We start from the raw sequence: 115,343 nt of genomic DNA on the forward strand, positions 1-115,343 counted from the left end.
ACAGTTTTTAAGTGAATTCCCAACCTCATATTCAGTATTACAGACGGATGAAAACACACTCAAATCTAAGATGAAAGAACTGCTTTCTTCAAAACGGGGGCGTTCAGAGGACTGGATTAACCAACGGGTGCAACGGCTGCTAGTTGCGGCAAAACAAAACCCATTTCAGCAAACCATGTATGCAAGCCACTTAATCAATTTGAAAGTCCTTATTACCCTCATTCTTCAGTACCAAGAGCATATTACTGGATCGGAACAGAACATAGATGCTCTGGCTGAAGACATTGAAGAATATGAATTAATTCAGTCGATTTCTGGTATTGGGCATAAAATTGCGGTAACAATTTTATCTGAAATTGGAGAAGTCGACCGATTTGATCATTCTAAAAAAGCTAGTCGCCTTTGCAGGCATTGATCCAAGTGTCTTTGCTTCAGGTAAGTTTACAGCAACTCGAAATTGAATCACGAAACGTGGTTCCAGGCAGTTGCGTTACGCGCTGGTTTTGGCTGTCCAATGCGGATTAATTCGCGCTCGTAATATACGAATCAAAGAATTCTACAATCGTAAGAGAGCCAAAGGAAAACCACATAAAGTGGCTCTAGTCGCATGTGCCAATAAATTGGTGCATTGGCTATATGCCATCATGAAAAACAAAAAAAATACCGGATTGCTTAATACGAAACCAATGGTATAACCTTCCAAATACAATACAATTGGGGGGGTTATTTGGCTTACCTACTTTTAAATATAACATATGATTGGGCTTTACTTTACTGGTAATCTTGACAAGCTATTAGCTGGTATAGTTTAAAATTAAAAGGAGCTACCCTATAGGAAGCTCCTCCACTATCGTTTCATGATTGTTTAACAATCTAGATTTCTGCACGCCGTGACCGTTTATCTAATGTCCATGAGCAAGAATGTTGATAAGTTTGCCAAATGGGTCGCGGACATAGAATCGCCGAACACCCCAAGGCTCATCGACAGGTCCATATTCTATCGTATATCCAGCACTCTTCATACGTTCAAACACTGCATCGACATCATCAACTTCAATCGATAGATCAGGAGTAGGCGTATTGGAGCCGCCCTGTGATGCGAAGCTTATTTGAATGTTCTCCTTCCCCAGTAAGCCGTATGTTTCAATCCAACCATGATCCATCAATAAATCAAGCTCGAGTACGTCCTGGTAAAAGCTTTTTGCTGCCGAAACATTCTGCGTTTTAATATTTGTGACAATTCGTTTTACACTCATTCTCAGGCCTCAATTCTAATGGTATACTTTTTTAATTTTATTCAATGATCCTGTCCGTGAGCGGAATATCCGATTTTTATATCCAATCCTCGAAATGATCTGTTACAAACCTAATCTCACTCTCATAGTGGGCCAAGTGACCCTCATCAACCATTTTCTGAAAGGCAGGATTCCCATCAGCAGCACCATTTCTCAACGTATCACACAGTACTATCAAACGTTGTATAATCCACTGTCGCAGATTATTTGGGACGGGAATTCCATAAGCTTCAAAAAACAAATGAATTCGCCGACGTCGCTCTACGGCATGTATTTCACATTGGTATGCTACTATGGTTCCAGAAGTATGGTCAGGTGCAAAACTCGCAAGTGGAACAGATGTGTAAAGGGTGTACGCAATGTCCCACATACGCGGACCTGGACCTGCCATGTCAAAATCAATGAGCGCCACAGGAGCCTCCTTTTGAAAGACAACATTATACAATGCTGCGTCATTATGACAGATCACTTCATGTTCGGCATCCTCGGCATAGCTAAGCTGCCATCTGTCCTCCATATTGGGCCTGAACACTGTAGTCACATCATGGAAACGACGTATAAGGTGCGCCAGACCCACAAGCGTTTCGTCCGTCCACATATATGGTTCAAGGTTTGGATAATTATTCCCTGGAACTTCTCCAGGAATAAATGTCAATATTTCACGACCAGAATCATCGATTCCGAGGAATTTTGGTGCTCCCTCATAGCCTTGTTGTTCCAAATGTTTGAGTAGTTCATGAACATTCGGACTCCAATAGCCTATAGGACGGCGAACAGTGTTCGCCATACGGACTATATGATTTACATTACCGCCTTTTAACACTTCTTCCTTAGGCATTAGGTTCATTCCTTTTCTTTTCAGTGCATTACCTGTTGCAGATTTTGACCTGTTAGCGATGAGAACTCCCTCTCTAATAATAACAATATTTACAAGTTATTGTTTAGAAAGAACAATTATAACTATACTGTCCTTTAAGATCATCGCTGGCATTTGCTCATCTTATATAAATAAAATCCATTTTAGAATCTAGATTAGAATTATTTGCTATAATGTTCTCATGAAAAATAATACGATCCTAAACAAATTAGCAATCATTCTACTTTTTATCAGCATTCTCTTTGGCCTACGCTGCATTTGGTTCAGCATATTTAAAGTTTCCAACAATGTACCTATGATTAGCAACGGTGTACTGGATTTACGTGGTCAGGATCTGGAGAAGGCTAACTTAATCAGGCTAGATGGTGAATGGAGCTTCTATCCTTCGCAATTCGTTTCGTCCAAAACTTCGACTATACCAAAGCTAACCCATTCGCTTCAAGTTCCCGGAAATTGGAACCACGCCATGGGAACTGATCAGAAATCTTCCTATGGTTATGGCAGTTACCGTCTGCGCATTTTGGTAGAACCGCTTCAGCAGCCTGTCTCATTGTGGATCAAACAAATTTATTCCGCCTCCAGCGTGGAAATTAATGGTACTCCTATTCATAATAACGGAACAATCTCTCTCGATGCCAATACATATGCACCAAGAACCACCTCATTTACAGCATCATATTTTTCGAAAAATATGACAGAAATAGATGTACTTATTCAGGTAGCAAACTTTGATCACCCCTATAAAGGCGGTATTAGTGGGCCTATTTTCTTTGGCTCTCAGGAAGTGGTTAACCGGACAAATTTTTATACCGTTGGATTTCAAATACTTACTGCAATCATCCTGCTACTACATGGGCTGTATGCCTGTATTCTGTATTTATTTAATCCTAAAGAACGTGCCCTGTTTCTTGTAGGGCTAATGACATTATCTGTAGCCGTAATCCTTTTAGCCCGAAATGACAATTTAGTTTTAGCATTACTGCCGATTAATTACACTTGGTCATTAAAAATCCGTTTAATCGCCTTCTTATGGCAGAACCTTTTTATTCTACTTGTTTTCAGGAAATTCACCTCAGGTGCCGAAGTCAACAAGTGGTTACGTGCTTACACGTGGTGTCTTTTCCTTTATACCTTATTTATATTTATCGTTCCTGCTTATTTGGTCAGTACATCGATTCACTGGGGAATCATTCAAGTGTTTCAGTATATCCCCTTCATCTGGTTAATATATAGCTTGGGGCGCTTATTGTTCAAAAGGCAAGATGAAAAAGATGTTGTTTTTCTACTGATATCAGGTGCGGCCATCATCTCTAATTTGTTATGGAATTTGTGGGATAATAACGGCCATTATTCAATTGTCTACTATCCTGTGGATATTATTGCCGCCATCGTTGGCTTCTCAGCTTATTGGTTTAAAAAGTATTTTCAGAATGCCAAAGAGAACATGGAGCTAAATGAACAGCTGAAAAAAGCGGACAAACTCAAGGATCAGTTTCTCGCCAATACTTCTCACGAGCTGCGAACACCAGTCCATGGAATTATGAATATCGCGCAAAATATAATAACGAAGGAAAAGGATAGACTCTACGAGAGTAGCCGGCAAGATATGGAGTTACTGATTACTATCAGCCGCCGCATGTCCCATATGCTTGGTGATCTACTGGATGTAGTACGTCTTCAAGAGCATCGCGTTATTTTGTATCAGGAGCCTATTTTGGTTCAATCGGTGGTTCCCGGAGTCATCAATATGCTTCAATATATGATTGAAGGCAAACCGGTACGGCTATCCATGAACATACCAGAATCTATGCCTCCTATTCTTGCGGATGAGAAACGACTAGTACAAGTATTATTAAATCTAGTGCACAACGCGCTCAAATACACCGAGCAAGGACTTGTTTCTGTTTCAGCTGAGGAAAAAGACGCTCATGTCTTTATATATGTAACAGATACCGGAGTAGGCATGACCGAAGAGACCATGGCGCGGGTATTCCTCCCCTATGAGCAAGGCCCTCACGGAATAAATGACGGGCGTGGAATTGGACTGGGACTAAGCATTAGTAGGCAGTTGGTAGAACTACATGGTGGCAGCTTGAGCATACATTCTGAACTCGGCAAAGGTTCAACTTTCAGTTTTGCACTACCCCTTGCTGATTCCTATAGCGAACAGATAGTAAGAGAGGTTTCACCTATAACAACGTATACACCAGATGAGATTTATAAGCAGATGGCTGAATGGGGGATTTCCGAACAAACTAATCAACACACTGACAAAATCCCGCCACTCTTTACAGATGCGAAGGTGAATCTCTTGGTGGTAGATGATGACCCTGTTAATCTGAATGTGCTAAAGGGCATTCTCGAAAACGAACCTTATCTCATTACGACAGTGAACTCAGCACAAGAGGCACTGGATTGGCTAGATAAAAAGAGTTGGGATTTACTGATTAGTGATGTAATGATGCCGCATATGTCAGGATATGAATTAACGCAAAAGGTTCGCGCTCTTTATTCCCTATATGAGCTTCCAGTGCTATTGCTGACTGCCCGCAGTCAACCTGAGGATATTTACACTGGATTCTACTCCGGCGCAAATGATTATGTTACCAAACCGGTGGATGCAGTTGAACTCAAATATCGCATTCGAGCTTTAACAGCGATGAAAATTTCTTTTAATGAACGGGTGCGTATTGAAGCGGCTTATCTACAGGCACAGATACAACCCCATTTCTTGTTCAATACATTGAACTCTATTGCGGCACTCAGTGATATGGATACTAAAAAGATGCAAGAGCTCATCACTGCATTTACTTCCTTTTTGCGAATCAGCTTTGACTTTTTAAATATCGGAGAACTCGTGAACCTTTCACATGAACTAGAGCTGGTAGAATCTTATTTGTATATTGAACAAACACGATTTGCAGAACGAATTTCCGTTGTTTGGGAGGTAGATCCAGACATTAATATTCTGTTACCCCCTCTATCCATCCAACCCTTGGTAGAAAATGCTATCAAGCATGGTCTGCTCAAGCGTCAACAGGGGGGTACCGTTTATATTCGGATCTCACGTCTGAACAATGCTGTAAAGATCGAAGTGGAGGATAATGGGCAAGGTATGGATCATAGAACGCTCGCGTTGTTGCTGGAACCGACCATGAAAGCTAAAAGTGGCATCGGACTGGCTAACACCCATCGAAGACTGATGCAATTGTATGGTCAGGGTCTTTTTATTCAAAGTAAACAAGGTGAAGGTACTTTGGTATCCTTTGTTATACCGGAGGACAGTGAATAATATATCAAATAAAAAAGCCATTCCATAAGGAGTGGCTTTTTGTGTATCGATACTACATTTAGAAAATAGTAGGTACCATGCCCCCATCCATACGGATCGGAGAACCTTTAAATGCAGAGGCATAGGGACTGCTCATAAATGCTGCTAGTCTACCTATTTCATTAGGTTTAATAAATCGCTGTATTTCAGATTGCGGTAAGTTTTTAGCCATGAATTTTTTCTCTTTTTCTGAAAAGGTCAACGCTTCATCTGGGTACATTCCATCAATGATTTGGTGCACGTTTTCAGAGAGTGTTGGTCCTGGCATGATAGTATTGACGGTAACTTCTGTTCCGATTGTTAATTTAGATAAGCTTTTTGCTAATGATAATAGCATTGATTTGGTCATTGCATACTGTGGCATTTGAGCTGACGGCATTATTGCTTCTTCACTAGCAATGAAGATCACGCGACCAAAATTGTTTTCTAACATTTTTGGTAAATAAAATTTTGTTAATCCATTTGCAGCAAGAACATTCGTACGGATGTATTTTTCAAATATTTCATCGTCAACGTCGTCATAGCTCATCAGTTCATAAATCCCCATATTATTAACTAAAATATCGATATGGGGGTGTTTTTCAAATAAAGCTTCTCTTTGCTCCATATCTACAATATCGGCTGTAGCATTCTGTGGAGAAGTTTCCGGGAATTTTGCTTTAATTTCATTTACTGTTTGTTCTACCTTTTCATAATTACGTCCATTTATTAGTACATTAACGCCTTCGTTGGCAAGTTCAAAGGCGATAGCTTTACCAATACCTTTTGTAGATCCTGTAATTAAAGCTGTCTTATTGTTTAATCCCATATCCATATTTCTTTTCTCCTTTTATCATGGCAAGTTAATTAGCAGTTTCTCAAGAACTGTACTGAGCATCGGCTAGTATTTATACTATCTTACCGGGATTATTCAGTAACTAGTGTCTTGCGCCAAACTTCTTGTTTAACACGCCAATTTGAAGGAGTATCTCCTTCCCAAAGTCGGAAGGCACGATAGAACGAGTTCTGATCTTCATATCCGATCAAGAAAGCCACCTCTTTAACATCGAGGGAAGGATCTGCTAAATACGCTCGCGCCTGCTCATGTCTGGCTTGTGTCAGCAAATGCTTGAAGCTCGTATTTTCTTCAGTAAGCCTCCGCTGTAAGGTACGAGCACTCATCCTTAGCTCTTTAGCAACAGTTTGAATCTCGGGTTGCCCTCCGCTAAGGCTGCGTTTCATGATCCATTTGACCCTTTCAGTAATTGAGCGACTGCCCTGCTGTTCAGCAAGTGTCCGCTCCAAAACGGGAGTCAGAATTTCTAGCAACTCTTCGTTATACGAGATAAAGGGCAGATCCAAATCACTTCGTCGTAGTGTTAAGCGGTTAGTCTCAGCACCAATCTGAATTCGACAGCCGAAATAAGCTTCAAGAACCTGTAAATTCCCTATGGGTTGTGAAAATTCTACAAACTGTGCTGTCAGAGGTATACCTGTTCCCCGCCGCCCAAGCTCCAGTAAAAACGCCAGTGTAAGGCCAAGCAGCAACGGTGGACCGGAATACTCGGGAGGCTGCCAATTCAATTCGATTGTACACAACTCTCCCTCTTCGATGATATGCAAGCTTTCTGGAGGGCACATCCGTTTATAGCGCACCATTCGGTTTAGAGCGTCGCGATAATCTTTAGCATGATAAGTGGCTAAGACGGTCGGCGGATATTGTGTGGTTTCAAAAACGGTTGCTAGCTTGATGATTCCCTCAGCAGTGTCTCCAACGAGATCCGAATATGCCTGCCAGATAGCGAAATATTGGGCTGTGGTGACTGCTGACTCCGTGATAAGGCTCAGGGGAAGACTTGCTTTACTGGCTATATCTTGAGCGGTTATCCCTAATTGAATTAATCCAGCCCAAAATCCGGGAGGGATTTTAATGGAGTCAGAAGTATGAGTCTGCATCTATGTGGACCTCCTTTAGCATCATTGCATGAAGAAAGGGCTAGTTAGAATTCAAGCAAGCGCGGGCAAGCAACTCAAACGAATGCAACCGTTTCTCATAGTCTGGAATCATAGTAACGATAATGAATTCATCAACTCCATACAAGTGAGATAACTGTTCCAGCTCTTCTTTAATGCTTTTGGGTGTGCCTATCAACAGTTTACGTTCCAAAAGCTTGGATTTCTCTTCGGTTGAGCCTTCTTGTTGAAATAATGTCATACCGGAAGAGGCTAGCTGCTCTGCTTCTTCCTCAGTCTCGGCGCATATAACGCCAACAGCTACGATGGCCCGAGGACTAGCATTAACTGAAGAAGGGATAAAAGCTTCACGGTAAGCTTGCAAAATCTCTTCACCAGCTACATCGCTCATGAATTGACCAAACACATAGCCTGCTCCAAACTCGGCAGCATATGCTGCACTTTTCTTGTTTGTACCCAGCATCCACAGCTCTGGCGATTCGGGTGGAGTCGGACGGGCGGTTATCTGACGTCCTTCATATGAATAGTTCCCCTGCAACAATTCGGTGACTCCCTTAAGCAGTTCCGGCATTTTCCAAACATTTTCGAGAAAATTTCCGCTCAGCGCTAAGCTTACTTCAGCAGCACCGCCAGGAGCCCTGCCTAACCCAAGGTCGATGCGTCCCGGATATAAACTTGCCAGCAAATGAAAAGATTCCACTACTTTTAACGGCTTATAGTGCGGCAGCAATAAAGCTCCCGATCCGATGCGGATATGCTGTGTTCTTGCTCCGACATGCGATAAAAACACCTCTGTGGAGGTACACGCTAAGCCCGGCATATCATGATGTTCGGCAACCCAATATCGAGTATATCCCAGTCTTTCAGCTGTTTGAGCCAGTTCCACCGCTTGTCCTAAAGCAAAGCTTGCATCCACATTATCAAATACAGGTACAAGGTCCAAAACGCTAAGCTTAATGGATGTCGTTGTCATGGCTACGTCCTACTCGAGGGTTTCGGTAAAATTCAATCATATCTATAAAAGTAACCTTGTAATCGCCGGCAATCGCTGCCAGATTATACATTCGTCCATGGCCGTCTTCTTTGGACGCGAACACAACATCGTGCCGCAGCTTATCCATAATCACTTTGCCGATGAACTGGTGCTCGTATTCCGCATATTTCTTTTTAAACTCTTCATTAAATTCCAGCAGGTCCTGATAAGAACGCTCAAGCATTGCGTTTACCAAGGTCAGTTCATTGCCCTCTTTTTGCACCGCTACGTAATAATTCCCACGTTCATCCTTGATCAAATCCTTATACAACTCAACGTTCAAAGTTAATTTCTCCTCTCTGATTCCTAAGGGATAACTCCTTTAGAACTTAACCTTACATACTTGATGTAAGCACTGTTGGCTCTGTGGTAATTTGTACATTTCCTGCTACAGCTCTGGAAATCATACAAGAGCCTTCTGCTTTATGGGCAATACGAATTGCTTTATCAATATCTTCCTGTGACGCATCTTCGGTAAGTGTGATGATGGGTGAATGTTTGATCGCTTCATATGTAAAAATGTTATTTGTTACATCCACTGTCGCCTCTGATGTTAACGTCAGGCTGGAAGTCGTAAGCCCTGATCGCTCCAGCATAGCTGCTAGTGTAATGAGATAGCAGGTTGCCGCGGCACCCAGTAGCATCTCATCCGGATTCGTTCCAACTCCTGGCCCGCCCATTTCTTTCGGAATGGAGATTTGAGTCTTGAGTTGTCCAGCTTCAATCGTTCCATCACTATTACGACCGCCGTTCCATACGGCATTTAAAATAAATGGGTGTTTCATTTCTAGATGTCCTCCCTATCTTGAAATTGCATGACATATTTTTAATCGAATACTTTACATGCTAACATAGAAGAATGCGGTGAACAAACAGGCTCAGGCCTACTGTTCGTGAGATTTATCTATAAATTAAATTTCAGGAGGCTCTATTATCATGATAAACGATACAGATATCAAACATCTTCAGCGTTGTATTGAACTTGCCCGAATTGCACTCGAGGTTGGGGACGAACCTTTCGGCTCCATCCTGGTCTCAGCAAATGGAGAGGTCTTGGCCGAAGATAGTAACCATGTAGGCGGTGGTGACCATACTCAGCACCCCGAGTTCGCTTTAGCTCGCTGGGCAGCTCAGAATATGTCACTGGAAGAACGTAAGCAGGCAACTGTGTATACTTCCGGGGAACATTGCCCTATGTGTGCGGCAGCTCACGGTTGGGTTCAATTAGGAAGGATTGTATATGCCAGCTCTTCGCAGCAATTATCACAGTGGTTAAGCGAAATGGGCATTGCAGCATCACCTGTCCGTAATTTGAGCATTCAGGAAGTCATCCATAATGCGGTCGTAGATGGCCCTGTAACGGAGCTTGCAGAACAAGTGCGGGAACTTCATCGACAATTCCACGGACAAAGACAGTAGTAAAAAAAGAACCTTTGAATAAAGGTTCTTTTTTATGTCCTAAACTTTGTGGGGTATAAACTATAGTTGCTATATATACAGCGTCCTAAAGTTCTTATACCATTAGCTTTGTAAGCGATTAACTTTATAGGAGGAAATGACTTGACAAAGCCTGTGCAACCCAATGAACCTCTCGTAACTCATATTTATACTGCGGATCCTTCCGCTCATGTATTTGAAGGTAAAATTTATATTTATCCCTCACATGACCTGGATCACGAAATGATCTCTAATGACAACGGTGACCAATATAATATGGAGGATTACCATGTTCTTTCTATTGATGGAGATGGCTCCCCTTGTGTTGACCACGGTGAAGTGCTTCATGTGAAGGATGTTCCATGGGCTAAGCAGCAAATGTGGGCTCCGGATGCAGCATACAAAAACAATACCTACTATTTGTTTTTCCCAGCTAGAGACCATGACGATATTTTCCGAATCGGGGTCGCCACCTCAGCTTCACCTTCCGGACCATTTACACCTGAACCAAGCTACATTCCCGGCAGTTATAGCATTGATCCCGCCGTTTTCGTTGATGATGATGGTAAATCGTATATATACTTTGGGGGTCTTTGGGGCGGTCAACTTGAAAAATGGCAAACCGGCTCATTTGTTCCGGATGCCGAGGGGCCGTCTGAAACGGCACCAGCTCTTGGACCTATCGTAGCGGAATTGAGCGAGAATATGCTGAGCTTTGAAGGTGAACCTAGAGAAATATCCATCATCGATACAAACGGAAATCCGATTCTTGCTGGAGATGAAGAGAGAAGATATTTTGAAGGTCCATGGGTACATAAATACAACGGATTTTATTATCTTTCTTATTCCACTGGTACTACCCACAATATTGTATACGCTATCAGTAAAGATCCGCTTGGACCTTATGAATATCAAGGGAAAATCCTTTCTCCAGTGATAGGCTGGACAACGCACCATTCTATTGTTCATTTTAAAGAGAAATGGTATTTATTTTATCATGACAGTTCTTTGTCTGGTGGAGCTGACAACAAGCGTTCTGTAAAATATACAGAGCTGAGTTACAACGATGATGGCACCATTCAAACCATCCATCCTTAGTTTTTATTAAAATGGACTGCATACTGTAGTTCACAGGAGGGCGTTTTTGATGACAATAACACAACAAGGTGCTTTTTATACGGGGAAATATCGCAATTTATTTAAGGAGCTCGGCTTTTCTGAAGATGAAATCAACGCTAAACTCGAAGAAACTTGGAGTGATTTGTTTTACGGAGATCCGAACGTACGAATCTACTATCCGCTGGACGAGGATAAAAGCTATATTCTGGATACAGGTAATCTGGATGTTAGGTCTGAAGGAATGTCCTACGGGATGATGATGGCTGTTCAAATGAATAAAAAAGATGAGTTTGATCGTTTATGGAACTTCTCTAAGACGTTTATGCAGCACAAAGAAGGCCGTCATGCCGATTACTTTGCTTGGCACTGCAAGCCTGACGGTACAAGAATTTCTCAAGGACCCGCACCGGACGGGGAAGAGTTTTTCGCCATGGCTTTGTTTTTTGCCTCAAAACGTTGGGGGAACGGTCCGGCACCTTATAATTATTCCGAGCAGGCTCGAATAATATTGCGTGCTTGTGTACATAAAACTGAAACAGGCGTTGGTGACTCAATGTGGGACGCGGAAACGAAACTGATTAAATTTGTACCGGAATCCACCTTCAGTGATCCATCTTACCATCTCCCCCATTTCTATGATTTGTTCGCTTTGTGGGCTGATGAAGGTGACCACATGTTTTGGCGAGAAGCCGCGGAAGCCAGCCGCACATATCTGCATACTGCATGCCATCCGATAACTGGCCTTGCTCCCGAATATGCTAATTTTAACGGGTCCCCGGCAGAACCCCAGCCTCATGGTGATTTCAGCCATTTTTTCAGTGATGCTTACCGGGTAGCGGCTAATATCGGTCTGGACTGGGCTTGGTTCCAAAAGGACATCTGGCAGGTCGATCAATGTAACCGGATTCAGGCTTTTTTTAGGAATATCGAAGTTTCCGATTACCGGCGGTATACCATTGAGGGACAGCCCTTCGACGAACCGGCGCTGCACCCGACAGGTCTGTTGGCGACCAATGCCATGGCTTCCCTAGCTTCTAATGGCCCGGAGGCAGAGCATTTTGTCCGTTTGTTTTGGGATACACCATTGCGCACTGGACAACGTCGTTATTATGATAACTGTCTGTACTTCTTTAGTTTATTGGCCCTGAGTGGAAATTATCGCATTTATTGAAGGAAATCGAACAAACAAATAGGACTCCATTCCTCAAAAAGCTCGAGGAATGGAGTCCTATTAATCGTAATAAAGCTTTGCTATTATTTAATAACTACATATTCCAAGTTTACAAGTTTTGCATAAGCAATAATTTGGTCTGTTGTAAGCGTTAATGAAACAACGGTATGGTGACCGCCACCATTTTCGATCCAAGCTTTAACCCCATCTTGGAAGTTAGGCTTAACATTCCAAAGTACACGAGCTACTGGAAGGTTGGGAGCTGGAACCGTTGGTTCGAAAGCAGTAACTTCATTGATCAATAGTTTGTAATGAGTCCCAAAGTCAGCCATGGAAACAACTACACCGTCTCCTGCTTTACCGTCAAATACTAAACGTGCTGGATCGTCTTTACCACCAATACCCAGTGGAGATACGATAATTTTTGGTTTGTTGCTTGCCAAAGTAGGATCTACTTCAAGCATATGGGATTGAAGAATGGATTCTTGACCAACCGTCAATTCATAAGTGTAATCTTCCATAAAGCCAGTGGATTGGTTATGGCTCATCACTTTAAGCAAGCGATCGAGAGCTGCAGTCTTCCAATCTCCTTCTCCAGCAAAACCATAGCCTTGTGCCATCAGTCGTTGAACAGCAAGTCCTGGAAGTTGTTTCATTCCGTGTAAATCTTCGAAGTTCGATGTGAAGGCGTTGTAGCCACCTTGATCAAGGAAACTTTTAATAGCAATTTCATAGCTTGCTTGAACTCTCACGCTAGCTTCCCAAGCTTCTTTGCTGTTAGTCCCATAATCAAATTCATACAGCTCTGAATACTCAGCGAATAAGGCGTCGATCTCTTCTTCTTTAACTTCATTAATGATTTGTACTAGATCGCCAATACCAAAGTAGTCAACAGTCCATCCAAATTGAATTTGGGCTTCAACCTTATCTCCTTCGGTTACGCCAACGTTACGCATATTGTCACCAAAGCGAGCGACCTTGATATTAAAGCTTTCGTTATAAGCAACGGCTACGTCCATCCATTCTGCAATTTGCTTTTGGACTTCAGGACGTTCCCAGTAGCCTACTACCACTTTGTTTTGTTTGTTCAAACGGGCGTTAATAAAACCATATTCACGGTCACCATGAGCGGCTTGATTTAGATTCATGAAATCCATATCGATCGTTGCCCATGGGATACTTTCATTATATTGCGTAGCTAGATGAAGCAAAGGCTTTTGCAGCATTTTAGTTCCGCGGATCCACATTTTTGCAGGTGAGAAGGTATGCATCCAAGTGATAACACCGGCAACTTCATCGCGGTAATTGACTTCTTTCATGATGTTTGTGATTTTATCTGCGCTGACAGCCAAATCCTGTAACACTAGTGGGTAAGGTAAAACTCCGCTTTTATTCAAAGCATCTGTCATCGTTTGGGCATGCGCCTTAACTTCAGCCAATGCTTCTTCGCCATAAAGATGTTGTGAACCTACGACAAACCAAAATTCTTTTGCTACTGCTGTTGACATATTCATCCTCTTTTCGTAATTTTGTGGTTTAATTATTTTTGTCCGTAATAAGCGTCTTTTCCATGTTTTCGCAAGTAATGTTTATCTAAAATACGTTGTGGCAACTCCTCAGCAAAATGGTTCAGCTCTCTTGCAAACAAATTCATTTTGGATACTTCATCCAAAACTACACTGTTTATTACCGCCGATTTCGCATTTTTCCCCCAAGTAAAGGGTCCGTGTCCTTTAAGTAAAACACCAGGAACCGCCATAATATCAATCCCACGTTGTTCAAAGGTCTCGATGATTACATTACCCGTTTCCGCTTCGTAACCACGATCGACTTCTTCTTGCGTCAAGAAACGCGCACAAGGAATGGAACCATAGAAGGTATCAGCATGGGTCGTTCCCATGACAGGAACATCTAGTCCTGCTTGAGCCCAAATGGTTGCCCAAGTGGAATGCGTGTGAACGATTCCCCCGATCTCGGAGTAATGCTTATAAAGCACGGCGTGAGTAGGTGTATCGGAGGAAGGTCTCATATCTCCTTCAACCACATTGCCATCCAGATCAACAACTACCATATCGCTGGCTTTCATTGTTTCATAATCTACGCCACTAGGTTTGATTACGAATAATCCACTTTCACGATCAATTGCACTCACATTTCCCCATGTATATTTAATAAGTCCTTGTTTCGGCAATTCCAGATTGGCTTGAAAAACCTCTTCTTTAAGTTGTTCTAACATCTTGCCACCTCCATTTTCACACTAAATTGTCAACAGCGGACTGCTCAATCGCCAGACCCTTTTTATAACGTTCGATAAAAGTTTCAAATCCTTTAATGTCGGTTGCCTCTGGATGAACTTCTTCACCCTTAACATCTTTGAACACTTTTTGATCGAGGAAGTCTTCTAAACTTTCTTCCTGATTTTTATTCATCATGTAAGCGGCAAGAATAGCCATTCCCCATGCACCGCCTTCACCGGCAGTCGACATTACGGAAACAGGAACATTCATTGAAGCTGCCATCATTTTTTGACCCACTACAGGAGTCTTAAATAAGCCGCCGTGGCCTAAAATACTATCAATGGCTACATTCTCTTCCTTCGTCAAAATGTCCATTCCAATTTTCAAAGCACCAAAGGCGCTGAATAGATGTGTACGCATAAAGTTGGACAGATTGAAATTGCTCTCCGGCGAGCGGACAAATAGCGGACGACCTTGTTCTAACCCAGTAATATTCTCTCCTGAGAGATAACCATAGCTTAGTAATCCACCGGCATCAGGATCTGCTTCCAAAGCTTTATTTAATAGCACGCTGTACAATTTATTGGCATCCACTTTGTGTCCCATGGCTTCATAGAATTCGCGGAATAACCCTAGCCAGGCGTTGAGGTCACTTGAACAGTTATTCGCATGAACCATTCCCACTGGACTTCCGTTCGGAGTAGTAACCATATCAATTTCCGGATAAACCTTGGAAAGTTCTTTTTCTAATACAATCATGGCAAAAACAGAGGTTCCTACAGATACATTCCCGGTGCGTTTTCTTACGCTATTCGTTGCAACCATCCCGGTTCCAGCATCCCCCTCTGGAGGACTAAGCGGAATACCTGATTGTAAATGCAGCGATGGATCCAGAATTTTAGCTCCCGCTTCGCTTAAAATACCTGCTTGCTCTCCTGCAACATACACCTTAGGAAGTAAATCACTGGTCTTCCACGGATAAGCTTTGCTTGCAACAAGTTCATCAAACTGCTGTATCATGGAAGCGTTAAAATTTCCTGTAGTTTCATCAATTGGGAACATACCGGATGCATCACCAACACCAAGTGCTTTATTTCCAGTCAATAGCCAATGAATGTATCCTGCTAGTGTCGTAACAAAACGTATCTGTGGCACATGTTCTTCTTCATTCAAAATCGCCTGATAAAGATGAGCAATGCTCCAGCGTTCTGGGATATTAAACCCAAACAGCTCGGTCAATGCTTTGGCAGCCGCACCTGTAGTTGCATTACGCCAAGTCCGGAATGGAACAAGCAGTTCATTGTGCTCGTCGAAAGCCATGTATCCATGCATCATTGCAGAAAAACCGATTGAACCAACCGTTTGAAGGGTGATTCCGTATTTTTGAGCAACTTCTTCCTTCATCTCGCGATAGGCGTCTTGCAGACCTTTGATAATATCTTCCAAGTTGTACGTCCAAAAACCGTCCTTCAACTGATTTTCCCATTCGTAACTTCCAGAAGCGATCGTTTGAAAGCTATGATCGATAAGTACAACTTTAATGCGCGTAGACCCAAATTCAATACCAAGCGAAGTTTCTCCCTTATTAATCGCTTGTTCGATGCTTAATCGATTCGATATCACGTTTGTCACCTCTCTGAGAGCGCTTTTTTAAAAGGTCATGATAAGAGTTTGCTTTCTTAATTGACAGCTTTAGTATAATTTTTTGTACGTACATTTGTCAATTGATTAGTTATATATACATACAAATATGGAGATAATAATGATTTAACTGTATAAAAAAAGAGCCCCTTTCTATTTTTTTTGTTGTCATGCTATAATTTGTACATACAAATTTACCGAATATACGAATAACTTAGCGAACAAGAATGGAAAGAGGAATTACATGAAACCAAAGTATCAAGTGATATTAGATGACATAAAAAGCAAAATCCTTTCGGGAGATTACAATGTTGGTGAGCAAATCCCTACTGAATCTGCCTTGCAGTCCATGTACGAAGTTAGCCGGCAGACTGTTCGAAAAGCAATTTTAGAACTTTCCAACGAAGGCTTCCTGCGAAGCGAAAAAGGTTCTGGTACTTATGTCAGCAACCAATATCGTTCGAAGACCGGCGGGAGTTCCCATAAGAAGACGATCGGTGTAATCACGACCTATATTTCCGACTATATCTTTCCTTCCATTATCCGTGGGATCGAGAGCCGGCTAAATGAGGATAATTACTCTCTACTATTAGCTAGTACAAATAACGATGTTGCTCAAGAAAAAAAGGCACTGGAAATGATGTTGTCCTACGGTGTAGATGGTTTAATTATTGAACCGACGAAAAGCAATCTATATAACCCTAATATTGCTTACTACCTGTCGTTTAAGGAACAGGATATTCCGATTATCATGATTAATGCCTTTTATGAAGAAATAGAACTGCCGTACCTTTGTCTTGATGACGTGCAGTCCAGTTATTTGGCAACAAAAGAGTTGATAACCAAAGGGCACACCCAAATAGGGCTCATTGCAAAAATGGATGATTTACAAGGGAAGTATCGGATGAAAGGGTATATTAAAGCACTCGGAGAATCCAAATTACGATTTTATCCTGAGCAGATTTTTTCATTCAACACGGAGACAAAACAGACGTTATCTACAGACTTGAAGGATTTTCTGAATAAAAATAGAGATACGCTCACTGCTATTGTTTGTTATAACGACGAGGTTGGGTTGGAAGTGGTTCATGCCTGCAGACAGCTGGACATCACTATTCCGGAGGAATTATCGATTATCGGACAAGACAATTCCTATATCGCCAAAAACGCGAACATCAAACTAACCACCTTGACACACCCACAAGAAGCCATGGGACGCGATGCAGCGGATTGGGTCATTAAGAAACTACAAGGAAAAAAAGACCTTCCGAACAACACTTATTATCAGCCTGTGTTAATTGAAGGTGAGACCGTTGTTGAGAGATAGGTTGTAACAAGGCAAGCAACCCACCAGTCATGGCTGGTGGGTTGCTTTTTTCATTTTGTCTCTATATTAAGCAGTCCGTCTCCAATTTCCGTGTTTGGAATATTTACTGTATTTCCAGATAATCAAGATAAGCATCCCATGTCCCGTTATCAGCTGTTACGACGAGCTGGATCTCTTGATTTCCGGTTCCATGACTGACATTGTTAAGAGTATAAACGGCGGGACTGCTTCCCCCGAAGTAAAAGGTGCCCTTGGTCACTCCCCCGATTTTCAAATCGACTCTCGCCATATTAGAGTTATTCGAAGCCCCGCGGAGTGAAAAATTATGGGTACCGGTCGTAAAATTCTGTGTGTATTTCACTAAATCATTGTTGGCGTATAAAGCCACTCCGGAGAATGGTGAGCTTATATTGGAGGTATACTGACCACTTTTGCTCATATTTTCAGCTTCTATTTTTGTACTTGTGCCTGGATTTGGTGTAGTTGTTGGTGTTGGTGTCGGAGTTGGTGTCGTGCCTCCACCATCAGGTGCGACTGCCCTGCCTGTGCTCGTCGAGATCATGCCTGAACAAAGACCGCGGTTCTTGAGATTCTGTGCAATCTGTGGAATCGCTTGAACCGTAGTTTGGTACTGATCGTGCATAAGGATCACGTCGCCATTTTGCATTGTACCAACAGCATTTACTATCTGGGCGGTAGTGGCTCCATTCCAGTCCTGGGAGTCAACGTTCCATAACACTTCAGTAAGACCATTTTGGGCCTCGATGGACTTTAAAGTTGCGTTAGTCTCGCCATATGGCGGACGAAACAACTTCGGAGCCGTACCAGTTATAGACTGTAATGTCGTTTGTGTGTTTGTAACTTCTGACGACATTTGTGAGGTAGACAGTTGGGTCAAATGCGGATGAGACCAGGAATGGTTCCCAATCCACATGCCTGCTGACTTCTGCTGGTTTACTAGGGACGGATTATTTTGGGCATTCTGTCCAAGGTTGAAGAACGTTGCACGCAAGCCGTTTTGTTGAAGTGCATTAAGTAGTGTTACAGTATTGTTAGGGTTCGGACCATCGTCATAGGTTAATGCTACATAACCGTTCGAACAATCGGCCGCGAGCGCCTTGTCGCCAGTCATCGTCAGTGAGCCTGTGAATAAGAATACGACTAACGACGCAATGGCCGTCCATTTTATTACGTTGGCTCTAAACATCTTTTTTACCCCTCCCAGCAACTTTACCTCTTCAAATTTTTCCATTACCGCTACGTCTTATTAATTGATTTCCAGATAATCAAGGTAAGCATCCCATGTCCCGTTATCAGTAGTTACGACGAGCTGGATCTCTTGATTTCCGGTTCCATGACTGACATTGTTTAGAGTATAAACGGCGGGACTGCTTCCCCCGAAATAAAAGGTGCCCTTGGTCACTCCCCCGATTTTCAAATCGACTCTCGCCATATTAGAGTTATTCGAAGCCCCGCGGAGTGAAAAATTATGGGTACCGGTCGTAAAATTCTGTGTATATTTCACTAGATCATTGTTGGCATATAAAGCAACTCCAGAGAATGGTGAGCTTATATTGGAGGTATACTGACCACTTTTAGTCATATTTTCTGCTTCTATCTTTGTGCTTGTGCCCGGATTTGGTGTGGAGGTTGGGTTTGGCGTTGAAGTCGGATTAGGCGTTGGCGTCGGATTCGTACCTCCGCTACCTCCGATCGTAATTGTATTGCTAGTCACGGTAGCTGTTCCACTACTTTGATAACCCTCTACCGTAAGCGAAGTTTCATACATCTTCCCCATTGACATTCCTCTGCTCTCCCACGCTTTAAAGTGTTCACTAACAGATATGGTTCCGCTTGTACGTTTGGTCGTCCGGACACTCCAATATTGTTTAAAGGTTGCTGTGCCTTTAATTGAAGGTTGGTTGACTCTGGTAGTCTCATATATGTCATATGTTCCCCCATCAACGGTAATGGTACCTTTAGACGTTCCACCAGGCGGACGCCAGCTCCCCCAGCTATCAACGATGTAATATTCGATTAGTGGATCAACGGTCCATCCGTAGACACATAAATACGAATTACCGTTTGGTTGGTAGTTGGCACTGTAGTTAACAGTTATGTTTCCAATTTGCTGGTGTGTCTGGGTCTCATCGAACTTCTTACCTTTACGGAACAGAGCATTTCCGATGTTGCTCCACTGAGCACTGAATGTACCTCCACTATCAAGAGTCATACTCGTGGTACCGGAATCCTTCCATAGCTCATAATAGTAGCCGTCTTGGGTGCCACTTTGATTAGATGTGATCGTTGTTGCGGCATTTACGCTTACTGCAGGCAATGCAAGCATAAAACAAATAATGATTACTAAAAATAAACGCATTCTCTTCTGTTTCATTTGCTGTCCTCCTCTTGGTTATACTGCAACTAGTCTTACTAAGATGCTGTGCAACCCGTTTGATCAACCTCCTTTTTATTCCATATTTATTAATGTAAGCGGAAACAATTAGATTCTAACATTGTCCTATTTTTTTCATATGCATAAACTAAAGCTTATACCGTGAAAAGTTTAGATCTTTTGTAGTTGGAAATAAACGAAAATTAAATAAGCTGCTTCCGGTAGAGTACCGGAAGCAGCTTATTGGCTTGATCATTTTATCATTGCTTATGAAATGGAGTCTTAACTTAAAAGAGAATAACCTTCCCGCCATTTACTCACCACGACTCACACGAAAGCCTTGATCAGGTCCCATGCCATTTGCGTCGAACTTGCCTTGAAAAGATATCTCGTTGTTGGAGATGTTACCGATCCAACCGCCGCCCTTCACAACCCGGAAAGATCCGACATCGCTTCCCCTATCCCCGTACCAGTTCCAACACCATTCCCTTACATTCCCTGACATATCATAAAGTCCTAACTCGTTGGGCTGTTTGACACCAACAGATTTTGTTTTATTATTGTTGTTTTCAATGATAGGCCAGTTCCATTCTCCCGATAAGTATTTATCTCCAGCGTTTTTCCAATACCATGCTACCTCATCTGCATTATTGCTTCCACTGTAGGTGTAACTCTTGCTTAATTGACCTCCACCTGCAGCATATTCCCACTCTGCTTCTGTCGGTAATCGATAACCATTAGCACCTTCATTGATCGTTACGGTCCATTTTATATTATCATTTTCGCTCTTATTATTTGTATCTATTTTATTCTTATCTATATTGTAATAGGGTGTTAAACCCTCTTTTATACTCCGCTTATTACAGTACTCAACAACGTCATACCAGCTAACCATTTCAACCGGCAAATTGTCGCCCTTGAATTCTGAGGGATTACTTTCCATTACCTCATTCCATTCTTTTTGAGTTACCTCATATTTACCGATATAAAAGTTCGATAGGGTTGCACCATTGTAGTTGGACTTTGTGTTTATAAAAGTCCCTCCCTTTACAAATACATTGTCATTACTCGTTTCAGGCTTTTCTTGTGAGCAAGCGCTGATAACAACTATTGTTGCTATGAATAGGAAACTCAATAGTTTTCTCATTGATTTATCTCCTTTGAACGGATAGGAAAATAATAAGTCGTGACGATGATCTTAGTAGTATGTAAGTCTTCTTTTGGAATAAATAAGGCCGCCGGTGGTGAGACCGGCAGTCCTTAGTATTATCATCGATTAAGAGGCTACAGTTTACCTGTTACCACACCGTTACGTTAGAGCTCCCACTACTTTGATATCCTTCAGTAGCTAACACTTGGTAAGCCCAACTACTTCCCAAATTCATTCCATATTTCTTCCATGCGTTAACGTGATTGCTAAAAGTGATAGCAACATTGCTCCCAGTCGCTCTCTTCGACTGTCTTACACTCCAGAACTGAGTGAAAGTTGCAGTGCCGTCAATAGAAGGTGCGTTGGTTCGGGTTGTCGTATAGATATCATATGTGCCACCATCACTGGTCACGGTACCTTTAAATGTTCCAGTTGGTCTATAAGTGCCCCAGCTATCAACGACGTAATATTCTATGAGTGAGTTTCTCGTCCACCCATAGAGTGTCAAATATCCATTACCGGACGGCGCCCAGACTCCGGCATTGTAGTTTATTGTCCTTGTTGGTGATCCGGTATTCCAGCCTTTACCGACAACAAAGTTCCCGGTGTTTGACCATGTAACACTGTAATTCCCACCTGATCCATTCGTAGCATTTACTGTTCCTCCACCATCAGTCCAATTTTGCCAATAATCTGTCGCCGCATTTGTAGTTGCTGCAAACAAGCTAAAGCTCATTGTAGCTGCGAATAATACAGTCAAGATTTTCTTATTCATCTTAAACATAATCTACCTCCTAAGATTTTTTTGATTACATACTACTTGACTGGCCTCTAGTATTCCAAGCAATCGTCTGTGGTTTTCTTTGTTGTTTGGTAAAACTCCCGAGATCACCACATCCTTCCATTTATATAATTGTAAGCGATTTCAAATAGAAGTTTATCATAGCTTACGTACAATTTAATCTGTTCAAATTAAAGGTTTTACCCCAAAAAGTATTGTTATTTTGTGGTTATAATTGGAAATTTAAAGAAGGAACATACAAAAAAAGAGGACTTAGCGTCCCCCTTTTACTTGTCATATATCAGATTAATTATGTTCATTACAAGCCCCTCCACAATACTATAATATTTTAACAAAAAATTACTGAACATGTATTTCCGATTTGATATCATGTTGACTTAAAAATTTCATTAAATCATTTCTAAGCTGCACAATCTCATTGTTAGCATTATTCGCATAATCCGGCAACATCATATCCCTAACCATTTTAGTTCGTAGCCATGTCATAAAGAAAAGGTCCAAAAATAAGTTTGGAAATTTAAGCACCATTTTAAGCATTGGTGGATCAATTGAAACGCCAACTTTTTGTGTTGCCCTTAGATACGCTTTTAAAGTGAATGTTATTTTGCGTGCTGTCTTTCTAGTTCTGGCTGTTTTTTTGTCAATGATCTTATTCTCAGAATGCAAAAAGCTCAACATGGCAATGTCTGATACGGAATGTGTGATCAGATACGCTTGCATATCTTTTTTAATAACGTAGGGAAGCTTTGCAGTTTTAAATAATTTTGCAAGGTTTTCTATGCGTTCTGTCACTACACCATTAATTTCTCCAAATGCAGTTGCCGCTATAAACTTTGGTAGAAATCGAGCATGCAATACTCCATCTTTAATCTGTCCGCCGAAGCCGGGAAAAGCTGGTAAAAGTCTATCCCCTACGATATCCAGCCACGAAGAAAATCCAATTGAATTACTAGTCATCGTAACTATATTTTTGCTTTGATTATCTTTGAGCGCTAACAACGCTGCTTCGGACCGATCATAACGAACGGTAACGAAAATAAAATCGTATACATCGTCATTTTCGAGCGTATCAATGACATTCACTTGTATCGATCTAACTGAACCTTTTTCTATATACTGCAGGCCATTTTCTCTTAATGATTTGTATCTATTCGAATGTGCAAACAGGCTAACGTCAAACCCTGCTTCAATAAGCTTAATTGCGTACATGCTCCCGATGACACCTGCACCAAAAATTAAAATTCTATCTTGTTTTGCTGACATATAAACCACCCCTACTTATTAATATTCCCTTTTGATTATCCGACAACGTGTTGTATGATGTGATTATAAATCTTCATTATTCCTTGATCAACCATCAGTTTTTTATGATTTGTCGGATGATATTCTTATTCGCTAGTAGGAGGGAAACATGAAAAAGCAACCCAAAATAACGGAGAAAACAAAACAAAAGTTTGTAGAAGTTTTTTGTGAGTTATATAGCCAAAAGCCGATAGAGAAAATTTCGATTCAGGAAATTTCGAATAAGTCAGGATATAACCGCAGCACCTTTTATCAATACTTTACTGACATTTACGAATTGTTAGACTCTGTTGAAAATGACCTATTGAATGAAATGAAAAAAGAATTGGCAAATAAAGAGCTATCGTTGGATACGGTTCAAGACACGCTCTATTGTCTGGATAAAAAAGAACATCTCCTGGTTCTTAATGCCCTTTTGGGTGATTATGGAAGTGCCCGTTTTTTAAAACGCTTAAAAAAAGAAATCACTTTGAATCAATTAGAATTAAACGTTCCGCAAAACCAATCCTTAACGCCATACTTCATTGAGTTTTACCTGACAACTGCCCTTTCTTTATTTCGTCTTTGGCTCCAGCGTCAAAAGGATTTATCGTCAGAAGAATTTTTCAAGTTAGTAGAGAACCTATATTCAAAAGGGATTACACCCTATTTTAAAGAATGAGTCTGTCATTCAAACCAAATCCTCATAAGGGTCCGCATTCTGGTTTAAGAATTATTCTTCGGTAAAGAAAATCGAGACCATTCAATTGGATAAAAAAACCACTGATCTAGTTGACTAGATCAGTGGTTTTCTATTTTTTTGTAGATTTTTATATAATATATCCTCTTTCCAAAACTCCATAACAGAAGACAATAAATCCCTAAATGATCACATATAATGGAAGTTCGTTAAACGATATACTTTTATGTAAGCGTTAACATTCCGGTGCAGGAGGTGGCCCTTAGTCGTGTATGCTCGTATCATCACTCTTATGAATAATCTAAGACTCAGAACGAAGTTATTTCTATCATTTGGCTGTGTCGTTCTAATCCCGGTCTTAATTGTAGGACTGTTCCTTACAAATGAACTACGGAATATGGCAATGGCTAATGCGCTTGAGCAGATTACAGCCAACGTGGATCGAGTGAAAAAACGGACTGGCGAAATGCTCAACATCCCGCTTGATATTGCTTATCGACTATCGAATGATAGCCGGCTTGAAGAGGTTGCCAATCATCGTTATGAGTCTGTCTATGATGTTGTTGAAGCTTACTGGAACTATCCTGATTTCCGTGATTTTGTTCGACTATACAACGAAGTTTCCAGTATCCGCTTATATATCGATAACCCAACAGTTCTCAACAACTGGGAGTTTCTACAGACAAATGAGAGTGTTACACAGGAACAATGGTACCAAACCGCACTAGCCCAAAGGGGACTGGTCTGCTGGAATTATATTCGGGACAACCGTAATGGACAATATTATTTAAGTCTAATCCGAAAGGTCAATTTTTTTAAGGCGAGAACCACCGGTGTGCTAGTCGTGAATGTGAATACCAAAAAGCTCAATGCGATCCTCAACCAAGAATCTTTTGAAACTCTTATTATGGATGAGAACGACAATATTGTCGCCTCAAATCGTGTAGATACACAAGATAAATCACTGTCGAATATTGACCTAGCAACCTTATCCGCTACAGGGCAAGGTCCCCACGATGTAACCATTGATGGTAAACCCTTCAAAATGGTGATCGATCACTGGCAACCTGGTGGAAGCTTGAATAGCCTGCGTATCATTTCCATTTTTTCTGTAGCAAGCATCGTCGATGAGCCCAACCGAATTATCTTTCTAGCTTCATTTGTAATTCTTTCGGCAATGATTATGGCTATTCTGTTGATTTACTATGTCTCGCGGCTACTCACCGGAAGGATGCTACATTTGAGCAAACATATTTCTAAGGTCGCTGCGGGAAATTTAGGAGCCACGCTTGTTATTGACGGTAAAGATGAAATCGGTCAGCTTGCCAGACAATTCAATCATATGGTTCGGAACATTAATGAACTAATGAGTGAGGTACAAGAATCCAATCGACAGAAAAATGCGACTCAGCTTAAGCAAAATGAAATTAAATTCAAGATGATGGCCAGCCAGATCAATCCTCACTTCCTCTTCAATGCCCTAGAATCAATCCGCATGAAAGCTCTTGTCAGAGGACAAGCGGATATTTCTCAAGTCGTTCGACTGCTGGGAAAAATGATGCGTAAAAACCTTGAGGTCGGCAATGGGAGGATCAGTCTGCAAAGTGAGCTAGAAACCGTAAACAGTTACCTAGTCATCCAAAAATTCCGCTATGATGACAGACTCACTTATGAGCTACTTGTGGACCCAAAGGCGAATCCTTTTCAAATTCCCCCTTTAATTATTCAGCCCCTGGTAGAAAATTGTGTCATCCACGGATTGGAGAATCGAATTGAAGGCGGCATGGTCCGGGTGGAAATCCGCTTAGAAGACAGTTATCTAAAGGTTCAGGTATCTGACAATGGAGTGGGTATTTCAAAAACACGGATACAAGAAATTAGGAAGATGTTGAATAACAATGATGACTATGAAACTAATAATATTGGGATGCGCAATATTCATTTGCGGCTGCAGCTGACCTACGGTCCACAATTTGGGCTGACCTTAGCAAGTCAAATCGGATTCGGAACGCAAATCAGCTTTGCGATTCCATTAAGGAGTGATTCTTATGTATAGTGTGTTGATAGTGGATGATGAGCTGGCGATCCGTGAAGGACTAGTTGCTCTGCTAGACTGGGAGAGTCTTGGATATCAAGTCATCGATTCCGCCGCAAATGCCATTGAGGCTAAACATAAATATGAACTTTACTCCCCTGATTTAATGATCGTAGATATCCGTATGCCAGGTAGAGATGGTCTAGAGCTTGTTGAAGAACTGAGAGCACTTGATCCGGAAATGCACATCATCATCCTCAGTGGCTATGCGGATTTTAACTATGCTAAGCGAGCGTTATCCTTTGGCATTGATACCTATTTGCTCAAGCCTGTAGATGAAGATGAGCTACAGCTATACTTGGAGAATCTGTCCATTGAGCTGGATGCACGTATTACTGATCGTAAGAAACAGGCCGCAGTCAAAGTATGGAACCGGGAAATGCTAGTTCAATCCTTGTTAATGGATCGAAGTGCGCAGACTCCGTCAATAATGGATTCAATCATTCTTGAAGCAGAACTACTATGGGATTCCTATCAAGTGGTTCTGATTAGGCTGATACTTCAGGACAATGCGGATCATGGACCTTCAACAGTCGTAAAGGCGAGACTTGCAAAAAGCTTTGAAGAAAATGACTGGGGCATAGTATTCTTGCTAGATTCTTATTTGGGGGTTCTGCTTCAGCCCTCATTTCAGAAAGAACTTGTACATAAGTTAATGGTCCAGAATATACAGAAAGTAGTATCTGACCATGAACTTGAATGTATCATCACCGCAGGTGATATGGTGAACTCTCTGGAGGATATCTCTGTCTCCCACCTATCGGCGCTGGCAAGGATGAAAGAGCATTTCTTCTATGACGAGACGGGGATGATTGGACCGGATTCCATGAAAATAAAGAATGGGCTGACAGTTAGTTCAGAGGAAATAGAGAACAGGCTGGAGTCCGTTCTAGAACGGATGTTTTTTTGTATGGATACCGGCAATTGCTCGTTACTCTTCACCCTGATTCAAGAAGCTGGAGAACTTATGATTACTGCCGATTATTCCGAGATGGCCGTGAAATCGCGTTATGTGCGTATCGTCTCTTATCTACTTAACAAACTCTCGTTTCAATATAAGGAGCTGAGTCCTATGCACAGCAACATGGATGAGCAAATTGAACAAATCTATAAACATACCTCTCTGCCTCAATTGCAGCGCTATGCCTCCACTCTTCTTGAGTATTATGCAAAAGGCATTACCCGCGACGATATGGAGGTCTTCCTAAAGCGGATGCTGGATCTCATCCATCGACATTATAATAAGAATCTTAAGCTCGACACGCTAGCGGATGTATTTAGCTATAGTAGCGCTTATCTAGGGAAGCTTTTTAAGAACAGCACGGGGTATTCTTTTAACAGCTATCTAGATAATGTCCGCATGGAGAAGGCCAAGGAACTGCTTACTCAAGGCTACAAAATCTATCAGGTTGCAAACGAAGTGGGCATCAGTGATGTAGATTATTTTCGAGAAAAATTTAAGAAGCATGAAGGTGTCTCTCCCTCCGACTACCGCAGAAAGAATTAAAAGAGACTCAACATTTTTCAGAAAACGCTTACGAAAATAACAGATATACCCCTGTTTTTTATATAAAATATTCGGGTGTTTCTTTCACTTTCTGTAGATTATGATTATGGCATATCGAAGGAGGGACATAAATGAAAGCGATTACCTCAAAAGCTCAACTGGAGCTGAAGAAGCCTGTTTCACGCTTTTGGCCAACTTTTATACAGCAGAAATACCTCTATATGATGGCCTTCCCATTTGTGCTCTGGGCATTTGTATTTAATTATTTGCCTTTATGGGGCTGGACGATGGCTTTTCAGAAATACAAACCCGGAAAATCCTTTTTCGATCAAAAATGGGTCGGCTTACAGTACTTCAGAGAGCTTTTTCAAGATGATCAATTCTTTAATGCACTTCGTAATACACTCGCTATGAGCATCATGGGCTTGTTGGCTGGATTCATTATTCCCATCATTTTTGCTATCCTTCTGAACGAGCTACGGCTTCAGTTTCTGAAACGGTTTGTACAGACAGTCTCCTATCTCCCCCACTTCGTATCTTGGGTAGTTGCTGCCGGAATTATTACCAAGATGCTCTCTACCGATAACGGTGCGGTAAACGACCTGCTGCTAAGTCTTCATCTAATTAGTGAACCTATACAATTCATGGCTAAAGGTCATTTATTCTGGGGGATCGTCACAGCTTCTGATGTTTGGAAGGAAACCGGGTGGAACACAATCATTTACCTTGCAGCTATCTCAGGTATAGGTCCAGAGCTTTATGAAGCAGCAAGAGTAGACGGTGCAAGTCGCCTGCAGCAAGTACGAAACATTACACTTCCAGGTATTCAGACAACCATCATTATTCTGCTCATTATTTCCATCGGACATTTAATTAGCATTGGGTTCGAGAAGCAGTTCCTGCTTGGCAATAACCTGGTGCGCGACTACTCACAGACGCTGGATCTCTACGCATTGAACTACGGGCTTGGCATGGGCCGCTTCTCCTTCGGTACAGCCATTAATATCTTCAATTCTGTGGTAAGTGTGATTCTGCTGTTTGTCGCCAACGGGATATTCAAAAAAATAACAAAAGAAAGCATCATATAGGAGGCCCTTATGCTAAGTAAAAAACTGGCCGCCGTGTCATGGTCGGACCGCATCTTCGATCTGGTAGTCTATATTGCGGTCACTCTAGTAACCATAGTTACGCTATATCCTTTTCTGAATGTGTTGGCAATTTCCTTTAACGACTCCACAGACAGCATTAAGGGTGGAATTACGATATATCCACGCGTCTTCACTATTAAGAACTATGAGACGATCTTTGCCTATTCCGGGCTGATGACCGGACTCAAAATCTCTATATTACGTACGGTGATTGGCACGATTCTTGGGTTGGTCAGTGCCTCCATGTTAGCTTTCACTCTGAGTCGGGTAGACTTCCAAGCCCGAAAGTTCGTCTCTACATTTCTCGCGCTTACGATGTATGTCTCAGGTGGTCTCATCCCTGGCTACATCCTGATTAAAGATCTTCATATGATAGGAACCTTTAGCGTGTATGTCCTCCCCGGTCTAGTCAGCGCATTTAATGTATTTGTCATCCGTTCCTTTATCGATGGCTTGCCCTATGCACTGCAGGAATCCGCTAAGTTGGACGGTGCTAATGACTTCACGATTTATTGGCGGGTTATTCTTCCGCTGACCAAACCTGCGCTGGCAACCATCGCTCTCTTCCTCGCCGTTGGCCAATGGAATTCATGGCTTGATACTTATCTTTACAATGGTTCCAAGGATGCGTTGACTACTCTCCAGTTCGAGCTAATGAAGGTCATACAGAGTACGACAACTAATGCGGACAATTTCCGAGGTCGCAATATGACAGAGGTTATGGCACAAATTTCTCCGGAATCAGTCAAAATGGCAATCACGATTGTAGTCACTGTGCCTATTCTAATCGTCTATCCGTTTTTGCAGCGCTACTTTGTTAAAGGTATGACTTTGGGTTCAGTAAAGAGTTAGTACGCTAATGGTATAAGCAGGCTCAGCCTGTATACACAATACATTTTTTGACCAGAAAAAGGGAGGGTTTCTATTCATGACAAGAAATACAGTAAAATCGCATGTGATGTTGATGGTCTTGACTTTACTAATTAGTGTGCTGGCAGGTTGTAGCGGATCAAGCAACAAAACGGCTGATAACAACGTAGGAACTAAACCAACGAATGAAGTTAGTGCCACTGCTGAGGCTACCGCGGAAGCAACTGCACAAGCCGAAGATTTAAGTCCGCTTACACTCTCCTTCTTCGCTGAAGATCCAAACCCGAACTGGAACAATATGAAAGACGACATCAGTAAAGTGATTACAGAGAAAACAGGCGTCACACTCGATGCGGAATTTGCGGTAGGTGATCCACAACAAAAAATCGCCTTAATCGCTGCTGGTGGTGATTATCCGGATATCATCTCTGCCAAAGCTGATATCGGTAAACTTGTAGATGCTGGAGCAGTCATCGATTTAACGGAGTTAATCGACAAGTATGCACCAAATATTAAACGTGTGCTTGGTGACAACCTTGCCCGGGCAAAATACACGAATGAAGACCAATCGATTTATGCCATTCCTACCTGGGCAGCGGTTGATGAGAAGAAATTCGTGGCTGGCAGTGGATTTGAGCTTCAACATCGTGTCTTGAAGGAAGCCGGATACCCTGAAATCAGAACAGTCACCGATTATGAGAATGTAATTAAAGCCTATCTTGAGAAACATCCAACTGATGAGAACGGCAACAAGAACATCGGAGTCTCCCTGAACGCGGATGATTGGCATATGTACATTTCCGTCACTAACCCTGCTGTTGCAACGACAGGCGGTTCGGATGACGGGGAATATTACGTAGATCAACAGACACATGAGGCGATCTACCACTTTCGCCGTCCGGAGGAGAAAGAGTATTTCCGCTGGCTGAATCATATGAATGATATCGGATTGCTAGATAAAGAGAGTTTCGTTCAAAAGTATGACCAGTACAAAGCTAAAGTAGCCACAGGACGTGTGCTTGGCTTGATTGATCAAGATTGGGATTATAATGATGCTCAACAAGCGTTGAAAACGGCAGGAAAGTTCGATCAAACTTATGGTCATTATCCGGTAACATTAACGAAAGAATACAAGGAAACTAGCTTCTGGCCTACCGGCTTCATGGGTGGTTATGGCATCTCGATCTCCAGCACAAATCCGGATCCGATTCGTACAATTAAGTTCCTGGATTTTCTCGCTTCTGACGAAGGACAAATCTTGAATAACTGGGGAATTGAAGGTAAGCATTACGTGGTAGAGAACGGCAAACGGATCGTTCCGACAGATGTACAAGATCGCATCAACAATGACAACACAGCCTTCACCAAGGAAACAGGAATCGGCTTCTACTGGAATATGATGGTTCATTACGGAGACGGCGCTAAGGATGCAAGTGGAAATTATTATACTAAAAACTTCCCGGAACAACTTGTACTTGGGTATAGCGATGTTGAGAAAGAAACTTTAGCTGCCTACAAGGCAACCACTTGGAAGGATCTATTCCCGAAAGAAGAAGAATTCACTGAAAAGGCCTATGGTGCAGCATGGAATATCGCGATTCCAGGTGAAGATGAGGTCACCATTTTAGGTAACAAAATGAGAGATATTACATGGAAACGTATTCCGGAAGCCATTCTTGCCAAACCAGCAGATTTCGATAAAATCTGGGCTGACTACATGGCAGCTCTGGAGAAAGCCGGAGTAGAAAAAATGGAAAAAGGCTACACCAAATATGTGCAGGATCGTGTTGCCTTATGGAGCGCTAAATAATAACACTTTGAGCCGAGCAGATATCCGCTCGGCTCTTTACGTTTTGCACTGCTCAATTCTCCAGAATAAATCACCTCCAAGAATGGCATTATAAGGTAGACGGTGGGTCCGGTTTATTTAGGAGGATGAGGAAAATCAAAACAAATATTACGTTTATTCAATCCATCATGATTATTATGCTGAGTACAGGCCTTCTAAATCATGTCATTATCATCCCCATCCTATTGGACGCGGCAAAGCGTGACGCCTGGATCTCAGTGCTGCTTGCTGGGGCATGTGCGCTAGTTTGGATCTTTATCCTGCACATTAGTACTACCAAAATCAAAAAACAGCATCTTTTCGCTTGGCTGGCTAAAGCTTACCCTCCTATCGTGAGCCGTATTCTTGCGGTAGTCGCTAGTGTATATTTGTTTGTCTTATGCATGATTACAACTAGAGACACTGTATACTGGGTGCATCTGACCTTCTCACCAGAGACACCTATACTGGTCCTTACGTTCGTATTACTTTTGATTTCTGTGATAAATGCTTATTTAGGTATTCACTCCCTCGCGAATACCGCTGCAATTTTGCTGCCTTTTGTTATTATATTGGGGTTTTTTATAATGTTCTCTAATACAACTCATAAAGATTATTCCTTATTAAGACCGATGCTTGAGCACGGTATGCAGCCCGTTTGGAAAGGGAGCGTGTACGTAGGAGCAGGTTTTGTTGAGGTCATCATGCTTTTCTTTATGCAACATCACATCAAATCGCGATTGTCATATCTATCGTTTATGATCATGATCCTGCTTATCTTAGGTCTAACCATGGGTCCGATAATTGGTGCAATTGTTGAATTTGGTCCGGATGAGGCTGATAAACTCAGATTTCCCGCGTATGAAGAATGGAGATTGCTGACGATTGGAAGATACATTGAGCATCTTGATTTTTTTAGCGTTTATCAATGGTTCAGTGGTGCTTTTCTGAGAATTTCTCTAACTATGTTTCTAATTCTCGATATACTCCAAATTCAAAGCAAAAAAGTGAAAATGTTGGTTCTTGGAAGCATATCTTTTGCTATTGTAGTGTTCACAGCCATTCCATTTAGTGACCAATTTTTTCTGAGTATGTTAGCTCACTATGTACTTCCCTTTTCTTTATGGGGGGTACTCGCTTTTTCTGTAATTATTGCAGGGCTGATTAGCTTGGCTCAACGAAAGGGGAAAGCAACATCATGAAAGAGCCTGAGCAAAAGGAATCCAATACGTTCGAGGATGTGTTCACACGAGTATTTGGTTCAAGTTCAGACATTAAGAGACTAACTATCTCTTTGTCTGACTCGGACAATGCCGTTCAACTGGTGTATTGCCAGGGGTTGTGCGATGAAATCAAAGTGGAAGAATATATCATCCCGGAATTAAAAAAGATCCCGGAATCTATTCTCACATCGAATGAACTCGATCTTATGCAAAAAGTTCCGTTTCACATGACCCCCCTTCCATCAAAAGAGATTAATGCTTCAATGATTGATACTGTGCTTAATGGTGATCTTTTCCTTCTTTTTACGCCATCGAATCAATACTATGTTGTGAAATTGGCTGATCCACCTAAACGGCAACCTGAAGAACCCAATACAGAAGTGTCCACAAGAGGGCCTAAGGATGGTTTTACGGAAGAATCATTTACCAATATTGCCCTTATTCGAAAAAGACTTAAGACCGAATTATTGGCTGTTGAACAATTCAGTATTGGAATCCAAACCGCGACTGAGGTTCATCTTTTATATCTCAAGGAGACGATTAAACCTCATGTACTAGATGAGATCAAGTCAAAACTAACCGGCATTCAAATCCAGGGATTGGTGAGTAGCACCCAGCTTGAAGAAAGTCTGACTGGATTTTCGTTTTTTCCATTATTCGCATATACGGGCAGACCTGACTATGCTGCGAATTCACTGCTTCATGGCAAATTTGTGCTCTTGACGAATGGTTCGCCTACTGTGATTATAGCGCCAGTGAGCTTTAGCTTCTTGTTGAATACTTCGGAAGATGCACATATGGTAAACATCTTTGTTGCTTTTACTAGGTTATTAAGAGTCCTAGGGGTTATGCTTTCCCTGTTTTTGCCGGGCTTTTGGATCGCGCTTACTACGTTTCATCAAGATCAAATCCCCTTTACGCTGCTTGCAACGTTAGTAAATTCGAGACAAGGCGTGCCTCTTCCGGCTCCCTTAGAGGCGATTGTGATGCTCATTTTATTTGAGATTTTTCGGGAAGCAGGGATGAGATTACCTACTGCTTATGGCCAGACCTTATCGGTAGTTGGAGGTTTAATTATCGGTCAGGCAGCCATTAGCGCCGGCATTGCAGGTCCAGGTACGATTGTGGTAATAGCCATTTCAGTATTGGCTACCTTTACATTGGTGAACCAGTCATTAGTTAGCGTTGTTAGCTTGCTTCGAATTGCTATTCTCATCATTAGCGGGTTTCTGGGGTTGTTTGGTACGATGACATGTCTGCTTGCACTGATCCTCTTTATGGTCAATTTACGTTCTTTCGGTACCTACTACCTTTCCCCTCTATCCCCGCCTCACTGGAAGGATTTTTATAAAGTTATTTTCAGAATGCCGTGGGGAAAGGGAAAGTTCACGGACAATACGGGAAATAAAGGACGAGATCGATCATGAAATTGATCCGGTGCATGCTTGTTACTGCTCTTCTCTCCATGCTGCTTACAGGCTGTTGGGGATCAAAAGAAATTGAGCATATGATCTATGTGAATACATTAGGCGTCGATTATGTAGATAACAAAGTCGTTGTTTATATTCAAATGGTTAACTTTAGTGGCATTGCGAAAAAAGAGGCCGGGCAGAGCCAAGAACAAAAAACTTTCATAGGGAAAGCAGAAGGAGATTCGTTTGATGCGGCAATATTTAATTTATATGCCACTAGTCCACAAAGAATTATCTGGAGTAATGTGAAAACAATCGTATTTAGTGAAGCAGCGCTAAAGAAGGGTAGCGTCATCAATCAAGTATTGGACGTTTGGGATCGATATTATGAATTTCGATATACCGTTTGGACCATGGCAACCAACGAACCCATGGAAGATGTGCTGAATACCCCGTCGATCGCCGATCTGTCAGTGATCTACTCGCAGCTTAACAGTCCCATGCGAACCTATGAACAGAGCTCGGTTATCGCTCCGTTGTATCTGTACAAGTTTATATGGAAATGGAGAGAGAAAGCCGAAACGGTTCGATTACCTTTTCTTGAAATTGCGCCAGACTGGACGAGTAATAAGAAACCTTCCCCTAACATTAGCATGTCAGGGATCTGCTTTCTGCAAAATGAGCAATTTCGTGGTTGCCTGAAGTCTAAAGAGATATTAGGGGTTCGATGGCTGGAAAAAAAGACGCAACGAACGCCTCTGATAATCAAAGATGACAAAAAAGTACTTGCTGTGATCGTCATGAACAAACTTAAATTCTCTATTCAACCCAAGATGAAGCATGACAAACCTGTCTTCGATATTAAAGTGTCTATGCAGGGCACTCTTCCGGAATTGAGCGCAAACCTTAATCGAAAAGATATTGAACTGAAAGCGATAAAAGTAATTGAAGATCAGATTAGGGAAACTTACTTGAAAGGTTTAGAAATAAATGCCGATGTATATGGACTTTCAGGCATATTCTATCGTAATCTTCCAAAAGAGTGGAACAAACTGAATGATAAAGGAATCTTACCGCTCGATTCAAGCAGCATCGAAAAAATTGATATCAAGGTGAATCTGACCAGTGGTGGGATATCTAAGATTGAGTAAACTCAGATGAAATGATCAACTAAAGGCTGAAGAACAACTTTTAATTACTAAAAGTTGTTCTTCAGCCTTTTTATTTGAAATGATTAAACGACAGGTTTCGCACGCACAGTATAATTCTTCCTGTATATGTAAATTTCTTCTCAATAGTTATGATTAGTGCCTTTACACCGCTCCCTCAGAAGGAGGAATTCATAGTCACAACGAATAAACAGTATATCAAATTATTTCCAAACTATCGGGAGGGCTAATATGCTGGATGTAAAGGATATTTTACTGCAATTATTGTTTGCCCTAACCCCTTTTGTCCTTTATACCATTTACTATCGTGACAAAGCCGTTAACTATTCAAAACAATTTATCACGATCACCTGCATGATATGTCTTTTTATGTCGATGACCTTTCCTGCTAGTATACAAGATGGAATCATATTCGACATTCGTTACGTGATCATGTTTTTCGGAATGGTGTATGGAGGCATAACTACTGGAGTTTTTCTTATCGTTGAGTTTCTAGTATACCGCCTCCTTATAGGTGGACAGGGACTATTTTCAGCGATAATTATTCTCTCCATCACTTTCTCCTTATCCGCATTGTTATCCAATCTATACCGTCGCCGTTCCGAGTACCGAAAGCTTATTACACTCATTGCAGGGATATGCTTTTCAATTATTCCAATAGGTACTATGTTTGCAACGGAATACCAATACACGATACAGCATTTAAAGTTCAATATCCTCGTTATGCCAGTACAAAATTTCCTCGGAATTTGGATATTGATTTCCCTTTTTAATAAAGCAGTTTCTGATAAGGAATTATATCTCAGGTATCTTCAAAGTGAAAAATCGGAAACGATTGCTCATGTCGCAGCCTCTCTAGCCCATGAAGTCCGTAATCCACTTACAGCGGTTATGGGATTTTTAAAATTAATGAAGGATGATTCGATCACAAGAGAAAAGAGTCAGAAATATATTGAAATTTGCCTTGAAGAGATTAAGCGGACAGAAGTTATTCTTTCTGAATATTTATCGATAGCCAAACCCAATCATTCAATAGTAGAGAAAATTGAACTTGTGCAGCAAATCTGCTCAATTGTAGATATCATAACGCCGTACGCCAATATGAATAACGTTACTTTGGAGATGCACCCCTTGGAGGATAAACTATATGTATCTGCAAATCCTACTGAAATCAAACAACTATTCATAAATTTCATCAAAAACGCGATAGAAGCTTGCTCTGTTCATTCAACAGGTATTGTGAGCATCCGTATCGAGCGTCAATCCCAATTCGCAAAAATAATAATAATGGATAATGGGGTTGGTATGAGCAGCGAGCAGATGGATCGACTGGGAAGCATTTATTTTTCAACTAAAAGCAAGGGTACCGGATTGGGACTTACGCTTTCTTATCAACTGATCCGTTCGATGAACGGTGATGTAAATGTACGAAGTAAATCAGGAGAAGGAACTGAATTTATTCTCTCGATTCCATTAACTGACTGAGTACATAGATGCTCCAACGCAACAAAAAAACTCGGCTCAAACTTATCGTTTGAACCGAGCCTATTTAATATTACTTAATTCATAAACTTCAAATATTGCAAAAGCTGTTTAATCATCAACGCTGCCTCAGCACGTGTTGCTGCGTCTTGCGGTGCAAATGTTGTTTCTGTTTTCCCTTTGATTAATCCTTTCTCTGCCGCTTCTGTTACCGCTTCGCTAGCATAATCAGAGATTTGGTCCTGATCGGCAAATGATGTGCGCAATTGAGCTTCTGATCTATGATCTCCTTGAATGAGCTGAACAGCGTTCATGATCATCACGACCATTTGCTCTCTTGTAATAATTGTATCCGGGCTGAATTTCCCTTCGCCTATGCCTTGAACCAACCCGAGTTTCGCAGCTATATTCACGTCCTCCGCATACCACGCCGTGGCACTAACATCTGCAAATACATTCGATAATGACTCCGTAGTTAACCCTATTCCTCTTACCAACAATGCCGCAAATTGTGCACGTGTAACTTGGCCTGCTGGCGCAAACGTCCGATCCGTCATTCCATTAATGATCAGCTTGGAGGCTAAGGTCTCAACATCCTTTTGCGCCCAATGTCCAACCATATCATCGAATGTTTTCTTGTTCTGAACTATAGCGTATATGCCATTTAGTTGACCGAATATTGAGACTTCAGTCTTGCCGTTCTTCATAGTGAACACCGATGGCACGAATCGCAATTGTCCTGTAAGCGGATCGATCATAACTGCGGTTGCAGTCGAAGGATCTTGAATGACACCATTCATATACATAACGCGCGTCACAAAAGAATTCCCCAGATGTTGGATCTCCTCTTCTTTATCATTCGATTTAAGAATGACTTTGAATGCGATGATGTCACTTATCCGCTTCAAGCCTTTTTCTAATTTAGAGTGTTCGAACTTTTGATCCTGCTGTGAAGTCAAATTATCGATTCGAATGACTAAGGTAGCACCCTCAGCTTTAGCAGCCTTCTCCACATCCCCACGATTCAGAATGGAAAGCGGAAGGTCATAAGAACCCAAATGACTTCGTAAGGTGAAAATAGTTTCGCTACTTCCTTTCATACTGTTGTACAGAATTGGAAGAGGGAACTCTACAGCGTTCAAGTCATGCTCTCCTGGAATTTCAAAATGAAGAACCGAACGATCCTTAGCTGCCATGAGATCAGCTAATTTCTGTGCCAATCGCTTGCTATCAATGACCGCCGTCACCGACGTGTGGCCGTCTTGCGTTGAGATCCGTAGTTCCGTTTCTTTCAGTTCATAGCGATTCGGATTTTCTTTGACTTGTGGCGTAGTTGTGTTTCCACTGCTGTTGTTAGTATTACTATTATCGTTACCGTTGCCATTTCCGTTTTCATTACCAGATTGATTGCTTTGTCCTGTAATGGTTATGGATTTTTCTCCAATTACTCCGGAGTCGTCATTTGCAGTTACAACCACTTTTACGATGCCATCCTTAGCAGCTGTCAGCAAACCATGAACATCAATGGTCGCTTTATCTGTAGCTGTTCGGCTATCAGCTTCGAATACAGCCCATGTTACCGACTTATTCGTAGCATTATCAGGCAGCACGATAGCGCCTAATTGCAGGCTTCCGTTCTTAGCAGTAATCGTAGACACATTACCCACACTAGTGATGTCAATCGTTCCAACATACACTGTTTCAGTACCCGGATCGATAATATCCGTTTGACCACTTATGGTTATAACCATTTCATCATGAACACCAGAGCCATCCGTTGCTGTGGCGACCACCTTCACGGTTCCATCTTTCACAGCCGTGAGCAAACCGGATACATCAATGGTTGCGATATCCGTTTCTGTTATACCATCCACTTCGTATACAGCCCATGTTACTGGCTTATTCGTAGCATTAGCAGGTAGCACGGTAGCACCTAGTTTCAAAGTTCCATTCTTAGCAGTAATCGCGGACACATTTCCTGAGCTTGTGATGTTAATCGTTTCAACATTCACAAGCTCAGTGCCTGGATCGATAATGTCCGTTTGACCACTTATGGTAATATTCATTTCATCATGAACACCAGAGCCATCCGTTGCTGTGGCGACCACCTTCACGGTTCCATCTTTCACAGCCGTCAGCAAACCGGAGAGATCAATGTTCGCTTTGTCCGTTGCTGTTGTGCCATCTTCTTCATACACAGCCCATGTTACCGACTTATTAGCATGGGTAGGAAGTACGGTAGCGCCTAATTGGAGCGTTCCGTTCTTAGTCGTAATCACTGATGATTCACTTGTAATCGTGATCGATTGCACCATCTCATGATTGTTGATACTCTCCTCCATCGCTTGCAACGCAGCAGTTAAGTCATTCGCCGCTTGCTGCAATTGCTGCTGCGTAACAGATAAGCTGTCGCGTACTTTCTTCGCTTGATCAATGGCTTTTTGCAATGTTTGTTTTGAACCTTCTGGATACTGGCCATCTTCAGTCCCTTCAATAGCATTGTCGTGCATGCTTTGTGCACTCATGATAAGCACTTCAAGGTCTTGATAGTCTATATCCATCTCATTCTTCACGATGTTAAGCTCTGCCGCGGAAGCCAATCCACCATGACCATCGATAGCAGTAAGTCTTAGGTATCTACTAGCGACCGGAGTGAATTCTGCGTTTTTCTCAGTGCTGTCATCATCCCAGCGTCCGCTAGTAACCGGTGTGAAGTTGACTCCATCCAAGCTTGTTAATAACTCATAAGAAGTAATATTTCCGTTTTGTGCCCCATTTTGCCTTGGCAAATACTTTAATTTCGAAATGACGTGTGTATTCCCAAGATTAAGGGTGATCGACTGTGGAAGCGGATTAGACAAATCCCACTTCGTATGCCAGATTGTCGCCGGGTTCCCATCGATGGCTTGCGAAGCATCATTATTATCACCACTTGTCTCTTCACTCGTTGCCGTAGCCGTCATTTGCGATTGCGGGATCAACGACGTATCAATCGGAACTGCGCCGTACACGTCAAATTCCCAAAAACTTGCCCAACCATCGGACATATCCGTCACATGAATTCGTACATACCTTGCGTGCGTATTGAAATAGTCGAACTGCACTTGCTGTGAGCTTGACTTTTCTACTACGGAAGCCCAGTTTACATCGTCTTCTGAAACCTCGATTTGATATCCATACTTTTTATTATCCATTTCCCACTTCACTCGAGTACCCGATAAATCGTAAATCCCCCCTAAATCTACCTTGTACCAATGTCCGACATCTCCGTCGGCCGCGCTCCAACGAGTCGTTTCATTCCCATCGTTACCAGCCGCTTCTGGGTTGTTGCTTTGATAGCTGTCTGCGGTAGCGGGCTTATTAAGCGCAACGTTCTGAGGATCACTAAAGACTTGAATTTCCTTGATCGCTGGTTTCTCTTTTCCACTGCCCCCTGCTAGTGAATCTACGGATACCCGTACATATCTAACCCCAGTTGCCGTATAGTTGTCTGGTCTCATATCTTGACCTGAGGCCGAGCGGCCCGCCATTTGTAACCATTCTTTACCGTTGGAGGAAACCTCTATTCTATAGGTGTAATAGATGTTATCCCTTCCCCAAAGGATTTTGCTGCCTGTTAAATTGTAGGAGGCACCTAGGTCCACTTGCCACCATCCAGGGGCATTGCTACTAGCCTCCCACCATGTGGCATTGATTCCGTCGTTTGCATGGATAGGCTCATTGCCAGTTACCGAACTGCTTGCGCTGACGGATTTATTCAATGCGACATTTACCAACTCTGGGCGCTGAGTCGCCTGATTTTGAAACGGAGCTACGCCAAACACTTTTAACTCGTTGAAACTAGCCTGACCGGTTTGCACACCCGTTAACGTTACGCGTACATACCGAGCATTAGCAACAAGCTTATCCCTCTGCTGTGCTGTTGCTATCGTATTTTTGGTTTTATCCAAAATGGTCGTCCAGTTCCCCTGATCTTCGGATACATCAATTTTGTACTGATTATAGGAGCTACTATTCGCCCAAACGATTTCAGATCCCGTAATGTTATAGGCTTCTCCTAAATCTACTTCCCACCATTGATCTGAATTGCTGTTTGTAGCTGTCCATCCAGTAGTGTCATCTCCATCATTTCCGTTCGTTCCTGGATTTTCGCTTTGCTCGCTGCTTGTTCTAACGGTTTTGTTTAAGGCAACATTCTCACCTTCAAACCAGTTGTCTCCTCCATCACTTCCACCGGGAACAAACATACTTTGATTTGGAACACTGGTAATTTCAGCACTTCCCGACAGCAATCCGCTCGCTGAGGCCGTTAATTTTAAAGTGCCATCCACAAGAGAAGATTTCACAAGCGCAGCGGCAACGCCACCTTCCACGGCAACCGGATTGGCAAAGGTTCGTGTCTCACCATTTCCGATGAGCCCTCCTGGGCCACTCAAGTTTAAAGAAACTGAAACATCATTTGTCGGAACTATATTGTTGTTAGCGTCCCGCACCGTAATATAAGCCATTACCAGATCGGAGCCGTCTGCAACAAGTTCCTTCCCCTTCTTATCGTACTCAACCGCCAAATGATCCGCCTGTCCCGGCGTATTCACGGTATGAGAAGCGACGACCTCACCGTCAATCAGTCCATCAGCCCGCAACGTACCTGCTGACCAAGGAACATTGTTGAAAGTAAATGTCGGATGGGCGACATACTTTAATCCGCTGTCAGGACTACGGGTATCAATCAGTTTATTATTCAAATAAAGTTTAATTTGCTGCGTATTGCTAGTTACTGTAACATTCCTAGATGAAGATGGTGTCCAATAATTAGCGATATAAACCATCGGTCCAGAGTCGATACCACTTAGCTTCACATCAGGATTACGCTGACTTTGGAAGAAATAATAATTAAATTTCGGATAACGATCCAGATCCACTAGGCCTGAATATGCCGGGTCAGAATCCATACCCCGGTTGTTGTCGCTAAAGCTCCAAACTGAATGTCCGGCTATACGTGGATTGGCATTGAGGCCCGCCCAGTCGAAGTATCCTTCACCATTTAGCGCCTTTTGACGCATGATGATGGAGTTGAGCATGTCGGTTTCGCCCACTTTGCGGACTGATCGATATCCCGTAGGACTTGTTGCGCTTTCCGACCAATCATCTCCCCATTCCCTCGTAAAGAGTGGTTTGAATGCTGTATCTAATTCTTTGTAGTTCACATCATAAACTTCTTTTCCGAAGAATCCGTATTCTGCAGATGTGTATGTCTGATCTCCTGGATATTCTTCATGGGTAGCATTATGAGCGTTTTGTGCATACTCCAGCGAGTAGAACGTTTCATTCAAGCTGGATTCCCACATAATAATACTCGGATGGTTTCGATCACGGCGTACCATATCCCGTATGGCTTGATAAGAACGCTCTTGGAAGACAGAATCTCCGAAGAACTGCCAGCCTGGCGTTGGGGCGATGACAGTCAATCCAAGCTCGTCTGCCGCATCCAGGAACGCAGGATCCTGTGGATAATGACCCGTACGCACATTATTGAAACCGCCTTCTCGAAGCTGCATAGCGTCTCTGTACTGTCCAGAGTTAGGCATTGCATTACCGACATACAAATACTCTTGGTGGCGATTTGCGCCATTTAACATTAATTTTTCACCATTGATAAGAAAACCTTGATCAGGTGTAAATTGAATGTGACGAATCCCGATACGGGTCTTATAGCTATCAACATAAGCAGCTCCATCATTCACAGCGGTATACACCGTATACAGATTAGGATGGTCAGGATGCCAAAGCTGTGGTTTGGATATCGTCGTCGATTGGACAAATGTATGATCGCTTCCCGCTCCTATTTTCTGTGGATCACTCACCATTGTGGCAACCACTTGATTATTGCTGTCTACAATCGTGGTTTTTACACTGGTGTTCTTAGCGCTCGTGTATTCATTGATGATATTTGTCTTCACCTGCACCGTCGCTTCCTCTTTGCTCACCTCTGGGTAAGTAACAAAGATGCCACCGTCCGCCACCTTATTTGCGTATATAGCATCGGAAACGTGTAAATTGTCCATGACATGCAGTTTAACATCTCGATAAAGTCCGCCGAAATATTGAAAGTCCAAACCGCTTTGCGGCTTGCCAGGTGGCGTTTGTGGGTCATCTCTGTTATCAAGCTTGACTGTAATGACGTTCGTTGCCCCCTCTAATTGAACATATTTCGTGATGTCGAATGTAAACGGGGTGTAGCCTCCGTGATGGACACCTAGATAAGTGCCGTTTATCCACACTTCAGCGTTGATCATCGCACCTTCGAATTCTATAAATAGCTTCTTGCCGCTGTAAGAATTGTCGAGTGTGAAATGTCTTCGATACGTTGCAAAGCCTTGGTAGCTTTGATTAGAGCCGCCGCTAATCTTTGGCTCCAGACGCACGCTATGAGGCAGATTGACTCCCTCCCAGGTTCTATCGTTAAAACTTGCCACTTGGGCTCCGCTTACATCTTCACGTTTGAATAACCAACCCGTGTTGAAATTTAATTCCTCTCGGTTCGTTGGATCAGTTGACGGGTTCTCATCATTTTGACCAGTGATGATAATAACTTTTTCACCGAAGAGAGAAGAATCATTCGTCGCCGTTGCAACGACTTTTACATTTCCATCCTTCGCAGCCGTCAACACACCAGCTGGATTGATTACCGCTTTATTTGTTGCAGTGCCATCCACTTCAAAGACACTCCAAGTCACTGGCTGATCAACCGGGAGTACGACTGCCCCTAAAGAAAGACTTCCGCCTTTAACGTTAATCCGGTTAGTTGTGCTTGTGATGGTGATAGATTTGGCATTCGAATCATTAATTTTGAGCGATTCAAAGGTTTGTAGCGCAGTATTCAAGGTATCGTAAGCCTTTTGTAACTGCTGTGATGTGATTGAAGTGCTATTAATGACTTGTTGTGCTGTTTTAATGGCCGCCTGTAGCGTTTGTTTCGAACCAGCCGGATATTGACTTATGCTACTTCCTTCAACGGCGCCATCATGCTTGCTTTGTGCATTCGCTATAAGCTTAACTAATTCCTGATACCCTACGTCACTAGCATCTTTGCTAACATGGAGCTCTGCCACAGATGCATAGCCTCCATGACCTGCAGTAGCAGTAAGCTTCAGGTATCTGCTTGTAATCGGAGCGAATGTTGCAATTTTCTCATTGCTGTCATCACTCCAGCTTCCGCTTGTAAACCGTGTAAATGATATTCCGTCCAAGCTTGTTAATAGCTCATAAGATGTAATATTTCCGTTTTGTGCCCCATTTTGTCTTGGCAAGTACCTTAGTTTAGATATCATTCTTGGTTTCCCAAGATCTAAAGTTATCGATTGTGGCAACTCCGCAATAGGTTCCCATTCTGTATGCCAGATGGTTGAGGGATCTCCGTCAATGGCATTCCCCGCTTCTTCTCCGCTGTGATGACTGGTAGCTTTCGCTGTCATTTCACTTTGCGGAATCTCAGTTGCTTCTGAACCGTCAGGTGTATAATCATTCGTTCGCGTAACAACAAATCCTTGAGCTCCATCCACGGAGTCCTTGCCAGGAATCATGCGATTGAAGTTGATTTTTTTATCAACATCGCTTTCTTTGAAGCTGTTTCCCGCTATGGTAACATCCTTGGATGCATCCAAAGCAAGGTCAAAACCACCCTGATTCGCGGTATTGTTCGTAAACGTAAAGCCGTCTACACTCTTTGCATAAATCTCAGAGTTTCCGTCCGGTTTATTAAACTGGTTACCGTCAATCACGATATGACTGTGTACAGTCTTATCGGGATTCGTCAGAGACGTGCTCGGCTCAACGCTAATCACCGCATTCCCGTTATTATTAAACGTATTGTTGCGGATCAAGACATCCTTCACCATGCCAGATTCGTACCAGCTACTCGCATCATCAGCGATCAGAATCGCACTCATCTGCATACCATTAAAGGTGTTATTCTCGATACGAACAGGACCACGCGTTGTCACGAGGATGCCTCTGGTCGGAATCGTTTCAAACTTTGAATTTGTAATGGTAACCTTCGGTGTCCATGTAGCATTTTCCACCACATAGTCATTCTCAGTTATCGACGAAGGTACCGTCTTATCTAGAGTAAGGAGAATTTGAGTATCATTAATACGTGTTACGTTGGTGACCACAGCACTTTCCTTAGAAAGCAAAGTAGATTTATTGATGTACTCCATCGTATCCCCGACGGCAAATGCATCAAAGCCCCAGCTCTCCGGATGCATAAATTGGACCTTCACCTGATTGGATGCCGGAATCTGTACAATCTGCAGATGTGTACCATGAATATTAATGGCATCATCTTGTGCTCCAGCAAAATAGGAGTTCAACACCTGAATATCGCCTTTGCTTCCCGAAACTTGTAGGAAATCCGCCATCGATGCGTTTGTCCGTCCACTTCCTGCCTTAGGCGCAAAGCTCATCTTATCGATCGCTACATTCTCACTATATTGACTGACAATTCCAAGCCCCGGAGCAGCATAGAAATTGACATCCGACCAAACAATATCTTTGCTTCGATAGATCAATGCACCCTGTTCTCTTCTTGCTGTATCCCGTAGTTGGAAGGTGTTACCCACCGTCACATTCGGGCTCTTAGAGAAATTAAATTGCACCTCGCGTTTACCGAGATCCTTCGCACTTGTTGAGCCGTCCAGAGGATTATCTACTCTCCTGGTTTGTTTGGTGAGGGGATTATACTCTTGCACCGCACGTACATTTTGAGTCCCGTTCTCAGTCCAGTTCTCTTCTCCGAACCATACTAATTGATTATTCTGAATAGAGTACCATGAGTCCTGATGTATGCTCGCTTTCATGAAGTTATTGCCCACTTCAGTAACGGTCATCTCCGACACTACAGGACGGTTAAAATCAATATTGATTCCGTTCACCTTGATATTGGTCGCATGGTCAAATACGATGGGTGTCATTACTCCATGGAACAACAAGGTCGAGCCATTCCCTCGAATGGTAAGGTCATCGATATCTTTGAATAGAAGACCTACTTTTCGAGTGCTGCTTGGTGTCTGCTGAATAGTCGATGTATTTGAAATAAAATATCGCACTTGATTGGCGGTTGATGCTTTAAAGTGGTAAGTTTCTGTCGGGAAGTCTAGAATAACTGGCTTCTGTGCCGTCTTGGCGGCCTCAATTGCAGCACTAACTGCATCCCCTGCGTCTTCCCCTTTATAATTCAAGGTGATTACACTATAGTCAACTCCGTTAATTGTTTCTTTCGTTTGTTTATAATAATCCTCGGATTTATTCACGCCCTTAACTACACGAGACTGAATATCCGCACGGTCGATTGAAATAAAGGTGTTACTTGCATTGGCATTCTTCTGATCTGTAACCCGGATATTGAGCACATGCTCCTGATTCAACATCTCCGAGCTTTCAAAAAGCAGTTGTTGATCTAAACGCGAAGAGGCGTAAGTATCAACCAGTTGTTCAGGACCATCGTCGATGGAAAACGCAACAATCCCCTGATTATCGTTCTTAGCTCCATACAATTGCACCTTTGAGCCAGTAAAACGCAAAAGTGCGTATGAACCCGCCTTGTTAGAGTAGTGGTTGTCACGACTGAATGCCCCTCCTTCGGAAGTAGTATAGTCCCAACCTGAACTGTATACAAACTGATCACTTCCTGATCCAGTTGCATTGTCGTTCACGGTTCTATCTAACGAAAATACAAACTTCTGATTATTTCCTGTTCCGGCTTTATTTTGCACGAATTGTTCACCGTTTGATAAACGGTTATCGGGCATTTCAATGACTTTGCCACTAGCCCGGTTTTTCAATTGAAAGTAACCATCACCTACATCTACGACAGACCATTCATCTTTGTAGTTCGTATCACCGATGAAAGTGGCTTGAATAATTCCCGCACCATCTGCTGTTGAAGCATTCTCTACAGCCAATGCTTTTGAACTGCTCATTGAAATTATTTTGTAATAGCCTGGATCTGTCTTCATAAACATCCATTGCTGATTCCAGCCTGAACCTGCAGTCCATTGTATGATTGCGGCCCCGTCTGCTTTTGAATCTTCATTTACGTCCATACGAAGATTGCTGTGTTGAACCGTTAGATTGAACTTCTGCTGATCATATAAATCTCTTACAGGATCTATTTTCAATAATTGCTCATCTGAATCTGTTATTGAAGTTTGGATCAGCTGTGCCCCATTCTCTGTGTTGCCTGATGCCGTAAGTGCTTTATCGCTATTGCGATTAACCAACTGATAATAACCGTTCCCTTTATCTACGAGTAGCCATTCATCATTATATGATTTGTCTGATGTATAGGTTTGCTGTACGAGCTTCGCACCATCATCCTTTGACGAATCTAATACGGCAATCACTTTTTTACTCGTGTTATTAGTAATTTTGTAGTAGCCATCACTTACACTTTCTAAATACCACTGCTGACTGCTAGATAACGATTCTGGCATTTGAATAACTGCTGCTTGCTCTTGCTCCGATGCCCCTTCAATGTCCAGTAAATGACCGCTGTTCTTCATTGTCATCTTATACATTTGTCCGTCTTGAAGAGGAATTGAAATAATCGAGTAAACGTCTCCAACTTGTGTGTCGAAGGAAATTTGATTGTTATTATCTACAGAATAGTTTACCTTCTGTCCAGCCTGATTCAGGACACTTGCACCTGCTATGTTTGGATAGGCAATCACTGCACGATTACCTTTATTCGATTTGACGCTGATATTTGAAGCTCTTGAATGGTTCCAATTCACACTGACCTCAAATCCCCCGCGGGCAACCAAGCCTGAATAACTTCCTTTCGGCCATGAAGCTGGGAGCGCTGGCAAAACATCAATATTGTCCAAATGACTTTGTAGCAGCATTTCAGACATGCCGGACGTAGCTCCGAAATTGCCATCGATTTGGAATGGCGGATGCGTATCGAATAAGTTGTTTAATGTACTTCCAGTAAGCTGACCCTCTAGAATCGTATGTGCATGTGTGCCATCTTGCGCACGAGCCCACATGTTAATTTTGTTAGCTTTGCTCCACCCGGTACCCTCGTCTCCGCGATGCTGTAATGACACTCTGGCAGCTTCCATAAGCTCAGGTGTATTTTTGTTAATTTGCTTGCCTGGATATAAGGCAACTAGTTGGGACAAATGCCGATGCTTGTTATTCGGATCGTCGATGTCCTCTTTCCATTCTTGAATTTGACCGTACTTTCCTATTTTGATTGGAGACACCTGATTTAATTTACTTTGTACTTCCTCACGAAAATCAGAATCGACAGCTAATGTTGTACTTGCCTCCAAGTAGTTAGTAAATAATTCTTGTACAAGCTGTTGATCATAGGCACATCCTGTACTGATCGTACCTTGCTCTGGTGAGTAACATGGTGTGGATACCAATGTCCCATCCGTATCTTCTACTAAATACTGGGTCCAAAATCGCGTCGTTTCCTTCAATATTGGATAAACTCGTGACTTCAGTAGATCAATATCTCCAGAAAATTTATAACTCTCCCAAATATTATTTGCTATAAAAGCATTGGATGCCGGCGACCAGCCCCAATCAAAATCCCATCCAGGCGCAGTATATCCTAATGGATTATTCGCTACTCCAACCGACCACGCGCCAGAAATGCCATAATACTTCTCGGAAGAAACTCGCCCTGGAGTACGCAGCGAATCTATGTAATCAATCAGTGGTGTCATCGTCTCCGAGAGATTCGTTACCATCGCTGGCCAATAGTTCATTTGAATATTGATATTGAAGTGATAATCGCTGCTCCAAGGCGCTCTATTTGAATCATTCCACACGCCTTGTAAGTTAGCCGGTAGTGAACCCGGACGAGAAGATGAAATTAACAAATATCGCCCATATTGATAAAATAAAACCTCGAGCGCTTTACTTTTCGTTCCCGCATAGGTGGCTAAGAGCTCGTCTGTCGGAATCGTAGGTTTAGACTCCCCCAAATCTAGTTTTACACGATCAAACAAAGACTTATAATCTTTCTTGTGATTCTCAAGTAGTGTTTCGTAAGATTTACTCTCTGCGGCATCTAATATCGCCACTTCCTCATTATGCGGATCAGTTCCTCTATAAGTTGGATAGCTGTTGGCATAGTTGGTGCCTAATGACGTAAGAATAGTTAGCGAATCTACATTCACTGCATGGATCATTCCGTTACCTGGTGTTATATTTCCACCTTGATTTAGTACACGGAAGTTCGCTTCATATAGCATATTGTTGTCTTGTACATTGCCCCTAATATTAATGTTGTTACCACTAGCCGTGATGGTTCCTCCATGAGCACTTGTCGGGCGTACATCCAAGGATAACTTACCTGGCTGATTGGCTGTCAGACGTGTAACCATTACTTTATCTGGATAGCTGACAAAGTACTCACGAGTATACTCTACTCCATCCAGCGAGTATTTAACTCGAGATATCGCGTCTTCAAGATCAAGTTCACGACGATAATTCTCTACATTGCTTGTTGAGGACTTCTCAAAGTCCAGGTACAAGTCACCAAAGGTTAGATAACTTCCTAATCCTTCATTCAAGCCTGTAAGATTCTCATCCGCTTCTTTGTGAGCACCATCGATATCCCCCGCGCGGAGTTTAGCTCGGACACTCTCTAAATGATCTGCACCACCCTCGCGATTACCGAATGTATACGGGTTAGACGTTGTTGGTTCATCCGTGGAAGGCCAAGTATATACAAAAGAAGAACCTGGACCACCAGACCACAACGTTTTTTCATTTAACTGAATGCGTTCTTGCTCGATGCCACCGAAGATCATCCCTCCCATAAGGCCATTGCCAATTGGAAGCGCATCAGTTTCCCAATTTATCGCCGGTTGTCGGTACCATAGGGACAATTTATTCTCCGGAGCATCAGACATTCTATTGATTGCGCTTACAGGTTCTGCTTTAGCTATGGGAACTGATATAGGATTCTGAATAATTAAGCTCAATGATAAAGCGCTTACAGTCAAATGTTTAGCTAAAGGTTTGATTTTAATCAAGATCATTCACTCCTCCTTATAACTAGTTGATAATCATTGTGCTCGGTTCACAGTTCAGTGTGAGCCGAGCACAATTTTTAAACATTTATCTAGTTCATAAACTTCAAGTATTGCAAAACTTGTTTGATCATCACCGCTGCCTCAGCACGTGTGGCTGCATCTTGCGGAGCAAAAGCTGTTTCTGTTTTGCCTTTGATTAATCCTTGGCTTGCTGCTTCTGTTACGGCTTGGGTAGCGTAACCAGAGATACTAGCTTGATCGGCAAATGGAGTGCGCAATTGAGCTTCTGCTCTATCATCTCCTTGAACGAGCTGAATAGCGTTCATGATCATCACGACCATTTGCTCTCTCGTAATCCGTGAATCCGGACTAAATTTACCTTCACCAACGCCTTGAACCAAACCAAGTTTCGCTGCTGTGTTCACATCCTGTGCATACCACGCAGTTGTATTAACATCTGCAAACACATTCGTTAACGACTCCGTTGATAACCCCAGTCCTCTTACCAGTAGTGCCGCAAATTGAGCACGTGAAACTTGGCCTGCTGGTGCAAACGTCCGATCCGACATTCCGTTAATGATCAGTTTAGAAGCTAAGGTTTCAACATCCTTTTGTGCCCAATGTCCAATCATATCATCGAATGTTTTCTTGTTCTGAACGATGGTGTATAGACCATTTTCATGTCCGAAGATCGAGACTTCAGTCTTGCCGTTCTTCACATTAAACACCGATGGTACGAAACGCATTTGTCCTGTAACCGAATCGAATATAACAGCGGTCGCAGTCGATGGATCTTGAATAACGCCATCCATATTTATGACACGTGTCATAAATGGATTTCCGAAACGTTGAAGCTCTTCTTCTTTATCATTCGATTTAAGAATGACTTTGTACGCGATGATGTCGCTTACTCGTTTCATTCCTTTTTCTACTATGGATTGTTCAAACTTCTGCTCATGCTGTGAAGTCACATTATCCATTCGAATGATTAAGGTTGCACCCGCAACTTTAGCTGCTTTCTCAAGTTCTTCACGATTAAGATTGGCAAGTGGAAGTTCATAACTGCCTAAATGGCTTCTTAGTGTTATGATTGTTTCCTTATTTGCTTTCAAGCTGTTGTACAAGACATCCAATGGCAAATTGACTGCATTCCATGAATTCATTCCCGGAATCTCGATGTCAAGATTAGGGGTTCCTGTAGTTTTGTTAAGAGCTTCTAACTTCTTCGCTAAAGCTTCCTTATCAATGTTAATGGTCAGGCTCGTTATTCCGTTCTGTGCAGTTTCACTTTGTAGTTCTTTTCCTGCTGGAACATAACGATGTGGATCTTCTTTTGTAGGAGGGGTCGTTGGTGTAGGTGTAGGACTCGTTGATGTCGTTGGGTTGCCTGGATTTGTTCCTGGGCTTGGAGTAGGCTCTGGGCTGTCATTTTGACCGCTTATCATAATCTCTTTTATTCCGTAAACAGTGGTGTTATCAACGGATGTTGCAACGACTTTCACAACGCCGTTCTTCGCAGCCGTTAACAACCCATTTGTATTGATGATTGCTTTATCCGCTACAGTTTTTCCATCTGCTTCATAGACCGCCCACGTAACGGACTTATTCGTAGCATCAGCTGGTAGAACTTCCGCTTGTAACTGCAGAGTTCCTTTCTTCACTTCAATGGACGACGAAACGCTCGATATTGAGATAGACTGTACTTTAACATGTTGATTCTTTGAAGCCTCTAATACTTGAATTGCTGAATTCAAATCATTTGTTGCTTGTTCTAACTCAGACTGTGTAGCTGAATCATTGTCAAGCACTTGCTGTGCCTCCATGATCGAATCCATCAGTTTCTGTTTCGAACCTATTGGATACTGACCAACAGCCGTTCCTTCCACGACTAAATCATGAATGGCTCGTGCATCAGCGATTCGTGCGGCAAGTTGTGCTCTATTAACATCATCGCTTACGATCACATTCGCAACAGCTGGGATCACTGTGCCGTCTACCGCTCCACTTACGCTAAAGACACCCGCTTCGGCATACTGTGAAGGATCAATTACGTCCCATACAACTGATTTATTTTGGGTTGTTCCATCGCTGTATACAGCCGTTACAACTGTTGGCAGTACAGGTGGAGTTCCAATCACCGTAGCTACATTGACTGGCATGATATTTGTAATCACTGGTGCAGCTACAGGCTCCCATTTCGCATAGAGAGTAATATCATTTGCCGGAACTGTATCAACAGTAAAATCCCATACTGTATTCAAGGCTGCGTCTTGATACCAATTCACAAATTTAAATCCATCACGAGTCGGTTCTGTTGGCGCAGTAATTTTCGTACCGACTTCAACCCCATACAAGGAAGAAATCGAACTTCCTCCATTACTATTGAAGTTAATAGTCGCACCGGTATTGAGTTGGGAGATTTTCCACTCATCATGCCAACTTACCGCAACTCTGCGATTCTCGTTATCGAGTTCAATTGGAAGCCAAACATATCTGGAATCACTCAAATTATTCGGGTACCAGCGATCGGCCATAAAGATAAATTTATTCGGCACGAGAGCGCCATTACCATCCCGGTAAGGCAGTACAAATGTGCTTTGACTTCTGAAGGTAGTACCATCATAGTCGTTAACCATAGGATCGCCTTTATCTTCCCACGGTCCAAGCATACCCTTAGTGGAGACGTGGTATTTGGCACGGTTAGGATTCCAACCAGTCAGCCAGGAAGTAATCATATAATAGGCACCATCTTGCTTAAAGATCGCTGGCGCTTCTCTCTGGTCGCTATGTGCTCTAACATAGTGAGTTCCTTCTAAGGTTTCACCCTTCTCATTCTGAGCTGGACCTGTGTAATCATCATTCAACATCATGATCACGGTCGTATTGTTTTCTTCAGAAGAATAAACCAAGTAGGCTTTGTCATCCGTTGCTTCATTACCATCGTCATCGACATACAAGGTCATATCCCGAAGCATTCCTTCATTGCCACCTTTATCACCTACATTTGGCAATCGGGATGTGCCGAGATATTTGAATGGTCCAGTCGGCGAATCGCTTACAGCAACACCACCTTCTGCTGTCCAATATTCGCCAGCAATCGGTCCGTCTTGATGCCACCACATCACATAATTGTTGTTCTTCTTGTTGTAGACGACTTTAGGACGCTCGACAACTTTATCCCAGTTGAAATCCTTATACATCTTTTGCTTCTCTTCATTCGAATAATTCGAATACAGCGCATTTAGCTCAGCGATTCGAGCTGGTGAATTATGTTTACTGAGCGTATTGTTTGGCGCTTTCATGTTACCTGTGTAATCTTCATCTTTACTTTTAATTTCTACTTTCCTATCCGGATCGTATGGAACCCCGCTATTCTTGTACGTTTCAGAATTTTCATCCAGATATAATGGCAGGTCATTTCCAGCCGGCACTACAGCTTCGCCAAGTTGAGGGTTATTGAAGACAGGCAATACGATGCCTTCATTTTGCCATTTGTACAAATCTTTGGACGAATATGCGTGAACTCCAGTAGGAAGATAACCTTCCGTCTTGTCTTCACCGTACCAGTAATATGTCTTATTCTTCTCGTTGTACAGAATGCCTCCGCCATGTGCTTGAATCGGTACGCCTTCCGTATCTAACCATACTTCACCACTCTTAATGGAGTTTCTGTTATTTACAGTCAAATAGAGATTGTATAAGTCTTTTATCTGTCTGGTGTATTGCGAAATGCTTTCTTCGGTTAAATCACTAAGATCACCGATCGTTGTAATTTGCTTTTCTATCGCAGCTTTCACTTTTGGACTAATGTCTGACAACGTACGCAATTGATCAATTGCTGCTTGTAGTTTACTAGTATCAAAAGTCGCTGTTTGTTTCTGACTAACTGCAATTTCTGCAGCGCTGAGTGTGTTACCGTCACCGCCAGTAGATATAGCCTGAATGGCGATATACCGAGCTTCAACGGATTTGAACGTTGCGGATTGAACACTCGTGCTATAGTCATCAAAAGAGCCATTTGCTGCAAATTTGAAATTCTCGTCCAAATAAGCTTGCGTACCGACAGCGTCAGCAGGTAAATCCTTCAGGTTCGCATCGCTGTAATAGATTTTGAACTGTTTGATGCGGCCATTCGCTTTGTCTAGTCTTGGTGTAACAAGCACCTTCCCAACGTCAGGAACGCTCTCTCCCAGATCTATAACGATATAATCGCCAGATTTGTATTTCCGTCCGTTCTTGTCCCAGTTAGATTCGTAGAAGGTAGAAATATCGTTATCCACCATTAGATTAGCAGGATTCGCGTGATAGGCTTCTGGTGTATAGAAAAGGCTCATTCCCTTAATATTTGGATTACTGTTTTGAATATTGGATATTTCAGTTAAGATAAGGCTGGCAAATTTCACGATCTCTTCTTGTGTCGCTGTTGCGCTATTTAGCAGAGTACTTGCTTGACTAAGAATCGCGTCCAGATTCTTGAAGTAAGACTCATCTTTCCCAGAATCTGTTTTGAACTTCTCTGCAGCTTGAATTGCGCTGTCTAAGCTGGAGAAATCCACTTTATATCCCTGCTTGTTAAAAATATTGATCTCTGCAGCCGATGCATATTGCTTACCTGCATCGCTTCTCGATTCAAGTGCAGTAAATCTAACATATTTAGCACTCTGCGCATTAAAGGTTGCTGATTTCTCTGTCTTATCGGCATTCCAAGTTCCTTCTGCAACTACTTTGGTGAATTTATCACCATCGTCACTTACAGAAACTTCGAACTTAGTGACTACACCATTCCAGTCCACATCCTGTCGTGGCAAATATTGAAGTTTGTAAATACCGTTATATGCTTTACCGAGATTATAAGTAATGGAATGCGGAAGCGTTGAATATTCGTTGTTATATGCAGTATGCCATTTAGTCCAAATATCGCCATCAATAGTCTTCTCCGGTCCATCCTCAGATGCGGAATTGTCAGATATTGCCGTCATCTGGCTTTGTGGGATAAGTCCTTGGCCTAAAACGCTATATTCTACGTTCAGTTTGTAAACGATTTGCGTGATCTCTTCCTGTGTTGCTAAAGTGTTCTTTTGAACAACTTTGGCTTCATCCACCAAATCTTGCAATTCCGATACATTTACATTTGCGTTATTAGCTGAGATATAGTCTTCTGCTCTAGAAATTGCATTAGAGAGTAAAGTCGTATCCACTGTGAAATTGGACTTTCTCATAATATTTATCTCTGCAGCCGATGCGTACTGCGCTCCAGACCCATTACTTTCATCTACCTTTAACCTTACAAACTTCGCTTTTCGCGAAGAAAACGTTGCAGTTTTTTCAGATTTATCATTCTTCCAGGTTCCTATCGCAACCGGTGTGAAGTTATCGCCATCCGAACTCACTTCGATGGTAAACTTCGTTACGATACCGTTCTCATCTTTATCTTGCCGAGGCAAATAGCTCAGCTTGTTGACATCATCATATTGCGCTCCAAGATCATAAGTAATCGAATGCGGTCCTGCATTATAAGGGTCCCATGACGTATGCCAATTCGTCCAATTATTCCCATCCAGTGTTCTTTCAGCTTCTTCACCAGACTGAGCACTACTTGCGGTTACCGTCATATCGCTCTGAGGAATAAGTAAGTTGCTTGTAAAGGAAGCTCCATCAATTACGAAAGTTGTAATAGATTTCGCGCCAACCTTAGCTTGCAGCATTTTATCCAAAACAGGAATTTTGCCCTTTTGTACGACATTCTCTGTCGCGGAAGAAACATAAGGCGTTGCATCCCCAGTGACCGTATCAAACTGTGACAAATCTAAAGAAATATTTTGACTGGTTACGTTAGGATTTCTATATACAACATGAATTTTTTTAGTTGAAGGATCATAAGCGGCCAACGTGTTATCGTCGGTATCCTCTATGAAACGTGCACCCTGCGGAATAAATTTACTAAATTGCTGCATGGCGTAATACTTCTTCGTATACCACCATTCTTGCGTGTCGAAATCTGCATGAAGGAGACCCCAGTTCATGTTCTCCTTATCCTTTTGCATATTCTTCTCGCTTTCAAATGCTTGCCAAGTGATCCACGCCGTAGGTTCTAGCCAAGTAATGTCCGTCATAATTCTTTCTGCCAATGCTAGTGCTGGTTCGAAATCATCATGATCGTGGGCAACCCCAGAAGGACCTAAATCCACTTCAGACATCCACAACGTCTTGTCTGCAGCTTTCGCGGCATCTCTGATCTCAGCTCGCTTTGAACCACCGTAGGAGTGGGTATTCATTTTACCAACATTAGCTTTAGTTGTCTCATCATAAGAGTTCCAGTTACTTACAAAGGTGTCCAGAATAGATTCATCCATGGCAGCTATTTGTACAGATTGTAGATTTGCTGCATCCAATTTAGCACGTGTCGTATTTATGATCTTCATTTGAGAACCAACATCCCAGTGGGAACCCTCTTGACCCCCACCGAATCCCCAGTAACTCGTACTAGGTTCATTCACTGGTGATAGATAATTGAAGTCAATATTCCAGTCATCTTTGAAATGCTTAACCACTTCTGTCAAATAATTAGCAAAGTTCTCGTACTCATCCGGCTTCAAGTTGTCTTTTCCCGAATCCCAGTGACCAGTCGTACTTCCGCTTTCCGTCATATAATACGGAGCAGAGTTCGAGAACGCTTCCAGAATGTTGGCACCTCGTTCTTTAGCCGCCTGCAGCCACCAACGCTGATTAGCATCTTGCGCCCAATCAAATACTCCAGGTGATGGCGAGAATCCGGGTACTTCCCCTCCTTGGCGCATCGTATTGTAAGCAGGATTCTCTCCGCCGCCTATATTATATCTAGCAATATTAAAATTCAATCCGTCTGGAGAATATAGTGCATCAGCCATTGCATTTTTGACTTTATCGTTCCAACCACCAGTGATATTACCAAACCAGGCAAGTGAGGTTCCCCACCCCTCCCAAGATTGCTTCATATGGTTTGGATCTAATTTAATCGTAGTATTCGCTGCCTCTACCTTCTGACCTGTTAAACCCATAAACATAGGTACGACTAAAGAAATAGAAAGAAAAGACATGGTCAACCTTCGTTTAACTGTAGTAATCATCCAGATTACCCCCTTCTCATAAAAATAATCATAGAAACCACTTCTTTACTATCTTCCGATCAACATTGCAAACTATTTTTTAGATTCCAAACACCTCCTCCATAAAATGTAAACGATTACAAATATGTATAAATAAACTATTACATCATTCACAAATAGGATTTGGTTGCCCCAACCTTATCCATTGAGGCAACTGCTATCCGTCTCTAATTATGCTCTGCGAATTGTAAATTCAAAATCCAAATCTATTGATGGATCAATTAAATATTCATCAAGAACTGGTGCTCCCCAGCTGTCATCACCGCCAACGCCCATTTGACGACCGGTAATCGTAACAACGGTATGATGAATGTTCGGCAGCTCATAATGATGCGTCGCATTCTCCAGCTCCATTGCCGAATATGGCGATATGTTGGCTTCAACAGGGGCTGAGAATGGTGAGGATATAATAATCCCTTGACCAAGATCGTTGGTTACGGATACTTCGCGCACACCTGTACGGTTGCCTGATTCCTGCGGTACCAAATAGGACGATACATTGTCCACCGCATGATTCTGAAAGCGACACAATCTCGCGCCAAACGAACGGTCAATATAATTTTCTTCTGGCCCATTCGCATACCAATTCAGCTGGTAATAATCCGCTGGCACCTTGAAGGTTAAAGCAAAGAGGGGAAACTTCGGTAAACCCGGCTCTCCATGGTAGCTTGATTTTACCTTTATGCTCCCATCGGAGAACACCGTGTAAGTTACACTTACTCGTACTTCCTCTGACACACTCAGTTTATACACGTAAGTCACAGTCGCTCGGTCTTCTTCTTCCATAAGCTCGAAGCTTAAGGTTCTTCGGCTCAAACTTGCAGCATACCAAATGGAAGAGTCGAAATGCATTCCCGCCCCCTTGTCGTTGTCTGTCATCGCTCTCCAGAAGAGCGGTGCCGGCGGCGAAGAGATCATTTCCCGTCCCGAATATTTGACAGATATTAGTGTACCAGCCTGCTTCGAGAACATTGCAGAGAAGTCACGACCGTGAACGCCAATATTTACATCCCCTTCAACTACGCGAAAATCATTTACACTAGTGCTTACCTTAGGCTGTGTTGTAACCTCATCTCCTGACTTGTTCTCCACTTGAAATACATACTGTCCAAAAGCGATTTCATAACCAGCGCTTGCCCATAACGAATCTTCTTTGAGCACAAGAGAAACATCTAAACTATACTCACCAGACAGTTTAGTCTCTGGTAAATCAAGTTCTACATATCTTTCTTCTCCGGGTTTAACCTGGGCGAATACAATGCCACGATGGAATTCCTTGCCCTCATAATTCAGACAATAGTTCAATTTATAAGCATCCAAGCCAACAAATAAGTTCTCATTTCTGATGATAACCCCATAGCAATCAGGGGAAAGTTTGACGTTCTGATATAGAAATTTCACTTCCTGCATTTTCGGAGACCATCTGCGATCCGCATACACAATTCCGTTTCCTGAGAAGTTGTAATCGGTTGAACGGTCATCGAAGTCTCCACCATAAGCCATATAAGGTTTGCCATATCGATCATTTTTTACGATGACCTGATCCATGAAATCCCAGATAAATCCACCTTGATACATTGGATACTTCTGCTCTAGCTCTGTGTATTTATGCAATCCTCCAACGGAATTCCCCATCGCATGCATGTATTCGCAGCTAATATATGGCTTTAATGGATTCTCTTTTAAATACATTTCGATATCTGCTGCTTTCGCATACATCCGGCTTTCCATATCACTCGCATCATCATAATCCCGGTTATGGAACACCCCTTCGTAATGAACCAGACGCGTAGAATCCTTCTCACGAAAATAATTCGCTACGTTCCGAATAACTTCTCCGGCAAAAGACTCGTTGCCACAGGACCAAATCAGAATCGATGGATGGTTTTTGTCTCTCTCCACCATGGAAATCGCACGATCCATTACGATATCCTGCCATTCAGGCTTACTGCCCGGAATGTTCCAAGACGGTTCTACAACACCCATTTTTTGCCATGATCCATGCGATTCTAAATTCATCTCGTCAATAACATACACACCGTACTCATCACACAGCTCATACCAGAGTGTTTCATTCGGATAGTGCGACGTCCGTACAGCGTTGATATTCGCCTGTTTCAAAGTCTTTATATCCCACAGCATATCTTCTTTCGTAATACTGCGTCCGAAGCGCGAATTAAACTCGTGCCGGTTGACACCTTTGAATACAATACGTTTACCATTTAAGTGCATAATCTTATCGATCATCTCGAATTTTCGAAATCCAACCTTTTGCGGCACAACTTCCACAAGATCCCCGGATGCGTTGAAGACAGATACGTAAAGGGTATACAAATTAGGATCTTCTGCGCTCCACAGATGAACCTTTGATGCCTCAACCGTAAGCGAAACGGAATCTCCTGAAATTCCAGTCTCGCTACGAACTACAAGATTACCTGCCTTATCCTTAAGTTCAAGGACCACTTTCGAAGCAGGCTTACCCATCAACTGCAATACAGCCGTTAGCGTTCCCTGCTCAAACTTCTCATCCAGATCGGTCTGAACGTGGAGATCCCTCACGTGAACATCAGGCACAGTATATAGATACACATCGCGAAAGATTCCGGAGAAGCGCCAGAAATCCTGATCCTCCAACCAACTTCCGGTACTGCGCTGATAGACCTCAACCGCCAGCTTATTCTCACCTGCCGTCAAGTACGGTGTCAGATCAAATTCACTCGGCGTAAAGCTATCCTCGCTATAGCCAATAAACTCCCCATTTAGCCAGATATAAAAAGCGGATTCAACTCCCTGAAAAGAGATATACAGTGGACGTTGCTCCCAGCCTAAAGGCACTTCAAAATATTTAACATAGCTGCCTACAGGATTGTGATCCTCAGATATCATTGGAGGTCTAAGATGCTCATGACCATCCCATGGATACATCGTATTCACGTACTGAGGCTGCCCAAAACCCTTAAGCTGGATATGTCCAGGAACCTCAATATCATCCCATCCTCTACAGGACACGTTCTCCTTATAAAAATGCGCCTGTCGTTCCATAGCGTTGTGGGCGTAGCTAAATTTCCAGCTTCCGTTCAGGCTATGGCGCCAACGCATATCTCCAAGCCCTTCAGCCTCAAATTTCGTCTCGTAATACCGATGATCGGAGTGCGCATGTATTCTGCCTACTGCATAAATGGAAGGGTCTGACAACCATTCCAAACTTGGAGCGACGCCCCGTTCAACCTGCTGCTTCATCTAATTTTCCTCCTTCTGCTTTAAAATGATCATTAGCTTATTTAACTGAACCCGTCATCCCAGCCACAAATTGCTTTTGCATCATGAAGAATACAAGGGCAGTCGGCAGGGTCGTAATGACAATCGCGGACATAATCAGACCATAGTCAGGCGCATAACCCGATCCAAGATTCGATATTAGCAATGGCACGGTCATATTTTCTGGTGATTGCAATACGATCAAAGGCCATAAATAGTTGTTCCAGCTGTTAAGGAAGGTGATAATCGCCGCGGCAGCATAAGTTGATTTCATCGTTGGCATATATATGCGGAAGAATAAACCAAATTCCGAAAGACCATCGATGCGACCGGCTTCCATCATTTCTTTAGGAAACATTTTTGTATTTTGTCGGAAGAAGAAAATTAAGAATGCTGTTGTAAATGTCGGCATAATAACTGCTGCTGCTGTATCGATACCAAGGAACGGCACGACACTCGATACTTTGGCGAACATTTGAAATAGAGGTACCATGATTGCCGCGAACGGAATCATCATAGAGGCTAGTAAGATATTAAATACGATATCTTTACCACGGCTGCGGTACATTTCAAAACCATATCCAGCCGCCGATGCTACCAATAGTGAAAGTAAAGTAGTAACAACAGAGATTTTTGCAGAGTTCCAAAGAGCCTGCCACATATCCACTGAACTAAAGAGATTGTCTATATTTTTAAAGAGATGCGTACCCGGAAGTAATGTCCCTTTAGTTACATCAACCGACTGATTTGTGGCACTAATAACCATCCAGATAAATGGAAAGATAGAGATCAGCGCAGCGATGACTAGAAACAGGTAAGTAAACATGCGTTTAGTTTTCATTATCTCTTGTCTCCCCCTACTTTGTTCTGAATCAGCGTCAGAATGAGTACCATTACAACAATCGAGTAGGAGACGGTTGCAGCGTATCCAAAGTCAGGTGTGTATTCAAAAGAAAGGTTGTAAATATATTGGGAAATCGACATGGTTGCATTGCCGGGTCCACCTTTCGTGATGTTAACCACCTCATCAAACAACTGAAGTGTTCCAATGGTCGATGTTATCGTCGTAAACAAGATAATCGGTTTCAATAGAGGAATTGTGATTTTGAAAAATTGAGTAAATGCACTAGCGCCATCTATGTGAGCAGCTTCATAAATAGATTTGTCTACATTTTGCAGGGATGATAAATAGAAAATCATATTATAGCCAGTAAAGCGCCAAGTGATAGCAATGATGATGGTAACTTTGGCCCAGAAGGGGTCAGTAATCCATTGAATCGGTTCGCTGATTAGATGAAGACTCACCAGAAATTTGTTAATGATCCCTTCGGCTCCAAACATGTACTTGAAAACAACGGAATACGCTACAAGTGAGGTTACCGTCGGCAGAAATATAGCCGTTCTGAAAAAGCCCTTAAATTTCAGTCTATCGTCATTTAGCAGGACGGCGATAAAGAGCGCCAGTACCAGCATGACTGGAACCTGAATAATCAAATAAATAAATGTATTTTTGACGGCAGTAAGAAAAGTAGTATCGCTAAACAATCGAATATAGTTATCTAGTCCGGTAAAATGAAGATTGCTTCCTCTACCCGTCTTAAAAGATAGAATTAAAGCTTGAATCATTGGATAAAAATAGAAAACGCTGATCATAATGACCGGCACAAGGACGAATAACCAACCCGTCAGACGGATCTGCCGTGACCCTTTAGAGCTCTTATGTTTTTGCGGGCTTAGCCCTGTCTTTATAGTTTCCACTCCACTCCGCACCCTTCTGTCTTATATATTAGAGATGAAAGCCCCTGCTACCTATCCTTCTGTATAAATCCAATTTACAGGAGAAGAAGGAGCAAGGGCATCGGTTGTACAGCCTAAGTGCGATTAGCGAATTTGAGTATCCGCTTGCTTCTGCGCATCTTTCAGAACAGTGTCTACATCTTTGCCACCTAGATAAGATTGTACTGCTACAACCATAATGTCCTCGATTGCGTAAGTGTTCATGCCATAGTTGACGTTAGGAATTTGCTCGGTCCATGCTGCAAAGTCTGATACGACCTTTTGGCCTTTGAAAAATTCATCCGCAGCTGAGTAAGCTTCACCGCTCGCCGCAGCTTTCAAGGTGCCGATAACACCAACTTTTGTATTCAACGTCTGATACAGTTCAGCATCAGAAGCAAAAGTCTTAGATAGGAACTCAGCTGCTGCTTCTTTACCATCAACATTCATTACGTACCAGGAACTACCTCCAAGGTTGGAAGCGTGAACAGAGCCTTCTGTTGCTCCTAACTTAGGTAGTGGAGCTACTGCCCATTTACCAGATTGAGAAGCTTCTGCTTTAATCGAAGGTGTAATCCAGTTACCTGTAGGTACACTAGCCACTTCACCACCATTGAATGCACCTACAAACTGACTCCAGTCTGAAATTACTTTTACGATCCCGGAATCCATCATTTCTTTGTACATCACAAGTGCCTCTTTCAAAGCAGGGTTGCTTTCTATGGTCGGAGTCTGACCATCATCTCCGGTATACCATGCGCCCGCCGATTGGATCATCACTCGGATAAGCCCAAGATCGTTCGGATCAAGTGTTAGCATGCTTTTGCCGGTTTTCTCTTTTACAGCTTTACCGATCTCGATATATTGCTTCCAGTCGATATCCTGTAATGCATCCAGGCTGTAGCCTGCTTGCTCGAGATAGTCTGTCCGTACATACATTCCAGTTACGCCAGAGTCAAACGGAACACCGTATTGTTTACCGTCAACACTGGTAGGGCCAATCTTATAATCCGCAAAGTCAGCAGCCTTTACAACATCCGTCAATTCATAAAAAGAATCTGGATAAGCTTGTAAGAAGCTCTGTGCACGATAATCTTCAATCAACACAATGTTAGGCAGACCCTTCGTTGAACCAGAGTTTAGCCCCGTATTCAGCTTTTGAACGATATCAGCTTGCGCGTTCTCAACGACGTTAACCGTTACGTCCGGATTAACTTTCGCATAAGCATCTTTGGCAACATTCATAGCGGCAATGTTAAACGCCGGGTCCCAAGCCCACACTGTAATCTCTTTTGGCTTGCTGCTACCTTCGGCACCGGAGTTACCAGAGTTGCTCGTTTCATTTTTCGTTCCACCTGTGGAACATGCCGACAGTAGAACCACACTAGCTAGCATTACGGATAATAATTTTTTCACTACGTAAACCCCCTTGATAGTCTGAAAAATAATAAAGATGGAAGCGTTTTCTCTGCTACGCCTCCATCTTATCATTTTGTATTCGTTTTCTTTGGCAGTATCTTTGTTAGCTTTGGTGATATTATTGGGTCCTATTTTAATTCTAATATCGACTCTGGTACTATTTTTAGATTCATGTAAAATTTTTAGTTTTTTAACAATGGAAGCGTAACAACGATTTGTGTACCTTCATTCCGTTTGCTTGTAATATTAATCCCGTATCTCTCACCGTATAACAATTTGATTCTATCATCCACATTCCGTATACCGATCCCGGAGAACAGTTGGCGTTTGTGCTTCGAAGCTGGTAGCTGCTCCTCTTCCAGCAAATTCGGGTCAAGATCCATTCCATCACCGTTATCTACAACTTCACATACTAGTTGCTCTTCCTGTACGGAAATCATGATGAGAATTCTTCCCTCATCTTTTAGGTTGAATGCATGAAAGAATGCATTTTCGATAAAAGGTTGAAGAATTAGCTTCGGCATATGATAATCCAAGCTCTCTGGCTCCACAAAGTAATTCACACGAATCTTCTCGCCATATCTCACGTGATTGATATACACATAATGCTTCAACGACTCCAATTCTTGACTAACAGGAATAGTAGAATGAACATCGCTTACTGTATTTTGCAGGAGTGAGATTAGTGAATTTATCGTTCCAGCTGCTTTTTCCTTATTGCCCTGCTGCACCAGAAATTTGATAGAAGCCAGCGTATTATATAAAAAATGTGGGTTAATCTGCATTTGGAGTGCCGCCAGCTCCGCATTACGTTGTTGCTTTTGAGTCTCCATTAGCTTATCAACATAATCATGAAGTGAATCAAGCATAAAATTGAAAGCGTTACCTAGCTCCTTAACTTCATAACTACTATTAGTGACATCTACATGATTATCGAAATCACCTGTAGGAATACTCGACATCTGTTTAACGAGTACACGCAAGGACTTCGTCATTTTTCGGGTAATCAAAAAAACAATAATGAGCGATATTGCCACGATAGCCATGATTGTCAGTGTCACCGCTTTGGCATTCACCATCTGTCCGGTCACGGCATTCTTATCTATCAGGTTCACCATGTAAAAATCAAATTCAGGTAAGTATTCCGAGAAAACAATTCGTTCATTCCCCATCACATAGGTAGAATCGCCATCTTTACCTCCATCCTCTACTTCTTGCAGCAGCTTTTTATCGCGGAGCCCAATCATTTCTGTCTTGCTGCTGGATACAATTAATCCCTTCTTATTCAGCAACACGACGTCATTACCCTCACTCGTAAAGTTAGCGTAAAAGGGCTTGAAATCTCGATCACGAATGGCTACGTACATGGTGCCATAAATTCTTCCGGTTGAATGATCAAATAAAGCTTTGGAAGCTACCAGCATAGGCTCTTTCACGTTCTCTTTATTTTCCCTTAGATCGAGCTGGTACAAAATTTGATCAGGATGGGATATGGTTTCCTTCGTTATTGGGTGAGCCATTAGTTCATCTGCGGAAATGTCCCAATACCAAGGATCTGTTGAATAACTCCTGCCATTTACACCCACGATCATGATACCAACATCAACGGCGCTGAGGTTAGAGCGGATTGCCCGCATGCCCTCTGTCATGTGATAAGTTTTGATCGCAAGATTCACTGCATCCGTCTCTCCGCTAGATAAATAGTTCCGGATAGCTTCATTTTGAGCCATCATAGTAGCACCGGTAGCAATAATGTTGTTATACGATTCCAGGTTTGACTTCATCTGATTCAGCAGTTTGCCGTTTGTAATACTAAAAGTCTGTAAAAATAATTTCTCCGACATACTAATTGTAATAGCCAGCGTCAAGAGTGATACAGTTACGATGCTAATTAGGGTCACGAGAAACAGCTTGAGGAATAAGCCCTGCTTTCTAATATTGTTAATGAAATTTCCAATCATGGCTGCTCTACGTCCCGTCTCCGGTACCGGCTTGGAGAAATGCCAGTCTGCTTTTTAAATACCTTGGTGAAATAACTCTGATCTGAATATCCCACGCTTGCGCTAATATCAGAAATTGATTTTTCTGTTGTCTCGAGCAATTCCATAGCTTTTTCCAAACGGACTTTATTCAGGTACTCACTAAAGCCTTCTCCATTATGGGCAGTAAAATAACTCGATAAATAAGAAGCATTGAAGTGGAACTGTCTAGCTACCCCTGTCAGTGTGATCGGATCTGCATAATGATTCTGAATATATTCGAGTAGCTTTGTCATATTGGGGTTAACCGATGAATTCGTCTCACCAATCGTGCGCTCAACTTCTCGAATGAATGCTTCGGTAACAGCAATAGCATCACTTGCATACATCGCTTCATCTATTTTTCGGAAGTAGTCGTATTTGGTCTCCTCCAGACCTCCGATCTCACACTTCATTTTTCCAAGCGTGGTCGCTACGTTAAATATAAAGTTGCCCAATAGCGATTTAAATTCGAAAATATCAATGCGATAATCCATTGAACGCAGATGGACATATTCAAGAAACTCTGTAAATGCCTTCTGGAATTGCTTACGTCTCAACTGGTCCATTAATTCTCCCATATCAATTTCCTGATATGCTCCCGGAAGACCCGGCAAATGATCATTCTCAATCAGACTTCGTTCTGGCAAGTAGAAACTGTATCGTGTAAGCTTCAAGTAATTGTCTCGATAAATCTCACCAAGTCTCTCGAAGTGCGCGAAGCTCTGACTGATAATAAAATGTGTTTCTCTCACACGATGTTCTATTTCTGAGATCAGATAACGGAGTTCAATCACAAGCTCGTCCCAATGTTCTGGATTAACGTTAAGCAAATAAATGACCGAGTCGTTAACAAACTTTAACCGAATAAACACATCATCGTCCAATGCTAACTTTTGAATTCCTCTTTCGATTTCATTTGCGAACGTTAACTTATCACCAGAATCTTTAATATGCTTCATATCTGCTCCGAAAAATGCGAATTGTGCGTGTGGAAACTTGGAATGAAGCAAAGCAGGTTCTAGCACTGACTCATATCCCGTCATGAGCTTCTCGATCGCGAACAAAAGCTGCTTTTCCTCTTGATCGGCCCCTGAGTCGCTTATCTTCATCCCTGCCATCTTAGCTGTAGTTTTATTTAGGATGGACAACAGATAATCGGCTTCCAGCTTCGGCTTAAGGATGTAATCTGCTACCCCACTCTGAAATGTGGAACGGACATAATCGTATTCACTGAAGCTGCTTAAGACGATTACTTCAATGTGTGGGTACTTCTCCTTAACGATCTTGACTAGCTTCTCCCCGCCCATTATTGGCATTACGATATCCGTAATAATAATATGGGGATTCAGCTCATCCATCATACTCAGTGCTTCAACACCGTTAGAGGCCTCTCCGACGATTCGATACCCTTCTTGTTCCCAATCCAAAAGATGTTTAATTCCCTGTCTAACCAGCATCTCGTCATCCACAATCATAATCTTAAATATTGGTTTCATATCTGCCCCCTTGCAGCTGTTCAACCTGTTATTATGTTCATTCACTGATTGAACAAATTTAAAAAGTCATACAAATGACCAGAACGCCATTCCTTCATACTATCGAAGCATTGGATGTAACCGTTTTCTATTTATCTGTTACAGTTCAATCCATCCGACTCGGAGCGACCTTCTATACAAATAAAGCCTTGAGACTTACTTAAATTTGTTTAAACCAAATAATAGTCCTCACCAGCATTTATGGTCAAGTCCCCATTTTCAAATCCAATTCCAAGCACAAGTTAATTCATATGGTTTACAATAATGATATATCGAATTACAATAAATTAATATTGATTCGCGAGTGTTTTTTGTGTATTATATGATTATCAAGTAAAGGAGAATGTCATATGAAAAAGAAATATCTAATAGCCGCTTCACCATTATTATTAAGCATCATCAGTTTAATGATCTCACGTATGGTGGGTTCAAGCGTGGGACCGGATGGAATCTTGCATGAGCCGGCTTTTTTCTTAATTCCGCTTAGTTACCTATTTTTTTTCTGCAGTATTGTAGCATTCCTATTCGTAGGTCTCGGGTCAGTCCTCAATAATAGAAAAAAGATTTCGTAATAGCGTTGTATGAGGACATTAACTTTTATAGCAAAAAGAAAGAAGCCGCAATATTTCGCGGCTTCTTCTGCGTTGGATGTTCATTTTAAATTTGACATGGACTCTATAAACTCAATTTCTGCTGGAGTAAGACTACCAGTTCTTCAGCTGTATCCCAAACGATTGGACGGATATTTTTCACTTGTACAAAAAGATCATTGGCATCGCTGCTGTTCACAGTCCAAATCACTGGAATGTTCAACCCGAGCGCATATCCTGCAGTAAAATACACTTCAGGAGATTGGCCGGTTAAATCAGCGATAATCAGTTTACTCTCCTCTATAAGCTCCAAAGAATACGGTTCAAGGTTTTGCATTGACGTATGCCTTAGTAACCGTGGTATATAACCAAACTGCTCGATTTTAGGAAGCAGCTTATCCACCCACTCCGTGTGCAAATCCTCCGCATCTGACAATAGAACGATACAGGGTTTTAATTTTTTGCCTCCTGCGATTGCGGCAGCTTCATTCCATCCCTTGTCCGTCAGCTTAAAAGTCATGCCTTCCCTGATCATAAACTGCTCGTTAATCAGCTTATCTATGATATATACCAGTTCTTGCAGATTAGGCGAATACGTTAGGTTATAGCTACTGGAGAGTGGCTGAATAACAACGGATTCCCCAGGGGCTTCAGAATGTCTGTATAAGTATTGCAGTAAACGGTTTCCTTTATCTTCAATCGTCACTGGAATTTTCGAGGAATTTACAATGGATTCTAAATCGTCGGCCGATAGACTGACCTTTTCTCCGCGATCTGTCAGCTCCCGTATATAAGCCGATATCACATGAAACATATCGCGTTTCTTTGGATGCGCGAGAGAATTTATAGGCTCATAGCTGTCTCTCAATAAGTTATAGAACCCGTCAGGAGAACAATTACAGCCTAAAAATCTATCGTAATCACCTTCCGATGTAATGGATACCATCTCATCACAGAACAAGCAGTATTTCTTAATCATTACAACTCATCACCTCTTATTCATTGATATCCCCTTACCTTACCAAGAATATCTTAAAAAGTAGACAAGAAGATATTTCCTTTAGCACTGAACAAAGAAGTGAAACATCATAAATGTCCACAAAAAGACACTGACTTGTATCCGTGTCTTTTTATGGTCCGATGAGTATTTTTTTGGTTTTTGATATGCTCATTTAAAGCTGTTGATAGTATTATTTTTATATAAATAGCGAAAAAAATCATATTGACTCATTATTTGAAATTAAAGTATATTCTTAGCAAATGAACCATTATTTATTTATATTTTATGTATTTACTTTTGAGGATAGAGTCCTTTTTCAGATTCTATCGAATGACATGCAATACATTTACTGATTTAGGAGGTGATTAAGTTGAATACATAAATCTTGCTTTTAAAATGGACAGGCGGCAGTTTAAGAAATTAATTAAAATTGAAGAAGGAGTGTATTTTCATGAAACGAGTTCAAATTAGGTACGGAGTGAAAATGTTTTTGGCACTTGTGTTAGTTGTATCTGCATCGTCACTCGCACTAACTTCAACGACGCACGCTGGAGTGCCAATTCCTCTCAAAATTATCAATGAACACAGCAATAACGTGCTGTCAGTCAGCGGAGCGGATTCACAAGCAGACGGTGCGCTTATCGTACAATACATCGATCAAGGAGCAGAGTATCAAAAATGGTATCTCGAAATTGCAGAAAACGGATATTATAATTTCAGAAACATAGCTAGCGGAGATTTATTGGATGTCAACGGAGCATCTTCATCCGATGGGGCCAGTGTTATTCAATGGCCGAGCAATAACGGGTGGAACCAACAGTGGGAGCTTATTCCAACTGGTGAAAAAAACATGTATAAAATTAAAAACCGAGCCAGTGGCAAGTTATTGGATATATCGGGACAAGATAAAACCAGCGGTGCGCAGGCCATTCAATGGAGTGATAACGGGGGTCACAATCAGCACTGGTATATAGAATATATACGAAAAAATTAAGCTATTGCCAAATACAAGAAATGGCGGTGCAGGGAAACATCCCGAGCATCGCCATTTCTTAATTTAACATATTTTAGGATTGTTATTCCTTTTGATAGCGGAACCAATCATAATATGCGATTGTTCGGTTGATAGAGTAGTTATACATCCCAAAGAACACTCCGGTAAATCCGCCTGCCACTTCAGTAGAGATCAAGTGTGTCTCCGCTTCACCTAGTGGATGCCATAACTGATCTGCACCTCGATAAGAGAACAAATATTTCTCAGGTAATGCTTGAATCTTCAATTCTACGACTGTGTCTTCCAATGGAGAAGAATATTTCACATCACTTATGCTACCCACTTGTCTTCGCAGCGTAATCACATTTTCACCTTCTACCTGGGTTAGTCCGATTTCGTAGTGATACATCTGATCCATAAACACAACAAGACCCGCTTCATCACCATCTAGTGGGTTGAATTCCATTTTAGTGGAAATTTCACAATCCAAGTGACGCTGTCTACAGCCAATAAATGCAGGCGTTCCCTGTTCGCTTAATCTCACATCAGCTCCATGTAATGCTAGCCACCCTGGTCGCTCCTGCAAAGACCAATCGACTTTTTTAGCATTGCGAATAAAATTCCAGCTCATTCCTAAATCAGATGGATTAAAATCATCGGTCTCAGGCTCGTCATCCCATAGCACTGGTGGTGGAGTGTCAGCTTCCATTTCTAATCCAACAACACCGTGATCTCCAATCATCGGCCATCCATCTTCACTCCAATGGACCGGAGCAAGAAATGTCTCTCTGCCAAGATTATGTCGATATGGATATCCTACTGGTCGAATCCCTAGAAATACCGCCCACCAGCTGCCATCCTGTGCTTCTACCAGATCGCCATGTCCCGTAGCTTGTATAGGGTAATCCGAGCTCCGGTGAGTCAAAATGGGATTCCGGGGAGAGGATTCATAGGGTCCATAGGGTGATTTACTTCTTGCTATGGTTTCCATGTGTCCATATTCTGTCCCGCCTTCAGCACACATTAAATAATAGTAACCATTTATTTTATAAAGATGTGGTCCTTCAGGAAATTTACCGCCACTGCCTGTCCATATCAAACGAGAATCGCACAGCTTATGGCCCGTTTCAATATCAATCTCACATTGGTAGATTCCCATACCATCCTTGGTGCCAGTGCTTGTAAAATATACTTTTCCATCGTCAAAAAATAAGGATGGATCAATCCCTTCCTGATCCACATAAATAGGATCCGACCACTCACCTGCTGGATCCACCGTCCAAACATAGAAATGTCCACCGCTATCCTGATTTGTCGTCACCATGTAGAATCGACCATTATGATGACGAATGGTTGGTGCCCACACCCCTCCAGACACGACCGATTTATCAAATTGAAGCTGGGAATCACGTGTTAAGCAATACCCGAGCTGCTTCCAATGGACTAAATCTTTACTATGCCAAATGGGTATTCCCGGAGAGTAAGCAAATGAACTGTTTACCAAAAAGTAATCCTCGCCTACTCTGCAAATGCTTGGATCTGGATAAAAACCTGGTAATATAGGATTGTTATATTTCATGAAGCATTCTCCTTTTGTTGAACATTTGAATCTATGTCAAGGATTATACTCCACTAGCTAAACGATAAACCTTGATTATCCAGTCGTAAAATAGCATGATATAGACATTCATCTAGACATGCTTTTGGAGGGTTACGAATTGAGCGAATTTTATTTGAATTGGTTTACATCAGATCAGAAATTCCCATTCTTTATTCAATACGGCTTTCACGACAATGATACTGACCTTCATAGACATGTGGACTTTTCAGAGCTCGTAATCGTCTTGAGTGGTACTGCTACGCATATTGTGAATACCGAAGAATCATTCATCAAGAAGGGGAATGTTTTTGTAATTAACGGTTCAACCCCGCATGCTTTTAAAGATCCTCAGGATTTTAAGATCTGTAATATTATGTACAAGCCTGAAATGCTGTCTACGGCTGGACCGGATCTGCGAACTTCGAACGGCTTTCAGGCGCTGTTTGTATTGGAACCGTTGTATCGTCATAAACATGCCTACACAAGTAAACTAAGCTTGCCAATTCCCATGCTGGAGTTTGTCACTGCACTCATTGCCGGTATGATTGAAGAATATAGCCACAAGCTTCAAGGATATCAGACGTTGCTCGTCTCACGGTTTATGGAACTGGTTGTCTATTTATCAAGGCATTATGAAAAACAGGATAAAGGCAGCCAGGATAATCATCTAATACATTTGGCGAAGTCGCTCTCTTTTATGGAAGACCATTATCTTGAAACGTTGTCGCTGGATCAAATCGCCGCACACGCAGGGATATCTGTTAGACACTTAAACCGGATCTTTCGCTCTTACTATCAGACGACTCCTATCTCCTATCTCCATCGATTGCGTCTGGAACGGGCTTGCAGCTTGTTGAAGCATTCTAACTTCAGTATTACTCAGATCTCACATGAAAGCGGGTTTAGCGATAGCAATTACTTTACACGACAATTCACCAAAACCTACGGTATGTCTCCTAAGGCTTATCGGAAGAAGCTATAAAGGAACTGTTCACTCGCCCTTTTCAGAAGGAATTGTGTCGTTAAGTTCCTTGTTCCATAGAATAGCTTAATGATGTTTCTGGAGTTCTACTTGGCCAAAAGAGGTGAAACGATGAGTTTTTCTGTGAACGGGGGAGCGCCCTCTGGATATTACCGGAGTGTCTTGGAACTTGAAACAGAATGGGGACAAAAAAGAACTATCCATGAAGCTGGACAGGTTATTCCGTTTGATTTCGGTCAGGTGGCCGAGTTCACCGCTCCTAAAAGCATTGAATCGAGTATTCATCCTGCACTGACGCCTTATTGTTTACAGCCGTTTGGCGGATACTTAGCCACCATCTCGAGTGGAAGGGTATGGGGAGAATCTGGTGCTGTTCTATCTCCGGAGGGAAAGCTGATCTTTGATCTGTCACAGGAATATGACGCCGTTCAAAATAGAATGCTAGAAGCTGAGGAACACCCTGTGTTCCACCGGTGGAATGATCCAAAACTTCAATATTTAGAAGGAACCGTGGCTGTGTTGACGTTTTGCGGAAGCCATAACTATTTCCACTGGTTGTATGATGTGCTCCCTAGGCTGGCGATGCTCAAAACGAGTGGAATTCCTTATACCTCTATCATCATGAATCCAAATCCATATGGACCATTTGTGGAACAAACCTGGGCTATGCTCGGTATATCAGAGTCTTCAGTAATCCGGACAAATCCTGAAGCTTACTTTGAAGCTGATCAGCTACTTGTCCCTTCTTTGATGATGAATTCCCACTATCCCCCGTGGACCACGGATACGCTACGTAAATTATTGCTGCCTCACAGGGAATCAACACTCGCTACACCTGAGCGTATTTATATTTCTCGAAACAAAGCAAGAACCAGGCGCTTGGTTAATGAAGAGGAAGTTATACGCTGCCTTGAAGAATATAGCATTCAACCTATTTATCTTGAGGATTGGACGGTTGCCCAGCAAATCCAGTTATTCGCTTCGGCAAAGGTAATCATGGGAGCACATGGCGCTGGACTGGCCAATCTGGCTTTTTGTCAATCTGGAACACAAGTTATTGAAATTGTTCATGAACAGCATGTCGTTCCAACGTATTGGATGATCAGCAACCATAACGCTCTTGATTATTACATGATGTATGGTCAAGGCTGGCCAGATCCTGCTATTCGTTTTCCGGGATTCGAAGATATCTATGTGGATATAGATCGTCTGAAGCAGATTTTGCATTTGGCAGGTTTGAATACTTAGCCCATCGTCATTGAGCTTGTCTACGCTTCTTAAAGAGAAATTTGCGGGTTTCTGGTTTTTTAAAGCGATGTGTGTGTTTTGTTCAATACTGAACAGGTCCTATAAAAGCGTTCATTTTTTTTGAAGGTAAGGAGAAACTCAAATGTCTAAAGTGGATAGAAGGATTCTTAAATCGCAAGAAGCACTTAAGAAAGCTGTTATTGAATTGATGTCCGAGAAGAATTTTGACGACATTACCATACAGGATCTCTCCGACAAGGCAAATGTAAGTCGAGGAACCATTTATCTTCATTATCAGGATAAATATGATTTATTAGACAAGCTTATCGAGGAACATATAGAAGTTCTTAGAGTACTTTGCGAATCGGCAGCAGATTTAGATTTTATTGAGGCCACGTTGAAGTGGACGGAATACTTCGATAATCATTATTCTTTTTTCTCTATGATGCTGGCGAGCAAAGGAGCCCCTTATTTCCGTAATCGGTTCTTAACCTTTCTTCAAAAAGAGTTTAGACATGAAGTAAATGTAACGGAAGGGATAAACCACGGATTAAATGAAGAGGTTATCATTAGTTTTGTGGCATCAGCTTATGCAGGGGTTGTGGAATGGTGGTTCAAGAATGAGAAGCCTGTAACACATCAAATATTGGCTGAACAACTCGGGACTTTGTTGGAAAGGAACTTATAGCTCCACCATCGGAAAAACCGATTGATATACAAAGCACCGCCTGATAAATTCTTCAGGCGGTGCTTTGCTTTTATTTTTCCGCAGAACGGTTCTTATTTCTGGTAATTCTTCGTTCTTTCATCCTCTATAACACCATTCCAATTCATTCCAAAGGCAAAATCATATACATTTCCTTCTGAATCCGCATGACATTCCATGTCATGTGCCACATCTTCCAGCTGCTCTTCTACCGTTTGCATACCTGATGGCATTTGTACTGGGAGCAATCCCGAAGGCTCCTCGGCACCCGTTAACACCTCCATAAGTGCTTGATCCTGTAACCCAAAATTAACAAGTATAGCATCAGCCTCTCCCTCAAATTCGGCAACAACCGAAGGATTGGACAATAACATCGACACAATTACCGGTTTGTCTTTCATCAGCTTGCGAGCTTCCAGGACACGATCCAGATCGCTCTCATTATGCGTAACAACGGTTTTTCCTTTATAAGAACGGTTAAGTACATCGTTATCTCGCGCATCTCCAGCTAAGCTCTGCTCCCGAGCATGTTCCGCAGTGTACGGTCTAAATTGCAAGCTAATGGGCACATAGCCGTTACCACCTTGCTCAGAATCTTCCTGACTAAAGCCTACTCCTGATTTAGGACTGCTTATGAAGACAAGAGCAAAGTCTGCTTTTTCCGGCTGATCTGTCACATAATAATATTTAGACACAACATCCAGGTTCACTGGATATTCTGTCTTTTCCGGCGTTGGGTTGCCGAACCAATCCTTTCCTGCTGGAGTATAACGCTTCGGAACATATACGGTTTGTTTCGCTGCCAACGGCAATACCCGATTTTTGTTTTTCAGCAGCACGATCGACTTCAGCTGTGCTTCATAGCCTGATTGCATAAACTCAGGATTCCCAACAATCCGAGCGCTCTCCTCAGGCTTCAAATACGGGTTCTCGAAGAGACCCAGACGGAAAATATTAAGTAGAAGCCGAACAGCTGACCGCTCAAAGCGATTCCGCATCCATACCTCTCCATGCTCAGCTACTCCCATTCGGTATGCTTCAAGGACGGGCTCCATCTCATTATTGCCGCCGAATTGGTCAACGCCTGCCATCAAGAGCTTGTAATGCCGTTCTGCGACGGACATACCCTCTACGCCCCAAGGTTTACCACTGAGAAAGGAATCCTTACTATCTGATTCGTCTGCTGTAATGAGCCAATCCGTGCACACTACGCCATCGTAACCGTATTTCCCCCGAAGCAGGTCGTTAATAAGATAGGAATTATAAGAGTTTCCGACATTCTCCCCGTTCACTTGATCTTGATCTGTAGAAATTGTGTAATAAGGCATGACTGCTGAAGCCTGTTTGGTTGGGCCTTCCAGCTTGAAAGCCCCTTCTGTAAATGGAATAAGATGTTCATCAAAGTTAGCACCCGGATAGACAGCATATTTGCCACAAGCATAATGCGCATCCCTTCCGCCTTCCCCGGAACCACCGCCAGGCCAGTGTTTTACCATAGCGTTCACGCTGTCATATCCCCAGCCTTCGTTAATCTCCCTGTCATCTTTCGAGCTCTGGAAGCCGTCGACATAAGCCTTTGCCATGTCAGCAGATAACTTCGAATCCTCGCCAAAAGTGCCGTTAAAACGAAACCATCGTGGATCTGTAGCAATATCGATTTGAGGCGATAGCGCCGTCCCTAGACCAAGTGCACGATACTCACGTGAGGCAACTTGCCCGAAACGATAGGTGATCTTCGGATCGAAGGTTGCCGCAAGGCCCAGCGTCTCCGGCCACATGGAGATTTGTCCACCAGCTCCAGCATTAAACTCTGAGCTAGAATCTGAGCCATGGCGTGGGTCGGAGCTGTTGTTGGCTGGAATCCCAAGGCCGGTTCCTTCTGCAAATGCCTGCACCTGATTGTTCCACAGAGCAGCTATTTCTGGACTCTCCACGGTGGTCACCAGAATATGTCTCAGATGGTCCTGTGCCAGAAATGCTAATTGTTCATCGGTAAGCTCCCATGGCTTAGCTCCGCTCTCCTCATAGGATTTACCGTTATATGTTCCTGAGAACCAGCTGCTACTAAGTGCTGGGATGGATTGATGACGACTATACAGCATGAGTCCAGCAATTTGTTCAATACTCATTTGTGAAGCTAGATCTTCAGCCCGCTCTCGCGGCGTCAATCGCCAGTCCTCATATTTATCCAGCTTGCCATTACGATTCAGATCTTTGAAGAAAAGTCCGTCCTGCTCGAGAATCTGCACTCCAGAATCCGGGGAATAACCCAAGGTTGGACCGCCCTTATTGCTTACGTAAGAAATGGTATGAAGGCTTTTAGTGTTAATAGTCTCTCTCTGATTCATATGGTTTCCCTCCACTGTTTTCTTGTTTGTTTTTTCTTAGACCAGATTGGCTTTTTGTGATTGCGCTTCGACAGCTGTTAGTTCAACAGTTTGAGCTCTTTTCTCTGTTCCCACTTCTGGAAGTGGCTTCACTGCCAGCATACCGAGTATAGTGCAGACGGCAAGGAAGATGTAAAAGAAGGTCCAGCTGCCAATGCCTAACAGCACAGGAGCGATTGCTGGAACAATGGACTGAGGCAACGCATTAGCTACGTTCATAATCCCGAAGTCTTTGGCGGAATCCTCTTTACTTGGAAGAATCCGTGCAACGAGTGCCATATCTACGGCTGAGAAGCAGCCAAAGCCCAATCCGATCACTGCAGCTCCGGCAATGTAGGCCGGATAACTTGGCACAAAGGCAAACAACAGAACCCCAATAGCAATGATGAACCCTGAAACAATCAGGAATGGTTTTTGCCTACCAAATTTATCTGACAACACCCCACCGAAGATACTTGTAATTGCAACACCCACTAACATAACGATATTAATCGTAGCAACCTTTGCGGTGGCCAGCTCTTCCGTAAGTCCCATCCGGTTTACCAGCATGACTGTGAGGTATAAAGTGCTACAATATCCCATCATGATCAGGAACTTGGATACGAAAGCCCAAGAGAATTCCGGGAATTTACGTGGACTAGGAAAAATCGTACTCAGCTTCTTACCCAGCGATATTTGATTATGTGTCTTGGGAACAAGTTCTACTTTACCTTCTTTAATAATCAACGTACTGAGAAGTGGACCTATGATGCCGATTACACCTAGCAAAAGCCACTTAATTTCTGAAGAAACTGAGGTCATCACTGTCATCATGATCATCCCTACCGTCATAGCGATTGGAATAGTGAGACCGATTAATCCGGAGATTGTCCCTTGTTTCTCCTGAGGTACTTGGTCTGGAATGAGCGCTGTATAGGCTGCCATCCCTACATTGAAGAAAAATTGTGCGACTGCCCAGCTAATCATGATCTGCCAAGGCTCGTTGGCGAAACCAGTACATACCAGCGCAGCACAGCCAGCTAGTGGACCTAGGATAATCCACGTGCGCCGCCGTCCGAACGAAAGATGGGTTCGGTCACTGAGTGCACCGCCAATCGGATTTCCGATAAGAGCAAAGAATGCGCCTATTCCTGCAACCAGTCCATAGGAAGAGGTATATCCATTCGGATCCACTTCAATCATTTTAAAGGTCAGCAGCAAGGTGGCAGGTGTCATCAGTGCCAGCATCATCATGCCGTAACCAAGCAGAATACCAAAGGTCAATCTACGAAAAGGGGTGTGAACCTGCCCTTTAGTCGATGCTCCAGTCATTGTAATTCCTCCTCGTCCTTTTAGAAACCGTTTACAATTTGATTATAAAATAAACCACCTCTTGGAGGAGAGGTGGTCAATTACACACTTTTAGGTTCATTTTTAATCTAAATGAAAGCGTTTCAATATTATTCATTAAGATGAAGCTTAAAAATTGACTCATTTTCTCAAAACAATGGAGTCAGCTCAATGAGCTCTACGCTATGAGGTTCCATTCTAATGACAACAGAAAGCTCTTCACCTACTTCAAGAAGCTGAATCTGTCTACCTGGAAGAGAGGCAGCTTTTAGATAAGCAGTGTCCTCTACAGTCAGAACGGGTGGAGCCCCCATTTCTACCCACTTGTCAAAGCTGCTGCCATGTGCCCTGCTGATCGTATGGTTCACTTGCTTATATCTGCCAGATGGTAATCCAGTTAATGTGAGTTCAATTTTAAGATGCCTCTCGTTTTTGAAGCCATTATAACGACTAGTAGGTGTAATGAATGAAGTATCACCAAGCGCGTACAAATCATCAAAATGACAGTAATTATAAGCCAAAATCTGATAACCACCTCTTCCAGCCGCCACAATATAACCCTCTTCATGTGCGACTAGCCGATCCCCCAGTTTAGCGAGCATTTCATAGGCATGCATAGCGGCTTTCGGAATTCCATACTGAGCCATAAGTCCAAGACCACCATGAAATATCCGGGATGAAGCCGCCGTTTCTTCAATATTGTCACTCAGTACCCAATATCCGAACCCGCTGATACTGTCGAGATTTTCGATGATATTTTTTACGATATATGCAGCTTTATATAATGTGTCATTGGTCAGTTCACGATGAAATGCCGTTGAATTCCATTCGGTTAAATATAGCTCTTGACCATTAAGTCCCAAATCAGCGAGCAGCCCTATTTCACGCTCCAGCGATTCCTTCAAATAATCGGGGTTTGGGGACACTTTGTTGAACCCCTCTACTGTAAGTGGAGATATTTCTTTTTCACTTAATCGTTCTTTAGGCTCCCAATTTTTACTAAGCAGATCATCCATGTCCTCATGCGGATAAAAATGTAACGGGATAAAGTCTGGAAGACAACCCCGTTCTTTGCAGAAAGCGAAAAACTGTTCACAAAACGCATTGGAGTTCAGAGTAATAATTCTACCAGGAGCGCCAATCTGAAGGTTCAGAGAGATGGATTTAAGGGTCTCGAACGTTTGGGCATACAATTCGTTGTACACTTCTTCCGTCGCAGGCCAGAACAAACCATATTCCGGTTCATTCCAGAATTCAAACTTCCAGCTTTCCACCTCTTCAAGACCATATCGATTGATACAATGGCGAATAAACCGATCTACCAATTCGCACCAGCGGTCCATGGATTTAGGCGGACTCACGTAACTCTTTTCATAAAACACATGTTTACTGCTGTCTGCTGCGAGATCAAAAGGCATAAACCCCAGTTCTATAAAAGGCTTCAAACCGATCGATAACAAAAAATCAAACAACTGATCTACAAAGCGAAAATTAAAATGTGCCTGCCCTTCGTGATCCTCCCGGTACACCATCATTGAATCATCAAAAATTCCATGAAAACGCAAATAGCGAAACGGACACCGCTCTTGTACATATTTCAAATGAGCTTGTACATCACTTTGGAGTCCTTCATTTGCTTTACTAATCGTAATGATATTTTTCCAGCTATGCTGGATTTGCCGCTGAATCCTGTCTAAAGGAATACTCGCAGACAGCTGAACAACCGCATGTACGGGTTCAAGCTGGTGCGACTGACTACGCCGGAGGAATTGCCGAACAATACCCAGTGCGCTGGATTGATTAAATGCTAAGTAGCCGGAAGCAGAACCTTCCTGTTTCGCATGAGTTTGAGGCCGATATTTTTTGCGATATTCATGTGGTGTAATATGATATCGGCTTTTGAATGCAGCGTAAAAAGATTTTGCGTTTGGAAAGCCCTGCTCAAGTGCCAGCTCAGCAAGCGAATGCTCTTGATCTCTTAAAAGGGCTTCTACGGTATTTTTTAAACGAATGCTGGTTAAGTAAGTCTGGAAGTTGACCCCAATGTTCTCGCTAAAAAATTTGGACAAATACGGCACCGACAAATACTCTCGTTCTGCGATTGTCTGCAGCGACACCGGGTCTTTATAATGTTCATCTATATAAGTGATGATGCTCATCATTCGTTCCATATATTTTATATTCATCGCTTCACCGGAATTTGGCAGCTTGAACTGTTTGACCAAAACAGAGAATAACCCAAGCATACGTGCTTCCATCCCCAGTTCATAGGCTTCTCCGCCTTTGTACTTCAGCTGTACCATTTCAGCCATGAGCTGACGCATGTTATCTAAGCCATTTTGCTTCTCAGGACCGACTTCAGCAGAATAACATTCAAAGCTGATCTTCTCCACATTGTGGATATGCTGCTTAAGATAGGTTGTTGGGATTTGAAAGGTAGCGATGATATTCTGATCTAATCCGATAACTTCATGCACGTAACACTGGTTAATGAGTAGCATATCGCCTTCTTTAAGCCTATATTGACGGTTTCCGGTCGAAACCTCTAGATTGCCGGACAGCACAAAAATCAGCTCCACACTCATATGCCAGTGATTCGGCACAAAGTTGACACTATGTAAAGAAACATCAAACGGTAGTTTGCCTTCGGTCTCAAGCTGTTCATAGCTGGAATGGCTCAAATAATCACTTCCTTGTTTACATTATCTTGTAGTAGCATACAATGTAGCGTTTCGGCGGTCAATTCGATGGTCTGTGGTCACCTCGCTAACAAAAAAACACTGATCCAAGTCAGTGTTTTTTCATAAGCCATACAAATGTTTCTTTAAATCGCTCGTTTGAACTGGGTATTGTATAACTCGTAATAGGCGCCCTGCATCGCAAGAAGCTCCTCATGACTTCCTTGCTCAGCAATTCCTCCACCCTGGATCACGAGTATGCGATTGGCGTCCTGGATCGTACTAAGCCTGTGGGCGATTACAAAGCTTGTTCGACCCTTCATCAAATTCTTCATTGCTTGTTGAATGTGCATTTCCGTACGTGTGTCCACGCTACTGGTTGCTTCGTCAAGAATTAATATGGCAGGATCAGCTAAAATTGCGCGAGCAATCGTTAACAGCTGGCGCTGGCCATGACTCAGATTACTGCCTTCTGCATTGAGGAGGGTCTCGTAACCATGCGGCAATCTTTTGATAAAAGCATCCGCATTGGCTAGCTGCGCCGCTTGCTCAATCTCTTGATCGGTCGCATCGAGTCGGCCAAACCGAATATTCTCACGAATCGTTCCCGAGAATACATGCGCATCTTGCAGCACCATCCCTAGTTGACTACGAAGTGCGTTTTTATCCAGCTCTCGGATGTCGCGACCATCAATTCGTATGGAACCGCCATTCAAATCATAGAATCGGATCAGCAGGTTAACGATGGTTGTTTTACCTGCTCCTGTTGGGCCAACGAGTGCAATTTTCTCCCCAGGTTTTGCTTCAAACGTAACGCCCGACAAAATCGGGGAATCCGCATTGTAAGCAAAAGAAACGTCCTGAAAAACAACCTCCCCTGTTAATCTTGGGAGATCCTCACTTTCTTCATCCCCGTATTCGGACGGCATCTCCAAAACCTCAAACACACGCTCTGCACCGGCGATTGCAGATTGAATTAAATTGTACTGGTTAGCAAGATCAGAAATGGGTCTACCGAACTGTTTGGAATAGGTAAGGAAGCTAACGATTATACCAACCGTAGCCATGTTATGGAAAGCCATCCAGCCCCCAACCCCGGCAATGATCGCAAAACCAAGGTTATTAATCATGTTCATCACGGGTCCTACTAATCCTGATACGATTTGTGCCTTAATGCTGACCTTATTCAGTTCTCCGCTTATTTTTCGGAATCGTTTAACTTCTGACTCTTCCCTACTGTATTGTTTGACCACCTTTTGTCCGCTGATGGTTTCTTCGATGAACCCGCCAAGTTCACCTAAATGTCGCTGCTGATTTCTAAAATAAGTGCGGCTTAAACCAATGATTTTTCGACTAGCCAATAATACGAGCGGGATTGTGATTAATGAGACTACAGTCAACGGAACGTTCAGCATTAACATAATAACGAGGGAGCCGCTTAGTGTTATCAAACTATTTAACAATTGGGTTACACTCTGATTGAGTGTGCTTGATACGCTCTCTATATCGTTAGTTGCCCGGCTCATCAATTCTCCGTTAGCCCGAGTGTCAAAAAATTTAATGGGCAGCTGCTGATACTTGCTGAACAGATCACGGCGCAGCTCAAAAACAGTATTCTGCGAAACAGATGTCATGACGTATGCTTGCACCCAGGCAACTACACTGCCTAGCCCATAAATGCCAATAAGGAGTATGCAAAACCGAATAAGACCCTGATAATCGTGTGGAATAACCGCAGTATCAATCGCTTTACCGATGAGATACGGTCCGATCAATGAAAGAAGTGCATTCAACACAGTAAATACATATACAATGATTAACCCGAACCGCTGACGATTCAAATAAGTCCAGATGCGTTTAAGCGTGCTCGCTTGATTTTTGGCGCGCACGATTGGCACAGCGCCGCCGCGTCCGGGGCCAGATCCCGGTCCTATTCCTGGTCCGAATCCGCCTGGTCTATGGATAGGGGGAGTGTTCATGCCGTTGTCATGCTTTGACATAAGGAACCTCCTCCCCTTTCATCTGTGATTTCCAGATGTCTCGATAAATTTCACTGCTACTCATTAGACCATCATGTGTACCTTGTACAGCAATTCGGCCGTTTTCTAGAATTAAGATGCGGTCCGCGTCAATCACTGATGTGACACGCTGAGCAATCATTATATTAGTGCTGCTACTCAGCCGTTTTTTTAACTTTTGCCGAATTCGTGACTCAGTCGCCGCATCGAGCGCACTCGTACTGTCATCCATGATGAGAATTGTTGGCTGTATTAACAACGCCCTTGCAATCGAAAGCCGTTGCTTCTGCCCACCGGACAAGTTGATGCCTCGTTGGCCAAGCACTGTATCATAACCCTGTGGTAGCTCTAAAATAAAAGGGTGCGCTTCAGCAGCTTTTGCTGCTTGTTCCACTTCTTCATCCGTAGCCTCCGGTCTGCCATATCGGATATTATCACGGATTGTTCCGCTGAACAGAATGGCTTGCTGCATAACGTAACCGATCTTGCGACGTAAATGTTCCAAAGAAATTTGCCGAGTGTCGGAACCATCAATTGTGATTGATCCAGAAGAAACATCGTAAAGGCGTGGAATGAGGCTCACCAAGGTTGATTTACCAGCGCCTGTGGCTCCAAGGATGGCTACAGTTTCACCTGGCTCAGCAGTGAAATTGATGCCATCTAACACGAGGTTCTCATCCGCAGGATCATAGGCAAAGGAAACGTTGTCAAATACAATTCGACCGTTTAGTATCGTATCTTTTTTAGATTCGGTTACGTCTGTAATCTCGCTGATCGTAGAAAACACTTCATTCTCCCGATCTGCGGAGACCTTTGCACGCGAGAAGAATGTGAGCATATTGCTCAACATCAGCATAGACATCAACAATTGGGTGATATAGTTAATGAAGGCAATTAGCTGACCGACCGGCAGCGAGCCGTTCCAGCTCTGCAGCCCACCAAACCAAAGAACAGCTACGATACTGACATTGAGCACAAGCATCATGAGCGGCATATTTAACGACATTAATCGCACCGCTTTTATCGCAGTTTCTGTGTAATCCTTGTTAGCTGTATTAAATCGTTTCTGTTCATGCTTAGCACGGACGAAGGCTTTGACTACACGGATACCCGATAAATTTTCCTGTAATACTGTGTTGACGCCGTCTAATTTGACCTGCATTTTCTCGAACAAAGGGAAAGAAAGTCGAATCAACCCATATAATATTGCAACCAGCAATGGCACGGCAACGACAAGGATAAGGGTCAGCGAAGGACTAATCCGTATAGCCATTATCAAGCTGCCGATTAATAGCAATGGAGAGCGAATATTCCGCAAAATCATCTGAACAAAGGTTTGTAGCTGTACCACATCATTTGTTAGACGAGTAATCAATGAACCCGTCTTCAATTGATCCAGATTCTTGTTTGAGAATTTCTGAATATGTTCAAACAGGTTAATCCGTAAATCATTCCCGAAATTTTGTGAGGCGATACTCGAAAAAACGGTGCAGCCCACCCCACCAATTAGACCGACAAATGCTACTCCAAGCATGGTCAATCCCGTCGAATAAATATGTGATAAATCTTTCGTCATAATCCCATGATCCACAATGCTCGCCATTAGTGTAGGTTGAAGCAAATCCATAAACACTTCGAGCATCATCATAAGTGGTGCTAACACAGACCACAACCAATATGGCCTTAAGTAACTCTTAAGTTTCCACATTCCATCACCTTTTAAGATAAATATGTGATTTTTGATTTCATCGGTGTTCTTGGCTTAGCATTTGGAACTTCCTCCGGATATCCAATGCCAAATAGTCCAATCACATCGTAATCTTGCGGAACACCTAGAATTTCACGATTATGAGGTAAAGCACCTAAAGAAGCCCAATAGGCTCCAACTCCCACTTCATGTGCAGCTAATAAGAAGTTCTGTGCGAAACATGCGGCAGCCATAACATTCTCATCACGTTCAAACGCTGTTGCACCAGGTTTAGATAAGATAGCAAGAACGACAGGAGCGCTTCCAAAATTCGTCTTATGCTTTAATTTAGCTCTAGTCTCAGGCCCGATAAATAGGAGTTCCCAAGGTTCGTTCATACGATGGTTTGGAGCATAACTAGCTGCTTCCAGCCAATTCAATAAATCATCCTCATGAATCGAATCCGCCTTAAATTGCTTAATACTTCTACGGGTTTTTATAAGATCAATGGTTTTCATTTTTTTGATCATTCTCCTCTTTTTTAATTTCGCCAACAGTCTTATCTTCCGGCGTTACTTCATGAATCTGAAAAATATGGATAAACTCTTCAATGATCGCTTCCGTTGCCTTCAATTCACCGCTAATCACTTGCTTAATCGAATCCAGCTCCGGTGTTTGCAGCTGCCGCTGTAAAGTGGCTCGATTCACATTCAGCTTTTCCAAAAATGCTAGAGCTCTGCCGCGACGAAAAGTTTGAGCACTTTTTGGGGGACCATCCATAGAATCCATCCCATGTCTGCTCATATGCTCGCGATCTCTATGCTCTCCACGGTCTTTGTGTTCCCCATGTTCTCTATGACCGCGTTTTCCGAAATGTCCATCACGCATATTTACTCCTCCTTTTTTGTATACATATGTATACGATTCGATTATGTATACAAATGTATACGATTCGTTTATGTATACAAATGTATACGAGATGATCTAATCCTGTCAAGTTTTATTTTTCCATTTTGTAACATCAGCATTATTCATTTCTGAATCCCAACAAACAACAAAAAAACCCGCGTAAAGCGCAGGCTTAAAGAGAGAAAAGAAATACAAGATAACTGTATTTCTTCTTATTAATTCTTATTAATGTATAATCAATGCTGATTGCTTATTGACTTTTATCTTTTCTAAAAAGCGTTTCTTCAGCAACCTGCGCTAGTTCCTCCGCTTTTAAGCTTATCTCTTGAATCGTTGCAGAAAATTCTTTAATTGCTCCTGATTGACTACCGGTAAGCGCGTGAATATCAGAAAACGTATGATTTAACCGTTGTAAAAGTTCCTGAATATTCTTAGAAATGCCATTAATCTGGTCCACATTTTCCTTGGAGCTCGTCGCCAGCTTCCGAATTTCATCGGCAACAACCGAAAATCCTCTCCCAAATTCTCCTGCTCTTGCCGCCTCAATAGAAGCGTTAAGTCCTAACATGTTGCTCTGATCCGAAATCTCTTTAACCACAGTCGAAATCTTTCCGATCTGCTGAGCACTGGAGCTAACATCCTTCATTTGGTTTGTTATGTCTGTCACACGACCGGTAAGATGAGAAACCGATTGGCTGATGTCATCAATAGATGCCGTTGTCTGTTCGACAATAGCGGAAAAACTTTCTGCCATTTCAAAAAGCTTATTCGCCTTCTCGAGGCTTGTCCCCATACCGATACCACCGATTACCTTGCCCTGCTCGTCATGAAGCGGTATCGCACGTGCAGCAAGCGGAAAACCAAACAGCTCTTTCGGAACGACAGCTGATAATGCTGTATCATTCCTAATCGCATTTGTTACAATATCCCCTTCCATCAGTGGGTCCCCAGGATTGACATTCAGCGAGAATGTTTTCCCCGGAATGTTGATGATCAGTTTTTCCGTGTCATAAATGCCAATTGTAATGTCATCGTTATAGAGACTATTCAGCAGTGGAGCCACTTTTACGAAAGCATTAATCAGTTCATGCTGTGTTTTTTCTACATTTATCTCATTCACGTTTTATCCTCCAAACCCTTAATAAGGGAGTTTTCTTTGTCCATAATTAACTGAAATCCATTTCATCGTTGTAAATTCATCCAAGCTCCATTTCCCATTTAAACGGCCTATACCGGACTGTTTCTCTCCTCCGAAAGCTACAATCGGCTCATCGTTAATCGTGACATCATTCACATGAACCATTCCAGTGTGGACCTTCTTAGCCATTTCTACACCACGCTCAAGATTGGAGGTATGAATTGCTCCGCTTAGCCCAAAACGCGTATCGTTGGCAATTTCAATAGCTTCCTCATCCGTTTCGAACGGAATGATACATACAACTGGTCCGAACAGCTCCTCTTGTGCAACAGCCATATCCGTTTTAACATTAATAAGGATAGTAGGCTCTACCATTCGGCCGGTAATCTTACCATGCAACAGAGGAACAGCGCCTTGTTCTATGCCCTTAGCAATTAACTTTTCCAGTGTCTCTGCTTGGCGGTGGTTGATGACTGGTCCAATGATGGTCTGTGGATCACTCGGATCACCTGTTGTAAGTGTAGATACCTTCTCTTTGAATTTATTTACAAAATCCTGATAGATCGTCTTATGTACAATGATTCTGTTGGCAGACATACAAATCTGACCTTGATGTGTGAATCTGCTGAATGTCGCAGCTTGTACTGCGTAGTCGAGATCCGCATCTTCCATGATAATGAACGCGCTATTGCCGCCAAGCTCAAGTAACGGTTTTTTGAAGTTCTTGATTGCCAGTTGACCTATATAGCTTCCAACCTTAGTCGAACCCGTGAAGGAAATGATTCTCGGAATCGGATGCTCGACGAACGCGTCGCCAATCTCCTTTATATCCGTCACTACAACATTTAATAGCCCCTTCGGTACACCTGCTTCTTCAAAAATTTTGCCGATCAGAGTTCCACCCGTAATGGGTGAATCCTCGTGTGGTTTAAGTACCACACCATTTCCAGCACCCAGCGCAGGAGCAACCGACTTCATAGACAAGAAGAAAGGAAAGTTAAAAGGACTAATCACCCCAACCACGCCTGCAGGGATGCGGTACAGCCGATTCTCCTTACCATCCTCTGTAGAAGGCAGGATCTTACCCTCCATTCTAAGTGGGAACGTTGCCGCTTCTTTTACCATATTTTTTACAAGACCAATCTCAAATGCTGCCTTCAGCCTCGTTCCACCCAGTTCCTTAACAATAATGGATGTAATTTCTTCCTCATTCGCTTCAATATATTTAACAGCGTTCTCAAGGATGTCACGTTTAATATACGGGTTAACCTTATCCCATTCCAGCTTTGCTTTATAAGCTGCTTGATAAGCATCGTCAATGTCAGCAACGCTGGCAATTTGAAAAGTATGGATTACATCATCATTATATGGATTGATGTCTGTCAGTGTTTTACTACTCTTCCCTTCTCTCCATTCCCCACCTATAAATTGTTTTCCTAGTTCTGAATAGTTCATAATATCCCTCCAGTGTATATAAATACCAAACAATCTATATATTTATCGACATAATAGAGATAGTTGTGAAGTCAATTTTCATATTCACGTAAACGTCATTTCAACGACACATTATCTACCTCCAATAAAACAAATCAAGTATTGACAAGGTACAAAGAATAGAACTATAATCTAAACAATTCCTAGAAAAATACTATGAATTACATAAAATTCGAAACATCTAATCATAATTGGGTTGTCCAGAAGAAGGAGTGTAGACAAATGCCAAATGTTCAAACTTTCAAAGCAACTGCCCATTTACAAGATGGGGTTAAAGTCATTACAAAAGCAAGACAATTCGAGCTCGTCATCGATGAACCACAAAATCTTGGGGGTACGGATACAGGAATGAATCCTGTTGAAGCTTTGCTTGCTTCTTTAGGGGCCTGCCAATCTATTGTGGCTCGAGTTTATGCTTCCAAATTTGAGGTAGAGCTTGAAGATTTCAGAGTAGACGTGGAAGGTGATCTGGACCTCGATGGATTTTTTAATCGTTCTGAAGTCCGTCCCGGCTATTCAGATATTCGCTATACATTCTACATAAAGACCCCATCCCCTGCCGAGAAGGTCGAAGCATTCGTACAATTTTTAGAAAGCAAATGCCCTGTGGGTGACACGATTGCTGCCCCGGTAAATCTTAAGCTGAACCGTATCGTGATTGAAAATTAACCGATTGATTAGCTAAATATTATCAAGGGCTGTGAGGTTGCATAAAGCAACTTTACAGTCCTTTTTCATTTCAACCTCTCATCCATCATATAATACTAAAAATGAAGGACCTCGGAGGTACCTAGGGAATGAATCCTATACTGAGCACAGTAGATAATGAGATCGAGCGTTTAACGGCATTCCTGATTGATCAACAGCAGCAAGATGGATCTTGGCACTTTTGTTTTGAGAATGGAATCGTTATCGATGCCTATGTCATCATTCTCTTTCGGATTTTGAACGTACAGAATGAAGCCCTGATTCGACAGCTACATGATCGCATTCTTGCTGAGCAGCAATCCGCTGGATTCTGGCAATTGTATAGAGATGAAAAAGATGGTAACTTATCCACCTCGGTTGAAGCCTACTACGCCCTTCTCTATTCTGGGTACAGTAAGGTGACAGATGAGCCGATATTGCGCGCAAAGCATTATATTCAATCCAAAGGAGGAATTGGAAAAGTAACTAGCATCCTAACCAGAGTCATTCTCGCAGCTACTGGACAGAGCAAATGGCCTTTATCGATCTCTTCGATTCCCCTAGAAGTTCTGTTGTTCCCGTCTTATTTTCCTATTAACTATTTTGAGTTCTCTGGCTACTCAAGAGTGCATCTCACGCCTATGCTTATTATGGCCGATCGACGTTTCTCGATCTCAACAGCGAATGCTCCTGATCTATCTGATCTCATAGACACACGCATTGAAGATGCTGAACCAGCTTCCCGTGGATATCATGAGCTGCAGGACGTTATTCAAACTGGCCTAAGCAGACTTCTTGGAAGCCCTCGCTACATTCACGAAGTTGCCCGAACCAAAGCAGAACAGTTTATTCTCCAGCGGATTGAATCCGACGGGACTCTATACAGTTACGCAACTAGTACAATTCTTATGGTCTATGCCCTTCTGGCTCTGGACTATGACCAGCAGCATCCTCTGATTACGAATGCCATAAATGGGCTTACCGCGATGCAATGCCGTTCTGAAAGTAAAACAACAATTCAAAACTCTCCGTCTACGATATGGGACACGGCTCTAATCGCTTATGCTTTACAGGAGGCACAAATTCCCGATCATCATCTCGCGATTCAACGTGCTACTTCGTATCTGCTGACCAGACAACAGCATAAAACTGCTGATTGGAGTATTCATAATCCGGATACGACTCCGGGGGGATGGGGTTTCTCAGAATCTAATACGATTAATCCGGATGTGGATGATACGACCGCTGCTTTACGAGCCATTCGAAGTTTATCAATAACTCAGCCATCCTATCTAGAGTCATGGAATCGTGGACTGAACTGGGTCCTATCGATGCAGAATAAAGACGGTGGCTGGCCAGCTTTTGAAAAAAACACCAATAAAGAAATGCTCACTTGGCTCGCAATCGATGGGGCTAAATCTGCTGCTATTGATCCCTCGGAGGCAGATCTAACCGGGCGCACCTTGGAGTATCTCGGGAACTTTGCCGACCTTGATACGCGAAACGAATTCATCGGGCGAGGTGTGAAATGGCTGATTCAGCATCAGGAGAAGGATGGCTCATGGTACGGAAGATGGGGCGTTTGTTACATCTATGGGACTTGGGCTGCCTTAACAGGATTGCAGGCCGTTGGCCTGCCACTGGAACATGAAACATTGCAAAAAGGAGCGAATTGGCTCCTAAGCATACAGAACTCGGATGGGGGTTGGGGGGAATCTTGTCATAGTGATCGGCTATTGAAGTATGTACCATTTGGCGAAAGTACGCCTTCCCAAACCGCATGGGCGCTTGACGCAATCATCACCATTCAGCCGAAATCAACAGCAGCGGTGGAAAAAGGGATTGAAAGATTAATCATGTCTATTCATGAAGAGGATTGGAAAACTTCTTATCCAACTGGTGCTGGTCTCCCCGGTAATTTCTATTCCAATTATCATAGTTATCGCTATATCTGGCCGTTACTTACACTGAGTCATTTTAGAAAAAAATACGGTCAAAGATAATACTAGGTAATAACTAGCGTAGTCCTGCTTCACTTCTAAAGTGTCTCATAAAAGCTAGATCGCGACTTTATGTAGTCCTCTTTTGGATCTAGCTCCCCTTTCCAATAGCCCGCTCCTGTATGTATTCATCAGTTCAAACAAAATTCGTAAAAAACATCAGAGCAGCGATCATCCGTTATTGGAGAATCGTTGCTCTGATGTTATGAACCGGGGGTTGAATACTTTTGTCCGTTACCTTCATCCGCCTCCATACTGTTACACAGAGGGTTACATCAATATTCGATTTACTTTTTGGAGCACGACACCGAAATATCCCCTTTCAAGAAACAGGCGTAATCGTCGGCGGTTTCGGTGACCGTTCCCAAGCATGAGTTACCTGCAATGTTGCAGCATAGGTGATCAATGAAACGATTAGCGCTCCGGACAGTTCAATGATCTGCCCCAGGTCCATTCGTTGCAGAATACCATGAGCCGTCATCCCGCAAATTGTCATGATAATTCCTCCCGCACCCACCTTGAATACAATGCGAAAGTCAAAATAAAATCCGATCGTTCCTGCCACAGACATAAAATTCAGCAGCGTCAGCAGCAAAAGCCCCAGTCCGAACCCTATAGCAACCCCTTCGATGCCAATATTAGAACCGAGAACAAAGATCGCAATCACTTCAAAGATATTCGTAAGAATATGGTTCCACATGACGGTTGATGCTTTCCCCAAACCAAGCAGAATCGCTTGCAGTGGTGCTCCAAAATAATAAAGGAAAAATAAGGGGGCAATCAACCTTAGCAGCTCGCCCGCTTCTGGCGAATGATAGATCAAAGTAGTTAATGGTACAGCCCATAAGTACAGGATGATTGTACATGGAAGACCAACAATAAGCGCGGATCGCATAGCCATATCCATCCGACTATGCATAAGCTTGCTATTATTGCTTACACTCGCTTCGCTGATCGCCGGAATTAATGCAGTGGACAACGATTGAGTGAAGAAGCTGGGGAGAAACAACATGGGGAGAGCATATCCCGCTAAAAGTCCGAATTGCTTAGTCGCCATCTCAACCCCCACACCAAACAGGACTAGACTTTTCGTAATCAGCAATGGGAGAAACGCATGATAGAGAGAATGAATAAATCCGCTGCCTGTCATCGGTAAGCCGATGCGCAGCAGATCTTTCAACGTACTGTCTCCTTTAGGTGAAAAACTTGAACTAGGCGGTGGGGTGGTTTTGATCTTCCCTCGATTTGCCCATTTGAAGACAGCAAACAAATAGAGCAAACCAAAACCTTCGCCGATCACGGAAGCCGCCATAGCGCCCGCAGCTGCATAAGCAATCCCATAAGGCAGCAAAACGTTGACAACACCGATAATGACAATGATTTGCGCCAAATTCTCAATAATATCGGAAAAGGCCAGCGGGTTCATATTCTGTTTTCCACGAAAATAACCTTTCAATACAGCTGACATCGCGATAATTGGAATGATCGGCGTAATAGCGACCATAGCATAATACGCCCGCTGATCGGCTAAAAAAACCGACGCGATCCATTTGGAGCCAAATAGAGCCACTAAAGTTAGTATAATACTCAACGTACCCGTAATACTTAAGGATACTGTGAGAATTCGCTTTACTCGCGCTTCATCCTGCTTAACTTCAGCTTCTGAGACAAGCTTTGAAATCGCAACAGGAAGCCCCAGCTCTGTCAACGTAATAAACAAGGGTAGCAGTGGATGAGCAATCATAAGCAGCCCTACCCCCTCGGCTCCTAAGAAACGTGCCAGCAAAACGCCATTCAAAAATCCAAGCCCTTTTGTAAAAAATGACGACACGGTTAAAATGAACGTGCCACGAATAAAGCTTTGTTTACGCATCCCCATTTCTACGCATCTCCACCTATGGTTTGTCCTGGCCCTACTTTCTAACTTATTCGAACAAACACAAGTACATGCAGACAAGTATTTGTAAAGTATATAATCTGCAAAAAGCCCGACACACCATAGTTGGTGTACCGGTCAATTTCCTCATATTTTAGTATCCAATAAAGGAGTCGAAATCACTCCTACATACTCATGTGGAGCAGTGGAAATGAAATATATGAACCCCCGCAACAATAAGTACAACAAAAAAACCGCGAAATATATCGCGGTTTTTAGAAATGAACTATATTTACTATCTATCTAACATTAACGCATGACACCTAGTCGATTTTATTGAATTCAATCCAATCGATCTGCAAACCTGGTTTGATGAACTCCAATTTCATATCATAAAGACCTGCTTCGAGTTCAACTTTCACAAGCTTTTGTCTGATCCACTGACCTTCAGTACCATTTGTTTGAATGGTTGTCATCAATTGATCATTCACTGATACATTGCACGCACTTTGAGCCAGCTCAGGTTCCGTTGACATGATATGCACCAGGATACGGTACTGACCAGCCTGCTCCACTTTAAAGCTAGTCGATCCTTCTACGACAGGTTTAACCTGTGGATTCTGTGATAAGGATTGAGCTTGTTCTTCAGTAAGTGAAGGATTAGCTTTAAAGAACTCTACAGTTTCTACAATTTCCTGTTTTCTCGAGAATACAGGTGCATTCATGATAAACTCACAAATGTTTATGGCAGAACGTTGGAGCTCTCCACGGGTTAACGTGCCATTTTCCAACGACTCAATGGTGTTATCATTCCATCCGTTAATTTCTGAACCATAGTTAGGTACAACCATGTAGAGGTCGTTTTGTGCACGAACCATGAAATTTGTAAATTTCCGATCTGCTGGTCCACCATTAACTACATCATTCATGATCGCCCACCAGTCAGTCATTACAATGCCTTTAAAGCCCCACTCTCCACGAAGAATCGTGGTGTTCAAATCATAATTCGAAGCCGCCCAGTGTCCATTAACTGGATTGTAGGAGGTCATTATAGAATTCGAACCGCCCTGCTTCACGGAGATTTCAAAACCTTTCAAATAAATCTCACGAAGTGCACGTTCAGACACCACGGCGTTTACTTTACTACGATGTTTCTCCTGATTGTTACAAGCGAAATGCTTCATCGTAGCGGTTGAGCCGCCTTTCAAGATACCGCGAGTACATGCAGCAGCAAACACCCCAGAGATCAAAGGATCTTCTGAAAAATACTCAAAGTTACGTCCATTAAGCGGACTGCGTCGGATATTAAGGCCAGGTCCAAGCAAGGAATCCACGTTATTTCTTAACAACTCTTGCCCTTCCATAACATAAAGCTCTTCTACCAAATCCGCATTCCAAGTAGCTGCAAGAAGCGTTCCGATAGCAACTTGAGTCGCCTTTGCTCCGCTGTCCATACGAATCCCTGAAGGACCATCAGCTGTACAAGCCACTGGAATTCCGAGATTAAATAAACTGTCACTTACGCCTCCAAATGCAGAAGCTGTGCCCGGTGTAACTAAAGGACTGCTCATCCCTTCACCACGTACAATTGCAGCCAAATCCTCATCACTGAGCTGTGCAATGAAGGCTTCCATGCTAACCTTCTGTTCATATACGTCTCTTAATTTATATCCTTTATTACCTGTTTGTGAGATCGTCTCTGGAAGATTAGTTTCAATTCGCTCAGCCAACGAAATTTTACGTTTAGGAACTTCAACATAAACAATCTCGTACGAACCGTCCGCCTTCTGAGCACCTGGCATCATTCTCGTAAAGCTTTCTGTAGGCGCGAGCGCTTCTTGCAATTGCTCCACAACTTGAAGAGCTTCAACGACATAGCCTTCATTACCCTCAACACCGACTGCCACCACTTGTTTAACACTAGTTCCCACATACAAGCGGTACGTTCCTTCTTCGAGAACATAGGCAGAAGCATGTCCTGTTACGCCTGCGTCATCATAAGAAGCCATAGAATGAGCTGAGAAACTCACGGTAAGGCGCTGTGCTTCACCCGGTTCAAGAACTTTCGTCTTACCGAATGACACCAGAGCTTTAGCTGGTTTACCAAGCTTACCTTGCGGAGCTTCATAATAGACCTGAACAACCTCTTTACCAGCAAAGGAAGTTCCTGTATTGGTAACGGTTACGCCGATTTCAATGAAAGACTCGCCTTCTTTGGTAATCAACTTGGCTTCTTCTGGCTCGATACTAAAAGTTGTATAAGATAAACCATAACCAAATTCAAATTGAACCTTATCTGGGCAAAATGTCTCGAAATAACGATATCCTACATAGATATCTTCCTGATACAAGTTCGTAAATTCATTGCCGTAATTCTGTGTTGATGGGTAATCATTGATGGAATAAGCGATTGTATCCGTCAGTTTACCACTTGGAGTTACCTCTCCAGACAGCACATCTGCAATCGCATTTCCGCCTTCCATACCACCCTGCCATGAATAAATCACAGTTGAAATTGGATATTTATAGCTTTCATCGTTCATCCAGTTCATATCAATAATGTTGGAGACATTCAGGACAACGATTGTTTGCTCAAAATATGTAGTTACCTGCTTCAGCATTGCCTGTTCATCATTTGTCAATTGGTAGCTGCCCGGTGCATCAGCATTATCCTGATCTTCCCCTGCCGTGCGTCCAATTACAAGAATGGCTTTATTCGATTTGTTTCTAGCTTCGGAAACCAATTCATTGCTCAAAGACATTTCCTTCTGATGCCAAGGTTCTGCAGCCCATGCGCCTCCACCATTATCAAATGGATTCTGTTCAATCCACTTTTCATAGACAGCAGCCAGCTCTTCGTTAACTGTAAAGTTCTTCTTAGTGCGAAGACCATCCAATAAATTGGTCGTATAAGTAACATGGACACTACCGCCGGAACCTGTACCACTGCGATAATAATTCACTTGGGATCTGCCAAAAATCGCAACATTATCGCCTTCGCCAAGCGGAAGTACCTGATTATCATTCTTCACCAGCACCGCACCTTCAGCGGCTACTGTCCGGCTAAATTCTGCAAAACCTTCTAATGGAATTCCCACATTCTGTGTGCTCAACTTATTTCCTCCTGTTGTTCAATTCTATAGGTTGTTTCTTGAAATCTTCATTCCTTTAATAACATGCTAACAATGCATCTATATCATTATAGTACATTGGAAAACTGGAATATATATAATAATTAACTTTATTAATATAATAATTTTAGTTTGGACCCTTCACTAATTTAATTACGAATAGTTTTGCTGTTGGATGTAAGACCGAAGGAAGAATATGATGTGGCACATATTCCAGGGGCTATATCTATTCCTATTGAAGAATTAGAAGAGAAGCTTGCTTCCTTACCCTCAAATTATGATGTAGTCGCTTATTGTAGAGGACCTTGCTGTTTAATGTCCGTGGAGGCAGTCGAATTAAAAACAAAAGCAAGAACATTAAGAAGTGTTGCTAGTAAGGCCGAAAATCTAATGTCGACGAAAGTTAGTGATTCTACAAGTATTAGCAATCAGGCTGAATGGTTATAAAGTTACCTCGTTTCTCCAGAAAAACAACGCCAATTATATCGGAAAACACTAATTATTGTCATCATTTCGCAAATTTTTGGAGGAGCAGGTCTTGCTGCTGCACTATTTACACTAGGATCTGCTGGGGCAGCATTATTTGTAGGACATCTATCTCAAAGATTCGGAAGGCGTAGTGGTCTTGCTACTGGCTTCTTAATAGGCGGATTAGGAGCAATCGGAGTCGTAATTTCTGCTTTAACTAATAATATTCTACTTTTAATGTTCTCATTGCTTATCTATGGAGCAGGCACAGCAACTAATTTGCAGACACGTTATGCGGGTACAGATCTGGCGGCCCCCACTCAACGAGCAACAGCGATTAGCATCGCGTTGGTTTCAACTACATTTGGTGCTGTTGCTGGGCCAAACTTAGTTATTGTAATGGGGAAGTTCGCTGAATCTATTGGTGTCCCGGCTCTTGCAGGACCGTTCATTCTAGCTGCTGCAGCATACATTGTCGCTGCTTTAATCCTTCTAGCTTTACTTAGATCAGATCCGCTCGTTGTTGCAAAAGCTCTTGCAGAGGCACTAAGCTCCACTCCAAGTCATCCTGATCATTCAACAGGAAATACAGCTTCTTTCAACAAAAAGGGCGTTATTATTGGAGCCACAGTAATCAGTAGATGTCTTGATCGCGTTGGCAGGAGCATCTGGTAGAGCTTTATCTGGTATGATTTTAGCAAATTCCAGTTACGCCCTTTTATCACTTGGTGGAGGCTTCGTTGCATTATTGCTTATTCCAGTCGTTCTTTCGTCTCGAAATTTGAATAACAATAACAAAGGTTGACCTCAAGAAAGATGTGAGATCAACCTTTGACTTTTAATAGTAATTTATTTTAAAAAATAGCGTACATTTCAATCCACAAGTGGGCTAATCGTCATTTGTATAATACTAATTTCACCATGACCGCCCGTGATTCTCAGCGTATTAATAGCACCCGGCAATACATTGACGGTAATATTCGTACGGCCACTAAATTGTTGAGCTCCACCAGTGGAGAGGGCATTAAGGAGCGAGTAATCCTTATCATTGACGTATAAATTCACTTTTGCCAGACGTTCACTCGTAGCATAATGAAGTTCAATGGAAGCTCTGCCGCCCTCTCCTCCCTCTACATTATTGAAAAGAACGTAGGAACCCTCTATTTGTAAGTGATTCACCACCTGTTGACCTGATTCTAGACTCTGTATTTCTGCTCCTCCAAAAACCATACAATCCGCAGCCGGATATGTCTTAAGATTAGGACTTACTTCCAGTGCAGCTCCAATCGATGAGACGCCCTCTTTTGTCTGAATAACCGGCTTGATCGTACCGTCTTCTTTGAACTCTAGGTAATCGATACACACGCTACGCAGATTGCCTTCTCCAGAAATGGCCTGATTATGATAGAACAAATACCATTGGTCTTTGAACTCCACCACAGAACCATGAGTTGTTGAACAGCCTGTCGGCTCTAGAAAGATCCCTCTGTACATCCACGGACCAAGCGGATTCTCACTGGTTGCGTATCTCATTCGATTATTGTCTTCTAAGTTATCCGCATAGGTAAAGTAGTAAAGACCGTTTCTTTTGAATACCCAGGCTGCTTCATGGAAATCTTCTAGTCCCTCCATTTCAGTCATCCCGTTCTTCAGAGACACCATATCTTCATTCAGTTCCCCGCCAAGACATGTACTCCCTCCACCGTAATACATATAAGCGCGATCATCTTCGTCCACTAACACACATGGATCGATCAAAGCGAATCCACCAAGCCCTGGAATATATCCCTGATCGGTAAAATCACTTGCTGGCTTCTTACTTGTCGCTACCCCAATTTTCCACGAATCATTCCAATTCGAGTCACTCGGATGAGGATAATAGAAATAGTAGGTTCCATTCTTGTACGCACAGTCTGGAGCCCACATGAAACCGCCTTCAGGTCTGCCCCAAGCGACATCGTCCGAACTAAGAATTTCACCTTCATCCACCCAATTCACCATATCTTGAGAGGAAAACACGTGGTATCTGTCCATAAGATCACAGCCTCTGGCTGGATCCATATCATGGGAAGCGTAAATATATATCTTACCATCACTCCAGACATGAGCTGATGGGTCAGCCGTATAGATGGATGTAATTACAGGATTCAAAGATGTTCTCTTTTTTGATTCGACAATTATATCTTGATTGTTGTTAGACATGATAAGACCTCCTGAAGTATGCTTTTTTAATAGGTTGCTATTCTACTTCTGTATTTGACCATGAGTATTTAGGTTGCCAAGACAGGAGCTTTTTCGCCAGAACATTACTGACAATAGCCTCTCTATCTTGGAATGTCTTACGCAAGTCTCCTACTTCAGAGTAAAAGCTCTTCAGCAGTTCTTCTGTTGTTCGGTCACTTAATGTATCATCTCCAGTGATGTTCAGGTGGATGGCTCCATTAAGTTCAGCTTGAAGAGCGGCAATACAAGCCGTCACTGCATCCCGAATATCAATATAACTCCATAAAATAGGTTTGAACGTCTCCGGTTTTGCTATCGCAAGATGTCGATAATCTCCAGGACGAGTAATCATAGAGAAACGTAGGGATGTCACCTGCATACCGTTTCTCCGGTGAAACATTTCAGCAGTCAGCTCGTTGACGACTTTGGAGAGTCCATAACATTCTTGCGGTAGCTGTGGATGGTCTTCGTCTACCGGAAAATAATGCGGTGAAAAGGGTTGTGGAGCCCAAGCAAATCCGTAGGAAGACTCACTTGAGCCCATTATCACTTTACGAATACCCAAGAGAGAAGCCGCTTCCAGTACATGAAAACCAGCCACTGTATTGTTCGCATAAATATAAGAATGTGGATAATGAATCGGAGCAGGTATTGCAGCTAAATGTATGATAGCATCTACGCCTTCAAGCGATCCCACCACTTGCCCGAAATCATTCAGATCGACTTTAATCTGCTTGCAATGAATTCGATCAGACAGATGATTATCTAACGACACAACATCATATTTCTGCTCTTGGAGCATCCCGATTACTTGAGAGCCAAGTTTGCCCCCACCACCAGTAACGGCAATAGTGTTCATTTCATTATACCTCCTTGATCTGCGTTTATTTTAGTACTGTAATCTAAGGGCGCACCAATGTTCCGTCTGCTTTGCGGTCCAGAGGATAAGGTCGGTGATATTGACTAGAACTCCATTGTTCTCTGAGAAGAGATTTAGCCTGCACTTCATCGATATCAATACCTAATCCCGGTTTGTCAGAGGGGTACAGGTACCCACCTTGTCTGACGATATGTCCTGGAAAAGCTTCTAATTCTTCCTGCTTGAAATGATTAATTTCCTGGATGCCGAAGTTCCAGAGTGCCATATCTAGATGAACTGCAGCTGCCTGGTTCACTGGATCATTTTCTCCTCCTTCTTGCCAAGCCGTGCGGACACCGTAGATTTCACCCAATGCGGCTATTTTACGACAGGCACTGATGCCCCCTGCCTTAGAAACTCGTACCCTAATAAAATCAATCAGTTTCTCCTGCATAAGCCCTGTCCATTCCTGCGGGTTCACAAATAACTCACCCACAGCCTGCGGTGTTGCGCTCTGTTGCCGAAGCTGGCGGTACCAACCAATCTGCTCTGGTGCTATTGCATCCTCTAAGTAGAAAAGACTGTAAGGCTCTAAGCGTTTTGAGAGTTGAATCGCATGTATAGGCGAGAGGTGCTCATGAACATCATGAGTGAACTGAACGCCGGATCCAAATTCCACACGAAGCTTCTCGAACATGTCAGGAATGGCATTCAGATAAGCATGCTCGTCAAATACAGGACCACTGCTCCAAGGATGGACAGGAAGCTTCGCTTCCTTCCCGCTGACAAACCCACCACCGCCGTATCCTCCCATCTGGACACGAATCACTGTGTAACCTTCCTCTATGAATTTATAGACATCTTCCTTGAGCTCTGTGATATCAGCGCCACCAGCATGGCCATAACAAGGGACCGCCGAACGACAGGCACCTCCCAGAAGCTGATAGACTGGCAGGTTCGCTTTTTTGCCTTTGATATCCCACAAGGCCATATCAATACCACCGATAGCCGTGTTTAGAATCGCACCGTTTCTCCAATATCCACTCATATGCATAAGATGCCAGAGGTCTTCAATGTTCGCCGGATCACGCCCCTTTAGAAGTGGTGCAAGCAGTTGTTCAACAACTTGAACTACAGCCTCAGGATTATACAAATCTGATGCGGAACCAATCCCATATAATCCATCCTGATCCGTCGTTACTTTCACAATCGTCCAACTTCCATCATGTCTGGTACGGATGCATTCTACTCCTGTTATTTTTGCCATGATTTCACCATCCCCTTTTGTGTCGCTTTTATTTTAATGCAATCATCGACACATCCAAACGGGACGTTATTAAACTTTCCACCGCATTTCTATCCTCTTCCTGTTGATAGAATAGAATGGAACAAAAAACGTCCCAGACTGTCGTTAATCGACAACTTGGGACGCCTTTTTATTAATCAAAAACCCTTATGATAATCACTTCAAATTATAAATCCGATACAGTAGGACTGCGGTCTTCGCACGTTTCAGCATGCCTTCTGAATTCAGATTGGTGCCACTTCCCTGCAGTAACTCCGTAGCTTATTTTTTGGCAGCAAGATAAGCGTCTATTTGTTTCTGAGTTTCAGTAATAATTTTATCAAGTCCGTTTTTCTTTTGAGTCTCCACATAATCGGCTACAGCTTTGTTAACATCCTTCACCATACCGTATTCAATCGGTCTGCTGATCTCATCGGTGGCTTGATCGCGTTTAGCCAGTTCATTCTTCATAGCATCTTCAGCAATAAACAGACCGTCAATCGGAGAATTCACATTGTACGGCTGATTAGCAAAATCGGCTTCTTTCACCCAAAAATCTTTAGCATAAGTTGTTGTTGGACGCATGTATTGAGGTTTCCAGAACGCCCATTGTCCACCCCACTCCATGTAATTACTCGTAGAAGACTGCATGCCTTCCGGATAATCCGCAGCTTCACCATTAAGGACATAGGTTTTACCTTCGATACCGTATTGCAACAGATCATATAGTGTTTGGTCAGTCTCCACCATATCGAGGAAACGTAGTACCCGATCTGGATTCTTGGAGTTTACATTGATGGCTACAACGTTAGCAAGTGCTGTACGGTTGACATACTTTTTGTCTGGATACATGAGCGACATCCCTTGTTTATAGGAAGCATCAGAGAAGCCTGGATCAGCATAAGCCCATTCATGTGATGTTACAGTAAAGAGCAATTTACCGTTTCTCCACTGATCTTCTGCTCCTTCTTTATCAATCATGGCATCTCTGTTGATCAGTTTGTCGTCATACCATTTCTTTGCCAAAAGAGAAGCTTCGAGGAAGAAAGGCTGTTGTTCAACAGATTGAATAGTAATTTTCGGATCACTCAGATAGAAGCCTAAACCATGGAAGTTGAGATCTACCCATTCATCGCGGATATAATACAAAGATAGTGGTGTAGTACGGGAAAGCTTCTCGTTCGGATAAGCTTTTTTCAGCTCACGAAGCAGATTGTCGACATCTTCAATCGTTTGAATAGAATCCGGAGCGATGTTAATGCCTGCTTTTTCAGCCAGATCTGAACGCCATCCTGCAAATTTACGTTCATTCATTTTCATTGTCCATGGAAGTCCTACGATTTGTCCGTTAACCGTTGCAGCTCCTAACGTTCCTTGTTCTACATATTTCTTCTCAAGATTAGGCGCATATTTCGGGAGCAGATCATTTAAGGCCATGTAGGAACCTTTTGCAGCCATTTGTTTATAGGAGAGCCAATCTCCATCAAAGTTCATATCCCAGTTATCCCCGGATGCAGCCATCACGAGCATTTTTTCCTTGAAGTCGCCAAATGGTATGAAATTTACGGAGAACTTAACGTTTAGGCCTTTGGATTTTACGTAATCACTAATTTTGGACCAAACCTCGTCCGTGGCCGCCTTTTTGTCCCCACCAAAATAGAATTTGAGTGTAACTTCATCTTCACCTTTCGCAGGCTCTGTACTAGAACCGGTGTTGCCCTTGTTTTGATTCGTTTCATTGGACGAAGTATTTCCGCCACTCGAGCTACATGCGGACATAATCAGTCCTAGCATTAGCATTGCTATCAGGACGATCTGAAATCTACCCATGCGTTTGCGCATCCTAATCTCCCCTTTTACCTTTAATTTATACTATACGACTTAAGTCGACATAGTTAACCTTTAACTGCTCCAACCATAAGACCTTTAACGAAATAACGTTGCAGGAATGGATACAAGAAAATAATAGGTCCAATGGTTATAACTGTTAGCGCCATTTTGATAGACTCGGAAGGAATCTGAGCTGAAATCCGCTGCATCGCTGCCGCATTTCCAGAGTTCTTCAAGAAATCGACATTAGAGATCAATGTACGCAGAAGGAGTTGCAGTGGTTGAAGCTCTTGCTTATCGACGAACATTAACCCGAGGAACCAGTCGTTCCAATACCCGAGTGCTACGAACAAGCCAACAGTCGCTAGAACTGGTAGAGCCAGTGGCATGATCAGCCTAGAATAGATTCTGAATTCACCTGCACCGTCCATTTTGGCCGATTCATGCAGATCCTCTGGAATAGAGAGCATAAAGTTTCGAATTAGAAACATATTGAAGGCATTCCCCAGCGATGGAAGAATAAGCGCCCAAATCGTATCTTTCAAATGCAGGTATCTGACGATAACGATATACCAGGGAACCAATCCCCCACTGAAGAGCATGGTGATGATGACAAAGATAGAAAGAATATTCCTATATTTAAAAGAACGTCTTGCCATTACATAAGCGCCCATGCTCGTTAAGAAGAGCGACAAAATAGTTCCGACAACAGTGACGAATGTGCTGACTCCGTACGCTTCAAAGATTCGATTAGAGCCAAGAAGCAAAATACGATAGGAATCAAACGTTATCGTCTTCGGCCAAATAGAATAGCCGTACTGCATAATATCTTTTTCCGTACTAAGCGAGCCTGAGATCACCATGAGGAACGGGAACAGGCAGGCCAGACTGAATAGGCCGATAACCAGAGCGATTAGAAACTGGCTGAAAGAGAATTTTCTTGCTGACATCGTGTGGGATGACCTCCTTAAAGTTAGATGAGCTTGGCTTTAGAATATCGCTGAGTCTTTGTCGATTTTGCGTGCCGCATAATTACTCCCAAGGACTAAGAAGAAGGCAACAAAGGACTGTAGAAAGCCCGCAGCGGAAGCCATTCCAATATCACCAGATTTACGCAGGCTTCGATAGACAAAGGTGTCAATAACATCTGTGGTTGGAAAGAGTAGAGAAGCGTCACCTACCATGGCGTAGAACATCCCAAAATCAGCATTCATAATTCTACCTACTGCTAGTAGCGTCAGTATGATAATCGTTGGCCGCAGCATAGGAATACTGATGTACCTGATCTGCTGCCATCTAGATGCTCCATCAATGGAAGCAGCTTCATAATAGGAACTGTCAATAGAGGTTAACGCGGCCAAATAGATAATTGTGCCATAGCCAGTGATTTTCCAGCGGGCAGCAATGGTTAAGATTGCCGGCCACAGCTCGGCCCTACTATAGAAGTCAATCGGTTGAAGATTTAGGTACTCTAGGAAGCGATTTATCGCTCCGTTCTCATAGTTCATCAGATTATAAGCGAATACACCTACAACAATCCATGAGATAAAGAACGGTAAAAAGGTCAAGGATTGCGTAATTCGTTTGAAATACTTATTGCGCATTTCATTCAATAGGAGAGCAAACCCAACTTCAAAAACGAGCCCTATTGCTATAAAGAGAGCATTTAATAGGATCGTGTTGCGGATGGCCCGGAATGCCACCGGAGAAGAGAATACATAGTCAAAGTTGCTGAACAGTGGGTCCATCCAATCACTTCCAAAAATCCCTTTGGAGAAATCAAAATTCTTGAAGGCGATTACAAGACCAGCCAGCGGTAGATAGTTAAAGAGCAAGAACAGTACCCCGACGGGTAAAAACATGAGCAGCAAGGTGCGATTTTTGTACAGTTCCTTGAACACTCCGTTTAGTTTCATATCGATTTCCCTTTCGCTGTTTGGATAAATTAATTGTAAAAGAGTGAATGTGCACTTACTATGAGTCAATCTTGCACTTTGTTGATTCATTTTTATCCTGATCACGAGATATCCAATTTCCTGTGTAAAAATAAAAGTAGCGATTCTCTTAGATGCGAGAATCGCTACTTTATAAGACTTTTAACGATTTGATTGAGTCAGGCCATTAATGGGCTTCACCTGTTTTGGACAATTCTTCGTCTACCTTCATAGGGTGTCGCAATAAAATACGGGTCCCTCCTGGTACTCCGATCTGAATCTGTAGCTTATAGTCAGACCCAAAATACAGCTTCAGACGGTCGTTCACATTGCGCAAGCCCACACCTCTCCGAGTAGTTGTATACATTTCCTCCTCAGGATCTTCATAATCCAGCTCGTCAATGATACTTTGTGGAATGCCTTTTCCATTATCTGCAATCTCGATGATCATATCTTCCTTTTCACGTCTAGCGGACACAATGATCTTCCCCTTCTCGAAGTCACTCCGTACACTATGTTGGATTGCATTTTCTACTAGAGGTTGTAGCAGCAGGCGAAGGAATGGAAAATCCAGCAAATCTTCATCTATGGAATATAAAATCCGGATTGTTTTGCCCATTCGGGCCTGTTCGATCAGCACATAAGCTTTAACTTGCTCAATCTCACGCCGCAGCGTGGTGATCTCCTTCCCTTGATTCAGACTGAGCCGAAGTAGATTTCCCAGTGCAGATACCATTTCACTAATGTCGCTGCGGCCATGGTTTTCTGCCTTCCACCGAATAGATTCAAGCGTATTATAGAGAAAATGTGGGTTAATCTGGTGGCTAAGCACCTGAAACTCTAGAGCCTTCTTCTTCCGCTCGGAACGCCAAGCTTCCTGGATCAAAACGTCAATCCGCTGGACAAGACTTCCGACGCCTCGATACAACCAGCCTACTTCATCTGTTCTTGGCGAAGTCAACGCTTCTGTCTGGAAATTGCCCTCCTCCATTCTCCGCATAAGCCTTACCAGACGTGCGATAGGCTGGGTGAAATACACCGTAATGTAAAAAACAACGGCAAAGCAGCAGACGAGATAAATAAACAGAAAGATGATTAGCAGACGTGTCATTTCATCACTTGTTCCAGTCAGTTCCTTCAATAACGTCAGACTGACAATCGCCCAAGGCTCACTGTCTAAGCTGACATAAGTAGTAAGATACTTGTGTCCATCAATCTTGATCGTTTGTGAGCCCGCCGGATTTTTTTGAAGATGGGTAATGAACGAATTCGAAGGAAATCGTGCACCGGCCCATTCATTGGATGATGAGTCATAATAAATAGTACCGTCACGATTCATGAGTAGCAGCTTCTGATTCTTCAATTGCTCAGTGGGTGAGAAGTAACGCTTCAAATGATCCTCTGAAACTTCTGTAACGACCATACCTCGGGGCTTACGGTCATAGAGTCCTGAGAAACGCTTAATATATCCTAGCAGAGGGCGTCCATATTTGCCTTGCTGTGGCATAAATAACTCCCACATTGGACCTACAGTCCCTTGTGACCGCGTAAACCATTCCTCTGAAGTTATATTCGCCGCTTCTCCCAATGTATTCATATAAGAAGGATACAGCGAAGGATTTATTGGATATACTCGCACTCGGAAAGCATCGATTTGTGGAGTGGCCTGATAGAGCACTGTAAGTAGATTTACAGTAAAATCCTCTTCTTCAACAGGATTGGCGGGCGGATCAATCAGTAGATCTTGCACACGTTTATTGCCGATAAGAGTGTTGACCTGATCATTAAGTGTATTAAGATAAATCTCAAAATTTTTAGCTGCTTGCTGAAGGTAGCTCAGTGAGATCTTAGTGTTCGTATTCGTGATGCCTTCAATAGACTTAATATGCGCAAAGTAAGCAAAGATGAGAAAAGGCACAATAATAATCATAAAAAATACCAATATGATACGGTTCCTTAACGATGCGCCCAGACGCAGAGTGAAACGATTCATAACAATTCCCCCAATCCTTACATGTCGACAATAATCCCCGCAATAATTTGCGATCCACTCATTGTGGCAAAAAATGCATTTTATATAATTAGGCTGTAGCATTCATCATCTTATGGAAAAGAGGAATCGTATTGACTGGAGCTAGTAAAACCGTTGTACATGTCATCTCTCATACTCACTGGGATAGAGAATGGTATATGCCCTATGAAGCCCATCACGTTAAGCTTATCGAAACTATAAATTCTTTGATTGAGACGTTTGAATCCGACCCGGATTTTAAGAGCTTTTATCTAGATGGACAAACCATAGTAGTGGAAGATTATTTGCAGGTTTATCCTGAGAAGCGTGAAATCATCCAGAGATTATGCGATGCTGGCAAGCTCTCTCTTGGGCCGTGGTATATTCTTCAAGACGAATTTCTGACAAGCGGTGAAGCTAATGTTCGCAATCTGCAAATCGGACATCGTGATGCAAGGACATTCGGTCCCATCTCTAAGATCGGCTATTTCCCGGATTCTTTTGGCAATATGGGCCAAGCTGCACAGATTCTTCAGCAAGCTGGAATCGATACAGCCATCTTCGGCAGGGGTGTGAAAGCTACTGGGTTCAACAATCGCGTGGTAGATGCCTCTGATCAGGAATCTCCTTACTCTGAGCTGATCTGGCAATCTCCTGACGGCTCCAAAGTGCTCGGTATTCTCTTTGCGAATTGGTACAACAATGGCATGGAAATTCCTGTTGATCCTGATACTGCTAAAAGCTACTGGGACCATCGCCTTGCACGTACCAGACAATATGCTTCCACCCGACATTTACTGCTTATGAATGGATGTGATCACCAGCCCATCCAAACCGATCTTTCTGAAGCTTTACGTGTTGCGCGTGAATTATATCCAGACTGTGATTTCATTCATTCTAACTATGATGATTATGTAAAAGCCGTTAAAAATGAGCTTCCCGATGACCTAACCCTTACTACAGGGGAGCTGCGCGGGCAACATACAGACGGCTGGTACTCACTAGTAAATACTGCTTCAGCGAGGGTATACATCAAGCAGCTCAATCAACAGAACCAAACTCTTCTAGAAAAAATAGCTGAACCGCTAGCCGCTATCGCACATGGATTAGGCAAAGCTTATCCGCACGGTCTAATGCAATATGCCTGGAAGACGCTTATGCAGAACCATCCGCATGACAGTATTTGCGGCTGCAGTTTAGATGAAGTCTACCATGAGATGAAGACTCGGTTTGCAAAAAGCATGGAGGTCGGATCAGCCCTCATAACTGACAGCGCCAGATTCATTAGTGCTAAGGTCGATACCTCTATCTTCGCACAATTTGGAGAAGACGCCACTGCGTTCGTAGTTTATAATACTAGCGGCTATTCTAGCAGCAGCGTTGTGACCTGTGAAATTGAGTGGTCTCATCGTTTCTTCATTCAAAGTGAAGACCCAAGTGCCGTGTTCAAGCAAGTCTCTGACAGAACGCATGGCGAGGGCTACCTTGTCAATTCCCAAGGTGATCGATTAGACTGCACTGTTGAAGATCTGGGGGTACGCTTCGGTTACGAGCTGCCAAACGATAGATTTAGACAGACATATATGGCGCATGCATTACGGCTAACCTTTGAGGCAAAATCGCTTCCTGCCCTAGGACTGGCAACTTTTGCTTGGATTCCCGCAATGGACACAGCGATATCGAAATCTTCAAGTGACACACTGATTACCGATGACTTCACTATGGAGAATGAATTTATTCGAGTCATAGTGGCACAAGACGGCAGCTTTTCTATGTTCGACAAAAGCAGCGATGAGTTGTACAGCGGTCTTGGTGTATACGAGGATGTCGGTGACATAGGTAATGAATACATTTTCAAACAACCCGAGGGTGATGTAGCCATAACTACACGCGGTATCCCTGCTGAGATTCACCTAACGGAGAATACCCCTTACAGAGCTGCTTTTGAAATCAGACACACCTTAGAAGTTCCAGCCTCAGCAGATGAACAGTTACAGCAGGAAGTAGAAACCATGGTTGAGTTCCGTAAGCGAAAGTCGGTCCGGTCACAGCAGCTTGTCCAACTAAATATTGTGACTCGAATCAGTCTGGAGCGTGAAGGCCATGCATTGCAAGTTAATACTCGAATCGACAACACCGCCAAGGATCACCGTCTACGTGTTCTGCTGCCAACTGGCATTAAGACGGCGCTTCATTACGCAGATTCCGTCTTTGAAGTCGCTGAGCGCAAAACCATACCTGCACCGGAATGGGAGAACCCAAGCAACTGTCAGCATATGCAGGCGTTCGTGGATGTACATGCCGATGGACGCGGCTTGACCGCAGCCGGTAAAGGTCTTAATGAGTACGAGGTGTTGCAGGATGATGAAGGTACAATCGCCCTAACACTCCTTCGTTCCATAGGAGAACTTGGCGACTGGGGCGTCTTTCATACCCCTGATGCTCAGTGCCTTGGCGTTAATGTAGCAGAGTGGAGCCTTATCCCACATGGCGGAGGTGACAACCGCTTCGCGGCCTACCGTGAAGCCTATCGTTATGCTGTTCCCGTCACCACTGCTCAGACCGGTATTCATGAAGGAACACTTCCTCCTGTGCACAGTTTTCTGGCATGGGATGGTAAAGAAATGGCCTTTTCCAGTTTAAAAATCAATGAAGATAATGGAGATTTAATGGCACGCTGGTACAATCTTGCTTACACGCCTTCTAATCTGAGTATTAATACCAGCGAAAACTCCCTGCTATACCACAGTAATATCATGGAAGAAATGACCTCCGAGGTTCAGACACAGCCGATTCCTGTATGTAAGGCTGTGATTGTAACTATAGGAATCACGCCACTATAAATACTTGCATAGATCCAGGGTGCCAGGTTCTTCCGAACCTGAGCAACCTGGATTCTTTATTCTTCAGCAATTCCAAGCTGTCTTCTGAAATCCTTAGGGGTGCAGCCTACCTGTTTCTTGAAAAGCTTTGAGAAATGCACCGGGTCTTTGTAGCCGACCTGATAGGAGATTTGATAAATTTTAAACTGCACATCGTATAGCATTTCTTTTGCCTTTTTAATGCGAATATCTGTTAAGTATTCAAGAAAGGTCATATGCAGTTCTTTCTTAAATAACTTACTAAGCCAAACCGGAGTTACGTGAACCGCAGAAGCTACAATTTGCAGCGTTAGGCTTTCAGCATAATCACGGTGTAAGATCTTCTCAGCTTCGCTAACAATTTGGCTAGGTGTATGCGAAAGCTTTCGAAAGTCGGCAGCAATCTCATGCAGAAAGACCTCTGTTTGTTCACGAAGCGCCTGCAGTGTATCGTATTGCTCCAACAGCTCCCAAACTGCGATCGGATTATTTTTCCAACTCTTAAGGACGGTTCCCTCCGCTCCTCGCCGGAACACTTCGAACAGCCATTCAAAAATTTTCTGCTGGATATCCCTAAGTTGTGTAAGCTGCCACGACTGTATCATCTCGATAAAGGTATCCATCGCTCTTGTTATATCTTCATCCGAACCATATCGAACTAAATCAAGCATTTCATCCGGGTTCTGAAGTGACAAGTTATCACTCTCCCCGTCGTAAAATAGCCCTTGCTCAGTGAATAATCTGTTGCCCCCATAAACCGCCTTTTGCTCCATTACGCTCACAGCCTCAATATACATATGGTGCAAGTTTCTTGTATTGCCCGGTTTAGTCAGCATTCCTGCACTAGCAGTGATTTTGACAAAATCATTGATTCTTTGAATGAAAAGCTGTGCCATGCCCTGTGCGACATCCGTCTGCTCATGAGAAAGACTTCCAAGCACGATAATCCAGCGGTTATAACGGTCCTTATAGAGAGCAGAAGGATGGGCGTATTCCTCTTCAAGCGTCTGATGTAACACATTACTGATCCCGAATAGAATCAGTTCCTTCTCATGCGGATTCTTATTCTCTATCGCTTTTAAATTATCAGCCTCAACGACAATCAACATCGTAGGCTCCTTTAGCATCCATTCAAGCTCCAATGTTTGAAGACGGTGGTATCTACGCATTTCAAGATTAGGATCATAAACCTGCTCAATCATTTCCTTTAATAATTCCTCGCGCATTTTGGAGATGGCGAAGACCGCTTGATTCTTAAGCATCTGCCGGTTACGATGATCCAACTTCTTTTTATTGATGTTCTCTATCGATTTATCCACCATTTGACCTAGTTCATCCAAATTAATTGGTTTCAAAATATAATCGCATACCCCTATTTTCATGGCCTGCTTGACAAGTTCAAAATCATCATAACCACTTACAATAATCTTCTCAGGCTTATAGTCCTCTTCCGCAGATAAGGTTCTAAGGAATTCCAGACCAGACATGCGGTTCATCTTGATATCTGTAATAATCAGAGCGGGCCTGATCTCAAGTGCCGTACGTAAGGCCACATCACCATCATCCGCAACAAGAACCTCTGTAATATTGTAATCCTCCCAATGAAAGCGATTCCGCAATCCTTCACGAATCTCATATTCATCATCCACTATAAGTACACTAAGCATCTGATCTCCCTCCTGATTCACTTGGATGTACAACTGTTTCTTTTGGAGATTATAGTCTTTAATTTCATAGTACTCGACACGAGTTAGGATTGCACGGAGGTAATCCATAACTTTTATAGGGGGATATTAAATTGCTTTTATAAATGTGCAGCGTTTGTAAAATAATACAAAAAAGCCGACAGATAAACTCTGTCGACTTCCCCCATTTCTTCATTTTAATTAAAGTTCAACGATCTTCGTAGCAACATTGTTGCAAAATTCCCGATCATGCTCCACAAAAACAAGAGTTGGCGTGTATTCAAGCAACAGCTCTTCAATTTGCATACGTGAAATGACATCAATAAAATTAAGCGGTTCATCCCAAATGTACAAATGAGCTTTCTCACTAAGACTTTTGGCAATCAGTACTTTTTTCTTTTGACCACCACTGTAAGTGGATATGTCTTTATCAAATTGGATTCTAGAAAAATCAAGCTTTCGTAGAATAGATTTAAACAGACTTTCATCGATTCCGTTGTCTCTGGCATAATCCGTTAAATTCCCCTGAAGATTAGAAGTGTCTTGGGATACGTAGGAAATGATAAGCTGATTATCCTTTGTGAGAGTGCCTGTGAAATCTATATCCTCACCACACATCAATTTGATGATACTTGATTTACCTGAGCCGTTTTTACCCGCCAGAGCAATACGCTCACCCTGCTCGATAGTGAAGCTTACGTCAGAACATACCTTTTTTTCACCGTAAAAAATCGAAATATTGTCTAGCTCAGCAAGTTGACGTTTGTGATAGTCAAGCTGTGTAATCTCTAGATTCTCAGAATTTTCGATGTTTTTAAGAAGCTTAGACTTTTCGTTGATCGCAGAATTTTGTCTTTGCTCAATGGCTTTAGAGCGTTTCATCATTTTAGCGGCCTTGTGTCCAATGTAGCCTTTATCGACCTTTGAGCCGGAATTTCTCGTTCCGTTTTTTGTTTTTTCCACTTCATGTGACCAGTTGCCTGTCCGTTTAGAAGAAGCAGATAAGCGTTTAATATCTCTTCTGAGTTTCTCGTCCTCTGCCAGCTCAAAGTTATCTTGTCTGACTTTGTTCTCCCACCAGCTTGAAAAATTTCCTTTTTGAATTTCTATATTCGTCTTATTTATAGACAAAATATGGTCTACACAATTATCAAGAAAAGATCTGTCATGAGAGACCAGAATATATCCACTTTTCGTATTGAGATAATCACTGACCAGCTTTCTTGCCGTCATGTCTAAATGATTGGTAGGTTCATCGATCAATAGGAAGCTATTTTCCTTAATGAAGAGAGTGGCTAACAGCACTTTCGTCTGCTCTCCGTTAGACAATGAGTCAAAGGGCCGATATAACACATCTTCAGAAACCTTTAATAATGAAAGTTCACGCATTAATTTCCAATGAATATAATCCGGAAAAATCCCGCTGATCACATCAATGGTATTAAGCGCCTTGTTATCCACCTGAAAAGGAAAATATTCAAAAGTGACATGTGCAGAAATATTTCCGCTGTATTCATATTTTCCAAGCAATAAACTCAGAAAGGTGGTCTTTCCTCTACCGTTTCTTCCGGTAAAGCCTAATTTCCAATCAGTATCGATTTGAAAGTTTACATTCTCAAAGATGTTATCGTAACTGCCTTCATAGGCAAAGGTTAAATTTGTAACATTTATTAATGACATATAAGTATCCTCCTGTATGAAAAAAATAAAAGCCACAAGAAAGTTACTTTCTTGTGACTCAAATAAATACAGCAAATCTAGCCCCAAATGGAGTTAGATAAGGATATATTGTTCGAGTGAAAAGAAGTAGTAACTTTCTTGCATACAAAAAATAAAACAAACGAAATAAACCGTTTTTGTTGTTTTATTCATCATGTGTCGCAAGAATAATTACTACACTATACTTTTCAACTCCGATCATCAATTTGTATCCATGTTATCATGCCGATTTGTTTTTTTCAACTTTCCGATCCTTAACTCATTAAGAAATTCATTTATTAGGCGTTCGCTAATTCATCTGCCGAGGGACCATACAAGCCCGGCACTGGTATATTAAGAAGGCGAAAGTATACCCCAAGCTGTGCCCGGTGGTGAATCATATGATTTAATCCGATGGTACGAAGCGCTACTGCCCGTGTCTGACGGCGGATCACCGCTGTGCCATTACGCAGTGTCCACTCCGCACCAAGCGTCTCCACATTGCTTTGAGAAATTAATTCTTCAATCTTGCGAGCGCTCATATCGAACTCTTGAAGAACCGCGGCGGGGCTCTCCAGCGCTTCTCGACGATATGGCACAGATGCCAAATCAAACTCCGAGTGAAGAAGAATAGCTGATTGCCAGTTTAACAGATTGACGAGATGTGTGGATAGCCCACCGAGACTCATTGACTTTTCGTGTGGTTTCCATGTCATATGTTCCTGCGTCAGCTTCTCCAGCATACGACGCGTACCAGCTAACTCCTGCAAAACATCCCCGATGATCAGATCTTTATCCATTCCTCTATCTCCTCTCAAAAATGAAGTACCAACTAAAGTTTATCATAGAGAATCACCCGTGAGTTTTTCGACGATACCCTTCTTCAAAGAACACTCCCTATAAAAGGTCGACACTTGATATCCATCAGATTATATCATTTCCAGGAGGTGGAAAATAACTATAATTAAACTTTACCTTAGAACCTTCTTATTCTTACAGATACATAAAAAAACCTCCCATAAATTAAATGGCAGGTCCGATATGGAATTTTCAGAGGAAGTAGTGACTTCGCTGTCTCTGGTGTTTAGATACTCTCTACTAATTGCATGGTCGTTACACATGTATTATCACTCTTAAAAGTGGAAAGTGCGGCTTTCGCTTTTACACCATCCTGTTCAATCGTTACATTATATTTCTTATCGCGAGGTAACCAAAGATCAATGAATCCGTTAGATTGGGACTTCATAGTTTGATCCACAATCACGTTGCCCGCAGTGTCCTCGACATATACATTAAACTCTTGTTCTGTTAATTCCCCTTGGCATCCGGTCAAGCTATGTGTTGCACACGGGTGTGTATTCTTAACATATGGTGCGATGGAAACAAAAAACTCATCTTTGGGTAAGTCATATTTGGTTGATTGATTGTTGCTGTCGGTCACAATAAGCTGCTCTGAAGTGATGGAAGCAGAGAGGTCTTTCATGCTGCTTGAACTATATTCCTGCACTAATTGTTTAACGTTAGATGTATCGGTTGCTGCGGGTGATTTTTTATCGTTCCCCCCCACAAATAAAACAGCCCCTAAAGCAACTACAACTACTGCACCAGAAGCCATCCAAATTTTTGTCCTCATTGATATTCATCCCCTTCTCTTCGATTCAATCATTTTCATTACACCAATAGTTCACATATGTTTCCTATTATATCATTATTATTACTTCACGAAACCTTATCATTGATGTTAAAGATGCACAAAAAAAGACCCCTTCTGGTTATTCACCGAGAAGAAGCCTTGAATCTTGATATATTATTTAAGCTTGCAGACTATTTACAAGATCACTGATAACATCCGCTAACGGAGTGACTGGACGATTCAGTACTTTCTCTAGATCGCCACTTTCAATATCCAGCCATCCTTCGCGAATACCACGTTGAATCGCAACAACGAATGGCAGAGCAGCTTCTGGTACACCAACCTCAGCCATGATTTTCGCATAAGCTTCGTCGTCAACTTGCAGCACTTTAATTTCTTTACCAATTACGCCACTTATAATTCCAGTCAATTCTTCTTGTGTTAAAGGCTTGCCAGACAATTCATAGACAGAATTCTCATGTCCTTCCCCAGCTAGAACATTAGCAGCAGCTTCTGCATAATCTCCTCGTGCTGCCCAGCCAACTTTACCACTACCAGCAGAAGTTACCCATTGGGCACCTGCTACGGCGCCTTGGATAGACCCAACCTCGTTCTCCATGTACCAGTTGTTGCGAAGGAAACTGTAAGGAATTCCGGTAGCTCGAATGGCTTCCTCGGTTACACGGTGTACTTCAGCAAGGAACAGCTCACTCTTCTCTGCATGTCCTACACTTGTATAGGCAATGAATCCAACACCAGCTTTAGCGGCTGCATCAATAGCTGCCTTATGTTGGCGAATCCGAGTCTCGTTATCTCCATCTGAAGATACAATTAGCAGTCGATCCACACCGGCAAACGCAACATCCAATGTTTCCGGCTTATCAAAGTCACCATGACGGACTTCCACACCACGCGCTTTAAGATTACTTGCTTTATCTGGATTCCGGACACTAACTACAAGGTCCCCTGCGGGTACAGTTTTAAGTAGAGACTCTATCACTAATGATCCGAATTGACCTGTTGCTCCTGTTATTGCTATTTTCATTTTAAAATCCTCCTCAAATTATGATAAATTTTATCCTCTTAATAATTGTTTACCTGTAACTATTGTAGTTACATTAAAAAAAGATGTCAACTCCTTTATTTTTATAGCCTTTACTCAACCTAATAAATACAAACAACCCTCGCGGTATCCAGTTGGAATACAGCGAGGGCTCGAATGAATATATCAGCTCCATATTAATTTAATAACCGTTCCCTTACCTATGTGACTTTCTACAGTAATCTGGCCACCCATACATTCGATCAGACCTTTAGAAATCGCCATACCGAGCCCAGAACCGTTGGAGGTAGACGCTGTATCCGTTCCTCGATAATATCGTTCAAATAGCCGAATCATTGTTTCTTCATCCATTCCATCGCCGTCATCAGCAAATTGAATGATAAATCCGGTCTCCCTTTCTTTATGAATAAGCGAAACGGTCAACTTCGTATCCGGTGGGTTGTGGAGCAGCACATTCGCAGTTAAATTGTTGACAACCCTCTCTAGCCATGGCGTATACAATTGAGCTCTAACTTCGGTTTGTGCAGGTAGAAATACTATTCGCTGCTTCCCGTAGGCAGGATTGGCAGCAGCTTGTTCGAGAGCTTGTTGCAGCCAAGTGTTCAATTCAACTTCCATCGTCTCAGGTGGTTTAATTCCTGACTTTA

General features: G+C 42.6%; 73 protein-coding genes and 2 pseudogenes (1 of these 75 running past the window's edge). 26 read left to right on the plus strand and 49 right to left on the minus strand.

Annotated features, from left to right (window positions below; genetic code table 11):
• Positions 1-415 (plus strand): transposase (locus ACQKMP_RS00005; RefSeq protein ID WP_379421607.1); only part of this gene is annotated, 415 nt, incomplete at its 5' end.
• Between the two features lie 487 nt (positions 416-902).
• Here the strand turns inward: ACQKMP_RS00005 and ACQKMP_RS00010 are convergent.
• Both ACQKMP_RS00010 and ACQKMP_RS00015 read right to left on the minus strand, forming a co-directional pair.
• Positions 903-1,256: a VOC family protein gene (locus tag ACQKMP_RS00010; RefSeq protein WP_042188233.1), complete on the minus strand. Its 354-nt coding sequence runs from the start codon at positions 1,254-1,256 to the stop codon at positions 903-905.
• Between the two features lie 76 nt (positions 1,257-1,332).
• On the minus strand, positions 1,333-2,133 hold the full coding sequence (locus tag ACQKMP_RS00015) for a phosphotransferase (RefSeq protein WP_339248225.1): 801 nt from the start codon (positions 2,131-2,133) through the stop codon (positions 1,333-1,335).
• 334 nt (positions 2,134-2,467) lie between these two features.
• On the opposite strand from ACQKMP_RS00015, the gene ACQKMP_RS00020 reads away from it, so the two are divergent.
• The gene (locus tag ACQKMP_RS00020) at positions 2,468-5,464 is read left to right on the plus strand and encodes an ATP-binding protein (RefSeq protein ID WP_427468575.1); all 2,997 of its coding nucleotides are present in this window, start codon (positions 2,468-2,470) and stop codon (positions 5,462-5,464) included.
• Positions 5,465-5,522: 58 nt separating this feature from the next.
• Here the strand turns inward: ACQKMP_RS00020 and ACQKMP_RS00025 are convergent, their stop codons facing one another.
• The 5 genes from ACQKMP_RS00025 to ACQKMP_RS00045 form a co-directional block, all read right to left on the minus strand.
• Positions 5,523-6,317, minus strand: coding sequence for an SDR family NAD(P)-dependent oxidoreductase (locus tag ACQKMP_RS00025; protein ID WP_076301113.1), 795 nt, complete (start codon positions 6,315-6,317; stop codon positions 5,523-5,525).
• A gap of 92 nt (positions 6,318-6,409) precedes the next feature.
• Positions 6,410-7,438: a helix-turn-helix domain-containing protein gene (locus ACQKMP_RS00030; RefSeq protein ID WP_427468576.1), complete on the minus strand. Its 1,029-nt coding sequence runs from the start codon at positions 7,436-7,438 to the stop codon at positions 6,410-6,412.
• A 40-nt stretch (positions 7,439-7,478) separates the two neighbouring features.
• Positions 7,479-8,429: an LLM class flavin-dependent oxidoreductase gene (locus ACQKMP_RS00035; RefSeq protein WP_427468577.1), complete on the minus strand. Its 951-nt coding sequence runs from the start codon at positions 8,427-8,429 to the stop codon at positions 7,479-7,481.
• A complete protein-coding gene (locus ACQKMP_RS00040; protein ID WP_042188220.1) occupies positions 8,410-8,772 on the minus strand; it encodes a hypothetical protein in 363 nt (120 codons plus the stop codon). Before ACQKMP_RS00040 ends, ACQKMP_RS00035 begins: the two co-directional genes overlap by 20 nt.
• A 52-nt stretch (positions 8,773-8,824) precedes the next feature.
• Positions 8,825-9,274 carry an OsmC family protein gene (locus ACQKMP_RS00045; RefSeq protein ID WP_427468578.1) on the minus strand — a complete coding sequence of 150 codons (450 nt, stop codon included), beginning with the start codon at positions 9,272-9,274 and terminating at the stop codon, positions 8,825-8,827.
• Positions 9,275-9,425: 151 nt separating this feature from the next.
• Here ACQKMP_RS00045 and ACQKMP_RS00050 point away from each other — a divergent pair, with 151 nt between their 5' ends.
• From ACQKMP_RS00050 to ACQKMP_RS00060, 3 genes are all read left to right on the plus strand, one after another.
• Positions 9,426-9,908, plus strand: coding sequence for a nucleoside deaminase (locus tag ACQKMP_RS00050; RefSeq protein WP_042188217.1), 483 nt, complete (start codon positions 9,426-9,428; stop codon positions 9,906-9,908).
• 141 nt (positions 9,909-10,049) lie between these two features.
• Positions 10,050-11,024, plus strand: coding sequence for a glycoside hydrolase family 43 protein (locus tag ACQKMP_RS00055; protein WP_427468579.1), 975 nt, complete (start codon positions 10,050-10,052; stop codon positions 11,022-11,024).
• A 49-nt stretch (positions 11,025-11,073) separates the two neighbouring features.
• Positions 11,074-12,216 (plus strand): glycosyl hydrolase family 8, encoded by a 1,143-nt coding sequence (locus ACQKMP_RS00060; RefSeq protein WP_042188213.1) that lies wholly within the window; start codon positions 11,074-11,076, stop codon positions 12,214-12,216.
• Positions 12,217-12,299: 83 nt separating this feature from the next.
• Here ACQKMP_RS00060 and araA read toward each other — a convergent pair whose 3' ends face one another.
• Genes araA through ACQKMP_RS00075 form a run of 3 tightly spaced genes read right to left on the minus strand, consistent with a single transcriptional unit; the run spans position 12,300 to position 16,076 of the window.
• Positions 12,300-13,724, minus strand: coding sequence for an L-arabinose isomerase (gene araA / locus ACQKMP_RS00065; protein ID WP_427468580.1), 1,425 nt, complete (start codon positions 13,722-13,724; stop codon positions 12,300-12,302).
• Positions 13,725-13,756: 32 nt separating this feature from the next.
• Positions 13,757-14,452, minus strand: coding sequence for an L-ribulose-5-phosphate 4-epimerase (locus ACQKMP_RS00070; protein ID WP_042188210.1), 696 nt, complete (start codon positions 14,450-14,452; stop codon positions 13,757-13,759).
• A gap of 16 nt (positions 14,453-14,468) precedes the next feature.
• The gene (locus ACQKMP_RS00075) at positions 14,469-16,076 is read right to left on the minus strand and encodes a xylulokinase (protein ID WP_379421614.1); all 1,608 of its coding nucleotides are present in this window, start codon (positions 16,074-16,076) and stop codon (positions 14,469-14,471) included.
• Positions 16,077-16,338: 262 nt separating this feature from the next.
• Between ACQKMP_RS00075 and ACQKMP_RS00080 the strand changes: the two genes are divergently transcribed.
• A complete protein-coding gene (locus ACQKMP_RS00080; protein ID WP_042188207.1) occupies positions 16,339-17,421 on the plus strand; it encodes a GntR family transcriptional regulator in 1,083 nt (360 codons plus the stop codon).
• A 103-nt stretch (positions 17,422-17,524) separates the two neighbouring features.
• Here the strand turns inward: ACQKMP_RS00080 and ACQKMP_RS00085 are convergent, their stop codons facing one another.
• The 5 genes from ACQKMP_RS00085 to ACQKMP_RS00105 all read right to left on the minus strand — a co-directional run bounded on the left by ACQKMP_RS00085 (position 17,525) and on the right by ACQKMP_RS00105 (position 23,031).
• Complete coding sequence (locus tag ACQKMP_RS00085) at positions 17,525-18,628, minus strand: polysaccharide deacetylase family protein (RefSeq protein WP_427468581.1); 1,104 nt, start codon at positions 18,626-18,628, stop codon at positions 17,525-17,527.
• A gap of 60 nt (positions 18,629-18,688) precedes the next feature.
• On the minus strand, positions 18,689-19,816 hold the full coding sequence (locus tag ACQKMP_RS00090; protein ID WP_427468582.1) for a glycoside hydrolase family 11 protein: 1,128 nt from the start codon (positions 19,814-19,816) through the stop codon (positions 18,689-18,691).
• A 313-nt stretch (positions 19,817-20,129) separates the two neighbouring features.
• On the minus strand, positions 20,130-20,963 hold the full coding sequence (locus tag ACQKMP_RS00095) for a formylglycine-generating enzyme family protein (RefSeq protein WP_042188202.1): 834 nt from the start codon (positions 20,961-20,963) through the stop codon (positions 20,130-20,132).
• Positions 20,964-21,114: 151 nt separating this feature from the next.
• A complete protein-coding gene (locus tag ACQKMP_RS00100; protein ID WP_042188200.1) occupies positions 21,115-21,750 on the minus strand; it encodes a glycoside hydrolase family 11 protein in 636 nt (211 codons plus the stop codon).
• 357 nt (positions 21,751-22,107) lie between these two features.
• On the minus strand, positions 22,108-23,031 hold the full coding sequence (locus ACQKMP_RS00105) for a ketopantoate reductase family protein (RefSeq protein ID WP_427468583.1): 924 nt from the start codon (positions 23,029-23,031) through the stop codon (positions 22,108-22,110).
• Positions 23,032-23,179: 148 nt separating this feature from the next.
• Here ACQKMP_RS00105 and ACQKMP_RS00110 point away from each other — a divergent pair, with 148 nt between their 5' ends.
• The 10 genes from ACQKMP_RS00110 (at position 23,180) to ACQKMP_RS00155 (ending at position 36,486) form a co-directional block, all read left to right on the plus strand.
• On the plus strand, positions 23,180-23,731 hold the full coding sequence (locus tag ACQKMP_RS00110) for a TetR/AcrR family transcriptional regulator (protein ID WP_427468584.1): 552 nt from the start codon (positions 23,180-23,182) through the stop codon (positions 23,729-23,731).
• A 286-nt stretch (positions 23,732-24,017) separates the two neighbouring features.
• Positions 24,018-25,805, plus strand: coding sequence for a cache domain-containing sensor histidine kinase (locus ACQKMP_RS00115; RefSeq protein WP_427468585.1), 1,788 nt, complete (start codon positions 24,018-24,020; stop codon positions 25,803-25,805).
• Entirely contained in the window at positions 25,798-27,351 is a 1,554-nt protein-coding gene (locus ACQKMP_RS00120; RefSeq protein WP_427468586.1) for a response regulator transcription factor, read from the plus strand. The genes ACQKMP_RS00115 and ACQKMP_RS00120 overlap by 8 nt, the downstream gene beginning before the upstream one ends.
• A gap of 131 nt (positions 27,352-27,482) precedes the next feature.
• Positions 27,483-28,439, plus strand: coding sequence for an ABC transporter permease (locus ACQKMP_RS00125; RefSeq protein WP_042188190.1), 957 nt, complete (start codon positions 27,483-27,485; stop codon positions 28,437-28,439).
• Between the two features lie 9 nt (positions 28,440-28,448).
• Entirely contained in the window at positions 28,449-29,351 is a 903-nt protein-coding gene (locus ACQKMP_RS00130) for a carbohydrate ABC transporter permease (protein WP_427468587.1), read from the plus strand.
• Between the two features lie 76 nt (positions 29,352-29,427).
• Positions 29,428-31,179 (plus strand): ABC transporter substrate-binding protein, encoded by a 1,752-nt coding sequence (locus tag ACQKMP_RS00135; protein ID WP_427468588.1) that lies wholly within the window; start codon positions 29,428-29,430, stop codon positions 31,177-31,179.
• 125 nt (positions 31,180-31,304) lie between these two features.
• Positions 31,305-32,399: a GerAB/ArcD/ProY family transporter gene (locus tag ACQKMP_RS00140; RefSeq protein WP_042188184.1), complete on the plus strand. Its 1,095-nt coding sequence runs from the start codon at positions 31,305-31,307 to the stop codon at positions 32,397-32,399.
• Entirely contained in the window at positions 32,396-33,847 is a 1,452-nt protein-coding gene (locus ACQKMP_RS00145) for a spore germination protein (protein ID WP_042188182.1), read from the plus strand. Before ACQKMP_RS00140 ends, ACQKMP_RS00145 begins: the two co-directional genes overlap by 4 nt.
• Positions 33,844-34,983 carry a Ger(x)C family spore germination protein gene (locus ACQKMP_RS00150; RefSeq protein ID WP_339248174.1) on the plus strand — a complete coding sequence of 380 codons (1,140 nt, stop codon included), beginning with the start codon at positions 33,844-33,846 and terminating at the stop codon, positions 34,981-34,983. Before ACQKMP_RS00145 ends, ACQKMP_RS00150 begins: the two co-directional genes overlap by 4 nt.
• A gap of 249 nt (positions 34,984-35,232) precedes the next feature.
• Positions 35,233-36,486 (plus strand): ATP-binding protein, encoded by a 1,254-nt coding sequence (locus ACQKMP_RS00155; RefSeq protein WP_427468589.1) that lies wholly within the window; start codon positions 35,233-35,235, stop codon positions 36,484-36,486.
• Positions 36,487-36,560: 74 nt separating this feature from the next.
• Here ACQKMP_RS00155 and ACQKMP_RS00160 read toward each other — a convergent pair whose 3' ends face one another.
• The 8 genes from ACQKMP_RS00160 to ACQKMP_RS00195 form a co-directional block, all read right to left on the minus strand.
• Positions 36,561-49,544, minus strand: a complete 12,984-nt coding sequence (locus ACQKMP_RS00160; protein WP_427468590.1) for a glycosyl hydrolase family 95 catalytic domain-containing protein — start codon at positions 49,542-49,544, stop codon at positions 36,561-36,563.
• Between the two features lie 83 nt (positions 49,545-49,627).
• A complete protein-coding gene (locus ACQKMP_RS00165) occupies positions 49,628-56,644 on the minus strand; it encodes a discoidin domain-containing protein (protein WP_427468591.1) in 7,017 nt (2,338 codons plus the stop codon).
• A 210-nt stretch (positions 56,645-56,854) separates the two neighbouring features.
• On the minus strand, positions 56,855-59,923 hold the full coding sequence (locus ACQKMP_RS00170) for a glycoside hydrolase family 2 TIM barrel-domain containing protein (protein ID WP_427468592.1): 3,069 nt from the start codon (positions 59,921-59,923) through the stop codon (positions 56,855-56,857).
• Between the two features lie 37 nt (positions 59,924-59,960).
• On the minus strand, positions 59,961-60,782 hold the full coding sequence (locus ACQKMP_RS00175; protein WP_042188171.1) for a carbohydrate ABC transporter permease: 822 nt from the start codon (positions 60,780-60,782) through the stop codon (positions 59,961-59,963).
• Positions 60,782-61,594, minus strand: coding sequence for a carbohydrate ABC transporter permease (locus ACQKMP_RS00180; protein WP_427469193.1), 813 nt, complete (start codon positions 61,592-61,594; stop codon positions 60,782-60,784). The genes ACQKMP_RS00175 and ACQKMP_RS00180 overlap by 1 nt, the downstream gene beginning before the upstream one ends.
• A gap of 228 nt (positions 61,595-61,822) precedes the next feature.
• A complete protein-coding gene (locus ACQKMP_RS00185; RefSeq protein WP_042188169.1) occupies positions 61,823-63,133 on the minus strand; it encodes an ABC transporter substrate-binding protein in 1,311 nt (436 codons plus the stop codon).
• Between the two features lie 185 nt (positions 63,134-63,318).
• Entirely contained in the window at positions 63,319-65,097 is a 1,779-nt protein-coding gene (locus ACQKMP_RS00190; protein ID WP_339803890.1) for a sensor histidine kinase, read from the minus strand.
• A complete protein-coding gene (locus tag ACQKMP_RS00195; protein WP_427468593.1) occupies positions 65,094-66,653 on the minus strand; it encodes a response regulator transcription factor in 1,560 nt (519 codons plus the stop codon). The genes ACQKMP_RS00190 and ACQKMP_RS00195 overlap by 4 nt, the downstream gene beginning before the upstream one ends.
• 389 nt (positions 66,654-67,042) lie before the next feature.
• On the opposite strand from ACQKMP_RS00195, the gene ACQKMP_RS00200 reads away from it, so the two are divergent.
• A complete protein-coding gene (locus ACQKMP_RS00200; protein WP_149644521.1) occupies positions 67,043-67,264 on the plus strand; it encodes a DUF3955 domain-containing protein in 222 nt (73 codons plus the stop codon).
• A gap of 103 nt (positions 67,265-67,367) precedes the next feature.
• Here the strand turns inward: ACQKMP_RS00200 and ACQKMP_RS00205 are convergent, their stop codons facing one another.
• On the minus strand, positions 67,368-68,261 hold the full coding sequence (locus tag ACQKMP_RS00205) for a hypothetical protein (protein WP_340969392.1): 894 nt from the start codon (positions 68,259-68,261) through the stop codon (positions 67,368-67,370).
• Between the two features lie 472 nt (positions 68,262-68,733).
• Here ACQKMP_RS00205 and ACQKMP_RS00210 point away from each other — a divergent pair, with 472 nt between their 5' ends.
• The gene (locus tag ACQKMP_RS00210) at positions 68,734-69,276 is read left to right on the plus strand and encodes an RICIN domain-containing protein (protein ID WP_076285732.1); all 543 of its coding nucleotides are present in this window, start codon (positions 68,734-68,736) and stop codon (positions 69,274-69,276) included.
• An 82-nt stretch (positions 69,277-69,358) separates the two neighbouring features.
• Here the strand turns inward: ACQKMP_RS00210 and ACQKMP_RS00215 are convergent, their stop codons facing one another.
• Complete coding sequence (locus tag ACQKMP_RS00215) at positions 69,359-70,855, minus strand: glycoside hydrolase family 43 protein (RefSeq protein WP_427468594.1); 1,497 nt, start codon at positions 70,853-70,855, stop codon at positions 69,359-69,361.
• A gap of 139 nt (positions 70,856-70,994) precedes the next feature.
• On the opposite strand from ACQKMP_RS00215, the gene ACQKMP_RS00220 reads away from it, so the two are divergent.
• The 3 genes from ACQKMP_RS00220 (at position 70,995) to ACQKMP_RS00230 (ending at position 73,794) form a co-directional block, all read left to right on the plus strand.
• Positions 70,995-71,858 (plus strand): helix-turn-helix domain-containing protein, encoded by an 864-nt coding sequence (locus tag ACQKMP_RS00220; RefSeq protein ID WP_340969387.1) that lies wholly within the window; start codon positions 70,995-70,997, stop codon positions 71,856-71,858.
• Positions 71,859-71,969: 111 nt separating this feature from the next.
• Entirely contained in the window at positions 71,970-73,106 is a 1,137-nt protein-coding gene (locus ACQKMP_RS00225) for a glycosyltransferase family 61 protein (protein ID WP_427468595.1), read from the plus strand.
• 142 nt (positions 73,107-73,248) lie between these two features.
• Positions 73,249-73,794 carry a TetR/AcrR family transcriptional regulator gene (locus ACQKMP_RS00230; RefSeq protein ID WP_339271263.1) on the plus strand — a complete coding sequence of 182 codons (546 nt, stop codon included), beginning with the start codon at positions 73,249-73,251 and terminating at the stop codon, positions 73,792-73,794.
• 92 nt (positions 73,795-73,886) lie between these two features.
• On the opposite strand, the gene ACQKMP_RS00235 is transcribed toward ACQKMP_RS00230, so the two are convergent.
• The 9 genes from ACQKMP_RS00235 to ACQKMP_RS00275 all read right to left on the minus strand — a co-directional run bounded on the left by ACQKMP_RS00235 (position 73,887) and on the right by ACQKMP_RS00275 (position 87,416).
• Positions 73,887-76,160 (minus strand): glycoside hydrolase family 3 N-terminal domain-containing protein, encoded by a 2,274-nt coding sequence (locus ACQKMP_RS00235; protein ID WP_427468596.1) that lies wholly within the window; start codon positions 76,158-76,160, stop codon positions 73,887-73,889.
• Positions 76,161-76,196: 36 nt separating this feature from the next.
• Positions 76,197-77,510, minus strand: a complete 1,314-nt coding sequence (locus ACQKMP_RS00240; protein WP_427468597.1) for an MFS transporter — start codon at positions 77,508-77,510, stop codon at positions 76,197-76,199.
• Between the two features lie 167 nt (positions 77,511-77,677).
• The gene (locus ACQKMP_RS00245) at positions 77,678-80,209 is read right to left on the minus strand and encodes a GH39 family glycosyl hydrolase (protein ID WP_427468598.1); all 2,532 of its coding nucleotides are present in this window, start codon (positions 80,207-80,209) and stop codon (positions 77,678-77,680) included.
• A 143-nt stretch (positions 80,210-80,352) separates the two neighbouring features.
• Positions 80,353-82,206, minus strand: coding sequence for an ABC transporter ATP-binding protein (locus ACQKMP_RS00250; RefSeq protein ID WP_427468599.1), 1,854 nt, complete (start codon positions 82,204-82,206; stop codon positions 80,353-80,355).
• Entirely contained in the window at positions 82,193-83,932 is a 1,740-nt protein-coding gene (locus ACQKMP_RS00255; protein WP_427468600.1) for an ABC transporter ATP-binding protein, read from the minus strand. The genes ACQKMP_RS00250 and ACQKMP_RS00255 overlap by 14 nt, the downstream gene beginning before the upstream one ends.
• Before the next feature lie 11 nt (positions 83,933-83,943).
• Positions 83,944-84,429, minus strand: a complete 486-nt coding sequence (locus ACQKMP_RS00260) for a nitroreductase family protein (RefSeq protein ID WP_076285740.1) — start codon at positions 84,427-84,429, stop codon at positions 83,944-83,946.
• A complete protein-coding gene (locus ACQKMP_RS00265; RefSeq protein ID WP_052404285.1) occupies positions 84,416-84,799 on the minus strand; it encodes a hypothetical protein in 384 nt (127 codons plus the stop codon). The genes ACQKMP_RS00260 and ACQKMP_RS00265 overlap by 14 nt, the downstream gene beginning before the upstream one ends.
• A gap of 271 nt (positions 84,800-85,070) precedes the next feature.
• Positions 85,071-85,940: a methyl-accepting chemotaxis protein gene (locus ACQKMP_RS00270; protein ID WP_042188141.1), complete on the minus strand. Its 870-nt coding sequence runs from the start codon at positions 85,938-85,940 to the stop codon at positions 85,071-85,073.
• 18 nt (positions 85,941-85,958) lie between these two features.
• The gene (locus ACQKMP_RS00275) at positions 85,959-87,416 is read right to left on the minus strand and encodes an aldehyde dehydrogenase family protein (protein WP_341126758.1); all 1,458 of its coding nucleotides are present in this window, start codon (positions 87,414-87,416) and stop codon (positions 85,959-85,961) included.
• A gap of 258 nt (positions 87,417-87,674) precedes the next feature.
• Here ACQKMP_RS00275 and ACQKMP_RS00280 point away from each other — a divergent pair, with 258 nt between their 5' ends.
• Both ACQKMP_RS00280 and shc read left to right on the plus strand, forming a co-directional pair.
• A complete protein-coding gene (locus ACQKMP_RS00280) occupies positions 87,675-88,121 on the plus strand; it encodes an OsmC family protein (RefSeq protein ID WP_042188137.1) in 447 nt (148 codons plus the stop codon).
• A gap of 128 nt (positions 88,122-88,249) precedes the next feature.
• On the plus strand, positions 88,250-90,142 hold the full coding sequence (shc, locus tag ACQKMP_RS00285) for a squalene--hopene cyclase (RefSeq protein ID WP_427468601.1): 1,893 nt from the start codon (positions 88,250-88,252) through the stop codon (positions 90,140-90,142).
• A gap of 319 nt (positions 90,143-90,461) precedes the next feature.
• Here the strand turns inward: shc and spoVB are convergent, their stop codons facing one another.
• Both spoVB and ACQKMP_RS00295 read right to left on the minus strand, forming a co-directional pair.
• Positions 90,462-92,018, minus strand: coding sequence for a stage V sporulation protein B (gene spoVB, locus ACQKMP_RS00290; RefSeq protein WP_427468602.1), 1,557 nt, complete (start codon positions 92,016-92,018; stop codon positions 90,462-90,464).
• Between the two features lie 320 nt (positions 92,019-92,338).
• Positions 92,339-95,128 carry a glycoside hydrolase family 3 C-terminal domain-containing protein gene (locus tag ACQKMP_RS00295; RefSeq protein ID WP_427468603.1) on the minus strand — a complete coding sequence of 930 codons (2,790 nt, stop codon included), beginning with the start codon at positions 95,126-95,128 and terminating at the stop codon, positions 92,339-92,341.
• A 180-nt stretch (positions 95,129-95,308) separates the two neighbouring features.
• Here ACQKMP_RS00295 and ACQKMP_RS00300 point away from each other — a divergent pair.
• Positions 95,309-95,593 (plus strand): annotated as a pseudogene (locus tag ACQKMP_RS00300) (rhodanese-like domain-containing protein); the annotation flags it as partial.
• A gap of 6 nt (positions 95,594-95,599) precedes the next feature.
• A pseudogene (locus ACQKMP_RS00305) lies at positions 95,600-96,419 on the plus strand (MFS transporter); the annotation flags it as partial.
• Positions 96,420-96,487: 68 nt separating this feature from the next.
• On the opposite strand, the gene ACQKMP_RS00310 reads toward ACQKMP_RS00305, so the two are convergent.
• The 7 genes from ACQKMP_RS00310 to ACQKMP_RS00340 all read right to left on the minus strand — a co-directional run bounded on the left by ACQKMP_RS00310 (position 96,488) and on the right by ACQKMP_RS00340 (position 105,738).
• Positions 96,488-97,816 (minus strand): family 43 glycosylhydrolase, encoded by a 1,329-nt coding sequence (locus ACQKMP_RS00310; protein ID WP_427468604.1) that lies wholly within the window; start codon positions 97,814-97,816, stop codon positions 96,488-96,490.
• Positions 97,817-97,853: 37 nt separating this feature from the next.
• Positions 97,854-98,696, minus strand: coding sequence for an NAD-dependent epimerase/dehydratase family protein (locus ACQKMP_RS00315; RefSeq protein ID WP_427468605.1), 843 nt, complete (start codon positions 98,694-98,696; stop codon positions 97,854-97,856).
• A gap of 43 nt (positions 98,697-98,739) precedes the next feature.
• Entirely contained in the window at positions 98,740-99,963 is a 1,224-nt protein-coding gene (locus tag ACQKMP_RS00320; protein ID WP_427468606.1) for an enolase C-terminal domain-like protein, read from the minus strand.
• Positions 99,964-100,263: 300 nt separating this feature from the next.
• Positions 100,264-101,823 (minus strand): extracellular solute-binding protein, encoded by a 1,560-nt coding sequence (locus ACQKMP_RS00325; protein ID WP_076299033.1) that lies wholly within the window; start codon positions 101,821-101,823, stop codon positions 100,264-100,266.
• Positions 101,824-101,876: 53 nt separating this feature from the next.
• The gene (locus tag ACQKMP_RS00330; RefSeq protein WP_042188123.1) at positions 101,877-102,761 is read right to left on the minus strand and encodes a carbohydrate ABC transporter permease; all 885 of its coding nucleotides are present in this window, start codon (positions 102,759-102,761) and stop codon (positions 101,877-101,879) included.
• A gap of 39 nt (positions 102,762-102,800) precedes the next feature.
• Positions 102,801-103,727 carry an ABC transporter permease gene (locus ACQKMP_RS00335; RefSeq protein ID WP_042188121.1) on the minus strand — a complete coding sequence of 309 codons (927 nt, stop codon included), beginning with the start codon at positions 103,725-103,727 and terminating at the stop codon, positions 102,801-102,803.
• Between the two features lie 205 nt (positions 103,728-103,932).
• Positions 103,933-105,738, minus strand: coding sequence for a cache domain-containing sensor histidine kinase (locus tag ACQKMP_RS00340; RefSeq protein ID WP_427468607.1), 1,806 nt, complete (start codon positions 105,736-105,738; stop codon positions 103,933-103,935).
• A 131-nt stretch (positions 105,739-105,869) separates the two neighbouring features.
• Here ACQKMP_RS00340 and ACQKMP_RS00345 point away from each other — a divergent pair, with 131 nt between their 5' ends.
• Entirely contained in the window at positions 105,870-108,599 is a 2,730-nt protein-coding gene (locus tag ACQKMP_RS00345) for an alpha-mannosidase (protein ID WP_427468608.1), read from the plus strand.
• 56 nt (positions 108,600-108,655) lie between these two features.
• Here the strand turns inward: ACQKMP_RS00345 and ACQKMP_RS00350 are convergent, their stop codons facing one another.
• The 6 genes from ACQKMP_RS00350 to ACQKMP_RS00375 form a co-directional block, all read right to left on the minus strand.
• On the minus strand, positions 108,656-110,284 hold the full coding sequence (locus tag ACQKMP_RS00350) for a response regulator transcription factor (RefSeq protein ID WP_427468609.1): 1,629 nt from the start codon (positions 110,282-110,284) through the stop codon (positions 108,656-108,658).
• Between the two features lie 219 nt (positions 110,285-110,503).
• Positions 110,504-111,982, minus strand: a complete 1,479-nt coding sequence (locus ACQKMP_RS00355; protein ID WP_042188115.1) for an Lsa family ABC-F type ribosomal protection protein — start codon at positions 111,980-111,982, stop codon at positions 110,504-110,506.
• 317 nt (positions 111,983-112,299) lie between these two features.
• A complete protein-coding gene (locus tag ACQKMP_RS00360; RefSeq protein ID WP_042188113.1) occupies positions 112,300-112,800 on the minus strand; it encodes a DinB family protein in 501 nt (166 codons plus the stop codon).
• A gap of 284 nt (positions 112,801-113,084) precedes the next feature.
• On the minus strand, positions 113,085-113,633 hold the full coding sequence (locus ACQKMP_RS00365) for a CueP family metal-binding protein (RefSeq protein ID WP_042188111.1): 549 nt from the start codon (positions 113,631-113,633) through the stop codon (positions 113,085-113,087).
• A gap of 178 nt (positions 113,634-113,811) precedes the next feature.
• On the minus strand, positions 113,812-114,678 hold the full coding sequence (locus ACQKMP_RS00370) for an SDR family oxidoreductase (RefSeq protein ID WP_427468610.1): 867 nt from the start codon (positions 114,676-114,678) through the stop codon (positions 113,812-113,814).
• 183 nt (positions 114,679-114,861) lie between these two features.
• Positions 114,862-115,343, minus strand: partial view of a sensor histidine kinase gene (locus tag ACQKMP_RS00375; RefSeq protein WP_427468611.1) — the final stretch only. The gene runs 1,270 nt beyond the window's last position; 482 of the gene's 1,752 nt are visible here — the last part of the coding sequence; its start codon lies beyond the right edge, outside the window — the gene reads right to left on this strand; the stop codon is at positions 114,862-114,864.

Source organism: Paenibacillus sp. NPDC101420 (genome assembly GCF_050277435.1).
Lineage (GTDB): Bacteria > Bacillota > Bacilli > Paenibacillales > Paenibacillaceae > Paenibacillus_AQ.

Excerpts from the sequence above, each read along its gene's own strand:
- ACQKMP_RS00060 (WP_042188213.1), top strand. The coding sequence starts at position 11,074 with ATGACAATAACACAACAAGGTGCTTTTTATACGGGGAAATATCGCAAT.
- ACQKMP_RS00155 (WP_427468589.1), top strand. The coding sequence starts at position 35,233 with ATGCTGGATGTAAAGGATATTTTACTGCAATTATTGTTTGCCCTAACC.
- ACQKMP_RS00095 (WP_042188202.1), bottom strand. The coding sequence starts at position 20,963 with ATGAGAAAACTATTGAGTTTCCTATTCATAGCAACAATAGTTGTTATC.
- ACQKMP_RS00315 (WP_427468605.1), bottom strand. The coding sequence starts at position 98,696 with ATGAACACTATTGCCGTTACTGGTGGTGGGGGCAAACTTGGCTCTCAA.
- ACQKMP_RS00310 (WP_427468604.1), bottom strand. The coding sequence starts at position 97,816 with ATGTCTAACAACAATCAAGATATAATTGTCGAATCAAAAAAGAGAACA.
- ACQKMP_RS00120 (WP_427468586.1), top strand. The coding sequence starts at position 25,798 with ATGTATAGTGTGTTGATAGTGGATGATGAGCTGGCGATCCGTGAAGGA.
- ACQKMP_RS00025 (WP_076301113.1), bottom strand. The coding sequence starts at position 6,317 with ATGGATATGGGATTAAACAATAAGACAGCTTTAATTACAGGATCTACA.
- ACQKMP_RS00125 (WP_042188190.1), top strand. The coding sequence starts at position 27,483 with ATGAAAGCGATTACCTCAAAAGCTCAACTGGAGCTGAAGAAGCCTGTT.
- ACQKMP_RS00360 (WP_042188113.1), bottom strand. The coding sequence starts at position 112,800 with ATGGATAAAGATCTGATCATCGGGGATGTTTTGCAGGAGTTAGCTGGT.
- ACQKMP_RS00280 (WP_042188137.1), top strand. The coding sequence starts at position 87,675 with ATGCCAAATGTTCAAACTTTCAAAGCAACTGCCCATTTACAAGATGGG.
- ACQKMP_RS00160 (WP_427468590.1), bottom strand. The coding sequence starts at position 49,544 with ATGATCTTGATTAAAATCAAACCTTTAGCTAAACATTTGACTGTAAGC.
- ACQKMP_RS00250 (WP_427468599.1), bottom strand. The coding sequence starts at position 82,206 with ATGTCAAAGCATGACAACGGCATGAACACTCCCCCTATCCATAGACCA.
- ACQKMP_RS00015 (WP_339248225.1), bottom strand. The coding sequence starts at position 2,133 with ATGCCTAAGGAAGAAGTGTTAAAAGGCGGTAATGTAAATCATATAGTC.
- ACQKMP_RS00325 (WP_076299033.1), bottom strand. The coding sequence starts at position 101,823 with ATGCGCAAACGCATGGGTAGATTTCAGATCGTCCTGATAGCAATGCTA.
- ACQKMP_RS00170 (WP_427468592.1), bottom strand. The coding sequence starts at position 59,923 with ATGAAGCAGCAGGTTGAACGGGGCGTCGCTCCAAGTTTGGAATGGTTG.
- ACQKMP_RS00365 (WP_042188111.1), bottom strand. The coding sequence starts at position 113,633 with ATGAGGACAAAAATTTGGATGGCTTCTGGTGCAGTAGTTGTAGTTGCT.
- ACQKMP_RS00350 (WP_427468609.1), bottom strand. The coding sequence starts at position 110,284 with ATGCTTAGTGTACTTATAGTGGATGATGAATATGAGATTCGTGAAGGA.
- ACQKMP_RS00175 (WP_042188171.1), bottom strand. The coding sequence starts at position 60,782 with ATGAAAACTAAACGCATGTTTACTTACCTGTTTCTAGTCATCGCTGCG.
- ACQKMP_RS00035 (WP_427468577.1), bottom strand. The coding sequence starts at position 8,429 with ATGACAACGACATCCATTAAGCTTAGCGTTTTGGACCTTGTACCTGTA.
- ACQKMP_RS00340 (WP_427468607.1), bottom strand. The coding sequence starts at position 105,738 with ATGAATCGTTTCACTCTGCGTCTGGGCGCATCGTTAAGGAACCGTATC.
- ACQKMP_RS00205 (WP_340969392.1), bottom strand. The coding sequence starts at position 68,261 with ATGATTAAGAAATACTGCTTGTTCTGTGATGAGATGGTATCCATTACA.
- ACQKMP_RS00200 (WP_149644521.1), top strand. The coding sequence starts at position 67,043 with ATGAAAAAGAAATATCTAATAGCCGCTTCACCATTATTATTAAGCATC.
- ACQKMP_RS00010 (WP_042188233.1), bottom strand. The coding sequence starts at position 1,256 with ATGAGTGTAAAACGAATTGTCACAAATATTAAAACGCAGAATGTTTCG.
- ACQKMP_RS00210 (WP_076285732.1), top strand. The coding sequence starts at position 68,734 with ATGAAACGAGTTCAAATTAGGTACGGAGTGAAAATGTTTTTGGCACTT.
- ACQKMP_RS00110 (WP_427468584.1), top strand. The coding sequence starts at position 23,180 with ATGAAAAAGCAACCCAAAATAACGGAGAAAACAAAACAAAAGTTTGTA.
- ACQKMP_RS00090 (WP_427468582.1), bottom strand. The coding sequence starts at position 19,816 with ATGAAACAGAAGAGAATGCGTTTATTTTTAGTAATCATTATTTGTTTT.
- ACQKMP_RS00230 (WP_339271263.1), top strand. The coding sequence starts at position 73,249 with ATGTCTAAAGTGGATAGAAGGATTCTTAAATCGCAAGAAGCACTTAAG.
- ACQKMP_RS00100 (WP_042188200.1), bottom strand. The coding sequence starts at position 21,750 with ATGTTTAAGATGAATAAGAAAATCTTGACTGTATTATTCGCAGCTACA.
- spoVB (WP_427468602.1), bottom strand. The coding sequence starts at position 92,018 with ATGGGGATGCGTAAACAAAGCTTTATTCGTGGCACGTTCATTTTAACC.
- ACQKMP_RS00330 (WP_042188123.1), bottom strand. The coding sequence starts at position 102,761 with ATGTCAGCAAGAAAATTCTCTTTCAGCCAGTTTCTAATCGCTCTGGTT.
- ACQKMP_RS00105 (WP_427468583.1), bottom strand. The coding sequence starts at position 23,031 with ATGTCAGCAAAACAAGATAGAATTTTAATTTTTGGTGCAGGTGTCATC.
- ACQKMP_RS00080 (WP_042188207.1), top strand. The coding sequence starts at position 16,339 with ATGAAACCAAAGTATCAAGTGATATTAGATGACATAAAAAGCAAAATC.
- ACQKMP_RS00260 (WP_076285740.1), bottom strand. The coding sequence starts at position 84,429 with ATGAAAACCATTGATCTTATAAAAACCCGTAGAAGTATTAAGCAATTT.
- ACQKMP_RS00135 (WP_427468588.1), top strand. The coding sequence starts at position 29,428 with ATGACAAGAAATACAGTAAAATCGCATGTGATGTTGATGGTCTTGACT.
- ACQKMP_RS00130 (WP_427468587.1), top strand. The coding sequence starts at position 28,449 with ATGCTAAGTAAAAAACTGGCCGCCGTGTCATGGTCGGACCGCATCTTC.
- ACQKMP_RS00030 (WP_427468576.1), bottom strand. The coding sequence starts at position 7,438 with ATGCAGACTCATACTTCTGACTCCATTAAAATCCCTCCCGGATTTTGG.
- ACQKMP_RS00370 (WP_427468610.1), bottom strand. The coding sequence starts at position 114,678 with ATGAAAATAGCAATAACAGGAGCAACAGGTCAATTCGGATCATTAGTG.
- araA (WP_427468580.1), bottom strand. The coding sequence starts at position 13,724 with ATGTCAACAGCAGTAGCAAAAGAATTTTGGTTTGTCGTAGGTTCACAA.
- ACQKMP_RS00240 (WP_427468597.1), bottom strand. The coding sequence starts at position 77,510 with ATGACTGGAGCATCGACTAAAGGGCAGGTTCACACCCCTTTTCGTAGA.
- ACQKMP_RS00070 (WP_042188210.1), bottom strand. The coding sequence starts at position 14,452 with ATGTTAGAACAACTTAAAGAAGAGGTTTTTCAAGCCAATCTGGAATTG.
- ACQKMP_RS00215 (WP_427468594.1), bottom strand. The coding sequence starts at position 70,855 with ATGAAATATAACAATCCTATATTACCAGGTTTTTATCCAGATCCAAGC.
- ACQKMP_RS00140 (WP_042188184.1), top strand. The coding sequence starts at position 31,305 with ATGAGGAAAATCAAAACAAATATTACGTTTATTCAATCCATCATGATT.
- ACQKMP_RS00085 (WP_427468581.1), bottom strand. The coding sequence starts at position 18,628 with ATGTTTAGAGCCAACGTAATAAAATGGACGGCCATTGCGTCGTTAGTC.
- ACQKMP_RS00045 (WP_427468578.1), bottom strand. The coding sequence starts at position 9,274 with ATGAAACACCCATTTATTTTAAATGCCGTATGGAACGGCGGTCGTAAT.
- ACQKMP_RS00255 (WP_427468600.1), bottom strand. The coding sequence starts at position 83,932 with ATGTGGAAACTTAAGAGTTACTTAAGGCCATATTGGTTGTGGTCTGTG.
- ACQKMP_RS00355 (WP_042188115.1), bottom strand. The coding sequence starts at position 111,982 with ATGTCATTAATAAATGTTACAAATTTAACCTTTGCCTATGAAGGCAGT.
- ACQKMP_RS00150 (WP_339248174.1), top strand. The coding sequence starts at position 33,844 with ATGAAATTGATCCGGTGCATGCTTGTTACTGCTCTTCTCTCCATGCTG.
- ACQKMP_RS00050 (WP_042188217.1), top strand. The coding sequence starts at position 9,426 with ATGATAAACGATACAGATATCAAACATCTTCAGCGTTGTATTGAACTT.
- shc (WP_427468601.1), top strand. The coding sequence starts at position 88,250 with ATGAATCCTATACTGAGCACAGTAGATAATGAGATCGAGCGTTTAACG.
- ACQKMP_RS00235 (WP_427468596.1), bottom strand. The coding sequence starts at position 76,160 with ATGAATCAGAGAGAGACTATTAACACTAAAAGCCTTCATACCATTTCT.
- ACQKMP_RS00180 (WP_427469193.1), bottom strand. The coding sequence starts at position 61,594 with ATGATCAGCGTTTTCTATTTTTATCCAATGATTCAAGCTTTAATTCTA.
- ACQKMP_RS00320 (WP_427468606.1), bottom strand. The coding sequence starts at position 99,963 with ATGGCAAAAATAACAGGAGTAGAATGCATCCGTACCAGACATGATGGA.
- ACQKMP_RS00335 (WP_042188121.1), bottom strand. The coding sequence starts at position 103,727 with ATGAAACTAAACGGAGTGTTCAAGGAACTGTACAAAAATCGCACCTTG.
- ACQKMP_RS00265 (WP_052404285.1), bottom strand. The coding sequence starts at position 84,799 with ATGCGTGATGGACATTTCGGAAAACGCGGTCATAGAGAACATGGGGAA.
- ACQKMP_RS00165 (WP_427468591.1), bottom strand. The coding sequence starts at position 56,644 with ATGATTACTACAGTTAAACGAAGGTTGACCATGTCTTTTCTTTCTATT.
- ACQKMP_RS00020 (WP_427468575.1), top strand. The coding sequence starts at position 2,468 with ATGATTAGCAACGGTGTACTGGATTTACGTGGTCAGGATCTGGAGAAG.
- ACQKMP_RS00225 (WP_427468595.1), top strand. The coding sequence starts at position 71,970 with ATGAGTTTTTCTGTGAACGGGGGAGCGCCCTCTGGATATTACCGGAGT.
- ACQKMP_RS00195 (WP_427468593.1), bottom strand. The coding sequence starts at position 66,653 with ATGAAACCAATATTTAAGATTATGATTGTGGATGACGAGATGCTGGTT.
- ACQKMP_RS00145 (WP_042188182.1), top strand. The coding sequence starts at position 32,396 with ATGAAAGAGCCTGAGCAAAAGGAATCCAATACGTTCGAGGATGTGTTC.
- ACQKMP_RS00190 (WP_339803890.1), bottom strand. The coding sequence starts at position 65,097 with ATGATTGGAAATTTCATTAACAATATTAGAAAGCAGGGCTTATTCCTC.